Below are 100000 nucleotides of genomic sequence, written 5' to 3' on the forward strand. Positions count from 1 at the left end.
GCCAGTAACTATAACTCGCCGGACCGTTCTACAAAAAGTACGCGGTTCAGCTTGCGCTGTTCCACAGTTTGTAAACACAGGGTTTCAGGTTCTCTTTCACTCCCCTCCCGGGGTCCTTTTCACCTTTCCTTCACAGTACTAATCGCTATCGGTCACTGAGTAGTATTTAGCCTTGGGGGGTGGTCCCCCCGTCTTCCTGCCAGGTTCCACGTGTCTGACAGTACTCTGGATACTGCTTGATCCTTTACGCTTCGTGTAAGGGGCTTTCACCCTCTATGGCGCCTATTTCCATCGGCTTCCACTCACTTACAGATCTTTATGCAGTCCAAACCCCGAAGTGCACGCACCTCGGTTTGGGCTCTTCCGATTTCGCTCGCCACTACTTTCGGAATCACGGTTGTTTTCTCTTCCTCCGCCTACTTAGATGTTTCAGTTCAGCGGGTTCCCTCCGCACAGTTATGTATTGGCTGTACGGTACTAGAGGTCTCCTCTAGTGGGTTTCCCCATTCAGATATCTGCGGATCAACTCGTATTTGCCAATCCCCGCAGCTTTTCGCAGCTTATCACGTCTTTCTTCGGCTCTCAGTGCCTAGGCATTCACCCTATGCTCTTATTGCTTAACCAATTCTCCACTTGATCGCTCAAGTGTCGAGATACTAGCGTGTATCTCTTTTCTGATTGTGAAGAAGATTTCTCTTCTTACTCTCGATTGTTTGTACAAGTTTTACCTTGTACCCTCGGATGTCTTACTCTATTTACTAGAATAATTATTTCTTTCGGATATTCACTTATCAATGTACATCGCAGCTTTCACTGCGAATGGAGATAAAGGGATTCGAACCCTTGACCCCCTGCTTGCAAGGCAGGTGCTCTCCCAACTGAGCTATACCCCCAAAGCTTTCGCTTTTGATTTTCAAAAAAATGTTTGGCACCCACCTATCTTCCCGTGCCGTTACCAGCAAAGTATTTTCGGCCGCTTAAGTCTTAACCGTCGTGTTCGGGATGGGAACGGGTGTTTCCCCTAAACGCATCAGCACCAAACAAAATTTAACATATTTAATTTTTACCTTTCAACCAACGATCGAATAACACACAAACCCCTACTTTATCCTTAGAAAGGAGGTGATCCAGCCGCACCTTCCGATACGGCTACCTTGTTACGACTTCACCCCAGTCATCAGTCCTGCCTTCGGCAGCTCCCTCTCTTGGGACACTGACTTCGGGCATTACCAACTCCCATGGTGTGACGGGCGGTGTGTACAAGACCCGGGAACGTATTCACCGCAGCATGCTGATCTGCGATTACTAGCGATTCCAGCTTCGTGTAGTCGGGTTGCAGACTACAGTCCGAACTGAGACGTTATTTTTGAGATTTGCTTAAGGTCACCCTCTTGCTTCCCTTTGTTTACGCCATTGTAGCACGTGTGTAGCCCAAGTCATAAGGGGCATGATGATTTGACGTCATCCCCGCCTTCCTCCAGGTTATCCCTGGCAGTCTAGTTAGAGTGCCCATCTTACTGCTGGCTACTAACTATAGGGGTTGCGCTCGTTGCGGGACTTAACCCAACATCTCACGACACGAGCTGACGACAACCATGCACCACCTGTCACCATTGCCCCGAAGGGAAAATGCATTACACACTCTGTCAATGGGATCTCAAGACTTGGTAAGGTTCTTCGCGTTGCTTCGAATTAAACCACATGCTCCACCGCTTGTGCGGGTCCCCGTCAATTCCTTTGAGTTTCATTCTTGCGAACGTACTCCCCAGGTGGAATACTTATTGCGTTAGCGACGGCACCGAGAAGCTTTGCTCCCCGACACCTAGTATTCATCGTTTACAGCGTGGACTACCAGGGTATCTAATCCTGTTTGATCCCCACGCTTTCGAGCCTCAACGTCAGTTATTGTCCAGTAAGCCGCCTTCGCCTCCGGTGTTCTTCCTGATATCTACGCATTTCACCGCTACACCAAGAATTCCACTTACCTCTCCAACACTCTAGAACAACAGTTTCCAAAGCAGTCCCCAGGTTGAGCCCGGGGTTTTCACTTCAGACTTGCCATTCCGTCTACGCTCCCTTTACACCCAGTAAATCCGGATAACGCTTGCCCCCTACGTATTACCGCGGCTGCTGGCACGTAGTTAGCCGGGGCTTCTTAGTCAGGTACTGTCATTATCTTCCCTGCTGATAGAGCTTTACATACCGAAATACTTCTTCACTCACGCGGCGTCGCTGCATCAGGGTTTCCCCCATTGTGCAATATTCCCCACTGCTGCCTCCCGTAGGAGTTTGGGCCGTGTCTCAGTCCCAATGTGGCCGGTCATCCTCTCAGATCGGCTACTGATCGTTGCTTTGGTAGGCTTTTACCCTGCCAACTGGCTAATCAGACGCGGGTCCATCTTATGGCGATAAATCTTTTCACACTCTGCCATGCGGCAATGTGTGCTTATGCGGTATTAGCAGTGATTTCTCTCTGTTATCCCCCTCCATAAGGCAGGTTACCCACGTGTTACTCACCCGTCCGCCACTAGATAACGCATCTTCCGGCCGAAGCTTTCCAATACGCATCTCGTTCGACTTGCATGTGTTAGGCACGCCGCCAGCGTTCATCCTGAGCCAGGATCGAACTCTCATAATAAGTTAAGAGATTACTCTCTTTAAGTTCTTTCTCCAGTCAAAACTTAGCTTAGCTTTTGTTTTTCCTTGCTTTACTTTTTTGGTTTATTAAACCGTTCGTGTAAGTTTCGTTTGAAACATTACTGAAAATTCTTTAGAATCTTCAGGGTCTGTGTATTATTCGATCTTTGATTTTCAAGGTACTTGCCATCTCTCGTTTGGAGCGACAGCTTGTGTATCTTAGCACCCGTATTCTTCCTTGTCAACAAGAAAAAGGGATTATTTTTGAAAAAAATCTTGCTTATTTTGATAGCTACAAGATGTTGATTCTGCCTTATCTATATTTAGAGTTTTAATCCGGAATGAAGCAAAATACGGTTTTTCCTTCAGCTCATTCAGGGGTTGCAAATTGCACAGGGCTGATAGCCTTTTCGTACAGCATCTTCCCTGCTGACAATAGCCACCTTATTGGATTCCTTCATTTGTTTTACGCTCCTGCAAGAGGGCTTATGAAACTTGTGTGTATTTTTATTTCCAATATAACTGTACTCTGTAGGATTCGTTACTTTGGTTTCTTCGTTCGTATTGCTTTCGGTATTTTTTTGCGCTTGCGTATTATTCCGGGATGTTGTCTTGTTTTCAAGCTCCACCGACTTTGTCTGCACAACATCATTTACAATCCAAGCCCCGGAAGAGTTAACAAGAGATCCGTCCGGTGTTTTTCCGCCAACTACCAGATAGCCGCTGTCTGTAAAATAATAGCATTCTGCGATGCCGTCGTTATTCCCGTCTATCCAGTACCATCCGCCTTGATACCATGTACTGTTCTCTTCGTTGGTTCCGTACCACCAACCTTGTTCCGCATTGCCTTGCCAACCGGAAGCCTGACTGCAGATAGGAAATAAAAGCACAAAACAGGATAATAAGACAGAAAGCATTTTTTTCATTTTTCTTCCTCCATTTCAACTGATTCACGTTCAAGATTAACTACTGTGATTTTATCGCAATAGTCCTGTACATTGCAACAAGTATTAATTTTTAATATATACTTTGTATACTTTGAATTGCTATTTTTATTAAAAATACTTTTTACTCACAAAATATGTCTTCTACGGTTTATACTGAAATTATGAAGGAATTCTTTTTACCGAAATATATATTTATATATAATAGGAAACATGCAATGCATTTCGTGCAACGTACATAACTTAGGGAAGAAAAAAGGAGTATTTGACATGGAATTTCCAAAAGAGTTTTTTTTGGATGAAGTCAGAGAGGGTTTCTATATTCCTGCCATGATGAAGAGGGCATGGGCGGCGGAGCTGGAAATTTTAGTGGAAATAGATAAGATTTGCGAAAAGCACAAGCTTCGCTATTTTATTGACTACGGAAATCTCTTAGGGGCTATCCGCCACAAGGGCTTCATCCCCTGGGATGATGACATCGACATCATGATGATGCGAAAAGATTATGAAATTTTTGCAGAAGTGGCAGAAGCAGAGCTTCCGGAAGAACTGAGCTTCCGTTCTATACAAAAAGGGAACAACAATTGTGAATTAATCAGTTCCGTACAGCACAATAGGATGCTGATTTCCTCCGATGCGCTTGGAAAATACCATAATTATCTTTATGGCGCAGGCGTGGATATTTTCCCTTATGATTATCTTTCCGACGATGAAGAAAAAGAAAGAAAGAGAATGGAACTTCTGAAATCCTTATGTATCTTGGCATCCTTCCCTTCTCTTGAAGGAGAAAACCGAGCTGTTTTGGAGCGAGAAGCAAGAAAGGTGGAAAAAACATGCCATGTAAAGCTTTTGCAATCTCCCCATTATAGAGAAACACTTCTTTCGCTCTTAGAGGAGTGTTTCCAAAGGTTTAACCAGGATAAGGGGAAAAGAATCGCCTCCTTACTGGATTTCATTCTCTTTCAAAGCCAGGGGAAGGGAATCTTTGAAGAACAGTGGTTTCAAGACGAGTGCTATTTGGATTTTGAATTTCTCTCCCTTCCCGCACCTAAAGAATATAAAAAAATCATTTCGGAAAAATATGATGATTATCAAACCGTAAAAAAAGGCGGTGGAGATCATGATTATCCCGTCTATCGAAAGATGGAAGCAGAGTACACGAAGGGGATTGGCGGAAAGCTTTTTTACCAGTATGCTATAAAGGAAGAGGATTTAAAAAAGAGAATCAATACATCGTCCGCTCCGGAACGGCAGGACAGGTCGGGCATCCGAAAACCGCGTATTTTTTTCCTACCGAGCCTGCATTCCCGTTGGGATGCTATGAGGGGAATATTTGTAGAAGCAAGTAAAGATAAGACGGTGGACTGCTTTGTCTTACCTGTCCCTTACTTCTATAAAGATGGACTCGGCAATTGCTCTCCCGCACAATGGGATTATTCTCTTTTTGAAAATGAGCTGGGTGCGGACAGTCCCTTCCTGCTGGATTTTAGAGGTTTAGATTTAAAGGAGCTTTCCCCGGATGTCATTTTCATGGATGAACCTTACGATGAATATAACTTAAGCTTTATGGTAGAGCCGACATTTTTCAGTAAAAATCTGAAGCAGTGCACAAAGCAACTTATTTATCTGCCCTGGTTTGTCAGTTCTGAGATTGATTTGGAAGATCAGGATGACGGAAAAGCCATTGTGAATGCGGAAAATTACGTGGTGATGCCTGCTTTGGTTCATTGTGATTATACAGTTCTACAATCTCAGGCTATTGCAAAGCTCTATCAAAGCCTCTTAGAGAAAGAATGCGGAAAAGAATACGCGGGGTACTGGGAAGAAAAGCTTCTTCCTTTGGGAAGTGCTTTGTTTGACAAGACGGAGAAGGAAGAACATTATGGTTCTCATGCAATATGGGAACATTTAAAAAGGAGAAAAATATGTACCACTTAGATCCGAATATTCAAAATTTACATCGTATTTTTGATCAAAACGAAAGAAAGGACTACCTCAGACTGGATTTAAACGAAAATCCGGGCGGTCTTCCGGAAGAATTTATTCGGAAAGTTCTGAGTGATATTACGCCGCAGTTTGTTGCCCAATATCCGGAAACCCTGCATTTTACGGAAGTCCTGGCCAAGTATCTGAAAACGGATATTCGTCATCTTTGTCTGGTAAACGGTTCTTCCGAAGGAATCCGTTACATTATCCAGGCCTTCACTTCGAATGGCGGAAGGATTGTCGGCGTTGTGCCTTCTTATTTCATGTTCCAGGTTTATGCGGAAATGTATGGCAGGAATTTCGTTCCCGTCCCTTATACTGAAGACCTGGAAATGCCCGTTTCTCGCATTTTGGAATATCTCACAGAGGAAACCGAGCTTTTAATTCTTTTAAACCCGAATAACCCCATGGGAAATGTTTACACGGAAGAGGAGTTTCAAGAGATTCTCAAAGCCTGCAAGGAGAAAGAGATTACGGTATTGATTGACGAGGCCTATCACTACTTCTATCCGAACACTTTTATACACTATGCCTTAACAGAACGAAGGGTCTTTGTCACCCGTACCTTTTCCAAGTTGTTTTCTCTCGCGGGTTGCAGACTCGGTTATGTAGCCGGACACCCCGAAGATATTCAGTATGTGCAAAAATTCTGTACCCCCCATAACACCAATGCCTTTGCCATGAAATTTGCGGAAGAAATTCTGGAAAATCCCAAGATTCTTTCCGACTTGATTTCTCATTTTGAGGAAGGGCGAGCTTATCTTTTGCAAGCTTTGGAGGAACACCATTATCCTTATAAAGGAGAAGCCGGAAACTTCCTATTTATCAAACCGAGAAGAGACGCAGAAGAAATAGTCAAGAAAATGAAAGAAGACTACGGCATCCTGATCAAAAGCTATCCCGCTATCGGAAAACTCGGGACTTGTCTTCGTGTAACAATCGGCGAAAAGAAATATATGGAGCGCTTTATGAAGGCTCTGTTGGAATTGGATAGTAAGACGCTTTAAACCGGCCAAAGTCTTAAAAAGGAGAAGAAACTTTCATGATCAAAGTGATTACCTATGGCACCTATGATTTATTGCACGAAGGCCATATACGTTTACTGGAAAGGGCAAAGGCTTTGGGAGATTACCTCATTGTAGGGGTGACCTCCGATGACTTTGATCGCAGCAGAGGAAAAATCAACGTAAAGCAATCCCTTACTGAACGAATTGAGGGAATTAAAAAAACGGGCTTAGCGGATGAAATCATCGTAGAAGAATACGAGGGGCAAAAGATTGACGATATTCAGAAATACGGTGTATCTATTTTTACCGTCGGTTCCGATTGGGAAGGCTATTTTGACTACCTGAAAGAATATTGTACCGTGATTTATTTGCCGCGAACCACCGGCATCTCCAGCAGTGAGCTTCGTGCAGAAGACAGAAAGCTGAATTTAGGACTTCTGGGAGGTTTCGAGGAAAATGTTCTGAATAAATATTTTCAGGAAAGCAGTTTTGTAAACGGCATTACCGTCACCACTCTTTTTAATTCCAGTAAGAGTACGGATGTCACCCTGCAGGATTATGACGATTTCTTGGAGGATTGTGACTGTGTCTATATTCTCTCCCATCCCACAAAGCATTATCGGGAGATTAAGCATGCCTTGGAAAGAGGAAAGCATGTGCTCTGTGAATCTCCGATTGCCTTAACGCTCGAAGAAACCAAAGAACTTTTTGCTCTGGCAGAGAAGAAAAACCTGATTCTGATGGAAGCCATCAAAACCGCTTATTCCAATGCCTATAATCGCCTGATTCTTCTGGTAAAAACAGGGAAAATCGGCAAAGTGGTATCCGTTGACGCTACCTGTACCAGCTTGCAGAATTTTAATAATAAGAATTTGGAAACCGCCTGGAACAGTATCTGTGCCTGGGGTCCGACAGCCATGCTTCCCATTTTTCAGTTGTTACAAGGCCCTTATGAAACGCAGATGTACTCTTTATTTGAAAATGAGACGCTGAAATACGACAGCTTCACAAAAATTGACTTTTTCTTTCAAAATGCAACCGCCTCTATCAAGGTGGGGCGCGGCGTAAAGTCCGAAGGGGAACTCATCATCTCCGGTACGGAAGGCTATATCTACGTGCCCGCTCCGTGGTGGAAGACCGATTATTTTGAGCTTCGTTTTGAAGACCCCAATGAAAACCGGAGATACTTCTATCCCTTGGAAGGAGAGGGAATTCGCCTTCAATTACTGGCCTTCTCCAAGGCGATTATGGAAGGTATAAAATCTCCCTATATCCGTACGGAAGTATCCGAAAAAATAAGTTCCGTAATAGAGAGCTTCTACAGCGGACAAAATTTAAGAAAGCTTTCCTTTTAAAGAAAGAGCTATCTTCATTTTGCAACGCTCCTTTGCTTTTAATGTCTTGCTTTTAACGAAACACCTCTACAGAAATCTTCTAAAGCCTCCTGAAAAGTTGTATAGTACAAGCTATACTAACTGAAAAAAGGAGGCTTTTTATGGCGAAGGTTTTTGCATTTTTTGCGGAAGGTACGGAAGAAATTGAGTGTCTCACCGTCGTAGATATTTTACGAAGAGGATCTGTCGATGTGGAGCTTATCTCCATCACGGAAAATAAAACTGTCGTCGGTTCCCATAAAATCACGGTTGTCTGCGATAAAACGATAGAGGAAGCGGATTTTGAAACAGCCGATCTCCTCTTTCTTCCCGGAGGAATGCCGGGTGTTACACATTTGGAGCAAAATCAAAAATTGCTTTCCGCAATAAAAGCGCATAAAGAAAAAGGAAAACTTCTTGCCGCAATCTGCGCGGCGCCGAGTATCTTCGGTCATTTGGGCTTCTTGAACGATCTTCCCTTCACCTGCTTTCCCGGATTCCAGGAGGGCATAGACGGCGTAGACGGTGCAAAATGGACCGGTGCTGCGGTAGAAAGTACGGAACAGTTCATTACCGGACGCGGAATGGGTGTTGCCGTCGATTTTTCTCTTGCACTGCTTGCCCGTCTTAAGGGAAAGGAAGTTGCTGCAAAAATCAAGTCCGGCATTCAGCATCCGGAGACTTTGTAGCAGCTTTCCTTTCCATATATTTATCGAGTTCCAGCTTAATAAGACTGGCCACAGGGGCAGCCAGGAAGATTCCCAGGAATCCTCCCAGGCTGCCTCCTATGATTAAGGAAATCATCACGACAAGCGGATGAACATCAATGTTATGGGAAAGAAGCCTCGGATTGATGACATTTCCGTCCAGTGTCTGAATGATAAAGAGAGCAATTATCGCAGGCGGAAGTTTCGCAAATTCTCCATAGAGGACACAGACTAAAATTGTCAGACTATAGGCAATAAACGGACCGATATACGGAATCAGATTGCCAAACCCCGTGAGCACCCCGATGACCAGAGCATAGCGCACGCCCAAAAGGCTTAAAGTGATGCTGACCAATATCGCCATGATAAATCCGTCAATAATTTGCCCGCGGAGATAGCCGGCAAAAACCCGGTCGGCATCCTTGAAAAAGAGACTCAACTTCTCCACTCTCTCCTTCCCGAAAAGCAAAGAAAATACTCTTCCCCAATAACTTAAAATCTTCCTTCCGTCCGCAAGAAAATAGAGCGAGAAAATAATTCCAAACAGCAAAGTACTCAAGACTCCCCCAAAATTTCCCAAAGAAGAAAGTGCACCGTTTCCCATATTTTGGAAAAAGGATACGACCTTCTGCAGAAAAAGTTGTATGGCTTCCTTGGCATCTTCTTCCCCTATCGGAAGATTATCCAGTCTGCTGTATAGATCGGAATAAAACTTTTCCACCGTTGTCGCAAAGTCAATAATGCCCTGAAATAAGTCATCAAAGCGTACAAGTTGAATGCTTTTGCTTACAGTAGAAAGAAGAAGGGACGCCAAAATGACAATGCCGATAAGCAGCAAAGAGAAACTCAAAAAAATAGAGAGATTGCGGGCCATTGCCTGCTTTTTCGCTAAAAACTTATTTTTCTCCAGTATTCTCTCGAAAAAGCGACAAAGCGGACTCAGTAAATATGCCAGGGCAAATCCGAAAAATAAAGGCGACATGACCTGAGGCAACCAGGAAAACATATTTTGCAGATTTTCTCCCACGCCCGAAAAATGATCTAAAATCTGAATGCCGATATGATACAAAAATGCTGCAAGTAAAATATAAAGAACAAGTAATGCATACTTCCTATTCCATAGATTTTTCCAGTTCATTTCATTTTCCCCTGCTACGATTTCACCGTCTTCGACCCCAAAAAGACAAACTTCCAATTATCTGTTACCATTCTAGCATCAAAAATGAATTTGAAGAAGATAAAACAGATTGGAAATCAAGCTTGCAAGATGGTATATCGGAGCCGATTCCCCTGCAAATAGGTATATGTCTGAAAAACAATGTTGAATTCTTAATTTTTAACTTTCTGAATAGGGTCTATTTTTCTTTTTTATAAGAAAAATGTGGATAAGTCGGTAAAATTTTTCCGGAATCAGAAAAAAATCTTTGACTTATCCACAAGAATTACACTTTTACACATTGCCAAGCTCTTTTTTATCTTCTGTTTTCCTCGATTTTTCGAGAAAGATAAATAAAAAGTTACGCTTTTCTTACTTTGTATTTTTTTGGAACTTATTCTTTGTTTTTTACGCTATTTTTTAATACTTTCTCCCACCGGAAGAGCCATTCCTTGGCATAAAGAGTTATTATTGTCCCACATTGCGCTTAATCAGCTCATTTGAATTTTCCCCAAAAAGCTCTGCAGACGCTCATTTTCCGCCGTGAATACCGCTTCCGAGCTGCCTCGGCAAAGGACTTCTCCCTCTGCCATGAATAGCACTTCATCCGAAATCTCCCTGGCAAAGTTCATTTCATGGGTCACGATCACCATAGCCATGCGTTCGTCCTTTAAAGACCGAATCAGGCGGAGAACCTCTCCGGTAAGCTCCGGGTCAAGTGCCGAGGTCGGCTCATCGAAAAAGAGAATCTTCGGTTCCAGGGCGAGTGCTCTGGCAATCGCTACCCTCTGCTTCTGTCCTCCTGAAAGTGAACAGGGATATTGTCCTTCCTTATCGGAAAGTCCCATCCTCTCCAGTAAAGCTCTCCCCTTCTCTACTGCAAAGGACTTCTCCTTCTTTTGCACATGAATGAGGGGATCGATGATATTTTCCAAAACCGTCCAATGCGGAAAAAGATTAAAGTTTTGGAACACCAAACCGAAAAGCGCTTTAGCCTGCTGCCTGTTTGCTGTATCCCAGCCTATAGAATCTCCCACTTTCCGAAGCGACTCAGGCTGTGCTTCTCTTTGGAAAACCGTCTTTCCGTCATAGATAATTGTTCCGGAATCCGCATTTTCCAAAAAAGTCGCAATGCGAAGCAGGGTGGATTTTCCGGAACCGGACGGTCCGATAATACTGAGCACCTCTCCCTCCTTGCAACTGAGGTCGATGCCTTTTAAGATTTCCTCCCCGGAAAAGCGCTTTTTTATTCCCTTCATTTCCAAAATGGCCATAGTTCTCCTATCCTCTTTCCTGAGCGGTGTTTCCCAAAACACTTGCCAAATCCCGGCTCGCAATGACTTTTTTACTTTCGCAGTTTTTCCTATGACTACCTGTAATAGTCCATTTTTTTCTCGAAGCGTTCCATAAGGAAGGCCACGATAAAGTTAAAGATATAGTACAAGATTCCCGCCATAATGAGAGGCAGCATGGAGCTTTGTGAAGAAGAAATCGCCTTCGCCGTCGTAAACATTTCCATCACCGAAATAGAAAAGGCCAGCGAAGTATCCTTTACGAGCGTAATTACCTCATTCGTGATGGAGGGTAAGATATTTTTCCATACCTGCGGAAAAATAATGCGGAGGAAAGCCTGCGTCTTGCTATAGCCGAGGATTTCGGCCGCCTCCAGCTGCCCCTTGTCCATTGCCTGGATTCCGGAGCGGTAAATCTCCGCAAAATAACCTGCATAGTTTAGAACAAAACCGATATAGACCGCCATCATACGGTAGCCCGGGTGGAGCTGGATTTTGAAAATGTAATAGGGGCCGTAGTACACCACAAAAAGCTGAAGCATAAGCGGTGTTCCGCGCATGATGGAAATATAAACCTTGGTAGCATTTTGTAAAATCGGATTCCGGCTCATTCTGCCGAAAGAAAGGAGAAGCCCGAGCGGAAGAGAAAAGAGAAGCGTAATCAGGAAGATGCTCAGGCTCACGCCGAGTCCTCCTAAAAGTTTAGATAAAATCACATACCACTCCATTTCGCATCCCCCTGTTACCTTATTGTCTCTCTATCGTCTTCCTATATTACCGCGCAAAGTCTGAAACCTCATCTTTTTACTCCAAAACAAAGCTGTCCTTTGAGCCGAACCATTTCTCCGTGATTTTATCTACGGTTCCGTCCGCCTTCATTTCCAAAAGCGTCTTCTTTACTTTTTCTGCAAGCTCCGTATTGCCTTTCTTAAAGCCGATTCCGTACTCCTCAGCGGAAAGGGTGTCCTTTAACAAGACAAAAGGCTTATTCGCCGTTTTAATCTGATACTCCGCCACTACGGAATCCATGCAAATGGCATCGCAGGCGCCGGTTTCCAAATCCATCATGGCGCTTTGGTAGTCTCCCACCTCTACTAAAGAGGAAAAGCTGTCCTTCAAGCTCTTATTTTCCTCACGGCTTAAAGCCTCTAAACCCGAAGAATCCTTCTGCACCTCAACCGTTTTTCCGGCCAAGTCGGAAAGGGTGCTGATATTGCTGTCCGCTTTTACCACAAAGACCTGCTTGTTTGCCATGTAAGGACCGACAAAAGTATAGTTCTCTTCTCTGCCGTTCATGCTGAAGCCGTTCCAGATGCAGTCAATATTTCCGGAGTTCAGCTCCAGATCCTTTCCGTCCCAGTTAATCGGTTTCGCCACAAACTTTAGGTTCAGGCGCTTCGCCACCTCCTCCGCAAGCTCCAAGTCATAGCCGGTGTAACTTCCGTCCTCCGCCACAAATCCCATGGGCGGAAACTCCTGGTCGAAACCTACCGTAAAACTGCTCGCCTGTTCCGCCTTTTTTCCGCCGCAGGCGGTCAGGGCCAAAGTCGTTAAAGCCAAGACTCCCAGTGTCAAAACGCGCGTCCATTTTCCTTTTCCACTCACTTTTCCCCACATAGCCATTCTACTCCTCCCTTAAATACTGTTTTGCCGCTTTGTTTCCTTCCAACATGAATTTGATTTTCTATTTTTTCTGTTTAGTGTGATAACACATTAGCACGCTAAAGTATTATTGTCAAGAAAAAACTTTCGGGATTTCGCTTGCAATTCATTCACAAGCGAAATCCCAAAAGTTCTCTTTTCTACTCTTCTACTCGTATTTTTATCCTCAAATTTTATTACAGTGAAACATGATAACGAAGCTCTATCTCTATCGCCTGAAGAATTGTTTGATACAAAATATTCTTCTTCAAGGCTTCCCGACACCGTTCTATCGCCTCTTCCTCTTCCAAAAAGCTATAGAAATACAGGTCTATGGTAATTTTAGAGATTCTAGGGGTTTCTTCATATCCCTTTACCCCTAAGTAGGATAGAGGGTGGTCTAAAACCACCCTCGCCTTTGCTTCCACATCCTCCAGAGGATTTCCTTCCTTCTTCATAAAACTGCAAATGCCATGAAGAATTCCGGAGAGCAAGCCTGCGCAGAAAAGATTCACGGAGGTATCGGTATCTTTTTTGCTGTCAAATTCCATTTCTTTAGAAGAATCTATACAATGGTTTTGCATATAGACCTGAACACGACCATCCTGCCTTACAATCCCTCTATAGCGTAAGTCTTGATGGTGCATTTCATATTCATGGCTCTCCACAAGCTTCCTCCTAATATTTTTTCCGTAAAAATTCCTGAGCCCTTTGTAACTCTTTGAGTTTCGCCTCAATACAGGGAAATTCATTGACAGGACGATTGGCAAATGTAGCAAAGCCGCAGTCCGGATTCAACCATACTCTTTCCTTGGGCAAATATTGCAAAGCCTCTTCTGCCCGTTGTACTATGCTTTCCCCGGATTCTACCAAATCAATTCTCGGATTTATTACACCTAATCCCAAAATACAATTCTCCCGAATCGATTCATTTTCCAAAAGAGAGGATAAGTCTCCCGCTCTCTTGGTGGAGTATTCCAGAGCCAAAACCGAAGGAAGTACCTTGGCAAACAGAGGTACGAGCGGCGTGTAGGATCCGCTTAAAAGGATTCCCTCGTTCTTACTCCAGTTGCCCCTGCAAACATGAAGAACGCTACAAAGCTCCTTTTCCTTCATAAAATCCACCACTTCCTTCAATAAAGAAGTGGCAAACTCCAACTCCTCTGTAGGGTCTTTCTTCTCCGACAAGGCGGCACACATAAAGGATCTGGTTTTTCCCTTGCTAAAGACTACCTCCGTAAGCACCGGCTCATCCAACTGAATGACCGATACGCCCATTTGCCTAAGCTCTTCAATCTCTTCTTTTAAAAGAGCCACTACATCTTTTCCCAGCTCTTCTTTGCTGTCATAAGCCTTGGAAGAAAGAGCCGGAAGCCACATGGAACGGGTCATCAGGTAAGGGCCGGGAAGAGTCGCCTTAATCTCCTTATCGGAAAACTGTCGGATTCTAAGGATTTCTTCCTTTAAAAGGCTTTCCTTCCTTTTGATTTTCCCGGTGCAAATGGCATTTTTGATACTGACTGCAGGTACATCCAGGGTATCCAGAATTTCTTCAAAGCCCTGCTTATCTTCCATGTAGGGTAGCATATCCGCCATGCTCATCATGGTGGCACCTTCCAACTTTTCCGCAACAAAGGAAACGTAATTGTCCCGGCTTAACTCTCCTCCGGTAAGAATATCTATTCCATTTCTTTCCTGTAAACGAATTACTTCTTCCGTTTCTCTAAGAAGCATGGGCTCATAGTCCTCCCGGGAAAGCTGTCCGTTTTGCAGGCGACGCTTTCCCGAAAGCAATTCCTTCGTTCTTGGCATACTCCCTATAAGGGAGCTGGTAAAGGGGAGAAAATGCTTACTCATGCATTCTCCTTCTCAAAAAATGCAGGTACTCATTGGCCTTCTTAATCTGCTCAAAATTCTTGGTTCTTCCCGGTACCCAAGCCTTCAGCCCTTCCATGTCCATCATTTCCTTATGGGCGGGATTCTTATAATCCATCTTATGCAGTACCTCTGTAAAATGAGCAAAGGCTTCCTTGGAAAAATCCGCTCTTCCGGTAAAAATGCAATGGTCAAAGAAATCTGTCTCGGACAAAATCTGCACCTGCGCTTCATCCAAGGTTCCGTCTAAAATCCAAGCCTTGTAGTTTAAATCCAGCATCCAGCTTCCGTCTACTTCACCGGAAAGCATGGCCTTTGCAGCATCCAACTCTCCTCCTACATGATCTCCGTGGAGGCCAAGTCCGATATCAAAGCGTTTTTCCGTATAGTCCTTTTCAAACTCTAACCCATTCTTATGTAAATGATATATGGGAATTAAACGCGCCTGAGGAGAATCATAGGCTCCGAAGCCAATGGTCTTTCCCTTGATATCCGAAATAGTCTGATATCCCTTGTCCTTTCTTACCACAAGATAACTCTTGCGATCCTGATCCGTATCACGCATGGAGCCGTTTAAGCATTCTCCCTTAGTCCGTAAATAACTGTCCAGCCAGGCCAGAGGAGAGTTCCAGGCAATATCGATTTCCCCGCTCATCAGTCCGTCCACCTGACTCTTATAATCCTTATAAAAAACCGGCTCAATCGGGCAATTTTCCTTCTCGAAAAACTCCTGAATGATTCCCCAAATAACGGTTACCTTGGGCGCATAAATGACTGCCCCTAACTTTATCTTTTCCATTTTATCCTCTTTTCTTTATATCATCCCGCAAACAAGATGTCTCAGGCTTCGCCTGCGCCACTTGTTATGAATAATCAAAGAAAGGAAGAGACAATTCCTCTCCCCCTTTCTTCATCCTTAAAGCTTATACCAAGGGCAAGCCTGTAATGGCTTTTCCGAGCCAAACGGTAAGTACGTCTGCACTGGGCGCCATAATCTGTCCTGCATAAGCATCTCTTAGGAGTCTTTCCATGCAGCCGGCCTTGTTGTAAGCCTTTCCGCCTCCGACTCTCATGCCCAGTCTTCCGGCTTCAATAACCATTTCGCAGGCAATGATACGAGCGGACAAAATCTTTGCCAAAGCATCCTCTTCTCCTGCTGCAGCACTTCTGGTCGCTTCCTTTGCCGCGCAAACGGAGGAATTTACCAGATTGTACATCTTTGCCAGATGAATCTGAACAGTTTCGATTTCTGCCAGGGAAGTTCCAGAAGTGTATTTTCTTTCTTTTGCATGCGCAACGGTTTCCTCTAACATGTGCTCACCAAGTCCGGAATATACTCCTGCAAGTCCTGCAATAAAGTAAGGTGCTACAACATTAAACACATGCTCCTGTCCGGCACCCTCCTCGCCGATTCTATTGCTTACGGAAATAGCCGCCTTGTTTAAGTGCATCTGGCAAGAAGAATTTCCTCTCATGCCAAGACCATGCCAGGTATTCTGTTCAAACTTTAAGCCCGAAGTCTCCAGCGGAACTAACCAGTTATCAATAGCTCCTTCCACATCAGATGGCGCTAAAACCAGATAATAGGAAGCCTGTTCTGCGGAGGTAACCATGCTTTTTACACCGCTCAGGAGTTTCTTGTCTCCATCATTTTCCGCCTTCAGATCGGAAATATAGAAATGGGTTCCTGTTCCCAGCTCACTGTATGCCAGAGCCAGAAGCTTTCTCTCTTCCACCACTTCTTTGACAATTCTCTTCTTCATCTCTTCACTTCCTCGAGACAAAACCACTGTCAAAGCCACATTATGCATCATATAGCATAGTCCTGTTGTCGCATCACTTTTGGCAAAAGCTCGACAAACCTCTACATGCTCTTGAATTCCTAAACCTAAGCCTCCCTGCTCCTTAGGAATGAGCAGAGTTAAAAAATCCGATTTTTTAATCTCCGCAAACGCTTCTACAGGAAATACTCCTTCTTCATCTACCTTTTTGCTACAGGGATCAATGAATTTCTCTGCAAAATTTCTAGCCTCACAATAAATTGACATCATCCTACCTCCATTTTGATATTAGTTATCTTTATTGATTATAACTCCGGCCTTTTTCCCTGTATATTTGCTTATTCTTATAGATCGTAATATCTATTTGGATTTTCTATCTGTAAAATAATTTATTCCTTTCAATAATTTTCCCTAATGGATCAAGTGACTGACCATACATATTTTCCCTTTAACGAACCTCTACCTGACAAGAGCGCAGGGTTTCCAGCGCCGCCAAATGCTTCTCTTTTGTCACACCCGCGCAGCAGCTACTGTCCACGGAAATAGGAAGCTCCGGAAGAAATGCCTTCAGCAAAAGGGCATTCGATACCACGCAAATATCCGTGCATAAGCCGACAAGTTCTATAGAAGCCCCCTCTATATTATCCTGCTGCCTGAAAAGTTCGCGCATAGATTCTGCTAAGCGAAGGCTTCCGAAGCTCCCTTTTTCAAAGAAATGATCCAGAAGAATAAGATCTTTAAGCATAGGATGCAGTCCCCAGCCTTCTGTCCCTTTGATACAGTGAGGCACAGGCAGCCTTTTTCCCTCCTGCGTGGATAAGTAGTCCTCTCCGTGCGTGTCCAGCGTGGCATAGACCCTGTCCTTCGGATAGGAAAGAATCTTCTCTTTAACTTTTTCTACAATCCCCTGTGCCTCTTCCGTACCGAGAGAACCGTCAATAAAGTCCTTTTGCATATCTACCACAATCAGATAGCGCCGACTTTCCTCCTGCTTCTCATTATTATTTTGATAGTTTTCCATTTGAATGCCCCTCCTCCGCTGTGCTTTTCCATTATGCTATTTCAGTGCGCTTTACTTTTTCTATATTACTCCACTTTTATTTTTTCAAAAAGTCCCTCACAGCCCTCTAGAATATCTTCATAGCAGGCTTGGAATTCACCGCTGTACCAGGGGTCGGCAATAGGATGCGGTCTATCCGTGTAATCCCCAAGAAGAGAAACTTTTCCTTCCGAATCCCCTCCGAAAATGCGTTTCATGTTCTCCCGATTCCGCTCATCCATTCCGATAAAATAATCGTATTTTTCGTAGTCTTCTTTTTGTAATTGGCAGGCTCTTTTTCTACTACAGTCTATTCCAAGTCTTTCCAGAATCTCCCGAACCGGAGGATAGACGGGATTACCCTGCCCGCGATAGATTTCTTCCGTGGAAGTCGCTTTGGAGACTACGAGAAAATCTTCGGTTCTTCCGTTTTCCTCCAAGATTTTTTTAAAGATAAATTCTGCCATGGGACTGCGGCAGATATTACCGTGGCAGACGAAACAGATTTTTAACATAGTGTTTTTCCTCCTAAAATGCCGTGGATTGCCGTGTTTTGCAAGGTTTTCTGCGGTTTCTCATAACCCACATTATTTTGAAATATTAGAGAAATAGGGCAAAATAAGGCAAATTAGTGCAAAGTGTAACTTTTAAAAGTAGTCAGTCGGTAGTTAATTTAGGGGGTGCAGACTACTCCTATTTTGACTCGTATAAATTCTTTAATAAAATAGTGTACATCAAATCCACTTCGAAATAGCTAAGACCCGATAAGATGGTTCTTTCCGTTATTTCATTATTGTTGACGATATAGATTTGCGGCTCATTGTACTTTTACATCTATACTTCATCTCCAATTATTTGTAAATATTATTCACGCTCTTTTATATCTTTATGTTTTAATCTAAGTAAATACAACATTGCATATGCACGATTATATAAATACTCTATAAACTGCGAATCATTCAATGCCTCCCTTTTTTCCTTAGCACCATTCAGATAATCATTATGCCTGACATCAAAATATTCATTGGAAAATTTCATTAGCTCATCTAATTCCTTTTTTACAACAGCATAAACTTTTCCATCCATATTATCGTTTACACTCAACGACAGCGTTCTATACTGTTCATTTCTGCTATCACCTTGAGTAGATATAAGATATTGAAGTGCATCTATAATAAAATCTAGCGCACTTTTCTTTTCCATCAAATCTTTACTACTAATCATATCCTCCGAAAACTGTATCTTCCGTTCGAACATCCTTTAATTGATAATTTTATCAATAGGGAAGGTTGTTTTATACCCTTGCTTTATTACAATTCCACTTTGTAATCGGTATGGCAATTTGAATATTTTAAATCTATCATTAACCTCTATGGTGAATTTGTAATGACACTCTCCGGAGTTAATAACCCAATACTTATATGCCATTTCTATAAATGCCTTTATCTCCGAAAAATCACCTGTATTATTTCTCAATGAATCCGGATAAGCTGTACCTCTATACAAGGTAAACTCATGATCATAATCCAATCCTAAAATCCACGTTCCCCCATCCCAATTATCCCAGTGTAAATATCTCGTGTTCAACAACTCCATACTTGGTAACTCTGTTTCAAACCAATGAATAAATGAATTCCAAAATCTTTTTTCATTTACATTTTCTTCGACACGTTTTCCTTTATATTCTATACCACTATTAGCCAAATGCATGATCAACATAGCTCTTGTGGTACTGGCATCTCTTAATTCAGATCCTGTCCTTAATAGTAAGCTTCCTGATAAGTTTGGAACATCGTTTTCAAAAACATTTGCTATTTCAAAAACAAGATCAAATATTTCCCCATCTGTTTCTATTGCCGAATTGTAATTTTCAACTGCTGTATCAATTTTATTTATATAATCATTAATCAATTTTTCTTTAACTGAATTGATTTTATCCGACATTATTTCACCTCATTTTTTATATAACCTCAAACACGCTAAAGCAATTTCTGACTTAGGCTACATTTGAAATTTTCCGAATTGCTTTGAACATCTTCTGGCTTACTGGTTTCTCCTACCACTATTCCTATTTCCTACAGGCATTTTCCACTTCTTCCAGTTTTCTTTCTTCCGCTGCATCACCCAATCCGATGTACGTATAAACATTGAATGTTACCGCTATATCAGAATACCTAATGAAATATTGTAAAGTCTTAGGATTTGTACCTGATAAGTCAAGGTAAATAAATCAAACCCTAGAACACACTTCCCTCTTTTCTGATTCGTAGTAAAACAGTAGTTCTTTTCTTTCACACCCACAAAATTTTGACCTTATCCGGCCAAGTTCAGCAATAGTATAAATCTTCTTAGGATGTCCTGCCATGGCAGAGGAAACAGATTTTTAACATAGTGTTTTCCCTCCTAAAATGCCGTAGATTGCCGTGTTTTGCAAGGTTTTCTGCGGTTTCTCATAAACCACATTATTTTGAAATATTATAGAAATAAGGCAACTTAGTGCAAAGTGTAACTAATTTATGCTATTACTTCCACATCTTTTTCTCGTGACTCCAAGTTCGCTCAAATAACTCATTCTTTTTTATAGCATCCACAATAGGAAACAGTAATATTTTTAATAATTGTACTGTTTCTTCAAAACCAAGTTTTATCAAGGCTTTTTTCTTTTTCACAAATGAATTCCATCTCATCAGCCTTGTTTCATCATCTGCGAATCCATCCTCAAAAGCAACAATATCATCAAACGAAGTACCACGGTGGTTAAAAGTCTCTTTTATCGCATTCGTAAGTTCTTTTCCGTCAAAATTATATCTGTCAGACAAAACATATATATCATAAAAGTCCTTATATCTACTATTGGCAAGCCCGAGAGAAACAAATGCCTCAAATTTTTCTGCTACTACAGAATTAATGGAATAAGCATACACTTTAGGAATATCCATATCCAACAGTACAGGAAAATCCATTTTCATTCTTTCGGGATAGACTATATCTCCGAAACCGATATCTATGGATATGGGCACTTTAGTTTTATCAAGATGTCCTAGAATAGAAACCTTGACTCCATGATACTCCTTAAACTCAGTGATGTAGATTACATCTAATGTATTCAAATCAAAACGTAGTGCGTCATCACACTTTATAGAAAAGATTTCTTTAAATACCTTTTTCATCTCTTCTATATCATTTGAAATGCATTGTGCCAAAAGGTCAATATCAGTAGTAGCACGAGTATAGTCTCCATTGAATAATGCATATAAGAAAATTCCGCCCTTTAAAGTAAATCGCTCCGCATACTCTGAAATACTCAATCTATAAATGGTTCTTTCCAGGCCATACATTACAATTTTGTCCTGCATAGTCTTCTTTTCTTCAATAGCCTGCTTCTTTAACCTGTCTTTTACAGATATTGCACTTATCATATCAGCACCTCCAGATACTTGTTTATAGTATCCTCACACTTAAGCATTTCTGCATATCTAATCAGCTTATTCAAATTACGATCTTTTCTATGAAGATAATTGCTAAGAACTTCCTTTGTTTCCTCAATACCCATTTTTTCTCTATAAAACACAATATCCACAACCGTTTTCTCTACATCATAAATACGAAACTTATTTTTACCAACTTCTATGATTTCTGCACCTACAGAAAAACGTTCATCTGTAAAATAGTATATTTTTAATTCCGGCCATTCCGGAAGAGTCGATACCCTTGCTTTTCTTGGAATTGCTATATCTATGGCTTCCAGACGATGAGTAGACAGGTTATAATGAACAGCGGCGCTCAGAAGACAAATGACGCCATTTGGTACATACGCATAAGCATAATAGAAGTCAGACTCTTCTCCATCAAAATTCGTATTTTCATAATATTTCTTATTTAGTTTTATGAGAATCCCCTGTTTAACCAACTGATTGATTTTGTAATATGACAAGCCTTTGTCTTTTAGTTCTTGATTAGAAAAAATCAATTGCTCATTGGAAACTTTTGAGTATTCTTTCATCCTCTCCCACCTCTACATCTATTATCCATACAAATCTCTTTTTTTAACAAAATGCGGCATAATCTATATTATGCCGCATTTTGTTAAAATTGATATTAGTCTTTTTATATTTTTGTGTCAATAAGCTTTGAAATGTATTCACATATACAGCGTATGCCATGATTTTTTAGATCACGTTCATTCATGTTCATCTTTGTATCCGGCTACACACTGCCGCGTTGGATTCCGTCAATCACTGCTTACCTCCAAATGCAATACACTCAATTGTTCTAATCACATTGCCGCTACCTTGGCGGACTAGAGACTTTCAGACAATTGACCAGCCCTCGGCCAGTTCTCGTATCTTGACAAACCTCTGATAAATCCCCTCCTGCCTGATTAATTGCCTATGTGTGCCTTTCTGAACGATGTGCCCATCGTCAAACACAAGAATTTGATCGGCGTTTTCAATTGTTGCCAGCCGGTGGGCGATCACAATCACCGTCTTTCCAACTGTCAGTTCAGTCAATGCCTCCTGTATCAGATGCTCATTTTCAGGATCAAGGCTCGCAGTTGCTTCATCAAGTATAATAACGGGAGCATTCTTCAAAATGGCGCGGGCAATAGAGATGCGTTGTTTTTCTCCACCGGAAAGTGTGGAGCCTCCCTCTCCTATTACGGTATCATACCCCTCCGGAAGAGCCATGATAAAGTCGTGACAACGTGCCTGCTTCGCAGCACGAATCATCTCTTCCTCGGATGCCTGCTCTTTCCCGAAACAGATATTTGCCCTGACCGTGTCATGAAATAGGTAAACATTCTGGAACACCATGGAAATATTCGACAACAGGCTGTCACAGGTAAATTCCTTTAGATTATGCCCACCGAGAGTAATCCGTCCTCCACTCACGTCGTAGAAGCGCGCCAAAAGCCTGCAAAGCGTTGTCTTTCCGCTCCCGGACGGTCCGACAATTGCCGTTGTCGTGCCTTCTTGGGCTGTAAAGCTCACACCTTCAATTACTTTCCTTTTTTCATCCCCCTTGCCGTAAGAAAATTGTACCTGATCAAAATGAATGTCATATCCCGAAGGTGAAATATCTTTACCGTCCTCATCAATATAGTTATCGGGTGACAGGGCTTCTATCTGATCCATGGCATTGTTTATAACAGAAAGGATATGTGCACTGTCTGCAATCGGCTCAAGCGAATGAAATACTGTCAGGGAAAGCAGAGAGAATACCAAAACCATGGGCAGGGAAAGATTACCGGAGAGACCGGCTGCCATAACGGAAATAATCATAACGATACCGGACAGCTTTAACGCAAAGAGATGTAAGCAGTTAAATGGAATAAAGCCCCATTCTATTTTCAGGGCAATCTTTCTTGCTTCTACACAGGCCTTTCGAAATGCGGAAAAAGACGCCCCCTCCATACCGAACGATTTCACCACAGGCAATCCTCTGGTATATTCGACTGCCGCTCTCGTCAGTTTTTCGTTCACTTCGTTCTGGACGAGTGTATTTCTTTTGCTGTACATTGAAATGAGAGATAGGCAGAGAAAGGACAGAAGAACCCCTATCAGGCAAATCGATGCACCAAAGGGGTGTATAACAAAAAGCAGGATGAAAATACAAAAAAAGCTCAAATATCCTCCGACAAAGGTATCTATCATCCGCATTCCCATATTTTCCAGAGTATAAAGTCCCGTAGTAATGGAAGTGAGTATAGTGCCTGTGTCTTTCTCCTGAAAATACCCTAGAGAGACTCTCTTCAACGCTGTCCCTATCGCCAGGCGATCTCTTGCAACGAGCTCATAGCTGATGGTTTCCTGAAATCTTGCTTTTAAATAGTCGAGAAGAAACCGAAGCAGAATTGTAGCAAAAATCACGCTAAGACTTTGAAACCAAAGTCCGGATGGTATACCGAGGCCTTCAACTTGCCACTGCACAACATTTCCAATGATATAACCGGCATATATGGCAGGAGCTGCGGCAGATAATCCGGAGAGAAATGAGAAGAAGAAGCTTATATAGAGCCTCTTTCTGAAATCTCCACACCAGTGGATGATTCGCCTTATCGTTCTAAACATTAGACCTTATCCTCCTTTCCTTTCAGTGTCCATCTCTTTGCCCCGATGTGTGCACTCCACATTTTCTTATAGAGTGTCGAAGCTTCCAGAAGTTCCTCATGGGTACCCACAGCTTCTACTCTGCCCCCATTTAATACAACAATCTTATCTGCGTCTTTCACCGTAGACAGCCGATGCGCAATGACAAGAAGGGTCTTTCCTTTTGTGAGCTCTGAAATGGACTGTTGAATGAACTGCTCATTTTCCGGATCGGTAAAAGCGGTGGCTTCATCCAAGATAACAATCGGTGCATTTTTCAGCATAATACGTGCGATGGCTATGCGCTGCTTTTCACCGCCGGAAAGTCTTTTTCCCGCTTCTCCCGCAGACGTATCATATCCGTCCGGCAGCTTTGAAATAAACTCATCGCAGCAGGCTTTCTTTGCTGCGGCTATCACCTCTTCATCCGTTGCTAAAGGGTTGCCAATACGGATGTTCTCTTTAATGGAAGCCTGAAACAGAAAATTATCCTGCGTAACAAAGCTCACAAGTTCTGATAGCTGTGCAATGGGCATGTTTCGTATGTCCACTCCTCCTATTTCAATGCTTCCGTCGCAAACATCCCAAAACCTCGCAATCAACCTAGCCAAGGTAGATTTTCCTCCTCCGCTTGGGCCAACCAGAGCGGTATAGCTCCCCTCGGGAAGTGTGAGATCAATTCCGTGTAGGATTTCTCCGCTCTTTGCCGAGTAGGAAAATCGAACATTTTTCAGGTGCACATCCCTGCCCTCCAGTATCGTTTCAGATTCCGGTTCAGACAATCTTGTCATGTTAAGAAAAGCTTCTGTCTGATCAACAGTATATTTCATCTGCCGTATACTATTTGCGAAAATTTCCAGTTTTGCAAAGCTTACGACCATAGACATGGCTAACATAACGGCAAGTGTCATCTCCGATACGGAAAGGCTGCCACGGGAAACCAGATAGAGACTAACCGGAACAACGCCAAGAAGTGTTGCCGGCATGAAGGCAAAGGCAAGTTTCATTGTCACCCATGTGTTTCTCATCCAATCGATTACAAAGTCTTTGTATTCAAGGACAGTGTCGGCATATTTTTTGTAACTGCTGCCTGCCTTCCCAAAAGCCCTGATTACCTCAATTCCCTCAATGTATTCGACAATCACACTGTTCATACGCACATTGGATTCCATATACTTTTTCATGCTCTTTCCACTGATGGCAAAGGTAAGTAACATGAACATAAAGCCAATTGGAAGCGATAGCAGGGAACCAAGTGCCACCCTGAAATCAAGAAAGAATAGCGCAATCAGACTAATCGCCGGAAGTACAATATGCCCGCTTCCCTCCGGAATCATGTGCGCTAAAGGAGGTTCTATCTCCTCTATTCTGTCTACAATCACATTTTTGATCTCTCCGATTGAGTGCGCCTGCACCTCTCCAAGAGGCGCTTTCAAAAAAGACTCGGCGATTTTAAGCCGTAAGCCCTCCAAAACATAGTACGCAACATAGTGTGAAAGCCCTGTTGAAAAGCCAAAACAAACTACTTTGACTGTATAGGCGAGAGCAGCAATTGCTCCCCAAAAGAGAATGACTGCGTTTTCAAGCGTCCCTGCAATGTAGGCCTCAACCATCCGATAAACACAGTAAAAAGGAATAAGTCCGCTCACAATGCTGACAATCGAGAGGATAACTGAAAGCCACATCCTATACTCTCTTCCATCTGCGTAAGACAGTAGTGTCCTAAACCAATTTTTTCTCTTTTTCTTCTCTTGCTTCTTCACTCTGCATCCCCCCTTTCCCATTCTCTTACCCATTTAATTGAATCACGCTGTGACAGACTAGGTTCAGGAATTCATAATCATGCGTAATTACCAGAACTATATATCCCTCGCGGGACAGCTTCTGAATAATCTCCCCGGTCTGCATCATGTGCGTATAGTCCAAGCCACTTGTCGGCTCATCGAATATCACTAGCTTTTTCCCCGACAGCACTGCCTGACATACTGCCAGCCGTTGACGCTGACCTCCTGACAGGACGGCAGGATGCACCTCTTTATAGGGAAGTAAATCAAACCCTTGCAGAAGTTTATCAATCTTTTCTTTCGATGCTTCCGGAGCCGCAAGCTCACATTCCTCTACAATACTGTCTGTAAATAACTGATGGTTTACATCCTGCATAACCATGGCACAGAGCCTCTGTCTTTGTCTCCTTGTAAGCTTTTTCCCTTGGTAGATGACCCTGCCGGATTGCTCCTTTAGTAATCCGCAGATTATCTTGCACAGAGTTGTTTTTCCTGCTCCATTCTTTCCCACAATCCCAATCACATCTCCTGAAGAAGCTCCGAAGCTGATTTCCTGTTCCTTGTAAGGGCTGATAATCCTTTCGATACAAAGTTCCCCCTTTACGGCTTTACATGCAGGGATTGTGATTCGCGTTTCTTTTAAGCTACGAAGTCCCATTGCAATCCGTTCTCTTTCAGAGAGTGCAAGAAACTGTTCTGTAGTAAATTCCTGCATAATCCGTCCGCCTTTTAGATATACAACTCGATCTATGACGGATCTAAGATAATTCAGCCGATGCTCCGCAATAATCAAAGTTTTCCCCTGTGCCTTGATATAGTGAAGCAGTTTCGTTAGTCGTGCAGCAGACAGGTTGTCCAGATTGGAGGATGGTTCGTCAAGCACATAAATTTCCGGCTCTCCCGCATAGGCCGAAGCAAATGCAATACTCTGCTTTTCTCCACCTGAGAGTTGGAAAATATTGCGTCCAAGCAAATTTTCAATTCCTAACTCATTCGCTGTTGTCGCAATTCTCTGTCGAATCTTTTCCGGCGGAACACCGCGGTTTTCCAGTCCGAATGCAATCTCAGAAGAGGTATCCGTATAAAAAAATTGCGATTTAGGGTTTTGGAAGACACTTCCTATCTTTTCCGCCAGTCTATATATCTCCGTTTCCGCCACTTTCTCTCCCTGAATACTTACCCCTCCGCTAAGCTCCCCATTGGAATAGAAATGAGGAATCAACCCATTGATAAGTTTCGTTAAAGTCGTTTTTCCACTACCGCTTTCTCCTGCAAGGAGGAGACATTCACCCTTGTGTATCTTCAAGTTTATTCCCGTCAAAATCACATAGTCGGCTACTCTATAATTCACATCAATAAACTCAATCATTTTATCCTTTCACAAAGTTCAAGATAAGAACAAGCCCTATGGCAGTAAACAGCATGCAGAAAATATCTGTCAGGCTGAAACGAATTTCTACTGCACAGGTCTTTTTTTCGGACTATCAATCCCCCTGACTGTTGCCGCTGCGGAAAGTTCTTCTGCAGTTTTTGTGGCAGAAAGCATGATTGGCACCAGATAACACTCTATTTTTCTCTCTACCGGAATGCTCTGAAGCTTCATTGCGTCCTTAATGTGACGAACCTCTTCTTGAATAGCCGGAAAGTAACGAACAGTGACAGCCATGGCCGTAATAAAATTTTGAGGGAGATGCATCTTTCGCAAGGCGGCAACAAACTCATGAACGCTGCACTTCTTAACTAACAATGCTCCTGTCAAAAGACAGGGCAACATCCGTCTTGTCATATTCACAAATACGGAAAACAAAGCAGTAAAAGCTATAGGCGATGCAGGAAGCACAAAGGTCTGCAAACAATATAACAGCAGCAGAAATCCCGCTCCGCCTGCCGCAATTTTAGGGCAGCCATACAAAATGAGAACTACGATAATTACCCCCGTTAAAACATTTCCTTGTCTACCGGTTCTTTCTAAGAACATCCCGATGTTGGCAAGTAGAAGAATGAAAAGACCCGCACGAGGGTCAGGCTTCCTATAGCGCATTTAGACGATACCTGCTTTCTTAAAATGTTTATTGAATATCCCTCCGGCAATCAGTGCGCCAAAGACGCCGCCGACAATCGGGGAAATCAACAGAAGAATCAACATAGGGGCGGTGATATAGGAAGAAATTGCTGCAACATATTCCTGACTCATAGTCTCGCCGATCTGCGCCAAAAAACTCTCACGATACACAAATAAAGCAAGTGGCGATCCTGCCATACCGTAGCTAAACAAGATGAAAGTGACTGCAAGATTACTGAATTTAAGATTATATTTCGTTATATACCTATAGGCTTCTGAAACAACACAGGCGATGAACATCGTAATCAGAATGAGGACGGTAAACTGCCCTGTAACAAAATACAAAAAAGCAGTGATAGCGCCCATGATTAGAACCGCTCCTGACTTAGGAACTTTTACCACCATCAATAAAAAGGGAATACCGGTGAGTACTGCCACGGTTCCGGGAAGCACAATCCAGAGTAAGGGAATGAATCCTGTCATCATTGCTGCAAAATTCAGTACAAAGTAGATTGCGGAATAGATACCGATTGCGATGACATCTTTTCCTGTCAGTTTTTGCTTTTGGTTCATCATTTCTTCATCCTCCTATATGTTAATCAAATTGTCTGCGGGCTTTGTACGGTACTTGCGATAGTCTAAAGGCGTAGTACCGATAATTTGCCGAAATGCTGCTGCAAATTTTCCTGTAGTCTCGTATCCGACAAGATGTGCAATCTCAGATACGCTCAGGTCCGGATTTTTTATTAGTAGAGAAGCCGCCGTATTCATACGACACCTTTTTAAGTAAGAATAGACGGAATCCCCATACATCTCCTTAAAGCTGATTTTGAGTTCCGTCTGCGGAATGTCATATTCTTCAGATAATTCCCTGATTGTAAAATGTACGGATAGATTTTCTGTAATCTGTTTGTGAATCTCCCGAAGCTTATCGGCATGGCTTAGGAAAAAGCAGGTCTCTTTTTGCTTTCCTTCCTGTATCTCCACGGCATCCAGATACAGAAGCAGTTCAAGTATTTTAAGTCTGTAGTAATCAGGGCCAATATTGGCAGGAGAGTTATATAAGCACTCCATAATGCCATTCACTGCCATATCGTCTTCTAGAATACCGGGAACACTTTCTTTACAGAACTTCCTTTTAAGCTTCTGAATATCGACAGAAAATTGCGGCATAAACGAAGTAATACCCTGTGGTGCAAGGTCAACATTCAAGTAAATACTTATCCCATGGAAATGGTTAAGTGGCATAAATACATGCCCGCTATGATGTCTCCGGTCATCAATCCTAAGCTGTTTTTCCTGGAGTACGCTGTACCTTCCCTCCAAAGTCTCCATTTCAATCCGCCCCTCCTTGCAGTAGTCAAAACAGATGACATTTGCATTTTCCTCCAAAAAAATCCGGATCTGCAACGTCGCATATGCATATCACAAATATTGATATATACTCCCACAAATGGTGTATATATCGTCATGATACCCTCCCCGCTCTCATCTTTAACTTCAAGAATGGCATGGCTCTCGTCCCGTGCCAGAACCTTTACATTATCGCCCAAAGTTCTGATTGAATTCATTCCGGAACCTCCGCTTATCAATTTAGGTTAGCACTAACTAATCTATATTTAGATTACTTCCCTTTGAATAAAAAGTCAAAGTCCATTTAGACATTTTCATTCCATTTAGCTCTATATGAAAAAATGCATAGCTTATGGCAGCCGTGCAGAACTTTGCCAAGAGACACGAAAAAAGCACTCTGCAACATGCAAAGTGCTCTTCTCATAAATAAATGGTGATACAGAATAGTTACTGCAAAGTATTCTTCATTTCCGATTATGCTTTCTTCGCAAAGCTGTAGGTGTACACGAATTGATCCGGTGTGTAGTTATCAAGCTTTACTCCGTCAACCTCAGCGTAAGGATAGCCGAAATCATTTAAAGCCTCTCCATCCTGTGCAGGATTCAAGGTAAGATCTCTTCCATCGGCCAAAATCATACGCTCTGCATCGCAGTTACCGAAGTAGTATTCCTGCTTCTCCTTGGTTTCTGCCTGATCTTTTGTCCAATTATTCTTTAAAACAGCCTTTAACACATCGGCAGGATCTGCGGAAACCCAACCTGTTCCCTTTAAATAAAATTCTGCCCAGCAGTGCTGATTCTTCGTGATATCCTCCGCATTGATACGGATTCCGAAATGCTCTCTGGCAGGAATTCCGGATGCACGGCAAAGGGCTACAAACATGGAGTTGATATCGGTACATTTTCCGGTCATAGTTGTGTCTAAAAGGGCACAAACATCTCCCTCTCCGCAACCTTTTACACTCTCATCACGATTCATATTGGCAATAACCCAGTCATAGATGGCTCTGGCCTTCTCTAAATCCGTAGCTTTTCCTTCGGTTACTTCCGCAGCCTTGTTCTTCACCTGGTCATTTAAGGGAAGATTCTTGGAAGGCTCCAGATACTTCTTCACATCCTCCGGAAGCTCCGCCTTCTCATCCTCCTTTAATTCAGGGCTTACAATTTCTTCTCTCTTTACCTGTAAATCCAGCTTTACCACTCTATCGGCGGGCTCGGCATTTGCATCCCATTCCACATAAAGCATCTGATTGCCCCAGTCATCTGTGTTCATTTCCGCCTTAGCATTTCCGGCATCATACTTTACGTCCTCAACAGTCTGATACTCACTGCTATGTGGCACGGGAATCCAAAGGCGAACCTTCTTTCCTTTTTCATACTTGGATAAGTCTACGGTATTATTCACCGCTCCCTCTACCACCTTCTTTTCGGAAGCCTCCGCCTTTTCCGTCTCCTTCTCAGAGCTCTTCTCTGCCGCAGCAACAGATTCCGTGCTCTGTTCTGTTCCTTTTGCAGTGGTTTCTGTATTGCTTACTGATTTATTTCCGCAGGCAGCCATCAGCATTCCTACTGTCCCCAAGAGTAACACTAATTTTAAGCTTTTTTTCATTTTTCCTCCTATACCCACTCTTTACAAACTGCAACGGGGAGAGTATACGCTAATGGCGAATAGGATGGAAATGAAATTTTCTTATAAAAACACTGCTCTATTTTAAATCTCTATAAAGGAAGCCGGAACAAACGCATGTCCATCACGGAATAGCTTTGATAGACAAAAAACACAAAGCCGCCTGCGATTCCGCCTGCTATACCTAGCGTTGTTGCAAGAATCAATAAGCTAAAATTTCGATTCCACAGTTTTGTTGTTGTCATTAGTCTTCTTCTAAAACTATACCACTATTTTATAATGTTCCTTTAATTCATTTAATGCACTATGCTTAATACATCCTTCGTTTTGTAATCTTACAACCACAATCCCTGGTGCAATACCTTGCTTCTCAGCGAATGCACGTATACTTGATACGGAAAAGCACTTACGGTCAATAAATTCAGAAAAATCATTGCCCGGGATTAATGTGTCTCCGGACCAAAAATTTGCGGCTTGCTCATCATCCTCTGATGTTCCATTCGTCTGACCTATGTGTCCTAATATAATATGTGCTAATTCATGAAATAGACTAAACCAAAACTTATCTGCATCTTTTCCTCGTGCAGTCAATCCTACAACAATCTTATTCCCATCTATAAAGGAAGTTCCTTGTAAAAATGAGCCTTGTAAATGTGGCAAAAAAACAAGTGCAATTCCACACTCTGCAAGCATACTTTTAAGCTTCGGGCAGAACTCTTTCGCTTTCATAACTGTCATCAATCTGATTTTCGGAATGATGTTCATTAAGCCTTTAATATTAATGGGGGCCGTTTTGACATCTCTTGCCTTTATCTTTGCTTCTTGTGTCCAAGCCAGTAACGCTAAATCACTTTTTTCTGTTATGGCCAATCTTCTTCTACATGCAATTCTTGTTATCTGAATATTATTCAGTAGTGAAAGTTCCACAATCTCAAAATATTTTCTAAGATTTACTACTTTTTCCCTTAATACCCTTGTTTCAGGAACCCACCCAAATTTAGCCATTTCATTATAAGGCAGTTTCTTGGCTATCTCTTCATCCTTATCCATAGTATTCTCCGCTTCAGCCTTAATTATTTTTTCTCTATATATTGCTTCTAAGTTATTCCAAAACTTTGCTGGGACGCCAAGAACAAATTCCAATCTTATAGCAACCTCCGGAGTCAACTGTACCTCTCCATTTATAAGCTTACTGATATGTTTTTCAGACATATCCATTCTCGCAGCAAACTCTTTTTGACTCATTCCTCTGTCCTTAAGCTGCTCTTTTATCGTCGCTCCGGGCGGTGTTGCAATAATGCTACGACTTCTCACCATAGTGCTACCCCCTATTCCATTTCAATTTTCTAATGGTAATCCACTATCTCCATAATATGAGCTACCTGAATCTTATTACCATGTTTTTCAAATATCATTCTATATGGATGAACCAAATCAACTGCATACTGCCCTTTACGGTTATTCGTCAATGGGTGACACCTACCAATATGAAATTTAATCATCTCTTCCTTGTAATTTACCTTATAGGTAAATCCGTAATTGACATAAATACAGTTTTTATTCATAACGAGTACCGCCCTCTCCGCGAGCGATACTCATTAAGAATTATAATTCAATATTGTGATAATATTGAAGAATTTCTTTTTGCACATGCTCCGGAATTAGATTATCTCCGGTAACAATTGCTTTTCCGTTATAACTATTCCCCTTTTTATATGTTTTTTCCTCCAGAATCAGTTTTGTTTCTGCATAATATCTCCATGTAGCTGATTGTAATCCACTCAACTTTTCGGGTTCAAGCGCCAATAAAACAAAATAATAATCTTTTCCGAACCGATCTGTACCTTTTAAATATTTCTTCATCGAAGGATATTCTTCCTTTTTAAGTTTTGAAATATGTTTCGGAAAACGAGTCAGTAAATCTATCGTTTGCCCTATTCTAAGTAGCTCTCCCCTCTTATTACAAATCCCGTACACGCATCTTGCTTTTGCATATTCTTCAAATTTGTCTTCCGTATCTATAATAATATTCGTTCTATCTACAGGAATGGAAATACCCTGCAGTGCCAGTAAGTCTCCCAGCACTTCAGGAAAATGACTTTCATGGGTAGTATTTCCGGGGCGTGACCACGATGCTCCTGAAAAAAGTACCGCCTCCAATAAAATAGAATCCGAAATTCCAAAAAACCGGCCTAAATCTCTTCTGAAGATATCCAATTGCTTTTGGATGTAAGCAAACGTAAAAGAATCTATTCCCATAAGATCCGTAATAACCTTGGCTCTACTATGAAGGACTGCATTTATTTCAGAAAATACATCCGGACTGCTCTTTCTTTCAGACTCGCTTAGCTCATCTATGCCTACTCCCAATGCCTTTGCAATTTTATTCAGCGTTTTGGCAAATGGCTTGGCCGAGTCGGATGATTCAATTTTATTAAGAGTAACTACCGAAATTCCGGCAATTTTCGCCAATTCATATTGTGTTTGTCCCCTATCTTCCCGTAATTTTTTTAATTTCTCTCTACTATACATCACTCTCTCCTTTTTATTTCATTTCATTTTTATTTCATTTTAATCATAGAATTTCATTCTTATTTCATTTTTATAATACAGAGAAGATTGGTTTTTGCAAGAGTAAACTATAAAAAGGATAAAATAAAATCGTAAGAATATGAAAATAGCGCTTTCTATATCTTTTCTCGGCTTTATGATACTGTATAAAGAAAATAAGGAAAGGAATAAATCATGAAAATTCATAAGCCCACCGTCATCAGTCTCGCTTTTTTAGCAGCCGTTTATCTTGTTATGCAGTGGAGAGGAAATACTGCCTCTGTTAAGAAAAATAGCCAATCCTCCTCTGAAACACAGACTGAGGCGACAAAATCCGATAAAGAAAAAGGGGTAGACGAAGCGGAAACAAGTTCCGAGAATACAACTCCCGAAGTAGCTAATCCAAAAGCAGTCTACACCGCTTATTTAACCCTCTTAAAAGAAAAGCAAAAAGACATTGAAGCCTATACCTGGCAAGCTTACGAGGAAGATAAAGACGGAGCGCCTATCAGTGTAGAAACGAAGGGGATTGCCGTAGCCGATGTTTATGGGGACAGCACGCCCGAGTTGCTTTTTATTGATGCAGAGGAAAACAACGGAGAGGGGGCTGCCATTCGCGCGAATCTCCACATTTACAGCTTTCAAGACGGAAAACCTGTGGAAATTGCGAAGAAGGAAAATCTGGATTATCAAGTAGGTGGCGGCGCCGTGTACAACATTTTCCTGACGGAAAAGGACAAGCGCCTCTATCTTGAGCAAATTGACTTCGATGCGAAGGAAACGGATGTGCTTTATCTTCTCCCTATGTCCGGCAATTTCCCCTTGGAGTGGGATAAGCAGGCAAGCTATAGCTATGACCCGGAGAAAGGGTTGGAAAATGACGAAACTTCTCCTAAGCGTTCCGATGAAGAATTCATCCTCTATGATAAGCCCGTAGAAAAGGCAGACTACTACGCCTTTAAAAAAAGAATTGAGGAAAAAAATCCGAAAAGTTTGATTAGTAACTTTGGAGGAGAAGAGAAAAAAGAAACTTCCGCCCTGAGCTACAGTGAGGCTATTTCCTTTTTGGAAAAGCAAGCAGAATAATGCGATAGCAGAAGAACAGCAAGACAAAAATGAAAAGGCTTTCTTGCCCCCCACCCCAGAATCACTTTATCAGAAAATTGATAACAGAGAATTGGACTTTTTTCACTACAAGAGATAGAAAAACCTTCGATGAGCGCATCATTCATCACTATTCGCTTCCTCCGGGAGTGACTTTCCGCCGTTCTCTAGGATCGTCAGCATTTCCCTCGGCGTCACCACATAGGGCTTCAGCGGGAAATGTTTGATGTTTCCGGTTACCAGATAAGCATCGCTGTCTTTTCTGGCTTCCATTGTGACCGCATATAAGATTACATCCTTCGGGTCGGGCAGGTTTTCCTCCAGCTTCTCCGGGTCAAGGAACACACCACGCATACGAATTCCATCCGTCACGGTTTGAATATCCTCTTCCTTAAAGGGGAATTTCTTCCGCCGCAGCACCTCTTCGTATTCAGTCATGATTTCATCGCTGAGGAGAGGAACAATGCTTCCCACAAGAGCCTGCTCCAGAACCGCTCCGGGTACGGAATCCCATCGAAGAAGGGCGGAAACTAGCACATTGGTATCTATCACTGCATATAGCTTCATACGTTACTTCCCATTCCTTACGGCTTCGATCTCTGCATTGATTTCATCCAGCGTCATGTCGGCTACACCGGCATTCTCCGCATCACTGCTCATGCGCTTCATGGCAACGACAGCTGCCGTCGCCTTATAGTTCTCTTCCGGCAAGATCATGCTGAATGGAATGCCCCGCACCTGCACCGAGCGAGTCAGGAACATCCGGATTGCTGTGGGCAGGTCAAGGCCGAGCTGAGAATATACATCGGAAGCTTCCTTCCGAAGGTTATCGTCTATGCGAAGCTGAAGTAATCCATTTTCCATGATTACACCTCCATTCAAATTTGCATATGTTTGTAATGCAATCGTACCACTTTTTTTTGGAAATCAAGTGAATTACAAACTCATGCAAGCAGGAGTTCAATAGGCACACCCGATCCTTCTTTCTTCTTCCACTAAAATCAGGTTCGGGATATAATAATCCCCGTCAAGCGCATACTGAATCTCGTTTTCGCTCTAAAATCAAGGCTTTGCAACTCTCAGTTGTCAAATTGACAAGCCCGATTTCTTCCCTGCAACCGGATTTTCCGATAGTATGAGAGGCGTAAAGACGGAGTGAGCGAAAGCATTTTCCAAGGCAAACATTCTTTCCTATCTTATAGAATGCGCTCGACACAAAAGGCAGGCTCCATAAAGCTATGAAGAAGAAAGTGCATCGGCTCGAATACAGCATCATAAAAGGAGTAGAGTATGATACTTGCAGACAAGATTATTGAATTAAGAAAGAAAAACGGCTGGTCCCAAGAAGATCTCGCAGAGAAACTGGATGTCAGCAGGCAGTCTATTTCCAAATGGGAAGGAGCCCAGTCCATTCCGGATATGAATAAGATTTTGAAGTTATCCGAGGTCTTTTCCGTAAGTACTGATTACCTCTTAAAGGATGAGATAGAGCTGGACAGTCCGGGAGAAACCCTAAAGATTGATACGGAATCCTCCTTAAAGGAGGTTTCTGTTTCCATGGAGGAGGCCAATGCTTTTCTGGAACACAAGAATCAAGCAGCTTCCCAGATTGCTCTGGGCGTACTGCTTTGTATCCTTTCCCCCAGCCTATTGATTGTTTTAAGCACGCTTCAGGAAAGTTCTCTTCTTTCTCTCTCAGAGGGAAAAGCCGTAGGTATCGGTGTGCTCTTCCTCTTCCTTTTGGCAGGAGCAGGAGTAGCCTTATTTATCAAAAACTCCATTGAAGGAGATCGATTCCATTATATAGAAAAAGAGCTTCTGAATACTGCTTACGGGGTAAATGGTATGGTGCAGGAGAAAAAATCCCGTTACCAGGGAACTTATACTTCTCAGATGATTTTAGGTATTTTTCTTTGCATCATTGCGGCAAGTCCCATCTTTATCAGTATGATTATCTTCGGAGAAGATGATCTCCATACCGCTCTTGCCGTGCCTTTCCTTCTGCTTTTTGTGGCCGTTGGCGTGTTTCGGATTGTCAAAACGAATATTATTTGGGATGCCTTGAACATGCTTTTAGAGCAAGGGGATTATAGAAGGGAGGAAAAGATGGATGAGTACAAAAATGAAAACGTCGGGCAAATTTACTGGTGCTTGGTAATCGCTATCTATCTTGGCTACAGTTTTATTACCCGGCGCTGGGACATCAGCTGGATTGTTTGGCCGGTAGCCGGAGTGGGCTATGGGGCAGTACGCGGCATTGTCAAGTCCTTTAGGACGAAGGTTTAAAATCATAACCACCCGTCAAACGGGTGGTTTGCTCGGGGGCTATAAGCCCCTGTTACTGGGCCAGCGTCTAAAGGCGCTGGCTTTCATTTTTGGCTATGGTAAGTTTGCTTTCGCCTACTTCCCACAGCCCCATTCAAGCCTTATTGCTTTTGACTCGTCGCTACCCCATAAAGGGGTATGGTTACTACTTCACTTTAACCCTTAAAAGGGTCTTCATATTCTTTAACACTAAGTTTATCCATGGCTATATCATGTTTTTCTTGATCTTGTATATACTTTTTTATTGTGGCTTCATTTAGTCCAACTGTACTGACATAATAGCCTTCGGCCCAGAAATGCCTGTTCCCAAACTTATATTTAAGGTTTGCGTGTTTATCAAATATCATTAACGCACTCTTTCCCTTTAAATAGCCCATAAATGATGAGATACTAATCTTAGGTGGAATACTAACCAAAATATGTATATGATCAGGCATTAAATGTCCCTCTATTATCTCTACACCTTTATATCTACACAACTGCGCTATTATATCCCGTATATCCGCCTTGTATTGATAATATATTATTTTTCGCCTATACTTCGGTGTGAAGACAATATGATATTTACACATCCATTTGGTATGTGCCAATGCATATTCTTTCTTCGCCATAAATCACCTTCCTTTTCTGCAATATAGCTTGAACAACTTTATTGTATTAGGAAAGGTGATTTTTGTATAACAAGTGTTTCCCACCCGCATAGCGGGTGGTTTTTTGTATCAGAGCTAACATTTTTCAAATGTCAGCTCTGATACTGGCTAAAGTCCATTAAATCTTAAAAGTGGCTGTAAAAAAATAAAAAGGACGTTTTTATTTTTTACAGCCACTTTTTTGTGTCCGAATTAGTTTTTCACTTTAAATAAAATCTTATTCATATCTTTGCGTTTATCCGTTATGGGAATTCGGCATGCTTATATCTAAGCTATACTCCGGCATCCCTCCGTGCTTTTCTGGTCAATCTACTTCTCTTAAAGCACTCCTCGGTTTCCTGAGGCTCAAAGAAATGCTTTTCCTTTTCCGCTAAGCACTGTTTGATTCTAAGATAATCCTCGAAAGAAGACAGTTCTCCTATAAACAGTAGATAATCCCCTCTATAGATCGAGTCCAGAATCTTGGAGGTGCTGTTTTTCTTATAGAAAGTAAAATGAGGATAAAAATGGATTCTGCTCCCGGTTCCGTCGTGTAGCTGAAAATCTATGAAGCCGATTCCCGCATAGGGAATACTCCGGCTTTCTCCTTTTCGATAGTGCAGCACTATTTCCTCTTCATAAAATACGGCTTCCACAATATAGGATTGGAAGAAAAACTGATAAAGCTCCCGAAGAGCAACAAAACTGCAAAGGATAAGGAGTGCAAAGATAAACCAAATGCTGCTGTCCCATCCCACGTGTGCGTAGAAGAAGAGAAAAAGCCCGGCGAAAAGCAGCAGAACAAACAAAGCCGAAATAGGATTGGGCGAATAGTGTGTGATTTCCCAATGGCAATTTCCATTTTCATCCCGGTAGGTATTCCTTTTCATCTTACTCTATTCTTTCGAAGACTCTTTTAGTCTTCTCTATAGACAAGGACATATGCCTTGATATAATCGCTGCCTTCCACGATAGTGAGCGGAATTTCCAAAATAGCTTTCCCTGCCTGTCCATTAGAATACTGCGCTTTCTCCTCAGCAGAGTAGAAATACATTCCGGCGGAATAGCTGTGTCCGGCCTCTACGGAAAGATCAAAGCTCAGCTTCTCTGTTTTGACATTCCTTGTCTTCGTGCCTACCGTTTCCGTTGACTCAAAGATACCTTCGATAGTATGCTGACCGGGAGCCAAGGCTACGACAGTTTCCAAGTCCTTTCCTGTAGTGAAGGGCACGTTGGCAAGGTCGCTTCCGTCAACCTTAATCTGCTTCCCGTAAATGTGAAGAATTCCCTTATCCCTGTTGTCCTCATTGAACTTCTTCTCACTGTTCTCTCTCTTCTTTCCCATGGAAAGCATTACGACAAAGGCTATTGCCCATACTACTGCTACTACCGCAATGATCATGATGGTTTGTGTTGACATATCTACTCCTCCCAAAATTTTTCCCTCTTTTTTGAAAAGCAAAGCTTCACACAAAAGAAGGGCATTAAAATTTAAAATATTCAAAAATTATTATAAATTTACTATAGCGAATGTCAATTCCATTCTCTTAGGAAAATGGAATTGAATTTCATACGCTAAAGTGATAAACTAAGAACGAATTTTAAAAAGAAAAGAAAGGTGCGGATCGAATGAATAAAAAACTTGATACACCTGAAGTAAGGCATTTATTTGAAGGAATGCAACAGTTAAGGGGAACGGAAGAATATTTCCGTTTCTTTGAAGATGTCTGCACCATTAACGAGTTACTCGCTATTGCGCAGCGTTATGAGGTTGCAAAGCTCTTACGGGAAGGAAAAACCTACATTGATATTGCGAAATGTACGGGGGCCTCTACCGCAACGATTTCCAGAGTGAATCGTTCGTTGAACTATGGAGAAGACGGCTACCGTTTAGCCTTTGAACGACTGGAAAAGAAGGGGTAGTAGCCCCTTCTTTTTTAGTCGACTGTATTTTGTGTAGCAGCTTGTTCGCCGATTACAGCAAACAAACTTCTCGGGCAAACTCTACGCGTCCGAACGGCTGAAGCCGTTTTTCATCTTGCAACTAACTTCATACAGTACCTTATCCAGTACAGCGTCGGTTTCTTCCTGCACCATCTTTGCAATTTCTTCATTGCATTCTTCAAGAAGCTTAATCACCGCCGCATTCTTCGGTAACTTCTTCGCAAGCTTCTCTTCCAGATTCTTCATCAGGGTATAGCCCTTTGTCGGCACCTTTCCCTGATACCGTTCAATATGCATTTTGCACTCACTGAACTGTGCATCCGCCAGAGCACCGATAATTCTGTTTGCCCAGTAGAAGCTCTCCGTCGTAACCCGGTGCGTCGTATTGGCAAAGTACTCCGGTGTCTTGTTGACATTTGCATAGAAAGGAACAAAGGCGTTAAAGGTATTGGCGCCGAAGCAAACCCACTCGATTGCGGCATATTCCTTCGGCACATCCGGACGAATCTGCACAAGACTTAGGAAATTGTTCCGGTTGATTCCGATAGGACGATATTTTCCTCTATCCTTCTCGTCTCCGTATTTTCCGTAACAGTCGTAGGGCGTTCCCTGGAAATGAGAGGAGAGGATATACTTCACGTCTTCCGGCGTAATTTTAATCTCCGGGCAGAGACACCACGGTAAATCGTCATCCTCCGGCTTTAACTCGGCAGCCTCTCCGTCAAAACTGAAGGTATTTTTATTAAAATATCTTGCCATATACCAAGCTCTCGGCGTGTTGTAAACATGGTCCGCATCGGAATGGGTACCGAAACATTCTCTCGGATTAATCCAGTCTCCTTCCGTTTGTTCAATCTCATCCGCAAAGCGCAAGTCCAAGTGATTCTTGGCAATAAATTCCTTCAAGTCTTTGGAGCAAATAAACTCAGCCTGTTCTCCGAAGGCATCTTCGAAATCGAAGTAGTCAATTCCGAGCTGATTCGGCATCATCACATAGGCATTGTCCGGCACTCTTCTGGCAATAAAATGATGACCGCCTATAGTCTCCAGCCACCAGATTTCATTTTCATCCGAAAAGGCAATCCCGTTCATTTCATAAGTACCGTACTTTTCCAAAAGCTCTCCAAGACGAAGCACACCTTCTCTTGCGGAATGAATGTAGGGAAGTACCAAGGTCACCATGTCCTCTTCTCCGATTCCGCCGATCTGCTCCGGCTTTCCGTTTTCCGCCTTCTTATAGACTACAAGCGGGTCTCCGGAAAGTACGCGCTCATTGCAGGCAATGGTCTCGGTAGCGGTCATGGAAACATTTTCACTGTTTACCCCTGCTGCACCCCAGATTCCCTCATCCTCATAAACCGCATTGGGCATACAGGTATAACGAAGCGGATTCTTGGGAAGCGGAATCCTTACATGAGAAAGCATGGAAACATATTCTTTTCCCTGATCCTTCGGTTCAACCACAATGAATTTTTTAGCACAGAAAACGCCGGATCCGGAATCCTCATTTCTTGCAATCATCGTTGAACCGTCGTAGCTCGCCTCTCTACCTACTAAAATTGTTGTACAAGCCATTTTATCTTCCCCCCTTAATCTGTATTAGAAACTACTATTCTAAAACTATAGCAAATAGAAAACTATTATTACAATATAAATAAGTATACTCTAGCATTTTGCCTTTTTCCACAAGGATTCTTGTATAAACGTGTAATTTATAAGTGATTTTTGCCGATAAAGATATATATGAAACTATTTTTATGCTGAAAAAATAGTTTATTAAGGCACACTTGCAGAAAAATCACCCAAGGAGGGGTAAAATGTTTAAAAAATGGAACCAATCAAGCAGACTGCACTTTTTCTCCATCGGCGTCATTATCATGCTGCTTCTAACCACAATGGCAACGGTGACCAGCATCTTGTCTTCCAAGGAAGCCGATAAGACAGCGGAGAAGCGTTTCGCTCTTGTCACTGCAGCAAAGCAGTTTTCTTCCGCGAGCGTGGACTTAACAAGACATGCAAGGTCTTATGCTTCCACTTTAAACACAAACTTCCTGGATAAATACAACCGGGAAATCACAGAGTACAAGAATCGTGAAAAAGCAAGAGAAACCATGAATCAGTATGGAATCAACGAAACGGAAGATACGGCCATGCGTACGATGGAAGCGACTTCCGCCCACCTGGCAGACCTGGAAACGCAGGCCTTTACCTATGCCGCGTCAGGAGACAGCAAGAACGCCACCGCCCTGATGTACAGTGAGGATTATCTCTCCGGAGAAGCGGAGGTACAGAAGCAGTACAAGATTTTCTATGACAGCATCGTGAATAGAACCGATAAAGAGATGGCGGGGGCCATCGAGGTTGCATCCGCAACACAGATCCTCAGTATTGTTCTCTTAATTCCTTCCATTCTCTTCGTTCTTCTGATGATGCTCTTTGTAAAGAAAGAGCTCATGAAGCCGATTATCGCTATAAAGGAAACCATGACGAGCCTTGCGGAAGGACAGCTCAGTGAAACGAAGATTGACCTTCCGGTAAATGAGACCGAGGTGGGTCGTACAGTGGCTGCTATAAAGGGAATGAACTATCGCTTAAAAACCATTATTCAGGATTTACAAAACTTACTCTTTGCCATGGCGGACGGAAACTTCCGGGTAGAAAGCGGATGCAAGGAAATGTATGTCGGAGAATACGGTAATATTTACAACGCGTTAGACCGCATTCATTCCAAATTAAAGGAGACGCTGCAGGGAATCGGTGTAGCCTCCACAGAAGTCAACTCTTCCGCACAGGAGATGTCCCATGGAAGTGAAATTTTAGCACAGGGCTCCGCACAGCAGGCAAGTTCCTTGGAAGAACTCTCCGCTACCGTGAGCACGGTATCCGATCAGATTAAGAGTAATGCCGCCAATGCGGAAAGCGCCAGCGATCTTTCCCGCATTACGGAGGAAGAGCTGAAAGAGAGCAGCTCCGAAATGAATGCCTTAAGTCTTTCCATGAATGAAATCAACGGAACGGCTCAGCAAATCAGTAATATTATCCAAACCATCGATGATATTGCCTTCCAGACCAATATCCTGGCCTTAAATGCGGCGGTCGAAGCTGCACGTGCGGGAGAATCCGGAAAGGGCTTTGCCGTTGTAGCCGATGAGGTTCGTAATCTTGCGGGAAAATCTGCAGAAGCGGCCAAAGATACCACTGTCCTGATTGAAAATACGGTTCGCTCCATCCGGGAAGGAACAGAGATGGCCGATCGGGCTGCCGCTTCTCTTGAGAAGTTGGTAAAGAGCTCTCGTCAGATGAATGCCAAGATTCTTGAAATTGCGGAGTATTCCGGACAGCAGTCCAATTCCGTATCCGAAATTGCACAGGGTCTGGAGCAGATCTCCTCCGTCGTGCAGAACAATTCCGCAACTGCCGAAGAGTCAGCCGCTACCAGCGCAAAACTTTCCGACCAATCGAAAGCAATGGATACGCTTTTAAAGCAGTTTACACTGTAATATTGTTGAAATTAGTACTGTTGAAATGTCCCTCCCGTGCAAAGCACGAAAAAAAGGGGCTGTAAAAAAATCAAAATAATTTTCTAAGCAATATAGGTCTGAACTTGGGCACGCTCTCGCTAGCTTCGCCTGACTGAGCAGTGGTTTTGTTAACCACTGCTCACTTTGCTTCGCAAAGCAACTTCCTTCAGAAGTTGGTCTTGTACAGGACAACTTTTCTGATGAAAAGTTTGTCCTTACGTAACGGATACTAAGCGAAAAACTGCGTTTCTCTTGTTTTTCGCAAGTACCGACGGGCTCAGACTACCCCGCATTCAGACCTATATTGCAAAAATCACTTTATTATTCTGATTTTTTTACAGCCCCTTTTAATTCATAACGAGTTTCGCTAGCGTAGCTTGCGGTATCTCGCGTTTAAGCGGATAACGGGAGTCGGACCCGCCTCACTAGCTTGGGAAGCTAGGGTACTACCGATGTACTATATCCGCAAGACTCTTCTATTATAAATTTCTCCTCTTCAAAATGCAATAGCGGAGAAAGAACGAGGATGCATTCGATGCAAACCATCCGGCATCCCTCTTTCTCCGCTATATTTTCCGCCTTTAGCTTAAACGGACTTGCCCAAGGCAAGAAGCCATTCCTTTTCTTTAAATCCTACAAGAACTTTCTCTCCATAAAGGAAGATGGGTCTTTTTACCAACATTCCATCCGTGGAAAGAAGCTGTTCCTGTTCTTCCTCCGACATATCGGGCAGCTTATCCTTTAAGTTCATAGACTTATAGAGGAGTCCGCTGGTATTGAAAAAACGCTTCAGGGGAAGGCCTGAACGCTCCCGCATTTCATGAATTTCTTTTGCTGTCGGATTCTCTTCTTTAATGGGGCGCTTTTGGAAGCTGACCCCCTGCGCCTTTAAGAAATCCTCCGCTCTTTTACAGGTAGAACAACGATCATACGCGATTAAAACATTCATTCCGAGTTCCTCTTTTCTATAGATTGTTCTTTCCTGTTATAACTATTTTCTTCTATTCCTGCAAGCGGAATTTGGATACCAGCTTGTCCAGTAAGGAGGCCTGAGCGGAAAGCTCTTCAGAGGATGCGGCACTTTCCTCCGCTGTAGCGGAATTCGTCTGTACTACGGAGGAAATCTGTTCCATCCCTTTCGTCAGCTGTCCCACATTCTGTGATTCGCGCTCCGTTTCTTTGGTGATTTCAAAAATCATATCATTAATCTTTCCTGCACGCTCTACCACGGTGGAAAGCGATTCTCCGGTTTCTCTTGTAATTCTTGCCCCGCGCTCTACGGCATCCTTGGTTTCCTCTATGAGCTCTCCGGTATTTTGTGCAGCTTTAGCCGATTTCTGTGCCAGATTGCCTACCTCATCCGCTACAACGGCAAAGCCTTTTCCTGCTGCTCCGGCTCTTGCCGCTTCAATAGCTGCGTTGAGAGAAAGAATATTGGTCTGGAAAGCAATGTCGTCAATCGTTTTGATGATTTTGCCGATTTCATTGGATTTCTCCGTAATCTCCGCCATCGCCTTGGACATTTCCTCCATCTTTTGCGTACTGAGCATAACGGCCTGTCCCGCCATCTGACTTAAATTCTTGGCATCCTCCGCCTTCTTCGTTGTACTCTTAATGGATTCGGCTATTTCGTTCATCCCTGCAGAGATTTCTTCAACGGAAGAAGCCTGCTCGGTAACTCCCTGAGACAGCGACTGTGCTGCAGCAGAAACCTGCTCCGAGCTTTCGCTTACTTCGCCTGCAGACTTTTGAATTTCCAGCATAGTCGAATTCAAAGCTGTACGAATATCCTGCATCGATAACATTAAGGGACGATAGTCTCCCTGATATTTTTCTTCATTGTTCAGGTCAATCCGGAAGTTTCCTTGAGACAGCTCTGCCAGCTTCTCCTGTAAATCGGAAGTGATGTCCTTGATATGGTCCATTACTTCCTGGAAGCCCTTTCCGATCTGTCCGATTTCATCTTCTTTTACATAAGATACTCTCTCGCTGAAATCCCCTCTGGAAACCTTCTGTCCGATTCTGGCAATGCCTTCCAGCGGCTTCAAGGTCTTCTTAATCATAAGATAAATGCCCGTTACAATCAGTGCGATACCGACTCCTGCAAGGGCAAAACATAGCATCATAATTCGCGTTATCGGCGCTCTGAATTCCCCATTATGGACGGAAAGAACAATCCACCATACATTTCCCATAATGTCCGTCGGAACGTAATAAGTTCTTCGGGTTTTGTCCTGTTCGGTCTGCTCTAAAAGCACAAAGGGCTTTCCCTTGGCCATTTCCGTCTCAAGCTTCTGAAACTGCTTTTCTCCCTTTTCTTCGGAAAATGATTTTCCGATTAAGTCCTTATTTTTACTGAAAATAATATTTTGTTTTTCATCGACAACCTCGGTTTCCATGCTGGGATAGCGACTGTCTGTCTGTTCCGCCAAAGCAAACAGATTTACATCTACCTCCAGTAAAACGGCACCGATAAATTTTCCCTTCGAAATAACCGGGCGGGAAATCGTAACCACCTTCATTTTATCGGGCGTAGACTCGTACACATCCGTAATCACGGTTTTCTCCCGCTCCTTGGTTTCCGCATAATAGGGCTTATCTTTAAATTCTTCATAGGGATAATTGACAATGCTTCTATTCTGCACATTTGCTTTCCCGATATAAGGGGCATAATTCTCCACTCCGTCAAGAAAGGCATTCGGCTCAAAAAACACGCCCGCTCCCGTCACATACTCGTTTGCGTTCACAACACCGCTAAGAGAGGCAATCAGAACCGATTCCGCATTATATTGGAGGGAGCTTATGGATTTATTCACTACACGGGATCGAAAGCTGGACTCCTTCATCGGAATAACTGCCTGTTGTTCCTGATTTAAGTCCAAAACCGTCCAGGCAGGAGCTGCATTGTTCCCCATTTCCCGAATTCCGCTGTCAATAATGGAAGAGACACCTTCCATTTTGGAAATGATTGCTGCCAGCTCTTCACCGGAAGCTTTCGCCTTATCTTCCATATTTTGATCCATGGCATCCGTGAAAGAGAGCCTCGTTAAACGAAGGGTCCCGAAATTCACAATACTGATGCCGACGAAGGTCAAAATCCCCAGCAAAATGGACATTCTTACCGAAAGCTTCATGGTTTTTCTACTTCCTTGTATCTTCCCCATATTTCTTCTCCTTAATGCACGAACCAAATAGACTATAATTCTATCGCCTTATTTTGCTAAAAAATAAGAAAAAATATTATTATTGTTTCAATAAATCCCCTTGCCCTCTCTTTATTCTTTCAATTCTTACAGAAGCGGATCCTGCGGACAGGAGATACCGCATAGCTCTTGCACGATACTCGTTATGAATTAAAAAAGACCGATAAAATCCGGTCAACACCGGTTTATCGGTCTTTTTAGCAAAAATGACTCTACAGCCCCTTTTTAGCAGCGCTTATTTTACTGCTCTTTTTTAATGGAAAGTCTTCAAATAATCTACATTCTGTTTCTCTATCGCGGACATTTGCGGATAAATACTGTCCATCTGCGGATTTCGTACGGGATTGTTTCTGTACCAAGCATATTGGTTAAAGTAATCATTTAACGCCTGGTCCTTAAAGACGTATCCGTGGCGGGCATACATTTCATTGACCACCATCTGGGTAACACTTCTCTCACCGGGGAAGTACGTGTTCGGATAGACCGTCATCAGGGCATCCACATCCTGCTTTGTGATAAGACGACTTGCACTGAAAGAACAAATATAATCTCCGGAACTTGCAATCGCAGCTCCGCTCATGGTTCCGCCCCCGTACGCTTCCGCTCCGGGAACTGCAGCTTGTGCTACCGTCTCTTCCGGTGCAGCGGTTTCCGGTGCCGCCGTAGTTTCTTCGATTAGACCCGAAACGGTATAACTCATCTCTGTCTTAGAAGGAAGAATTCCGCATTTCTCCAGGTAGTAAGACGGATCCTGCTTCAAGCTGATTGTTACCGTGTCACCATTACTTAAATTGCTGTTCGGCTCAATCGTAAAGTCTTCCGCTTCGATTCCTTCCGGAAGATCCTCGAGGTTGATATAACCCTGTCCGTTCGCATAGCCTACAGTCTGTATATCGATTTTCTTGAAAATATCCTCTTCTGTCGCTTTTTCATCAATATGCGCTTTTACTTTCTTGTCCGCATACTTAAACTTACAGTTCAGGTAGGAGGACAGCTCCTCTTCATTAATATCCCACTTATATTCGATTTGCTCTCCGTCCGAGATTCCTTCTGTCTTTTCCAATGTGGGCGGAGAAATAGCCTCTTCCAGATAATCTACCGGAGAGTCATATTTTCTGGAAATTCCGTCTTCTTTTGCGGCATTTGTAAAGTGCAGTTTATCTCCATAATCGCCTTCCAACGCTTTCCAGTCAATCTCCGTTACGCCCTTGGCATAACCGCTCGGTCCCTCAAAGCGAACATTCAGGTAGCCGTCAAGGGGAATGCTCACTTTTTTAAAGAAGTTTAGATATCCCCATACTGCTCCGCCTCCAAGAAGAAGCAGGAAAATAAAGAAAAGAATCAGAGGAAGAAGACAGCCTTTTTTCTTCTTCGGCTTCTCCACGGGTATCGGTTCCGGAATCTTCGGAAGAGGAGGCTCCGCAATTCTCTCCTGCGGTACTGCCGCCATTTTAGGAGGAAGCGAGTCCGCTTGCTTCATTTGCACATTTTCCGGCTTTTGCTCCGGGGAAGCGGGACTCGGTACGGAATGCGCTGCATTCTCCTCTCCCTCCAGTCTTTTTCCGCAGCGACCGCAAAAGACGGCGCCATCTTCATTTTTAAATCCACAATATCCACAAAACATCCCATACTCCTTTTCATTCACCCCGTAAGCCATATGTTCCGGACGATTTTAGCGCTTTTCCTTTTTCAAACTCTTCCCGCTCTTTAGCCTGTAACACAGAGTGAGGAGGAGGCATACGACAAAGGCTGTCGTAAAGATGATGCACAGTTTTGAAAAGGCAAAGAACAAGCTGAGCTTGCCATTTGGCAGTACCTGCCCTACCGCAATTTCCATGTCCTTTCCGTAAAAAAGCCGCTCTAAAGTATTTCGCCATTTTCTACGAATAATATATAACTTACCGGGCTTTTTTGCATCAGGAATTATTTCCGTAAAATAAACTCGTTTTTCATGAATCGGAAAATCTTCAAATTGCCGGATTTCCTCTTCCTCCCCCTCACTAAGCACGGCCTCTTCCAGGGAAAGTTCTTCTTCCTTTACCCCCTTTATACACAAAGAGAAAGGAAGATCTTTCGGAGCAAGCAGGTAACGCTTTGAGCCTTCTTTATAAAATCGAACGGGACTGTTTTTTCCATATTGTACCCCCAAGTTCCCGCTGATTGCCATCGGTCTGCCCTTTTCATCCAAAGCTTGTATTTCCGCATCTCCCGAAAGAGAAACCCGGCGATATTCCTTATCCCGCTTGGTTTTCTTCTTCGGCTCTTCCTTATCCAGCTTTTTCATCATCTCGCTAAGATTATGATTTTCAGAAGAACCGCCCCCTTTAAAGAAGTAATTGCTCCCGTATCGGCAAAAGTCCGCGGGATATTGTACCGATAAATCCTCCGTATTTAAAATATTAAAGATGGGCAAAGAATCATCCGCCTGTTTTTTGGACACAAAGTTCGGTGCATTAAAACTATAAACGCGCACGGAAGAACTGTCCCAGCCGTTATCCAGGAATTTTTTTCCAAGCGCATCCGCCACGGCACCGCACCTTCCCTCTCCGCTGATAAAAACAAGATAAGAAGTCTTCTTCGCGATAGTGTAAGGATTGTCCACGGAAAAAGCATCATATAAGCTTGAAAATTCTTCGTAAATTGCCTCACTGTCTCTTTCCATTTCCGCCTGCATGCGTCTAAAGTCAAGCGGCAAGTGGTATTCCGTCTCATCGGCCCCGAGAGAAATCAGAAACAGCATTCTCTCCTCAAAAGGACTGTAGTCATCTTCCATGTAGCTGTATCGAGTTGCCGCAAAGCTCGCCCTGGTGTTCGGATGCATGGAATCATTTCCGTCATGTGTCTCTATTTTCCCGAAGGATAATGTTTTGTAGCAATCTTCTATTTCCTTCTTTCCGTTCTTTACCGCCTCACTAAGAACGGATGCCAGCTTCGCTTCATCCGCATTATACTCTCCGCCGTTTCCGGAAAACATGCGCTTTGTATTCCAATAAAAGCTTATGGAAACCGGAGCCTTCATGATGTAGGAGCCCAGATGCTTTTCTTTGTCTTCCTCCGTCATATAGCTTCTTACATCAAAATGCGCATCGTCCTCCGCCTTGGTGACAATCTTTGCCTTATGTACAACCTCGCTGTATTCCACGTTGTATAGATTGGTATCGATCGTATTCAGTTGCACAAATGCAGTCCACCCCATATCCATGATATCGTTGAGAGTCACAAACTGCAGTCTTCTTGCAGGTGATACGGTTGTTGCCTGAAAAAGTCCGTCATCCTCACAGAGCTTATCATACTCTATGACCTGGTCGGAATTCCCGTAATAATCCTCTTCCTCCGTATACGTTGCGACATCCGTTTCCTTAATCTCATTCCCGTCGATGTAGCAGTATTGAATCCGATATAAATCCTTGTCCTCGAAGCCGTCTCCATCCGTATCGACTCCCTCTCCTCTTCTCCAGTAATGGAAATAAAGACCGGGATAGTCGGGGTCTGCAGTATGGCTGGCTCCGAATGTCATGCCGTAGCTGTCCATTCCTCCTTCAAGCTCTTGAAAGCCGTCTCCGGTATATTTGATCACTTTCGCATAAGAATAGGTACCGTACGTCTCGTTGTTGCCGATAATGAGCTCCGGGACATTATCTCCGTCCATATCCCAAAGTGCCATAACCGGATCCGCCGTATCGTACAAAACAGAGAGCTGCTGCCTCTCCTGAACCACATATTGAAAAAAGGCCTGAGACCATTCGGGAACTTCTTTTTCCGCCTCCTCTTTCATTTCCACGGAGGCATTTTCCTTTAGAAAAGACAGCGTCTTTGCATAAGGCATCGCGGTCTCTTGGTGCTTTCTCTCATAGCTAAACAGAGGCAGACTTTCATCCTGCAGATTCGAAAATAGGATTTCCGCATAGTCCTCCTTTTTCCGAATCCGCTCTTCCGTCGCACTTTCTTTGTTGTCCTGTGCAAATTCTTCCGTGAGCTGCACATAACTCTCCGAATCGCCCTCTTGAAAATAATAAAACAGAGCATTACTGTCCTCTACCTTGTACAGGCAGTAATGATTCCCCTGTCCTTTCTTGTCCCATCCGGCATTCTGATAAACCTTATGCAGGCTTCCGTCATAATAGGAATAGATGGTCAAAACGGCATCTTCCGTACCATCCTCCGCCGTCCCCGCCTTAAAGTAGAGCAGATCCTTCACGCCGTCTCCGTTAATATCGCTGAATGCAATAGACGGGGAGCCCTCCTCTACCGCGTCGGACTCTCCGTTTTCATCGGAAGATTCATTTCCCCAATTATACTGTAAGATGGCTTTTTTCTCAGAAAGCAGAATCGGCAAATAAGCTTGATAAGCCTCTTCGTTTACGACCTGCTCCCGCTCCTCTTCCGTGTGCTCCTCCAGCGGAAGAGACTTCGTGGTTCCGGTTCGAACGGCACAATAAAACAGTCCTAGAAGACAAAGTACGGAAAGAACGGGAAAGACTCTGTTTTTCTTCATACTTAAACCCCTTTTCAAGTCATTTTCTATCCCTAATAGTTGAAAAATGATTGATAGATAAAGTACTGCATCGCGATATTTCCAATATAGAGCAGAATCAGAAGCACAAATCCAAGGAATGCCCCTTTTCCGGAAGATTTGGCACGCTTCGGGTATTCCCTTCTCCAGATAAAGAATAAAATCAAGCCGACCGGGAAAAGAAGAAAGCCGAGTACAGCCCAGCCGAAAGTTCCTCCTTCTACCGGAGCATTTTTTACGGGACTTTTCTGCACTTTCTCCGTCGGAATTGTGCCTTCTTGCCCGTTTACCGCCTGCGGAGTCGCAACGGCTTCTTCCGGTGTCCGTACTGCTTCTGTCGGAATACGCACCGCTTCTACCGGTGTCCGCACCGCTTCAATTTTCGTGCCGCATTGCTGACAGAAAAGCATCCCCTCTTTTACCTCATGATTACAATTGGGACATCTCATAAATTCTCCTTTTCAGATGATTTCCATACGCTTTTTCAAGATTATGAAGAAAAACCGCTAAGCTATTCCAGGATAAAATGATTTCTAACTTAAGCCCATATCGTATTCCCAATGCGAATCTTCCGGTTTTTCTATGAAACCTACGAATTTCGGTTTTAAAATCCAGTTTCCCTTTTTATCTATCATGCCGTAAAGTCCGTTTTTCTCTACTACCGCATAACTTCCGTCCTCAGCAAAAGAATACGTGGCATCATATTTGAAAGGAATCAATATAGAGTGATCCCAATCAATATAACCATGTTTCCGGGCATCATTTTTTACCGTATAGGCAGGTAGCGGATTTCCTTTCGATAAAAAAGAGGCAGGGTAAAGTATAATTTCGTCCTCTTTCCAATCCGTGAAAACTACATTCCCCTTTAGATCCATCACGACATAGTCCACACGTCCGCCCTCTTCCCATTCCTTTTTTTCCGCTATCGCGTATCCATATTGAAAGTTGTAAAGAGCGTAGTATTCCGGTTCTATTACCCAGTTATACTGTTTATCTACAACGCCGTAGAACTTATCTTCTCCCTCCTGAATGGCGGCCATTGCATATCCGTTCTTTTCAAAAAAATGTAAGTATGTATATTCCGGACTAATTGCCTCCCCCTTCTCGTTGACAGCTACATAATTGTCGTTGATTAGTTCCGGATAACCCTCCGAAAAATCAACATAGGCATTTTCCGTCCAGAAATCGTCCTCTCCATACCTCTTGACCATCACGATTTGTACTTCTTCATTAAATGGGTATTTCTTTCCCTTTTTATCAATATAGAACCAGTCCCTATTCTTTTCCGTTTCCGTTACCAAGGCCTTTCCGTTATGAAATAAACAAGCATCCTTGTACGGCCCGAAGACTTTTTCCCCCTCCTCATTCAGAAGCCAGCACTCCCCTGTCTCCATATCTTCGGCGCGGGCAAAGCCTTCTTTAAAATAAGAAATAGCCCTATAAATCGGCTCTACAATAAACTTCCCTCTCTTGTCGATGATTCCGAAGCCCCCCTCCGGCTCCATCACTGCAGTGCTTCCGTTAATAAAGCTACCTGCCTCCATAAATTGCGGTTTGATTACCGTCTTTCCGTGCACGTCAATGTAGCCCCACAATTCCGTGTCGGCATCCTGCACGGCTGCATAGCCTTCTCTAAAAGGCTTTACTGCTAAATATTGCGCTTCGATGACCCATTCTCCCTCTTTATTAATATAACCTCCCCTTCCCTCCTTGTCATAGGCAAGGTGAGGCGCTCCCACGAAGAGCTTTTCATATGCAGTCAGGGAGTCTTCTACAGCTTTTTTACTGAATTTGGGAGTAAGGAATCTTTTATCGCATCCGGATAAGAAGAAAACCGCAGTGCATAGAAAAAGGCCAAGTGTTAAACGTTCTTTACGCATGAAAATATCCTCATTTATCTATCCTTCAATAAATTAATATACTTTATAGGAATCTCTTGCAGTGTGGTCTTGTGCTATCTCCGACTCCGTACATAAAAAGTAATTGTAGCGAATAACATCTTTTCCGACTTGGTGGCTTAAATCATCCCATGTGCAATCTACGTACAGCCAGGTATCATCCAAGAGCACCCTGTTCCAAGCATGTCTTCCATTTGGAGTACTACCATCTGCCCATCCGTCCACCATCTCATGCTCGATTCCCAAAACGTACATAAAGCAGTCAAAGGTTTCCGCATAGCCATTGCAAACCGCTATCCCCTTCAACATCACTCCCTCGATATGACCAGACTCATCCGGAATTGTACCCCTGTCATAATTTTCCTTGTCATAATTTGTGTGATGCACAATCCAGTCATGCACCGCCTTGATTTTTTCTCTGTCCGTCATGGAATCGTTCGTGATTTGGGCTGCAACATCAAAAATCATGCCCTTGGCCCTTGTGTTGTCATCCTCATAAGGAAGGCCATAGCCCTTTCTGTTTTCCAGCAGTCCGTGCTCCAGAAAATGCGTCCTCAGCGCTTCCGGATTCGTACCTATCGCAGCTACAACATCCGGATTCTCTCTCGCATAACGTTCGGTATCCAGATTTTCCGCGTTCCACCCCCACATATAAATGGATTGTTTGTCCGGTCTGTAATAGAGGCAGTGCGCCAAACGTCCCTCCTCTTTTCCGCTATTTTTGTAATGTTCATAGAGCTTGTCCCCATCATAGCCATAGGCGGCATAGAGGTCCGGATTCTCATCGGCATAGCGAATATAGTCCATGGTATCTCTCTCAATGCGGTCACGGAAATACGCATAGCTTTTTATATTACACAAAAACGGAAGCAGTACCAGTAAGGCTCCACAGATTCTTCTTTTTACAAATTTTTTCATCTTGTTTCCCCTCTCTTTTACTCCCAATCTACATCGAACTCCGTGTCATCGGAATCATAATCGTCTACAGCGAATCCAAAGTCCCGCGCTACTTCCCTATCGGATTGGATGATTCTTCCGCTTTTCTTTACATCTCTCTCCGTTTCGTTCTTCCGCCAAACGCCGTCGGAGCTGATGTAATATCCGTCCACACATTGGTTGTGCGCCATAGCGCCGGATTTCCCGAAATAATACCATTTTCCGTTGTCCTGTACCCAGCGGTTTACTACCTTTACTCCATTTTCATGGTATTCCCAAACCGTACCGTTCTTTACCCAGTTTCCGGCAAAGGATGTCATACAGAGCTGACAGGCTGAAAATAAGCTGAGGGCACCGAACACAAGGAGTCTTTTTCTTTCTTTTTTCATCAATTTCCCTTTCCTGTACATAATCTGTCTTCTTTCACAGAAACTGCAGAGTCCTAAGACCCTGCAGTTCTTTTCAAGCCATTTATTCAAAACGGGCATTAGCTATAGCAATATAAGCATAAGTTCCGGAAACCGACGTCGATTTCAGTCTTACTTTGTCGTAGCCGGAGATGTCTACATCAATATCAAAGGCTCTGGTATCATAATAGATATCATCCGTTACATAAAACTCATCTTCATCCCCGGAAAGCACCTGCAAAAGCATTCGATCATCTCTCCCCCAATCGCCTTTTTTCGGAAACACCGTTGCCTTAAAATGGGTGTAGCCGGCAGAATTATCGAATTCAATATAATCATTATAAGAAAATACGATAACCTTTGTATAAGACTTATTTTCCCGGTTACTCACTGCGCTCTCATACTTCCAGGCACCTCCTTGTAAAATTGGCTCGGTGTTAAACAGGGTTAATCCGCTTTTCTTGCTGCTCACGCTCTGTGTTGCGTTCTGTCCCGCATTGTTCACTTGTGTTCCGGCAACGTTTCTCGTTTGAACCGCACCGTTCTCCACCCAGGCACCACTCCCGTTTACCTGGTATCCGTCTGGGCTTGTCGTATTCATTAAGCAATAGCCGAAGCGGTCAAAATAGTAACACTCCGCAACACCGTCATTGTTTCCGTCTATCCACTGCCAGCTGTTGGAAGGCCAGGTACCGTTTCCATAGTCATACCACCATCCGGTAGCGTCCTTTACCCAGTTTCCGGCAAAGGCGGATAAAGTGAAGGCTCCTGTGCAAACTGCGGTTGCCGCACAAACTTTCATGATTTTTGCCCAATTCATTTTTTTCATTATTACTGTCCCCTTCCTTTTGCACTTCAGAATTATTTTATTTTCTTTGTACCAACTGCCCAATTTTCAGCAGAAATCTTCTTTTATTTTAATAAAAAAATAAGTTATCTTCACTACCTTTTTCTTACACCGGAACAGGTGTAAGTCCGGTGTAAGTCAGGAAAGGCAAGAAAATACCTTATTTTTTAGAGATGTATGGAAAGGAGATAAAAAAGGAAGAACAAAAGTATGTAAAGTACGAAATAAGCTCTGTGCATTCGGATAAAGGGCAGGATGCTCTTCTCCGCTCCGTTTTTAAGAAAGCATTGCAACCAGGTCACTACGGCAAGAAAGTTCGCGAGATTCACCATGGTACTTCCGATTCCCGTCTGAAAGCACAAAAAAGTGGAGAGTGAACTGATAATCACCACTATAGGAGAAAGGAAGAGGAAGGAACCGGCACACTCCGCATTAAACTCCACCGCATAGGGGGAGCAGGAGGAAAACCAGAGATAGGCATGGACCGCAAATATGGCAAAGGCAAAGGACGGAGAAAGGGAAAGCTTTTCGCTCTGCGCAAAGTCATAGCTGTAGAGAAATGCCAGAATCATCCCTATAGCGGAAAAACTCATACTGTAAATCATGTAAAGGTTATTGCTGATAACATGAAGCCGGTCCGCTCTTTTTGTATCCGGATTTTCCTCTTTCTCTCGAAATTTCGTCATCGGTTCTCGTGTGAAGAGAAAGAAGGTATGGGCAAAGGTGGTCAGCATATTAAAGGCCAGCGCGATATTTGCCATGGAAGTAAATTTTCCTCTCAGCACATAGTCCGAAAAATCCGGCATCGTGCGTAAAAAAAGAAAAATTGCGATTGCGGAAAGGGAACCGATAAGGTTACAGCCGATAGAATACACAATCAAACTCGGGCAGAGGTCATAACGCCCTTTTCCGGGAAGAACCCGTGTCTTATCACCGTATTTTCCTATATAGTAAATTTCCCTTAAAGAAATATCCGCCTCGGGATTCCTCTTCTTATAAGAATATAAGGTAATTCCCACATCCAGAATGCCGAAGGGCAGTGGTGAAAGGGCAAGGAAAAGCGTAAGCGGAATAAATATTCCGGGGCTTAAGTGCAGTAAATCCAAGAATAAGTTTATCCCGTTTGTCGAAAAGAAGGAGAAAGACAGAAAAACCGTCGTAAAGCAGAAAGCGACAAACAGCAGATATTTCCAATTCCTCCGAAGTTTTTCCAAAAGGGATTCTACCGAACTGAAATCGGCACTGTGTACTTCTCTATAAAGAAGAGTGCCTTCCGCTCCGTCGACAGCCGGACACTCTCCCGATTCACCTGCCTTTTCGTCCGATTCACTCCCGGATTGCAGCAAGGCTTCCTTTCCGGGGACCTCGCAGTTCGCCAATCCGCATTCCAAAAAACGAAGAGCATAGCTTTGGAAACTATCGTCTTCTTTTCTCTCCGCATCCGGAAAATAAAGTTCTTCTCTGTGAACAAAATTCAACAGCTTCCGGAAGGCCTCTTCCTCCGCACTTTCCTGAAAGCACTCTAAAAAGCAGGGTAAAGCCGCCTCCTTCAGACCACGATATCCTCGACGCTTTCCCTGCTTTATTTCACTAATCCTTGTTTCTACCATGTTTCCCTGACGAACTTTATTGAATATGGAGCACATCACTTTCTGCGGTATTCTCAGTTCCTCATTCATATAGAAAAAAATATCTCGCTGACAGATATTTCTCATCCTGAAACTCCTTTATGCCTAGCCTGTCTGATTTTATTTTAAGAAAAACTTAACAAATGTCAACATGAAGCTCTTTCACATCAAAAAATCGCCCTTGCTTTTACGCAAAGGCGATTTTTTTCTTTCCGAACTGAAAATCGGCCCGAATTTTACTTCTTTGTTTCTGTTTTTGTACTGCTCTTACTTGTTTCTTCCGTATTCGTCTGCGTCTCCGCTGTAGGATCCTCTTCCTTGACTTGAACCTGCGTCTCTACATATTCCATAACGGCATAACGCAGGGAAGCTTCTTCCACAAGTTCTTTGCCGTACTGTTCAATCAACTTAATACGGTTGGTTTCTTCTCCCGTCAAGGAAGACTCCGCCTCGGCAAGCTTATCAATGAGTGCATCCGTTACGCGAATATTTTGTGCATCGGCAAGCTTTCTCATAATAAAGAGCTGTTTTGCATAGGAATCCGCATTGGCATAGGCATTTTCTTTAAACTCTTCCACCGTCATGCCGGACATATTAATCACTTGTGCAGGCCCCATACCATATTGCTTGTATTCATTCAGTCTTGCATTTAAATAATAAGCCTTGGCATATTCCGTTAATTTCTCGGAGGGCTCCACCTTTGCCTGGTCAAAAATCTGCTGCATAGCCTGGTCCTGAATATCGGAATGATAACGGTATTCTTTCTGTGCCTGCAGTCTCTTTCTGATTTCTTCGCGATAAGCCGCAACGGTTTCCGCCTTCGTCCCCTCGTAGTTCTTTACCCATTCGTCGGTAAGCTCCGGCTCACGCTTTACTTCATTTACCGTAACGGCAAACTCTGCCGCCTTACCCGCAAGCTCCGCATTCTGATACTGCTCCGGAAAAGTTACCTTTACCGTTACCTTGTCTCCGGCTTTCTTTCCGATAAGCTGGTCTTCAAAGCCCGGAATAAAGCGTCCGGATCCCAACTTCAAATCCTGCTTTTCCGCTGTACCGCCGTCAAACTTTTTGCCGTCAATGGAGCCGCTGTAGTCGATATTTACGGTATCTCCTTCCTTGGCCGCTTCCTGTACCGTCACGAGGTCTTCCGACAAAGCCTGCTGGATGGCCGCGTCCACCTCTTCCTGTGTAACATTGCCGGCAGGTGCAACGGTAACGGTTATCGTTTTGAGGTCGGGAAGTGTAATCTTTCCCATTTCGGAGAGCTTCGGCTCTTCCGGAACCTTCATGTTTTCCAGCTCCTTAATCTCGGGACTGTCTTCCGTCAGAGTGGAAGGGCTGGCCACATCGGATTCGGAAACCTCGGACTCCGATGCCTTGTCTTTCTTGTCTTTCTTCACCGCTTCCTTTTTGGTACTTTCCTTTTTCGTGCCTTCCTTCTTTCCGCAAGACGCTGCAAACACGCACATAGCAAGAATCAACGCTACGGTAAAAATTTTCTTTTTTCTCATAATACTCCTTACTTTATTTTTGAAAAAGGAGAGAGGAAAACCCTTTATTTTCCTCTCCTCTCTTCCGGGTAAAAATTTACTCGGGATAACCCCCATTTATTTATTAAAGGCCAGAAAGGCTTTATAGGTATAGTAAACATCCAGCTTCGCGGTAAGCTCAAACGGTGCATGCATGGAAAGAACCGCTACCCCTAAATCTACCGTATCCACATCCATATTGCCCATGAACATGGCAATCGTTCCTCCGCCGCCTTCATCTACTTTTCCAAGCTCTCCAATCTGCCAAGGGACACCTGCCTCTTCCATATAACCGATGACCTTTTGCATGGTTTCTGCGGAAGCATCATTGGATCCTCCCTTACCTCTTACACCGGTATACTTCGTAAGCACCGGTCCGTGATTAAAGAAGGAAGAGTTCTGCTTCTCATATACATCGGAGAAGGTCGGGTCATAAGCTGCATTGACGTCGGAGGAAAGGCAGAGAGAATTCCGAAGGATGTCTCTTACTCTTTCTCCCTCGCACTCCGCAAGGTCCTCTATAAAATGAAGTAAGGCATCGGATTCCATTCCCGTATTTCCCGTGGAACCGATTTCTTCCTTGTCTACCAGAGCCGTTAAGGATGTATATTCCGGATTCTTGCTTTCCAGTTCGGCCATCAGTGCCGTATAAGCACAAACCTTATCATCCTGTCCGTACGCGCCCACCATGGAACTGTCCAATCCTACGTCGACAGCCTTTTGTGCCGGAACAAGAGTCAGTTCGGAACGCATGAAGTCTTTCTCGGTAATCCCGTATTGATCATGTAAAATGGATAAAATCTTCAGCTTAAAGGCTTCCTTCACCTCCGTATCCTCTACCGGAAGAGAGCCTAAAAGGACATTCAATTCTTCTCCCTTAATGCCTTCACTGAGCTTTCTCTCTCCCTGGCTTCTTCCCAAATGCGGAAGCAGGTCGGTGATCACGAGTACGGGATCGCCTTCCTTCTCCCCGAAGTCAAGGTCTATCGCCTTTCCCTCGGCAGTCATAATTCTTCCGTGCAGGGCAAGCGGAATGGTTGCCCACTGATACTTCTTGATTCCGCCGTAATAATGGGTCTTAAAATACGCAAGTTCCTCCGTCTCATAGAGCGGATTCGGCTTTAAGTCAATTCTCGGAGAATCAATATGTGCAATGTTAAAGTGAATTCCCTCATTCAGAGGCTTCTTTCCGAGTGTGACCAGGAAGAGATTCTTACCCCTGTTTACATAGTAGAACTTATCTCCGCTCTTTCCCTTTATCCCGCGTCCAAACGGCTTGTAACCCGCTTTTTCCGCCATGGCGACACTATACTGTACACATTCTCTTTCAATCTTGGAATGATCGAGAAAAGTCTTATACCCTTCCGCAAACTCTATTGCCTTCTCAATCTCCTTCGGATGATCCTTTGCAATATGCTTGGGTTTGAAACATAATTTCTCTTCCAGCTTCTGTCCTTCTGTCTTTCCCACGAATTCCTACCTCCTTTATCTATAGCCTGCTTTGTAAGCTTCTTGTCCTATTTTTCTGCTATGCTGCTGCAAACAGCAAAACCGCAGTCTATTGTACCACCGCTTCCTAAACAAAAAAACCTTTTTGTAGCCTAGCCTCTTCTTGTGTTGAAAATGTGAAAAATAGACTTCTTTTTTCTGCAAGCTTATTTTACCAATCCCATACGATTTAAAGGCCAGTAACAGATATAGACCTTCGCCAGCATTTTTTCCCTTTTTACAAATTGGTTTTCTCCCCAGAAACGTGCATCCGCGGAGTTGTTTCTGTTGTCTCCCATCATAAAATAGCAGTCTTCCGGAACGGTCACATCCACTTCCGGAAATTGATTTCCGTCAACAATCATAGGTTCCGGAAGGTAATTTTCCTGAATGGCTTCCCCGTTAACATAGACGGTTCCTACCGGAATTTTACCGCTTGCGGAACGCACATTCAATTTCGTGATATAGCTTGCTTCCACTTCTCCGGTTTTCTTGATTTCAATATGATCTCCCGGCATGCCGATGACTCTTTTAACATAGTAAATGGGCTGGTTTCGCTTGTCTTCTCTGCCGCAGGTCGGACAGACTCCCTGATCGCTTTCCCTGTAAGTTGTCCCGTCATTTCTGCATTTATATCCGTAGAGGAAAATGGCAATATCGTCTCGCTTTACCTCTCCGAAGCGATACACCAGACGGGAACCGAAAACCCGACTTCCCGCCATAATCGTATTCTCCATGGATCCTGTCGGGATGGTTGAGTTTGCGATTACAAAGTTATTCAGTAAAAATGCGGCAATTCCCGCAACCAGAAAGATTTTGATCCACTCAAAAAGCTCCCCCAAAAAGCTTTGGGGCTTTTTTCTGCTATTCCGGTTTTTCTGCTGTATTTCCGTCATTGTTCCACCTCTCTATTCCGTTTTCCCCTCTTCAGGCTTTCTCTGCTGCGTCATATAGGCATGTTCTTCCTCTAATTCCCTATAAAGCTCGAGAAGGCTCCAGTTCTTATTGTTTTCCGTTTCCATGCACTTTAAGTTCACTCGAATCCCGAGTTTCTTCATATCCTGCAGAAAGTTCCCTACTTCCTGACTGCTGAACCCGATAAATTTGAGCAGCTCCGCTTCCTCCGGAAGCGTGTCTCTTTCCTCTTCCGTAATCTTTAAAATCTTCACTTTACGAAGAAGTGCAATACCGTGCACGCCTCTTACTTTATCGGCATCTTTTTTATTTATATAGAGTATTTTTTTCTCCATCTCCTATCTCCCGTTCTTTTTCAAAAACTGCAAAATGCGCTCTATCAATTCCTCTCGAACCGCCTCATTCAAAACTTCATGACGAAGCCCCGGATAAATCCTCAGTTCCGCCTTTTGATTTCCTGCCGCTCTTAAAATACCGTAAATCGTGGCGGGACCCTTTCCATATTCCCCGACCGGGTCCGCTCCACCCGAGACCAGAAGTATGGGAAGCTCTTTTAATTTCAGAATTTCCGTATTTCGATTCACCTTAATCAGTTCTTCTACCAGATCCCTGTATGCTCCCAAAGTAAAACCGACAGTCAAAGGGTCTTCCACCTTTTTCCGGATTACTTCGCGATCCGTGCAAATCCAATCCAGCAAAGTCTCCGGCTTCCGAATTCCGCGACAGAAATACTTGGCGAGAAAACGCCCCTCCGGATTGCCGTCTGCCTTCCCTCCTCTGAGAAGCATTTGTACATTCAAATACCCCAGGGTGCCCTGTAAAGAAAAATTCGGCCCCGCCGTTCCCGAAAGGATGATGCCGGAAACCTCTCCGCTATACTGTACCGCATAATCTCTTGCGATAAAAGAGCCCATGGAATGCCCGAAAAGGAAAACCGGAAGCCCCGGAAACCATCTTTTGATTTGAATCAACATTCTGTGTAAATCATGTAAAATCGAGCTGAAGCCATCACTTTCTCCAAAGTATCCGGGAATTTCCGCACTTTTTCCGTGGCCCTGCAAATCCTGCGCGCAGGCAATGTAGCCGGCCTTAGCCAGGGCTTTGAAAAGATATGTGTAGCTCGTGGAATGCCCTTGCATCCCGTGTATAATGCAGACAATCCCCTTTTTCTCTTTTATCTTTTCCTCCTGCCAAACCTGTGCATAAATTCTTCCGAGTCCGTTGCTGGCCTTCCTATACCATTCTCTTTTTTCCACAGCTGTCCTTTCCGTTTTTCCCTTTTTTCAAGCTTTGCTTGTACGGATAAACTCCTCTACCCTACCCCATGTTTTTCTTTTATTCTCTGCTTTTTTTATCTTCTCATAGTAGCAGATTGCCATGCGTCTTTCAAGAAACGACAAGCCTTATGCCCTTAAGCTTTTCCTTCCGATTTTCATAAGATTTTAAAAAACGAGGTATTACTGTTTATTTTATTCTGCTTGAAATCATGTTATGATAAAAAATATTGAATTTTGAATTCATCTTTTATATTTATTTTTAAAGAGAGGAGGTTTTATGCTCATTTGTCCCATATGTGATTCTACATTGATCAATCGGTTCTGCCCTCTATGCCGGAAATTCGTAAAAGAACCCTGGGTACTGGATGATCATGTGTATATCAATCGCTCTCATTCGTTACCGGATGACTTTTGTGAGTTTCACGGAAACGGGCGAAAGGTAACCTACCTGAACAGGACTGCGGATAAAAAATCTCCGCTCATTTCCGGGAAGGTCAATGCCATGCCCAAACCCTCATCCTATTCCGCTAAGCCTACGACAAACAGCCTGTCCCAAAAAGCAAGGGTTTCCGGCTTTTCCGGAGGAACGGATGCTTTCCATGCCGCTTTCTCAAAGCCCGGGCAGAACAATGTACCACGAAAAAAGTAAAAAGATCTTCTTTCCCCTCTTAAGGGGCAAATGATTCCATTGATTTTTACCGAAGCACACAGAAAGGATTACGAACATGCCTATTGTTATTTTTTTGATTGTTTTATTTCTTATTTTTCTTTCTACCATTCGCATCGTGCCTGAAGCCTGTGCCATGGTCGTTGAGCGTCTCGGAAGCTTTCATTCCGTGTGGAGACCGGGCGTACATATTCTCATCCCCTTCATGGACAGAATTGCCAAGCGCATCAATTTAAAAGAGCAGGTAGCTGACTTCCCGCCCCAACCCGTTATCACAAAGGATAATGTAACCATGCGAATCGACTCCGTCGTTTTCTTTGTGATTACCGATCCGAAGCTCTATGCCTACGGTGTGGAGAACCCTATTGCGGCTATCGAGAACTTAACCGCTACTACCCTTCGTAACATCATCGGTTCCATGGACTTGGATACCACTTTGACTTCCCGTGACGAAATCAATACCCAGATGCGTTCGCTTTTGGATGTAGCTACCGATCCTTGGGGAATCAAGGTAAACCGTGTGGAGTTGAAGAACATTCTTCCTCCCGATGCGATTCGCGAAGCCATGGAGAAGCAGATGAAGGCGGAGCGCGAAAAGAGAGAATCCATTACGCTTGCAGAAGCAAAGAAGCAGTCCGCTGTCCTTACTGCTGAGGGTAACAAGCAAGCCGCTATCTTGAATGCGGAAGCCGATAAGCAGAAAACCATTCTTGCCGCGGAAGCGCAGAAGGAAAAAGAAATCCGTGAGGCTGAGGGTCGTGCACAAGCTATTTTGGATGTGCAAAGAGCGGAGGCGGAAGGTATTCGCCTGCTGAAGGAAGCCGGTGCAGATGATGCCGTACTTCGCATCCGCAGCTTAGAAACCTTTGCCAAAGTATCGGAAGGAAAGGCTACCAAGATTATTATTCCTTCCGACATCCAGAATATGGCAGGTTTGTTAAACAGTTTAAAAGAAAGTCTTGTTTCCCCCTCTACTGTGCATCCGACAGAAAACGGAAATGAGGAAGCATGATTAAAATTATCTTTTTCGACATTGACGGTACCCTCCGTCCCTTTGAAACCGGTGTTGTCCCTGAATCCACTAAGCTCGCTATAAAAAAAGCCCGGGATGCAGGAATCTACTGTGCCATTGCAACAGGCAGACATTGGGTGGAAATTCATAATGAAGGCCTGGTAGACGGAATGTATTTTGATGCCTTTGTCACTCTTGACGGCGGCTACAGTTATATTTTAAAGGAAGATAAAGCGAAGGCGCATTTTGCCGTAAATCCCGGAAAAAAGCCTAAGGAATATCAATTCCTGATGGATGTTCCGGATGAGGAGCTTCCTTATTTTGACCCCAAGTACGGGGAGGTCCTTCTAAAGGAGTCCATCCCTGCTTCCATGGTGAATCAGCTTCTGCAGTTTTTAGAAAAGGATCCTTTTCCGGTACTCTTTTTAGAGGAAAGACGTCTATATGCCAACTTTGTAAATGAAGATCTCCTCCGCACGCTGGCCTATGTTCACACCGGCCTTCCCCCTCTTCTTCCTCTTTCAGAGGCAACAAAAAACGAGCAGCTTATGCTGATTCCCATTTTGCACGCAAATCAGGTACCGGAAATAGAGAAAACTCTTCCGGACTGTCATCTGATACGCTGGTCTGACGGAATGTCCTTTGATATTGCCAAAAAAGGTGTTTCCAAGATTCACGGGATTCAGAAAATCATAGAACGCTTGGGAATTTCCATGGAAGAGGTTGCCGCAATCGGAGATGGCTGGAATGACGTCGAAATGCTGGATTCCGTAGGTCTGGGAATTGCCATGGGGAATGCCAAGCCGGAGACAAAGGCGGTTGCAAATCACATTACGGACCATATTCTGGAAGAGGGACTTCCGAAGGCTGTTGACTACATTTTGGATTTAAACGAGATGTCTCAGGCTTCGCCTTAGCCACTCGTTATGAACAAGAGGTCTTAAGCTCCGTCTGCCCCACTGGTTAAGGATTAGAGCTGGATGCTTTTAAGGAGAGGAGCGCTTTATGCAGAAAGAAATTGAACTGGTAAGGGAAAAGATTCGTCTTGCCTGTGACCGGGCTGGTAGAGATTCGGAGACGGTTTTACTTCTCGGCGTATCCAAGACCAAGCCTTATTCCGCACTGCAAGAAGCCTACTCTTACGGTATTCACGATTTCGGAGAAAATAAAGTGCAGGAAATCCGAGAGAAATATGAAATGATGAGAGAGGACAGCCTGATGAAAGACTGCCCTCCCCACTTTCATATGATTGGTACCCTTCAAAAAATAAAGTGAAATACCTTCCCGGAAAGGTCGTCCTGATTCATTCCGTAGATTCTCTTCCTCTTTCTCTCGAAATTGAAAAAGAATACGCGAAAAAGGAAACTACCGCGAAAATTCTTTTGGAAGTAAACGTTGCAAAAGAAGCAAGCAAATCCGGCTTTTCTTTGGAAGAACTCGAGGCTGTTGTTGCCGAGCTCGAAAAGCTTCCTCACGTTCTGGTCTGCGGTCTGATGACCGTCGCTCCTTTTACAGAGGACGCAGAAAAGAATCGTCCTGTTTTCCGCTCTCTTCGTGAGGCTCTGTTTTCTTTACAAAAAAAATTCCCCGCCCTTCCCTTAACGGAGTTATCCATGGGAATGAGCGGAGATTATGAAGTCGCCGTGGAAGAAGGTGCGACAATTGTTCGAGTAGGTTCTTTTATCTTTGGGGAAAGAGTCTATCTTTAAGAAAAACTGAGCTTAGTTCTCAAATACTGCGCAACTCTTTTCTGCACCACTATGGTACGATACCGCAAACGGGCAAAGGCAATCACGATATTTTGCAGGGATTCCTGCAGTGCCACCGTCTTATCCGAAAGTGTTAAAAGGTAAGCAAGTCTGCTGTTCGGCAATCTGGTAGACAGCGGAAACATGTGGGTGAGAATCGCTCTTTTCTCCACATGGTTCAGATAAAAATTCTGCTTTTCCGAATTCTCTATGGCATCCTCTCCGTGATAGAAGCAATACCATCTTCCGTCATGACTTGTGCCGTCATCCTTATGATAATCAATCATACAAAAATCATGCAACAATCCGATTTTCCCGGCACTATCCGCATCCATGTGCCACTTCTTTGCCAGTTTGTAAGCCATTAAAGCCACTCTTACACTGTGTGCATAGGTATTGGTACTGCCGTGTCTAGGTACGTTCTTCAGCTTTTTATATTCCTCATTTTCCACAATATATCTGAATTTTCTTAAGAACTCCAACTGTTCCCTTTTTACGCGCATCGGGTATTTCTCCTCATAAGTCTACATAAAATTATACGAATCTAACATCGACGTTAACTCGTATATAATAAGGTCATCTCAACGTAAAATGCAATATTTTTTATAGAATCTTAAACTTCTTTCCGACTTTACATGCTTCTGAAAAAGCTGTATCATTTTTCTGCCTTAATCTTTATTTGTTGAACACGCTTTACTATAGATTTGGAAAAAAACAATGGATGAAAAAGAACCGGAAAAAGAAATAGAAAAAAAAGAGGATGGCGGCAATCCTAAGCAAAAGAAGTTCGGAATTTGGAAAATCTTCCTGACCGGCCTTGTTTTTTTATTTGCACTGCTTTCTTTTACGCTGTACTTTTCTTTGCAGTTTTTACTGAGAAACTGGAATGAGCTTACGGTAGACGAAATTTTATACCATATCAAATCCCCGATGAGAGGAGCCGGACCGCATTTGGTTCAGCTCTTCCTTTTGTCTGTCCTGCTCCCCTCCGTAGCCCTCTTTTTGCTTTTGCTTTTAATCTATCTCTTTTCAAAGCGCAGGTTTCTCCCCCTATACTTTTCTATCGGTTTTTTTGTTTTTGTCCTCACAATTGGCAATGCCTGGGACAGTATATCCCTCGGAAGCTATATCCTTTCCCAGATCCAATCTTCTTCTTTTATCGAAGACCATTATGTGGATCCTAAGGGGCTTTCTCTCCATTTTCCGGAGAAAAAGAGAAACCTGATTTATATCTATATGGAATCCACGGAGCTCACCTTTATGGACGAAGCCCATGGCGGAGCCTTTCCCGAAAATCTTCTACCGGAGCTTTGTGCGCTCGGAAAGGAAGGGGAAGATTTTTCCGCAGAAGGAGAGATTCGAAATGGTGGAATTGCCATGCCGGGTGCCACCTGGACGATGGGTGCCATGTTTGCACAAAGCACGGGGCTACCCTTAAAGATTTCCATTGAGCAGAACTCTATGGACAGTCAGGAGCATTTCTTTCCTTCCGTCACGGCACTGGGCGACATTCTGGAGGAAGAAGGCTATACCCAAAAATTTCTTTTGGGTTCAGTAGGTTATTTTGGCGGTCGAGAGCTTTTTATGAAAGATCACGGAAATGTAGCCGTGGAAGATTTCAGTTATTGGAAGAGGAAAAATAAATTTCCCAGAGACTATTGGGTGAACTGGGGCTTCGAAGATGAAAAGCTTTTTACCTATGCAAGGGAAGAATTGCTGAATCTGGCAAAGAACGACAGCCCCTTCAACCTTACTCTGCTCACCGTAGACACCCATTTTCCGGACGGCTATGTTTGCAGGCTCTGTAAAAATACCTATCCCGACAACCAGTATGCAAATGTTTTCAACTGTACATCCCGTCAGGTCAATGACTTTATCAGCTGGATTAAGGAACAGGATTTTTATGAAAATACAAGCATTGTGATTTCAGGTGATCATCCGACCATGGACCGGGATTTTTGCAATGCCGTAGACCCGTCTTATCAGAGAAAAGTCTACACCTGCTATTTAAATGCCGCCGCCTCCGTGAAAGAAGAAAAACACAGAGAATACAGTACCTTTGACGACTTCCCCACAACGCTGGCTGCTCTCGGCGTCGAAATTCCCGGAGAGCGCCTTGGCCTCGGGACAAATCTTTTTTCCGGCCTCCCCACCCTTACGGAAGAATTCGGAAAAAAGGCCGAAAAAAAGAGCTTGAAAAACGCTCCGACTTTATGATTCGCCTCGGCGGGATAGATAAAAACTCCGCCTTTAAGCAAAAGGAAGAAAAAGAGCAGAAGAAGAAAGAGCAAAAAAAGGAAGAACGAAAAAAGAGTTAAACGAGATATCGCACACTTTGTGCACGATACTCGTTATGAAAAAAGCAGTTGAAAAATTGGGATTATCCATCTTTCAACTGCTTGAAAAATTTCTCCAATACTTTATTTTAGGCTTTAATCGCCGCTTTGTCTCTCTGTTCTCTATATTTGCACTTATCCTTGTACATTCTTTTATCCGCTTTTCGAATCACATAATCCGCGCTGATAAATTCCTTTTCCGCCAGGTGTTCCTCTGCCGCAAGCTCGCTGTAACCTGCCACGCCGATGGAAAGACTCACCGGGAACGGTACTTTCTCCCTCTCCTTTATCGATTCCAGATCTTCCCGAATCTGTTTTGCCACATTGACAACAAGATGTTCCGGGAAAATGACAGCCAAAAATTCATCTCCTCCGCTTCTGCCGCAGAAACCGTTCGCGTTATCCACCGCACCTTTTATGGCGGTAGAAACCATTTTAATCAGTTTGTCTCCACAGTCATGTCCGAAATGATCATTGGTATATTTTAAATCGTTGATATCCATAAAAATCACGGCATAGCCCGTAGCACGTTGACTGTCCAGAAGATCTATTTTTCTCTGCAGGAACTGACGATTTCCCATTCCGCTCAAATTGTCCGTGAAAGCCAGTACTCTTAAGTGCTCATCCTCCATAGCTTTCTGCATTACCATAATGAGCTTGAATGAAAAGGCCGTGATAAACACGAAAATCATTACCAAAATCAGGACCTTCGAATAATGTATTTTTACAAAGAGCTGCATGAAACGCGGCCACTTTTCGCTCACCCTTGCAGACAAAATCAGGCGAACCTGTTCCATGATTCCCAGTAAGGCCACAAAAATAAGTCCAAATCCCAAGATACGGTCGGAATTACTTTTCACCATTCTGCCGGGGAACATGAGGCTCAGAACCGTGGAGAGCAACATCACGATTTGGACTCCCTGCGCTATCCGTAAATGCCAAACATAGGTATAGCCCGTAGGCAGGAAATAGAGAAATAACGTCAGTACAAAGAAAGAAAAGAGGATTCCTCCCGAAATCTTCAAGAATCGTCTTACCCGAGGACGTTCCGTTTCGTGACTGGCATATAGCGGAGCCGCCGAAAGTAATAAGTACATCCCGATATATTCGGATACGGCATTCAAATCCTCACAGTCTGTAAGCATATACATCATCCCCGAATTTCCGAGATGCCAGAAAGTAATGGCAAAAATCATGGTCGTCAGCCAAAATCCTTCTCTTGCATAGTGATGTCTAAGGGAAAAGACCGCAAAAGCAACCATGGCGATAAAGGTGGCAATCAGTGTCATCACAAAGATTGCATAAGAAGTTTCCAGTCCGATAATGGAGAAAAACAGAGCATCTCGCTCACTCATCAAAACGGGTTCATCAAAGTTGTTTTCCATAAAATGAATCTTGGGCGTAATCTCCACCCGGATTTCCTCTCCGAAGGCTTCCTCCGGCACCGGAATGGCGACTCGGATATGCCCAATCATGTGACGCTTCAAGTTCGTCCCGTAAGATGCAAGTAATTCATCCTTATAATAGGCCTTTATCTCACTATTATAGAAAAAGAAGTTAATGGACTGATGTTCTTTTTTCCAGCTTTTTTCCAAAGGAATCCGTATCGTTATCCGGTCCTTTTCGGAAGAAAAGTTGAAGAGATGGCTGTCAAAACAGTCCACTGTGCCGTCCTCATGCCGAACCTCTACACAAATCTTATTGAGAATCCTGTACTCGTCCGCGGGAATTTTTCCCCATACACTTAAAAAGAGGCGCAAGATAAGTATCCCTGCCAAAACAGAGAAAAATAAGAGGACAAATGTTTTATTTTCATTATATAGCGAACGTATCCCCCTCATTGCTACTCCTTGCTTTTTCAGATTTTTTTAAAACCTCCCCTTTCGCTTTTACCACTCTTAATATCGCCTAATATTTTTGTAATATAATCTCTATTCTTAAGAAACAAGCGGATGTTTCTTTTTATGAACACACTTATCTTCATACATACGAGCATCCGCCTTCCGAATGACATCACTGCTACTAATCATCTCCAAACCGGAAAAGCGACGTTCTTCCTCTACTTCTCTATAATTTGCTATACCAAGAGAAAGGCTGACCGGGAATACCGGCTTTTCCTCCTCTTTTATTTTCTGCAGATTCGCGTTTATCTGCTTTACTACCTCTGTCGCCTTATTCGCCGGAATCAGCACAGAAAGAAACTCATCTCCACCGTTTCTTCCATAAAAGCCACTCATATTATCCATTGCTTTCTTAATAGAAGAAGAAACCATTCTAATCAGATGATCGCCTTCCTCATGTCCAAAATGATCATTGGTATACTTTAAGTCATTAATATCCATAAAAATCACGGCATAATCTCTATTCCGACTCTTATCCAAAATATCCAGTTTTCTTTGCAGATATTGTCGATTTCCCATGGCGCTGAGATTATCCGTGTAAGCGAGTATTTTGAGATTCTTTTCTTCCAAAGTTTTCTGCACAACATTGCTTACCTTGAAGGCGTAGGAAGAGAGGAAGGTCAATACCAGCATATATAAGAGCCACCTGGAAAAAGGAGCTGCCGCAAACCACCGCAAAATAGGCGGAAAGTCCTCTGTAATCTTTGTTGCACAAATAATTCTGATTTGTTCCAAGATTCCAAAAAGCGACACAAAAATCAATCCGTATTGCATAATGTATTCTGCCATGCTCGCTGCTTTTTTTCCGGGAAAGAGAAGGCTCAATAAAGCGGAAAATACCATAACAATCTGGATTCCCTGCGCGACCCGCAGATATTTAACAAAGGTATAGCCTGTCGGAAGTAAATATAAAATAAGGCAGAGTGCAAATACTCCGAAAAGGAGCTTTCCCATAAAGCGCAGATATTTTTTTACCGCCGGCCTCACGGTTTCATAGCTGGCAAAAAGAGGCGCACTGAAAAAGAGCATATACATCCCGATGTATTCCACAATCGCATTAAAGTCCTCATTGGCATTCACGGCATAAATCATTCCCGTATTTCCCATATACCAGGCAATAATGGAATTAATTAAAATCATCATCCAAAATCCTTCTTTGGCGTAGTCCTGTAAGAAATATTGGCAGGCCAAAAAAGCAATCGCAAAAAACGTTCCGATTAGAACCATATAGAAAAAGGAGAAAGAAGTTTCCTTTCCTAAAATCGGAAAAAACAAAGCATCCTGGATTGGCATTAAGACCGGAAAATGAAAGGTGTCCTCCATAAAATCCATTGTGGGCTGAATTTCCACTCGAATTTCATCTCCATAGGCTTCCATCGGTACCGGAATAAGAATTTTCAGATGTCCTATCATATGCCTTTTCACATCTTCTCCATAGGATACCAGAAGCTTGTCCTTGTAATAGGCCTTCACCACACTGGCATAGAAGAAAAAGTTAATAGACTGATTCTCCTTTCTTAATTTTTCGTCCAAAGGAAGATGAATCGTGATTTTATCGTTCTTGGATTGAAAATTAAACATGTTGCTGTTAAAGCTATCCACCGTTCCGTCTTCATGTTTCACATCCACCTTCATTTCGGATAAACGGGTATAGCTGTTATTTTCTACCCCATTCATACTGAAGGTCGTATACAATAAGAAAAAGGCCACGAAAAATACAGCGAAGACCGGAATGACTCCCTTATTTATTTTTAATAAAATCCTGTTTTTCACTTAAACCACCATAAATTCATGAATTATCCGGATAGAAGGAGCTCTTTTCTCCTCCTATATTGAATCCGCATTCCATCTATATCGGCTAAGAAGAGCAGGGAAATAAACGCGATTATCTCTTATCCGTGCGTCTGCCATAGGTTTCCAACATATCCCTCATAATTTTTTTCCGTTCCGGAGAAAAGGCATGTTTCTTCATTCTCCACTGCCAATTTCCCGCATCCGTACCCGGCGCATTGATTCTTCCTTCGGAAAGAAGCTCCAGATAATCTCCTGCCGGAATAATGCAGAGATAGGAGGTTGCGGACAAGGCTTCCTTAATCAGAAGCTCCGTCATGGCATTCCAGTCATTTTGTGAACGTGATAAGTATCGATAAATTTTGTTCCGCTCTTCCTCCCCCAGGGTCTCAAACCAATTTCTCAAAGTGTCATTGTCATGCGTACCGGTATACATTACGGAATTATTATCCTGAAACATATGCGGCAGGTAATCATTTTCATAGTCTCCGCCAAAGGCAAACTGCAGTACCTTCATTCCGGGATAAGCGGTTTTCCGCATCAATTCCCGTACTTCTTCCGTGATTACCCCCAGGTCTTCCGCAATAACCGGAAGCGATTCCTTTTGAAAATAACGGTGTAAAGCATCAAATAAAGCGATTCCCGGTCCCTTCCTCCAGGATCCGTTTACGGCTGTCTCTTCTCCAAAGGGTACTGCATAATATGCTTCAAAGCCTCGGAAATGATCGATTCTGATTAAGTCATAAAGCGAAAAACAGTATTCCATTCGCTTACACCAAAAACTGTAGTTGTCCTTTGCCTGCTCTTCCCAGTCGTAAAGCGGATTTCCCCAAAGCTGCCCCGTCGCGGAAAAAGCATCAGGCGGAACTCCGGCAACAAATCCGGGGTAAGATTCTTCTTCTGCGGAATGTATATCCTGCTTCTCCTTCTCCTGCTCTTGTTCCGAGCTCTCTTCCGGCTCTTCTTTCTTAAGCTTTCTGCCCTCCCAGCTGAAATCAAATATCTTTCTGTTGCCCCAAACGTCTGCGCTGTCCATGGCGCAGTAGATGGGCAAGTCCCCAAAAATCAGAACTCCCCTTTCATGAGCGTAATCCTGTACAGCCTTCCATTGTGCCTCTGCTTTCCACTGCATGAAGGCATAGTAGGTAACCTCATCCTTATGCTCTTCCAAGAAGGACTTTAATGCAGACTCCTCTTTATCTCGAAACTCTTTCGGAAAATCCGGCCAGGCACAGCCCTCAGAGAAATCTTTCAGTGCCATAAACAGACAATAATCCAGATTTTCTCTCCGACGTCCCGCAATAAGGGTGTCCGGATTTCCTCCTGCTGCCTTCCATCTTTCATAAGCCTTCCTAAGAAGAGGATACCTTCTCTGATAAAGGAGACCATAATCTATCTTTTCACCGGAAGACAGAAACGCCTCCTTCTCCTCTTTTAATTCTTCTTCTGTAAGAAGCCCTTCTTCCTTTAAGCCTTCCAAATCAATGTAATAGGGATTTATCGCAAAGCTCGAAAAGGACTGGTAAGGAGAGTCTCCATAACTTGTCGGCCCCATTGGTAAGACCTGCCAGACTCTGTTTCCGGTTTCCGCTACGATATCAATAAATTCCTCTGCATCTTTTCCAAAACTTCCAATTCCATATTCTCCCGGCAGAGAAAATACGGGCATCAAAATGCCTGCGCTTCTTGTCTTATCCAAAACTACTCCTCCAAATCCCTTTATCTTACCTGTTTCTTGCCGGCTGTATTTTCTTTCCTACCGGTCTGCCCTGGCCGCAATGGCCAGAATATACACTTCTTTTATGTCCCGCTCAAGCAACTTTCTTGTGCAGGCTTCCATTGTAGCACCTGTTGTAAATATATCGTCAACTAACACGATTTTTTTAAGTTCTTCAGGAATCGCCTCACAATCCATTGCGGAAAGAAGATTCTGTAAGCGTTCCACCGGATTTAAATCTTTCAAGGCTTTTGTTTTCTTCTCTCTTTTCAGAAGGTCCGCATACAGCGGAAGGTCACAAGCCTTTGCAAGAGCTTTTCCAATAATTTCGGCTTGATTATATCCTCTTTTTCTTCTTCTGTCTTTATGAATCGGTACGGGAAGAATGGCCTGTATACCCAGAGCTTCCATTTTTTCCCGAAAATGTTCGCCTGCGCGTCTTCCGAAAAATTCTCCCTTGTCCTGCCTGCCCTTATACTTCAATTCCGAAATCGCATCCTCTATCTCTTCCGTTAAGTGGTAGAGAATCATGCCTCCACTAAAAGAAAAATGATGTCGTTTACAATTCTTGCACAGGCTTTCTTCCTCACGCAGAATTCCTCTGCCGCAAGATTTGCAACAGGGTTCCTCCATAAATTGTTCTTTCTCTCGGCAAGAAGAGCAAATGCCGTCTTCCCCATCCTCTAAAATTTCATCGCAAAAAATACAGCGCGGAGGGAAGAGTGCGCCGAGGATACCCTCCTTCCATTTCTCTTTATAATCCATAGGATGCCTCTTCCTCGTTGGAAAAAGGATTTTCTATTCGGTCCGGTGTGGAATTCTTCATCTCCATGAGCTGTTCCCGAAGGCCCGAATAACGTTTCTGCTCCGTCTCATTATGAATCATATCTCGGAACACTCTGGGATCTCCCAGAAGACAAACACAGGACTTTGCTCTTGTAACTGCCGTATACAGAAGATTTCTGGTCATCAGGATTTGCGGTCCTCTGTACATGGGAAGAATCACCGCATCATATTCCGAACCCTGAGACTTATGAATGGTTATGGCATAAGCCAGTTCCAAATCCTCACAATCGGAAAAGTTGTAGACTACTCTTTTATCATCAAAAAACACGGTCACCGTCTCCGTAAAGTGATTGATTTCCGTAATTCTTCCGATATCTCCGTTAAAAATTCCCTCCCCCTCTTCTATGGGGATATTGAATTTTCCGGGAATTTCCCAAGCAAGCTGATAGTTGTTCTTTACCTGCATCACCTTATCCCCTAAGCGAAATACCCTTCCGTAGAGTTCCTTTTCCGCCTTATTTTTATCCTTTGGATTCAAACTTTCCTGTAAATACCGATTCAGACTTTCCACTCCGAGTGCCCCTTTTTTCTGCGGAGACATGACCTGGACGGAGAGCGTATCAATGTTCAGATATTTAGGCAGTTTTTCCTTCATAAGTACGGCAATATCGGAAAAAATTTTCTCTGCCTGCTCCCCTCTGATAAAAAGGAAGTCTTTGGAACGTTTGGAGAGATCCGGCTCCTTTCCTTCATTGATCTTATGGGCATTGACAACAATATCCGACTCTAAAGCCTGCCGGAAGATTTTTTTCAATTGTATGGCCTTTATGCAGCCGGAAGAAAGAATATCTCTCAAAACATTTCCCGCACCGACGGAAGGAAGTTGATTACTGTCCCCCACGAAAATCAGCCTGGTTCCGGGTTGTATTGCCTTAAGAAGAGCATCCATCAGATAGAGATCCACCATACTCATCTCGTCCACAATGACAACATCCGTATCCAGCGGATTTTCTTCATTTCGCTGAAAGAGGCGATGAAAGCCTTCCTCTTCCTCCTCCCCTTCCTGTCCCATGTATTCGAGAAGACGGTGCAGCGTTTTTGCCGGATAATTTGTCGCCTCTCCCATTCGCTTAGCCGCCCTTCCCGTAGGCGCAGCCAAAGATATATTTTTCCCTCTTTCCGTAAAGAGCCGCAAAATTGTTTTGATGGTTGTCGTTTTACCGGTTCCGGGTCCTCCCGTAATGACCAAAATGCCGGAATGTGCCGCAAGGTATACCGCTTCTTTCTGTAACGAATCCAATTCCGGATTTTCCTTCCGGAACAGGCCTTCTATTGCCTGATTCCAGCTTTCCGAATAGGCTTCCTCTTCCGGGACGTCTAAGGCGTGAAGTTTTGCCGCTACACGGCGCTCTCTAAAATAGGTGCCTGCACGATAAACCCGCTCTCCCTGTATTCTAACCCTGCCCTCTATTTGTAAGTCCATCAGTTCCTCTTCGAAGAGGGCAATCTCCATGTCGAGAATTCGTTCCGCCTCTCTCTTCAAAATAGAAACAGGCAGATAGCAGTGTCCCTGAAGTTCTCCCTGAAGGAGGGTATAACTTATTCCCGCATGGATACGGAAGGGAGATTTCTCTCCGATTCCCACTCTTTTGGCGATTTGATCACAGCGTTTAAAGCCGACTCCCTCCAGCTCTTCTGCAATACGATAGGGATTTTCTCTGAGTATCGTATAGATTTCTCCCTGAAAATGCCGGTAAATCTTATAGCAAAGCTGTGTTCCGATTCCCAGCCCCTGTAAGAAAAGAATGGCATCCTGCCGATCTTTTTTCCCTACAAGCTCTGCGGCAATATCCCTTGCCTTTCTTTCCGAAATACCGTTTATTTCAGCAAGTCTCTCCGGCTCTTCTTCCATGATACGAAGGCTGTCTTCTTTGAATTTTTTTACAATTCGTTTTGCAATGGCCTTTCCTACTCCCTTTATCGCACCGGAGGCCAGATATTGTTCTATTCCGGAGAGGCTGTCTGGTGGGAGCAGTTCATACTCTTCTACGGAAAATTGTTTTCCGTAAACGGAATGCTCCTTCCATCTGCCTCGCATTTTGATTTTTTCCGAGACCGCAATATGGGAGAAGCTTCCTACACATGTAGTTTCTTCTCCCTTATCTTCTATCGTAAAAACCGTATAACCACTCTCTTCGCTTCGAAAAACGATGTGGCTGATGTTTCCCTCTAACTCTTCCATATTCCGTGAATTCCGTCTATCTTACGGTAGTGGACAGGTACGAAAGGCTTCGCTCTTTACCGGCTCCGGAATTTTAAAAGTCATCATCTTCTCCGGCCATATCAATGGACTTACCTGTTCCGATAGCCACTGCAGTTAACGGGTCTTCCGCAAGCATTGTGGTAATCCCCGTCTTTTCCTGCATAAGTTTATCCAAACCGTAGAGAAGTGCGCCTCCCCCGGTCATGACAATGCCTCTTTCATAAATATCCGCAGCTAGTTCTGGCGGCGTCCTCTCCAAAACATTATGTACCGCATTCACAATCATGCTTGCCGGTTCTACTAAGGCATCCATAATTTCATCGGAGCTTACCACCACCGTCTTCGGAAGTGCCGTTACAAGGTTCCTTCCCCGAACCTCCATAGTCACATTCTCCGGGCGCTTACTGGCACAGCCGATATTTACCTTGATATCCTCTGCCGTTCTCTCTCCGATAAGTAAATTGTGCTTCTTTCTCATATAGCGAAGAATAGCCTCGTCAAAATCATCACCGGCTATCTTTATGGATTCGGAAACCACAGGTCCGCCTAAGGCAATGACCGCAATGTCCGCGGTTCCGCCTCCAATATCGATAATCATGTTTCCTTGCGGTTTGGAAATGTCTATTCCCGCGCCGATTGCCGCAGCTACCGGCTCTTCAATGATACTCACTTCTCTGGCACCGGCGTGGCTCGCCGCATCCATCACGGCCTTCTTCTCCACCTCCGTTGCCCCGCTGGGAATGCAAACACAAATTCTGGGTTTTCTGAGCGTTCTTCTTCCTACCGCCTTATTGATAAAATACTTCAGCATTTCTTCCGTTAAAGTATAGTCGGAAATGACTCCCTGGCGAAGGGGACGAACAGCAGAAATATTTTCCGGAGTACGCCCGAGCATCAGTCTTGCATCCTCTCCGTAGGCTACTACGGCATTATTGTCCTTATTTACGGCAATTACGGCAGGCTCCTTTAAAACAACTCCTCTGCCCTTTATATAAACCAAGATACTGGAAGTACCTAAATCAATTCCTATATCATTTGAAATCAGCGAAAACATGGATTCCTCCGTATATTATAGAAAACGAGCCGCATGGAAATACACACAGTTCGGAATATAAAATGTCACTTCTTCTAGTATAGCGGAAAGGGAAAAAAGGGAAAGTATTCTAAGAGAGATATTTTTTCTAGTTTCTATCTCACTATTTTTCTTTTTATTGGGCAAACAAAGCTATACTTTTTCCCATTTCTTCTCTATACACTAAAATTCTTTTACAAATTCTGCCGCCGTTATAATCTTAGGATTTAAAATCCCGGACTCCAAAAAGTCTTTATCACCTGTCAATAGTATATCTACTCCGGCATGAATAGCCGCTCTAAGTATTGGTCGGTCATTTACATCCCGGATTTTGGCTTCCATCTCACTTTCCTCAATAGGAATGGATACCACCTCCAATGTTAATAATGCTAGAGATAGAAAACCCTCTAACGCCTGAATTTTATGAGGAAATTTCCTATTAAAAATACGACGCATTTCGTCAATGTTTTGTTCACAGAGTAATCCATGATTTGGATAACTAACCGCTTTGACAAATGCTTGATAGGGAACGCCCTTGCTACTTAATGCAGCAGATATTAATATATTTGTATCAATAAGAATTTTCATTATTCTACACTTTCTGCACGAACTTCTTTTACAAGATCCATAATAGCTTCATCTGTAGATAAATCATTCTGTTCAGCTTCTCCTTCCATTTGAGCCTGGAGTATCTGCATAGCATAAACTGCAGAATTAATAAGTCTTACACTTCCATTTTCCACAACAAATGTAATTCTATCACCGCAAGAAACCCCTAAAATTTCTCTAATATCCTTTGGAATTGTTACTTGTCCTTTTGCCATAACCTTTGCATTATCAATAAATGTTTGATTCATCATCCAAAGCACCCCCATTAATTCATAAATATAGTTCTAAATCTAAATATGCTTTTTTATACTTCTTCTTTCAATATAATAGAAAGTAGGGAAATCCCTACTTTCTATTATATTACTTATTTTCTATTTGGCAAATGTTTTACAATTTTAAAAAGTCTAATTGATTAAAAGCATCTTCTTTACCTCTTCCAAAACCGGAACTTCCCTTTGGGCAATCAGCCTCCCTAGTTTTGTATTACTGCATTTTTCATATTCCTTTATGGCTTCTTCATAGCTTAGCTTCAAGGTTTCCATATGAAAATCTCGGATTTCATAGGGCATCAAATTCTTTTCCCCAAAGGAGCGGACTTTACACAAAAAATAATGGTTAATGTTGTGCCGATGAACATGGTTGTAATAATCACTGACTATCCCAATTTCTTGGAGGATTTCCACCTCGGCACCCAGCTCTTCCTTTAGCTCTCTTTTGATAGCCGTCTCCAAGCTTTCTCCCTTTTCCACTCCACCGCCGGCAGTTTCAATCAAGGTGGCTTTTCCGAAAGAATCATCTCTATGAATTCTCACAAAATAGAAATTCTTCTCCTCATCAAAGACGATACCCCGGGCAATCTCTCTGTCATGGTCGATATATGCAAAGGGAAATTCCCTATCCTGTAGCCTTAGGCTCAATTTACTTTCCTTAGATATCATTTTGATAAATATCCCTCCTATGTCCTATTCCCAATACTAAAACAATTACTTTATCCTCCTGAATTTCCGCAATGATTCTGTAATCCCCTACTCTATATCTCCATTGTCCGCTTCTATTAGCTGTTAAGCCCTTTCCATGTTTCCTGGGATCTTCACAGCCTTCTAAGTTCTTTCTAAGCCAAGCAAGGATAAGAGAAGCTGTGTACTTGTCCAGCTTTTTCATCTGTTTTAATGCCTTATCGGAAAAAACAACTCTAAAACTCATCCTAAGCCCAGCTCTTTCTCTACCTCATCAAGAGTATAGGTAATAGGATTTTCCCTATATTCTTCTATAGCCTCTTGATAGGCTTGTAAATCATATTCCTCTTCAATATGTTCAAGAACTGAGCGTCTAAGCAATTCAGAAACACTGATTCCATTCATTTCCGCATATTTTTTGAAAAGCATGGAGTCTGCTTCATTTAACCTTAAAGAAATCGTCATCCCATCTCTCCTTTCATGTGTAATACATTGTATTATATATTGGATAATACGTCAATTTCCACTTCTTGTTTTCCAAGAGAAAATATGGCAAGATTTTACATAGAAAAATTAGGGGGTATAAAGATGGCAAAGCTTGTAGATTCCAAAGAGACCATTGCGGTATTGCAAAGGACGAACTTCCAGTTCAAGAAGCAATTTGGTCAAAATTTTTTAATTGATTCATCCGTATTGGATCATATTATTTCTTATGCCAAGATTCAGAAAGAGGATTTGGTGATTGAGATCGGTCCCGGAATCGGCACCTTAACAGAAGCCCTTTGCGAGCATGCCGGACAGGTGATTGCCATTGAAATTGATGATAAGTTGATTCCTATTTTAGAGGAGAATCTTGCCGGCAAGGAGAATTTCCGCCTCCTGCATCAGGATGTTTTGAAGGTGGACTTTACAGAGCTCCTAAAGGAGTATCCAAGCTTTTCTTCCGTCAAGGTGGTGGCTAATCTCCCTTACTACATTACAACGCCTATCCTTATGGACCTTTTGGAGAAAAAGCTTCCGCTTAAGTCTATTACAGTGATGGTGCAGAAGGAAGTGGCGCTTCGGATGAAGGCGGCTCCGGGAACAAAGGACTATGGTGCACTTTCTCTCGCCGTACAATACTATAGCGAGCCCGCCATTGTGCAGGAAGTGCCTCCGCACTGCTTTATTCCTCGGCCAAATGTAAGCTCCTCGGTAATTCATCTTCGTTTACATAAAAAAGCACCGGTATCCGTTCAGGATCCGGCGCTCTTATTCAAAACCATTAAATTCTCTTTTATGCAAAGAAGAAAAACCTTGGTGAATGCGCTTGCCTCCGGCTTCCATCTGGATAAAAGACAACTGCAGGATTTACTCTCATCTCTTTCTTATCCGGAAAATGTGCGGGGTGAGACCCTTAGCCTAGCCGATTTTTCCTTAATCAGCGATGGAATCCGAGAAATTCTATCCCGGTAAAAAAGCATAAAATGCATTGTGTACCGTATCGTAGCGAGCGGCCGCATCCTCTTTGCGAAGTAGTCTCGGGGAAGTACTTCCGCCAAGGACATAGGTCGTAATCTGACTGCCGTTATAGCCGGTAATCAACTCCCAATTTCCGTCTATCCGAATCATGAGCGGGTATCCCTTTGCCGTATAATAAAGTGCAGCGTTCAGACTTACACCGTAGAGATTCAGAATCCTCCCCTTATCACTGCTCAGAATGGTTCGTACATCCGGAATCTCCGCGATAAAGTCCGTTACCTCATCCTCTCTGGTCTTTCCGATAATGACTCCCGGTCTGTCCGTACGATTCCAAAGTATCTCCTGCTTTCCGTCCAGAATATATCCGAAATTATCATAGACGGCGGAAATTGCCGACTCCATATTTTCATGTCGTCCTCTATAGTGTCCGAGAGAGTAAGAAAAAATACCGTCCTCTTCTACACTCCTTTCACGAGCGAGTTCAATCGATCCAGCTTTTTCTATAGAAAATTTTTCCGGGCTGTGCACGGTAAAGCTCTCCGAACTTTTTCCAAGTAGGGGAAGAAAATAATTCTTTCCCATATTTCCGAGCTGACGGCTTTCAAGCTTGACATTCTGCCCCTGTTCGGCCTCTTTATTGGATAATACGCTATCCTTTCCGGCATAGTGGTATCCGTTTTCATCATGACTGTACTCATCAAAACGCAATTGATTTCCTGCAATCGTAAAATTCGAAAAGTATAAATTCTCTTTTTTATAGGACAGCTTAACCTCCGAATCTGCCGCAACAATGCGAATTTCCGATACGGGGATTTCTCCCTGCCCGTTCCATTCCGAGCTTTCCTCCGGTAAGGTCACGCCCAGAACCAGGTCATCCTCTATAAATCCCAGGACCTTGAAAAGTCTGTTTTCTTCAAAAATATTCTGACTTTTATCCGTTTTCAAGTTTCGTAATACTACCGTTTTACTGAGCTCCGATTCTCCGTCTTTCTCTCCGTAAGCTAAGAATTGTCCACTTTCACTGGATGCCAGCTCGTCCTTTTTCAGGGAAGAAACCAAGCTCAAAACCTCAAAGCTGTTGGTATCAATTCCGTAAACCGTACCGCTGTAGTAAAGATAAAACATCTTGTTTCCGGCATGGTAGGAGAGTCCGGAGAGACTTTCCTCCAATTCCTCCTTATTTTCCATTAAGGGTAAAAAGAAATTTTCCACCACGGTATTTTCCGAATTATCATAGGTGTAGAAGACAAGTCCCAGATAGCCTTCGTGCCGCCCTCTACTGATATAGCCATAGACCAGAAAATCCACGTCACCATTATTTTTAACATCCATAATTCGGATGCCGTGATCCAGGAAATCTCCGCGAAAGCTATTGTTTTCCTCTGTAAGATAAGTGAAGATACGAGTCAAATCCCTTCCCGTACCGAGACGATACAGAGCATTCCCCTTTGAAAAAGCATAGAAATTTTTCGTTTCGGAATACTTCGCTTGAATATCCTCCGTACTGTCCACTCCCAGTAAAATATTTTTATCTCCCAGGCGGAATTTCTGTGTATCAAATATCTCGGTACTTCTTCTATCAAAGTCCATCAGATAAATTCTCTGGCTGTCATAACGCATCACAAAATTGTCTTCATTGAAGAAACGACGGGTATTTCCGTTCTCATCTATAGCGGAAGAGGCGTAGCGAAGCTGAACCATCCCCATAATTCCATCGATTTCTTTTAAACTGATTTCCGGTTCTCCATCCAGAATCATCCCGCTGTCTCCCCAGGTAATTTGCTGAAAGGAAGAATGCAAGTTGACATGGGAAAGGTCCGAATCATCCATGGTGTCATCCGATTCCAGATATGTACTTAAGGATCGTGCCTCCGACTTGGAGAAGCTTTTTCTTGTAAAGTCTTCTCCAAGAGCAAGCATTTCCTCCGCCATCTTCTCTTTTCCAAGCAAAATCCGGCTGTAATAATAAATGGTATTTTCTCCCATTTCCAAGCTCAGGCGAAGCTGGTATTCTTTTCCTTCCGCAATTAGGTTTTGAATCGGAAGAATCAGTTTCAGCGTTTCTCCTTCTTTGCTAAGTTCCGCTTCCCCATCCTTTTCCAGCAAATCCGTTCCGTCCATACTGCGAATACTATAGTGTGCAGAGCTGATTGTATTTTTCTTCGGCTCTACCAAAAGCTCCAACCTTCTATCCGCAGGAAGAATGGCAATACTGTTTCTCACAGCCGATCCCTCGATCTCCTGGTAATAGCCGTGCATCGGATTAATCTTCTTCTCTCCCATTAGAACATAAACATAGGGCAGCTTTGATTCTCCCATATTGGCATACACTCTACTGTTTTTATCCATTGAGCGATAGGCATGAATGAAATAAAAAAGGAGAGCGACAAGAAAAATGCCGCTCAATGCCAGAATTCTTACCTTCTTTTTTGTCAAAAACTTTTTCTTCTTGTAAAATCCGGTATTCACGAAAGACTATTCCTCACTCTTTCTTCTTTCTATAACCAAGTGCCTCTTCCAAAGCAAGCTTTTCTTCTGCACCGAGTTCGACAGTGGTACTTCCTTTTTCCACTTCTTTGATATAAAGAAATCCTCCTTCATTGGAATGCACGGAATTGAGCACAAACCCCGTGTTATCATAGTTTAAAATGGCAAGGGCAAAAGATAAGTTTCCTCCTAAGCCGCTATAAGCATTGTAGCGAATGATTCCGATTTTTTGAAAAGCTGCTCTGTTGTTATTATGAAGCACTTTCAGCATCTCTCTCTGGTCTTCCAGAAGATCCTCCGACTTCTCCACATGTCTTTGCAGCTCTACAAAATAATCCTCCAGTGTTTCTGCATCCTTTCCCCTCATAAAATAATCGTATTGGCGATACAGCTTTTTATACTTTGCCTCCGCTTTTATTGCAAAAAAAAGGGAAAGCAAAGAAAGAAGCAAACTAATCAGGAGAATAATCGAAAAAGAATGGCTCCCTATTTCTTTTATAATACTCATTTATTCTCTACCCTTTCCCTCCAGTAAATCATAGAGGCGTTCCAAGTCTTCTCTGGAATAATACTCTATTTCCACTTTACCCTTACTCTCATTTTTAGGAACAATCTTTACCTTGGTGCCAAGATTCTCCCCCATCCTGCTTTCCAAATCCTTATAAATACTTGTAAATTGTTTACTTAACGCTTTTCTTCCGTCTTTCTTTTTCTGCGTTTCCTGATTTTGACCGCGCTTTTCCACTTCCCGAACGGAGAGATTCTTCTCCACACATTCTTTTGCAAGCTCCAAACGCTTCTTTCCTTCCGGTATGGCAAGAAGGGCTCTTCCGTGTCCTTCCTTGAGTTTCCCCTCACGGATATAGTTTAGGATTTCTTCTTCCAGCTTCAAAAGACGAAGGCTGTTTGTAATGGTTGTTCTCTTCTTGGACAGTCTCTCCGCAAGCTCTTCCTGGCTTAAATCGTATTCTGTAATCAGGCTCTGATACGCCAGCGCCTCTTCTACAGCATTTAAGTCCTCTCTTTGAATATTTTCAATGATGGCAACTTCCTTACTGCGCTTTTCATCATAATCCCGAATAAGAACGGGAACTTCCGTAAGTCCCGCAAGCTTTGCAGCGCGAAATCGTCTTTCTCCGGCAATAATCTCATAAAGCGGTCCCTGCCTTTTTACAAGAAGAGGCTGAATTACTCCAAACTGCTTAATGCTTTCAGAAAGCTCCTTCAGCTCCTCATCGGAGAAGCGCTTTCTGGGCTGAGAAGGGTTCGCCTGGATGAGAGAAAGCTTTAGAAGCTTCGCCTCTTCTCCGGCCTCTTTTTTTTCTATTTTATTGGGATTTGCAGCGAAAAGGCTGTCTACGCCCCTTCCCAGTCCGTGCTTTGCCATAGAATCTCCTTTATTTTTCTTTATACTGTTTTGTACTTTCCTTATACTTCCTTTTCCAGAATTTCCCCTGCAAGCTTACGATATGCATCCGCTCCTGTGGAACTGCCATCATAGAGATTGATTGGCAAGCCATGGCTTGGTGCTTCGGCGAGTCGCACATTTCTAGGAATAATGGTGTCAAAGATTTTTACGTTGAAATGCTCCTTTACCGCACGAACCACATCCTGAGAAAGCAGATTTCGGCTATCGTACATGGTAAAAAGAATTCCTTCTATGCTTAAAGATTCATTGAGAGCTTCCTGCACCGTTTGAATCGTCTCCAGCATCTGACTTAATCCTTCCAAGGCATAATATTCACACTGAATCGGGATCAGAACCGAATCCGATGCAGTAAGTGCATTAATCGTCAAAGTTCCCAGGCTAGGAGGGCAGTCAATAAAAATATAGTCATAGTTCTTTGCCATTTTATCCAAAATATCTTTTAAAAGATAATTTTTGTTTTCCTCATTGGCAAGTTCCGCATCCATGGCGGCCAGATTTCGATTTCCCGGCAAAAAATCCACATTTTCCACAATTTCCGTATGTAAAATATCCTCTACGGGAAGTTCTCCGCTTAGCACTTCATAAATGCTTTTCTCCGCGTCTCTCACGCCCAATCCGCTTCCCGCATTGCCCTGCGGATCAAAATCGAGAAGCAGGACCTTCTGCTTGGCTTCTCCCAGGGAAGCCGCTAAATTTAATGCGGTAGTTGTTTTTCCAACTCCGCCTTTTTGATTTGCAATGGTAATAATTCTTGCCACTTTCGAACCTTCCCCTTCCAAAATGTTTCACGTGAAACATTTATACTATATCCGTAACAGGCATGCAAGTCTCGAAAAATATCCTTTCAACTTTCTTGAAAATTTAACCCAAAGGTTCCTTGCTTGGCACGCCGGCCTTCCTCGGATATTTTTTTGCCGTATTTTCTATTTTTTGAACAAGGAGCAGAGAACGACCGATATCCGTTTCCGGAAGAGTATATTCCAGAACTTCTTCCAGCTTTCCTCCCAGACGATGAATAGCCTTCTTTCCCTTCTCCAGCTCCTCCGAAATGTCCTTGGACTTCATGGCCAAAAAGTAGCCGCCTTTCTTTACAAAGGGAAGGTCGTACTCACTTAAGGTGGAGAGGTTTGCTACCGCACGGGAAAAGACCAGATCATACTGTTCCCGAAGTTCGGGTTTCTTCCCCAGATCCTCCGCTCTCCCGTGGTAGAAATCCACTCCTTTTAGTCCCAGTTCCCGCACAACTTCCTCCAAAAAGTAAATTCTCTTTTGCAGTGAATCACTTAAGGAAAGGGAAATGCTCGGAAAGGCTATTTTTATGGCAAGACCGGGAAATCCTGCGCCCGTCCCCACGTCCATGCAACGCCTTCCCTCGATCCATTTTGAAAATGTTTCACGTGAAACATTCAGCTTTACCATTGCGAGGGAATCGATAAAATGCTTCACAATCACATCTTCTTCCTCCGTAATGGCCGTAAGATTCATTACCTTATTTTTTCTACCAGCAAAGTATAGTAGCTGTAAAATTGCTGTAGCTGTTCTTCCTGTAAATCCACACCAAGCTGTTTCGATAAAGCAGAAAGGCGACGAGAAAACTCTTCCTTTGCCATAGAATACTCCCCAACTTCTTATCTTCTGTAATTCTTTCCCAATGTATCGTGATTATTTCATATCCATAGTTCTTATGTATTTTTATAGCTTCTTTTGAGTTCTTATGAATTCTTATGAGTTTATATAACTTCTTAAAACTCTTTTTTATACCTTTCCAGATAAACCAAAAGTACGGAAATATCCGCGGGACTCACGCCGCTGATACGAGATGCCATACCGATGTTTTCGGGGCGAATCTTATCCAGCTTCTGTCTTGCCTCAAGACGCAGGTTTTGCATATTCTGATAATCCATTTCCTTCGGAAGCTTCTTTTTCTCCAGCTTCTTAAAGGCCTCTACCTGCTGAATCTGTCTCTTGATGTAACCTTCATACTTAATTTCAATCTCCACTTCCTCGCAAATAAAGGGAGAGAGTGTCGGACGCTCCGGGTCGAGCTCCGCCAAATTCTCATAACTGCACTCCGGCCTTTTGCAAAGTTCCAGAAGAGAAACACCGGATTGAATGGGTGAAGAGTTGAGAGCCGTTAATACAGCATTGTTTTTTTCATTAGCCCCGACATAGGTATTTCCCATCCTTTCCACTTCTTTCTGAATGCTCTCTCTTTTTTCCCGGGTTTTTCGAATCTCTTCTTCGGAAATAAGTCCCAGACTGTAACCCTTTTCCCGAAGGCGAAGATCCGCATTGTCCTGCCTGAGCAGAAGACGATACTCCGCGCGACTCGTCATCATACGATACGGTTCTTTATTTTCCTTGGTGACCAGATCATCGATTAAAACGCCGATATAGGCTTCTGAGCGGTCCAGCACAAAGGCTTCTTCTCCTCTTAGTCGTTTCACGGCATTCACTCCGGCCATAAAGCCCTGTACGGCAGCTTCCTCATAGCCGGAGGATCCGTTCATTTGTCCTGCAAAGAAAAGGCCGGCGATTCGCTTTGTCTCCAGATTGTTCTTTAATTCCAGAGAATTTAAACAATCGTACTCTATGGCATAGGCATGGCGAACCATTTCCGCCTTTTGGAAACCGGGCATGGTATGAAGAAGGGCAATCTGCACATCCTCCGGAAGAGAAGAGGAAAGTCCGGAAAGGTACATTTCATTCGTATATCTTCCCTCCGGCTCCACAAAAATCTGGTGACGATCCTTTTCCGGAAACTTCATCACCTTGTCTTCTATGGACGGACAGTACCTCGGCCCTGTTCCCTCAATGCTTCCGTTATACATCGGTGCACGATGAATATTTTCCCGAATAAGACTATGTCCTTCCTCGTTCGTATACGTTAAGAAGCAGTCGTCCTGCTCAATCTGTACCGACGCGGGATCCGTTGAGAAAGAAAAGGGCACTACAGGAACATCCCCCTTTTGCACTTCCATCTGAGAAAAGTCGAGACTTCTTTTATCCACTCGGGCCGGCGTTCCGGTTTTAAAGCGAAGGAGAGGAAAGCCCAGCTCCCGAAGACTGTCGCTCAGCTTTTCCGCCCGTCTTAAACCGTTCGGGCCGGTTTTCTCCGAAACTTCACCGTAGATACATCTTGCATTTAAATAGACACCCGTGCAGATAATAACCGCTTTAGCCAAATACTTGGCTCCGGTACTGCTTTCTACCCCTCTTACTTCTTTCTTCTCCTTATCCGTCAAAATGGATACGATTTCTCCCTGCCGGATATGGACACGGTCCTGATTTTCCAAAACCTCTCGCATATTTTGTGAATAAAGCTGTTTATCCGCCTGTGCTCTTAGGGAATGCACTGCAGGGCCCTTCGATTTATTCAACATTCTGGACTGAATAAAGGAACGGTCGCAGACCTTTCCCATCTCCCCGCCGAGAGCATCCAATTCTCGCACAAGATGCCCCTTCGAGCTTCCACCGATATTCGGATTGCAGGCCATCATGGAAATGGCATCGGGGCTCAAAGTGAAAATCAGCGTTTCCATCCCCATTCTGGCGGAAGCGAGCGCCGCTTCCACTCCGGCATGTCCTGCACCCACCACAATCACATCATAGTATTCTTCAATTAAAGACATTCTTTTCCTTTCAAATATCTAAGCACAGATTTTTAGAGGAAGTTTACTGATTCTAAAAATCTTAATTCTTAACATGTATCGTGCGCAAAGCGTATGGTATCTCATTTTGCAAAAAACGCATTCGCAAGTTATTTTCCCATACAAAACTTTGCAAAAATCTCGTTCACGAGGTCCTCGGAAACTTCTTCTCCCAAAATTCTGCCCAGTGCGATATAGGCACCCATCAAATCAATACTTAAGAAGTCCTCGGAAAGGGATAAGCTAAGACCGTTTTTCACTTCAAGGAGTGCCCTCTTCGCTTCTTCCAGATCCACTCTCTGTCTTTCACTATGAACAAACAGCTCTGAAGAAAAGGAGAGCGAACCGGAGAAGAAGAGTTCCCGGATTTTTTCTCCAAGCTCCTTTATTCCCGTCCACTGTTTAGCGGAAATCTCGATGACGGGAAGGTCTGTTTTTTCTTCCAGCTCTTTTTTCGTTAAGACCGTTTCCCGGTCCGTCTTATTCAGTAAAACGATGGTCTTTTTCCCTTGTACAAGAGAAAGGATTTCCTCGTCCTCTTTTTCAAATTCCTTTAAAGCATCCACCACAAAAAGAATCAAGTCTGCGTGTTCTATGGATTTCTTCGCCTTTTCAACTCCGATTCCCTCCACGATATCTTCCGTATTTCGAATGCCTGCAGTATCCATAAGGTGCAGGGAAAGACCGTCCAGACGGATATTTTCTTCTACCATGTCTCTCGTTGTGCCCGGTATATCTGTTACAATCGCCTTTTCCGCACCGACAAGAGCGTTTAAGAGAGAGGATTTTCCGGCATTGGGCTTTCCGACAATTGCGGTATGAATGCCTTCCGTAAGCATTCTTCCTTCCTCACGAAAGCGGAGGAGTTTCTCTATTTCTTGCAATATATACTCCGTGTGCTGAGCACATTTTTCTGAAAAGCCGTCCAGGGAAATGTGTTCCGGGTCATCGAGTGCCGCTTCAATAAAGGCCGTATCCTCTAAGATAAGACTCCTGCATTCCTTGATTTTTTCTCCCAGAGCACCCTGTACCAGAGCTAAGGAACTTTGAATGCCCGCCTCGGTTTTCGACGCAATCAGGTCTGCCACTGCCTCCGCCTGCGATAAATCAATTCTTCCGTTTAAAAAGGCTCTCTTTGTAAATTCTCCCGGCTCTGCGGCTCTTGCCCCATGTTTCAGTGTTAAGGTAAAAATCTTTTGCATGAGAAGCACGCCCCCATGGCAATTGATTTCCACCACATCTTCCCCCGTATAGGACTTGGGTGCTAAAAATGTAGATACCAAAACCTCATCCACTGCTTCCTCTTCATCATAAACAAAGCCATAGCGAATGCGATGACTTTCTCGAATATCCAAAGGCTTTCCACTCTTGGTTCTCAATATTTTTTCTGCAATGGATAGGGCATCCTCTCCGCTTAAACGGATGATGCCGATTCCGCTTTCCACTAGCGCGGTAGCTAAGGCACTGATTGTATCCACAGATTCACCTCCTAAGCTTTTTATTTTACTCATATTCTTTCCGCTTTGCAATCTGCATAAAAAGAGAATCTAAAAACCCCTTTTTAAAAGAATAATTCTGCGATACACAGCTTATCCTTTCAAAAAGGGGTTTTTATTCTTAACAAGTGGCTAAGGCGAAGCCTGAGACCTCTTGTTCTGTTGAAAAATCCGGATTTCTTTATTTTTCGATTCTTTTAAACTACTAAAGCAAACGAGATAACACAAATTTTACTTTTCAGCTCGATTCTCTTTCGGATATTTATTTTTAAATCTTCTATCCTGACGGAATTTTCCGCCATTCTTAAAGAAAATCACAACATGACGGAAAGGATCATCTCCCTCGGATCTTGTAGATACCTGAGAATCATTTTGTAAAGAAGCATGAATGATTCTTCTCTCATATGGATTCATCGGTTCAAGGTTCACGGACTTTTTCGTCTTCTTTACCTTGTAAGCAATGTTCTTAGCAAGACTTCTAAGCGTCTGCTCTCTTCTCTTTCTGTAATCTTCGGTATCCAGTTTTACACGAAGATAGTCTTCTTTGTGTTCCTTATTTAAAACCAAAGAACAAAGATACTGCAAAGAATCCAGAGTCTGTCCTCTTTTACCGATAAGGATTCCCATATCCGGACCTACGATATTGATATACAGCTCATTATTTTCTTCGTGGAAATCCATTTCCAATTCCACCTGCATGTCCATCCCTGTTAAAATGGAATTCAAGAACTGCTTTGCCTTTTCCTTGTTTTCTGCAATTTCCTCCACCGTCAAAGCATGAAATTCCTTCTTTTCTACTGCTTCTTCCGTAGACTTTGTATCGGAGAAAGCTTTATTTTCTCTTCTTTCCCTCTTTTCCTCTCTCGGAGCAGGAATCGGATCATAACCGCCACGACTGAATCCCTTATAAGCTTCCGTCGTCTTCTTGGTAGCTTTCTTATCTTTGGGAAGAACTTCCTTCTTCTCTTCTTTTTTACCTTGGACGTTTTCTCGGTTTTCGGTTTTTTCTTCCGCCTTTTCTTCTTTTTTCGGCTCTACTTGCTTTTTTTCTGCAGAAGAAGCTGTCTCTTTCTTTTCTTCTAAAGCGATTTCCGCTTCTTCCTTTGCAAAGGCTTCAATAATCCACGGCTTTGCACCGATTCCCAGAATTCCCTTGCTTCCCTGCACAAGCACAGTATAGGAAATACGATCGGATGTGGTCTGTAACTGGATGGTCGCCTTGGTAATGGCTTCTTCCATAGTCTTTGCGGATACTCTGATTTTATCCATAGCTTGTCCCCCTAAGCTTTATGACTTTTTCTCATGTTTTTCATTGTACAGCTGTACCATATTCGCCTTGCTGGCCAAAGATCCTTCTTTCGCATTTTTATTGTAATATTCTGTAGAATCCTTCGTTTTCTGACTTTGTTTCGCAATACGATCCAAACGATTTTTTTCTTCGGAATCTTCTTTAGCCTGCATGGATTTTAAACGATTTTCTATTGCTTTTTCATCAATAGGAGGTAATCCTCTTTTAGCTCTCTTTTCATTAGCCTTTGCCATAGCTTCCTGTAAAAGCTGCTCATTTGTCTTCTTTCCGAAGTACCAGTTCAAAATGAGCTGCTGAAGTAACATAAACAAGGAAGAAGCAATCCAGTACAAGCCGATACCGGAAGCAAAAGAAAAGCAAAACCATACGGACATCAGAGGCATCATGACATTCATGCTCTTCATCATCTGTGCAGATTGGTCACCTTCTGCCGTCTGCGGCATGCTCTGCTTCTGCATAAGCACGGTGGAAGCCCACTGTGTAAGACCCGCTAAAATAGGAATTAACCAATAAATATTTGGCTTAAATCCATAAGCAGAGGGTGCTGTTGCCAAGTTTAATCCCAAAAAGCTGTTGATTTCCGCAGATTTTGCGGCAGCTGTTTCGATTACCGAACTTGCCTTGGGAAACACTTCCGGAAGCTTTGCCCACTGCGCAGGATTTAATTTATATAAAAAGTCAATTACAAAGTTATGTACTGCCGTGCTGTCATATTTTTGCGGGTCGTCCAAACCTAAGTTGTGTAAAGTCTTTAAAATCGACTTCAGCCCGTTATTTTCTCCGAATGTCACCAAGGCCTGTGCGGCATCCGCTCCACCGATAGCGGAGGACACGGACTCGTATACCACCTTCACAGCCGGTACATAAGCCGGGATATTCATAATGATACGATAAAGAGCAAAGATGATGGGCATTTGCAGAACCAAAGGAAGACAACCTGCTGTCATAGAGGTGCCGTATTTTTCATAAATAGCCCGCATTTCCGCCTGCTGTGCCATCATAGATGCCTGGTCAGACATATTCTTATATTTTTCCTGAACCGCCTTGATCTCCGGTTGCATAATTTGCATCATCCTAGAGGATTTTTGCTGCTTTAAGGAAGTTGGAAATAATAGAATTCTTGTTACTAAGGTAAATAAAATAATTGCTAAACCGATGTTTGGAATGCCCACTTGCTCTAAAAAGCTGTAAATGACATTCATCACCATACCGAGAAAACTAACGATAAAATTCCAGACCGGCCCAAAAACCGGAAAATTCCACGTATTTTTCGTTAACAAAATTAGATAATTCAAATTTTTCTCCCTCCATCTTTAGGGAACAGGATCATATCCGCCTTTAGCAAACGGATTACATCGAAGAACCCGCCATACCGCTAACCATAAACCTTTCACACAACCATGTTTTTGTATTGCCTCATAGGCGTATTGAGAGCAAGTAGGTGTGTATTTACAAGAACCGTGTCCCTTTAAAGGAGATAAAAATTTTTGATAGAAACGAATCATTCCCAAAAAAATTTTCTTCATAATTCTCTCCATTTCTAGGATAATCATAGTTTAAAACTGACTTTCTTCCTATTTATATAGTGTTTAAAAAATAAATAAACAAAAAGTCAAAATTTTAAAAACGGCTTTCCATACTAAAAGAGTAAAAGTTTTCTGCTTTTATTCTTCCCTGCCTATAATATGATGCCTGCTACATAATTCCAGATATGCTTTTTCAAAATCAAAGTAAGACTTGTCTTTCGCACTTTGTCTTACCACGAGGATGATGTCTTTACCCAACTCAATTTCTTTGTGTAATCGAAATATTTCACGAAGCTTTCTCGCAATACCATGTCTTACGACGGAATTTCCCACTTTTTTTGAACATGAGACTCCCAAACGACTGTAATCTAAAGAATTCTCGGCTACATACATGACAAAGCATGCATTTGCAAAGGATCTTCCTCTTTTATATCCCCGTTGAAAATCTGCATTGGATTTTATAGATGGAAATCGCTTCATAAAATAACTCCATGGTTGAAGAAAGACCGCTTATAAAGCGGCCTTAAAATCTTTATTCTACAATACTTTATGCAGATAATTTTGCTCTACCCTTAGCTCTTCTGGCAGACAAAACCTTTCTACCATTTGCCGTGGACATTCTTTTTCTAAATCCATGCACCTTGGCTCTTTGTCTGGTCTTCGGCTGGAAAGTCATTTTTCCCTTATGCATACGGACACCCCCTTTTTTTAGTGTATGGCTCAGGCCACCGATCGTTTCTCCGGGAATTATTCGTCCTTACGAAGGTCCCGAATAAACTCCTAATTTTGGGTAAACATCGCAAGTTATTATAATGAAAGCCACTGAACCCGTCAATAGAAAGTTTCATCAAAAAAGAGAGATAAAATGAATTTCAGTTTTATCCACATTTTTATCCACTTATCCACAATTATGTTAATTATCCACATTCTAATAAAATATCGTGGATAAACTATTCTTTAAGACTATTTATTTTAAAAAATTCCAGAAAAAATGCATGTTTATTTGTGGATAAAAATTTTTCAACAATTAAACATTTTGATTTCATCCACAAAGACTGTGTAATTCTTACAACTTGATAAAGAACACCCCATGCTGTAAAATATATAGGCTTTATCTTCTATCTGTTTACGAATTGCTTAAAGGGTGGAGTATGACAAAAGAATTAGAAATCATAAAAAATAAATGGAATGAAATATTGAATATGGTCAGGGAAATTGAGACGATTGCCGACGTTGCCTACGACCTTTGGATTGCCCCCTTAAAGCCTTACGATATCCTCGAGGACAGGCTTATTGTTTTAGTAGATAAAAAGCAATTTTTAGACATTATCAATAAAAGATTCAAGCAGACTCTTCGTATAGCTATCCTCGATGTTACGGAAATCAATAAAGAAATTCTTTTTATTGACGAAAGCGGCTTGGATTCCTTGTATAAAGAAGACAAAAAAGAAGAACTGAGTTTTTCGGATGCCTTAAAAAACGCAAACTTAAATTCCCGCTATACCTTTGATTCATTTGTGGTAGGTTCTTCCAATGATCTGGCCCATGCTGCCTGCGTGGCAGTTGCGGAGCTTCCGGGTGAACAATACAATCCTCTCTATATTTATGGAGGTGCAGGACTTGGAAAAACACACCTTATGCAGTCCGTTGCCCATTTCATTTTGCAACAAAATCGAAATGCCAAGATTCGCTATGTTACCTCGGAGACCTTTATCAATGAATTTGTAGACAGTATTCGAAATAAAAATAATATATCTCCCGCCGAATTTCGGAAGAAATACAGGGAACTGGACGTTCTTCTCATCGATGATATCCAGTTTTTAATTGGTAAAGAAGGAACACAGGAAGAATTTTTCCATACTTTCAATGCACTTTATGATAATCGAAAGCAGATCATCATTGCTTCCGACAAACCTCCTAAAGACATTGATAATTTAGAGGAGAGACTTCGTTCCCGATTTGAAGTCGGACTTATCGTAGACATCCAAATGCCGGATGTGGAGACTCGAATGGCCATTCTCCGAAAGAAGGAAGAATTGGAAGGCTATAACATTGACAATGAAGTCATCAAGTATATTGCGGATAATATCAAGTCCAATGTAAGAGAACTGGAAGGAGCACTTACTAAGGTAGTCGCCAAGTCACGTTTGGTAAAACAGCCTATTACACTAACTCTGGCGGAAGATCTCTTAAAGGATCATATTACACCAAGTGAAAGACGGGAAATTACAGCCGATGTCATTATAGAAATCGTAGCGGAACACTATAACCTGAATCGCTTAGAATTAGCTTCTCCCACAAAGAAGAAAAATATTGCTTATCCCAGACAAATAGCCATGTATCTCTGCAGAGAAATGACGGATGTTCCATTGGTTACCGTTGGTGAATTACTGGGAGGAAGAGATCATTCTACCGTTATTCACGGCTGTGACAGAATATCCACAGATTTACGCACAAACGAACAATTGCAATCCACAATAGAGAATTTACGAAAAAAAATTGCTCGATAAATCCCCATAGTATCCCGGGACTATCAACAAAGATTTTTATGCCAAATGCCTTTTAAAATCAAAGGAAAACGGCAATTTCACATTTACACAAAGCCTACTAATAATACTAGGTAAAAAGAAAAAGAAAGAAAGGAAACGCATGAAATTATTTTTTCAAAAAAATGATCTTGTTTCAGCTATACAAATCGTTGGACGTGCGGTAGCGTCTAAAACAACCATGAGTATTATGGAATGCATTTTAATTGATGCGACAGAAGGACAAATCAGTCTTACAGGAAATAAATCCGAATTCGGTATAGAGACCATCTGTCCCGGTGTTATCGAAGAAGCAGGAAAGATTGCCTTGGAAGCAAAGCTTTTTACGGAGATTGTAAAACGCCTTCCGCAGACAGAAGGAAATAATCTTTGTATTGAAACGGAAGAAAACGGAAATTGTATCATCCGTTGTGAAAAGTCGGTTTTTAAAATTATGGGAAGAAATGCGGAGGAATTTCCTTCCTTACCTTCTGTTGAAAAACAGGAAGCGATTACGGTCTCCCAATTCAGTTTAAGAAATATGATTAACCAGACGATTTTCTCTACCGCTAATGGAGAGAATAATAAGAAGATGGCCGGAGAATATTTTGAAATAAAAGACAATCTTTTCTCCATTACTTCTTTGGACGGACATCGTATATCCATTCGAAAAACCTTTTTGAAGGATTCCTATAGCGAACAAAGTGCCATTGTTCCGAAAGAAGTTTTATCCGACTTATCCAAGATTATGACCGGCGGTCTGGAAGATATGGTGGAAATGTATTTTTCCGGACAGTATCTGCTTTTCCATTATGAAAATACAACAGTAGTGACACAGCTTGTGGACGGTGAATATTTCCATGTAAAACAAATGCTTTCCACAGATTATGAAACGAAAATTATGGTTAACAGGAAACAGCTTTTGGAAGATATAGATAGAGCAAGAATCATGGCAAGAGATAATGATAAGCAGCCTCTTATCTTAAAGATTGCCGATGACAGCTTATCTTTAAAGATTATTTCCGACTTGGGAAGAATGGATGCCGAGATTCCGGTTAAGCAAGAAGGAAAGGATCTTCTTATCGGTTTTAATCCGAACTTCCTGATGGATGCTTTACAGAATATAGAAGAGGAAGAGGTTTCCCTCTATTTTACCATTCCCCGTTCTCCGGTATTTATCAGGGATAAGGAAGAAAATTATATCTATATGATTTTACCGGTTAACTTTAATGCGGATCAAGTAGAATGATAATTGAGTCCATAGAGTTACAAAATTACAGAAATTATGAAAGTCTGAAATTGTCTTTGGGAAATAAAAATAATATTTTTTATGGAGACAATGCGCAGGGAAAAACCAATTTACTGGAGGCAATTTTTTTGCGGCCAGTTCCAAGTCTTTTCGTTTTTGTAAGGATAGAGATGTGATTCGTTTTTCGGAGGAAGAAGCCCATATTAAGATGATTCTTCAAAAAAAGGAATAAAGAATCGTATTGATATTCATGTAAAAAAGAATAAGACAAAGGGAATTGCCATTAACGGTTTTCCGGTAAGAAAAGCTTCCGACCTTTTTGGTTTAGCCAATGTGGTTATTTTTTCTCCGGAGGATTTAAGTCTGATTAAGGATGGTCCGAGGGAAAGAAGAAGATTTATTGATTTGGAACTTTGTCAATTAAATAAAATTTATTTATACAACTTAACGAGGTATAATAGAGTTTTATTACAGAGAAATAAGCTGTTAAAAGATATTTCTTTTAAACCGCAGCTCGAAGACAGTCTTTCCGTTTGGGATGAAGAGCTTGTAAAATATGGTCAGGCCCTTATCCGTTTACGAAGAGAATTTATAGAAAGTTTGCAGGAAAAGCTGATACGAATTCATAAAAATATCAGCGGAGGAAGGGAAGAACTGATTCTTAGTTATGAAGAAAATGTAAAAGAAGAAGCGTTTTTGGAATCTGTTTTAAGAGCAAGGGAAACGGAAAAAAACAAAAAATCAGTTTGGTAGGACCGCATAGAGATGATCTTCTTTTTCAAATCAACGGAGAGGACATTCGAAAATTCGGCTCACAAGGGCAGAAAAGAACAGCTGCTCTTTCCCTGAAGCTTGCAGAGATTGAACTCGTAAAGGAAAAGATAGAGGATTATCCCATTTTACTTCTGGATGATGTCTTTTCGGAACTCGATAAAAAAAGGCAGAATTTTTTACTGGATGAAATTTCCGACGTACAAAGCATCATCACTTGTACCGGATTAGAAGATTTAATAGAAAATCGTTTTCCCATAGATAAGCTTTACTATGTGGAAGGTGGAAAGATTGAATGTCCATAGAGGAGGGTTCATGGCAATAGAGAGAGAAGATCAGGATCTGAATGAACAGTTTCACGCATCGAAGGAATACGGTGCGGATCAGATTCAGATACTGGAGGGTTTGGAAGCGGTAAGAAAACGTCCCGGAATGTATATCGGTAGTACTTCTGTTCGCGGCCTGCATCACCTTGTTTATGAGATAGTGGATAATTCCGTAGATGAGGCTCTGGCCGGTTTTTGCGACAATATTACCGTAACCATTCATAAGGACAATTCCATTACCGTAGAGGATGACGGTAGAGGAATTCCGGTAGATATCCAGAAGAAAGCCGGAAAGTCGGCACTTGAAGTTGTATTTACTGTACTCCATGCCGGCGGAAAGTTCGGCGGATCCGGCTATAAGGTTTCCGGCGGACTGCACGGTGTGGGAGCCAGTGTTGTGAATGCATTGTCCAGTTTTCTGGATGTTACGGTTTGTAAAGACGGAAAAATCTATACGATGTCCTTCTCCAAAGGAAAGGTAATAAAAGAAATTGAGTGTATCGGAACTTGTACGGAAGAAGAGCATGGAACCAAGGTCCATTTTCTACCGGATGCCGAAATCTTTGAAGAGAGCATTTATGATTTTGATACCTTAAAGGTGCGTTTAAGAGAAACAGCCTTCCTCACCAAAAATCTCCGTATCAAGCTTATAGATGAAAGAGAAGAAGAGATAAGAGAAATGACCTTCCACTATGAGGGAGGAATCAAGGAGTTTGTTACTTACTTAAACAAGGGAAAAGAAGCGCTTTACCCGGATGTTATTTATTGTGAAGGGGAAAAGGAGCAGATTCTTGTCGAAGTAGCGATGCAGCATAATGATTCCTATACGGAAAATATTTATACCTTCGTAAACAACATCAATACTCCGGAAGGTGGAACCCATCTCACCGGTTTTAAAAATGCCTTAACCAAGACCTTTAATGATTATGCAAGACAGAATAAGCTTTTAAAGGACAGTGAGCCGAATCTTTCCGGAGAGGATATTCGTGAGGGCTTAACCTGTATCATTTCCGTAAAAATTGAAGATCCGCAGTTCGAAGGACAAACGAAGCAGAAACTGGGCACTTCCGAAGCGCAGGTTGCCGTACAGGGTATTGTTTCGGAGCAGTTGACTTACTTCCTGGAGCAAAACCCGGCTGTGGCCAGAGTCATGTGTGAAAAATCCATTATGGCGCAAAGAGCGAGAGCCGCGGCAAGAAAGGCAAGAGATTTAACAAGACGAAAGTCGGCACTGGACGGTGTGGGACTTCCCGGAAAGCTTGCCGATTGCAGCAGTAAGGATGCTGAGCGCTGTGAAATCTTTATCGTTGAGGGAGACTCCGCACTGGGACCTGCAAAGGAAGGAAGAAATCCGGAAACACAGGCGGTACTTCCCCTTCGTGGAAAAGTCCTGAATGTGCAGAAAGCAAGACTCGATCGGATTTATGCCAATGAAGAGATCAAGGGTATGATTACCGCCTTCGGAACGGGAATCAATGAAGACTTTGATTTATCGAAGCTTCGTTATCATAAGATTATCATTATGACCGATGCCGATGTGGACGGAGCACATATTTCCACCTTAATGCTAACCTTTATTTATAATTTTATGCCGGATCTTATTAAAGAGGGCCATGTCTACTTGGCACAGCCGCCTCTCTTTAATATCACCAAGAATAAAAAGCATTACTATGCTTATTCTGATGAGGAGTATCAGAATATATTGAAGGAAATCGGTGCGGAAGGTGCCGATGTATCCCGATTCAAAGGTTTGGGAGAAATGGATACGGAAGAGCTTGCGGAGACCACCATGGATCCGGAAACCAGAACCCTTCTTCGTGTTAACATGGAAGAAGACGACAAGGCGGAGCTCGATATTACCTTTACTACTTTGATGGGAGATCAGGTAGAACCCAGAAGAGAGTTCATTGAGAAAAACGCCCGCTATGTAAAGAATCTGGATGTATAGGAGGTAGATTTTGGAGCCGAATATTTTCGATAAGGTGCAGGAAGTTGATCTGAAAAAGACGATGGAAAATTCCTACATCGATTATGCCATGAGCGTTATCGTATCCAGAGCGATTCCGGATGTGAGAGACGGTCTGAAACCGGTACAAAGAAGAGTGCTCTATGCTCTGCAAAGCCTTGGAGTAACGCCGGATAAGAAAACCAAGAAATGTGCAACCATCGTAGGAGAGACCATGGGTAAATATCACCCGCACGGAGACTCTTCTATTTATGGATCCTTAGTATATATGGGACAGCCCTGGTCCATGCGCTATGTTTTAATCGATAAGCAGGGAAATTTCGGTTCGGAAGATGGAGACAGTCCCGCCGCAATGCGTTATACCGAGGCAAAGATGTCCAAGATGGCAGCGGAAATGTTGTCGGGCATTAATAAGAATACGGTTGACTTTATGCCGAACTTCTCCAACGAATATGATGAGCCGACCGTGCTTCCTGCGCGTTTTCCGAATCTTCTCGTAAACGGAGCAACCGGAATTGCAGTAGGCATGTCCACCAATATTCCACCTCATAATCTAAGAGAAGTGATTGCCGGTGTAGATAAAATCATTGAGAATCGCATTGCGGGAAGAAAGACGGAAATTGATGAGCTTCTCCCCATTGTTAAGGGACCGGATTTTCCGACAGGAGCCACGATTCTCGGAAAAAGAGATGTGGAAGAGGCATACCGTACCGGAAGAGGAAAGGTGAAGATGCGCGCCGTTTGCGAAATTGAGACCATGCCAAACGGAAAGCACAGAATCATTGTAAAAGAGCTTCCTTACCTTGTTTACCGCTCCCGTGTCATTGAAAAAATCGCAGACCTTGTTAAAGATAAGAAAATCGACGGCATTACCTATATCCATGATGCCGCGGGAAAGAATTCCAATGCCAAGATCAACATTGAGCTTCGAAAGGATGCAAATCCGCAGGTCATCTTAAACCAGCTCTATAAGCATACGCAGCTGCAGGATACTTTCGGTGTCATCATGCTCTGTATTGTGAACGGAGAACCGAAGATTCTCAATTTACTGCAGATATTGGAGGAGTTCCTAGGACACCAGGTCAATGTTGTACGAAGAAGAACAGAGTACGACCTCCAAAAGTGCGAAGATAGAGCGCATATTTTAGAGGGACTGTTAAAGGCGCTTGATCATATCGATGAAATTGTTGCCATGATTCGTGCCGCAAAAAATGTGGATGAAGCGAAGCAGAATTTAATCAGTCGTTTCAGCTTCTCCGATGTACAGGCGCAGGCGATTGTGGATATGCGTCTCCGTGCTCTTACCGGTTTGGAAAGAGAAAGACTGGAGAATGAGTACAACGATCTTCTGGCAAAGATTGCTTACTATAAAGAGATTTTAGGAAATGAAAACAAGCTGCTTTCCGTAATTCAGGAAGAGCTGGATGCCATTGCAGAGAAGTATGGTGATGATCGAAAGACACAGTTTAGTTTTGATAAAGATTTCCAGGCGGAAGACTTTATCTCGGACGATGATGTGGTGATTACATCTACCAGTCTCGGATATATTAAGAGGATGTCACCGGAGCATTTCCACCAGCAAAACAGAGGTGGAAAAGGTATAAAGGGGATGCAGACAATAGAGAATGACTATATCGAAGACCTCTTTATGACGACGAACCACCACTATGTCATGTTCTTTACAAACCAAGGAAGAATCTTCCGTATTAAGGGATATGAGATTCCGGAGGCAAGCAGAACGGCAAGAGGAACGGCACTGGTAAACCTCCTCTCCTTACAGGAAAATGAAAAAGTTACGGCGACGCTTTGCTTAAGAGATACCAACGAGGAAAAATACCTCATTCTCACAACGAAGAAGGGAATTATTAAGAAAACGGAACT

At 42.9% G+C, this 100000-nt stretch carries 87 protein-coding genes, 2 tRNA genes, 3 rRNA genes and 3 pseudogenes (1 of these 95 cut by a window edge); 19 read left to right on the plus strand and 76 right to left on the minus strand.

From position 1 onward, the window contains the following. The 5 genes from HMPREF9124_RS00005 to HMPREF9124_RS00025 form a co-directional block, all read right to left on the minus strand. A 23S ribosomal RNA gene (locus tag HMPREF9124_RS00005) occupies positions 1–624 on the minus strand; the annotation flags it as partial. Between the two features lie 196 nt (positions 625–820). Further along, a tRNA-Ala gene (locus HMPREF9124_RS00010) sits at positions 821–893 on the minus strand. Positions 894–923: 30 nt separating this feature from the next. Further along, a 5S ribosomal RNA gene (gene rrf, locus HMPREF9124_RS00015) occupies positions 924–1041 on the minus strand. A gap of 74 nt (positions 1042–1115) precedes the next feature. Beyond that, a 16S ribosomal RNA gene (locus HMPREF9124_RS00020) occupies positions 1116–2638 on the minus strand. A gap of 373 nt (positions 2639–3011) precedes the next feature. Further along, positions 3012–3563, minus strand: a complete 552-nt coding sequence (locus HMPREF9124_RS00025; RefSeq protein WP_009428642.1) for an Ada metal-binding domain-containing protein — start codon at positions 3561–3563, stop codon at positions 3012–3014. A gap of 288 nt (positions 3564–3851) precedes the next feature. On the opposite strand from HMPREF9124_RS00025, the gene HMPREF9124_RS00030 reads away from it, so the two are divergent. The 4 genes from HMPREF9124_RS00030 (at position 3852) to HMPREF9124_RS00045 (ending at position 8636) form a co-directional block, all read left to right on the plus strand. Beyond that, a complete protein-coding gene (locus HMPREF9124_RS00030) occupies positions 3852–5519 on the plus strand; it encodes a LicD family protein (protein WP_009427979.1) in 1668 nt (555 codons plus the stop codon). Further along, the gene (locus HMPREF9124_RS00035; protein WP_009429472.1) at positions 5507–6574 is read left to right on the plus strand and encodes a pyridoxal phosphate-dependent aminotransferase; all 1068 of its coding nucleotides are present in this window, start codon (positions 5507–5509) and stop codon (positions 6572–6574) included. The genes HMPREF9124_RS00030 and HMPREF9124_RS00035 overlap by 13 nt, the downstream gene beginning before the upstream one ends. 35 nt (positions 6575–6609) lie before the next feature. Then, the gene (locus HMPREF9124_RS00040) at positions 6610–7929 is read left to right on the plus strand and encodes a Gfo/Idh/MocA family oxidoreductase (protein ID WP_009429095.1); all 1320 of its coding nucleotides are present in this window, start codon (positions 6610–6612) and stop codon (positions 7927–7929) included. 140 nt (positions 7930–8069) lie between these two features. Next, positions 8070–8636 (plus strand): DJ-1 family glyoxalase III, encoded by a 567-nt coding sequence (locus HMPREF9124_RS00045; RefSeq protein WP_009427789.1) that lies wholly within the window; start codon positions 8070–8072, stop codon positions 8634–8636. On the opposite strand, the gene HMPREF9124_RS00050 is transcribed toward HMPREF9124_RS00045, so the two are convergent. The 25 genes from HMPREF9124_RS00050 to HMPREF9124_RS00160 all read right to left on the minus strand — a co-directional run bounded on the left by HMPREF9124_RS00050 (position 8602) and on the right by HMPREF9124_RS00160 (position 32884). Then, complete coding sequence (locus HMPREF9124_RS00050; RefSeq protein ID WP_036597462.1) at positions 8602–9792, minus strand: AI-2E family transporter; 1191 nt, start codon at positions 9790–9792, stop codon at positions 8602–8604. The two genes, HMPREF9124_RS00045 and HMPREF9124_RS00050, sit on opposite strands and share 35 nt — an antisense overlap. 509 nt (positions 9793–10301) lie before the next feature. Beyond that, a complete protein-coding gene (locus HMPREF9124_RS00055) occupies positions 10302–11084 on the minus strand; it encodes an amino acid ABC transporter ATP-binding protein (protein WP_009428575.1) in 783 nt (260 codons plus the stop codon). A 95-nt stretch (positions 11085–11179) separates the two neighbouring features. Then, positions 11180–11830, minus strand: a complete 651-nt coding sequence (locus HMPREF9124_RS00060) for an amino acid ABC transporter permease (RefSeq protein ID WP_009428033.1) — start codon at positions 11828–11830, stop codon at positions 11180–11182. Between the two features lie 76 nt (positions 11831–11906). Further along, positions 11907–12725 (minus strand): amino acid ABC transporter substrate-binding protein, encoded by an 819-nt coding sequence (locus HMPREF9124_RS00065; protein WP_036597466.1) that lies wholly within the window; start codon positions 12723–12725, stop codon positions 11907–11909. Positions 12726–12940: 215 nt separating this feature from the next. Then, positions 12941–13411, minus strand: a complete 471-nt coding sequence (locus tag HMPREF9124_RS00070; RefSeq protein ID WP_009428484.1) for a hypothetical protein — start codon at positions 13409–13411, stop codon at positions 12941–12943. A 10-nt stretch (positions 13412–13421) separates the two neighbouring features. Beyond that, positions 13422–14600 (minus strand): cobalamin-independent methionine synthase II family protein, encoded by a 1179-nt coding sequence (locus HMPREF9124_RS00075; RefSeq protein ID WP_009427812.1) that lies wholly within the window; start codon positions 14598–14600, stop codon positions 13422–13424. Continuing rightward, positions 14593–15417, minus strand: a complete 825-nt coding sequence (locus tag HMPREF9124_RS00080; RefSeq protein WP_009427664.1) for a phosphate/phosphite/phosphonate ABC transporter substrate-binding protein — start codon at positions 15415–15417, stop codon at positions 14593–14595. The genes HMPREF9124_RS00075 and HMPREF9124_RS00080 overlap by 8 nt, the downstream gene beginning before the upstream one ends. A 124-nt stretch (positions 15418–15541) precedes the next feature. Next, positions 15542–16669 carry an acyl-CoA dehydrogenase family protein gene (locus HMPREF9124_RS00085; protein WP_009429657.1) on the minus strand — a complete coding sequence of 376 codons (1128 nt, stop codon included), beginning with the start codon at positions 16667–16669 and terminating at the stop codon, positions 15542–15544. 178 nt (positions 16670–16847) lie between these two features. Beyond that, on the minus strand, positions 16848–17420 hold the full coding sequence (locus HMPREF9124_RS00090) for a cysteine hydrolase family protein (RefSeq protein ID WP_009429341.1): 573 nt from the start codon (positions 17418–17420) through the stop codon (positions 16848–16850). A gap of 65 nt (positions 17421–17485) precedes the next feature. Then, a complete protein-coding gene (locus HMPREF9124_RS00095; protein WP_009428323.1) occupies positions 17486–17953 on the minus strand; it encodes a low molecular weight protein-tyrosine-phosphatase in 468 nt (155 codons plus the stop codon). A 349-nt stretch (positions 17954–18302) separates the two neighbouring features. Further along, on the minus strand, positions 18303–18662 hold the full coding sequence (locus HMPREF9124_RS12060; protein WP_242821529.1) for a hypothetical protein: 360 nt from the start codon (positions 18660–18662) through the stop codon (positions 18303–18305). A gap of 36 nt (positions 18663–18698) precedes the next feature. Continuing rightward, the gene (locus HMPREF9124_RS12065) at positions 18699–19382 is read right to left on the minus strand and encodes a hypothetical protein (RefSeq protein ID WP_009428034.1); all 684 of its coding nucleotides are present in this window, start codon (positions 19380–19382) and stop codon (positions 18699–18701) included. Between the two features lie 578 nt (positions 19383–19960). Continuing rightward, positions 19961–20857: a nucleotidyl transferase AbiEii/AbiGii toxin family protein gene (locus HMPREF9124_RS00105; RefSeq protein WP_009429127.1), complete on the minus strand. Its 897-nt coding sequence runs from the start codon at positions 20855–20857 to the stop codon at positions 19961–19963. Further along, positions 20854–21441: a type IV toxin-antitoxin system AbiEi family antitoxin domain-containing protein gene (locus HMPREF9124_RS00110; RefSeq protein ID WP_009429647.1), complete on the minus strand. Its 588-nt coding sequence runs from the start codon at positions 21439–21441 to the stop codon at positions 20854–20856. Before HMPREF9124_RS00110 ends, HMPREF9124_RS00105 begins: the two co-directional genes overlap by 4 nt. A gap of 307 nt (positions 21442–21748) precedes the next feature. Further along, the gene (locus tag HMPREF9124_RS00115) at positions 21749–23509 is read right to left on the minus strand and encodes an ABC transporter ATP-binding protein (protein ID WP_009428025.1); all 1761 of its coding nucleotides are present in this window, start codon (positions 23507–23509) and stop codon (positions 21749–21751) included. Then, on the minus strand, positions 23509–25323 hold the full coding sequence (locus tag HMPREF9124_RS00120; protein WP_009428586.1) for an ABC transporter ATP-binding protein: 1815 nt from the start codon (positions 25321–25323) through the stop codon (positions 23509–23511). The genes HMPREF9124_RS00115 and HMPREF9124_RS00120 overlap by 1 nt, the downstream gene beginning before the upstream one ends. Next, entirely contained in the window at positions 25316–26680 is a 1365-nt protein-coding gene (locus tag HMPREF9124_RS00125) for an ABC transporter ATP-binding protein (protein WP_009429407.1), read from the minus strand. The genes HMPREF9124_RS00120 and HMPREF9124_RS00125 overlap by 8 nt, the downstream gene beginning before the upstream one ends. A gap of 87 nt (positions 26681–26767) precedes the next feature. Continuing rightward, the gene (locus HMPREF9124_RS00130; protein WP_009428921.1) at positions 26768–27352 is read right to left on the minus strand and encodes an energy-coupling factor transporter transmembrane component T; all 585 of its coding nucleotides are present in this window, start codon (positions 27350–27352) and stop codon (positions 26768–26770) included. After that, positions 27353–27949 (minus strand): MptD family putative ECF transporter S component, encoded by a 597-nt coding sequence (locus HMPREF9124_RS00135; protein ID WP_009429439.1) that lies wholly within the window; start codon positions 27947–27949, stop codon positions 27353–27355. It abuts the gene before it with no gap. A gap of 12 nt (positions 27950–27961) precedes the next feature. Next, entirely contained in the window at positions 27962–28465 is a 504-nt protein-coding gene (locus tag HMPREF9124_RS00140) for a helix-turn-helix domain-containing protein (RefSeq protein ID WP_175282425.1), read from the minus strand. Positions 28466–28593: 128 nt separating this feature from the next. Further along, positions 28594–28944 carry a hypothetical protein gene (locus HMPREF9124_RS11900; protein WP_175282426.1) on the minus strand — a complete coding sequence of 117 codons (351 nt, stop codon included), beginning with the start codon at positions 28942–28944 and terminating at the stop codon, positions 28594–28596. 256 nt (positions 28945–29200) lie between these two features. Beyond that, positions 29201–30334: a transglutaminase-like domain-containing protein gene (locus HMPREF9124_RS00145; RefSeq protein WP_009429264.1), complete on the minus strand. Its 1134-nt coding sequence runs from the start codon at positions 30332–30334 to the stop codon at positions 29201–29203. Positions 30335–30444: 110 nt separating this feature from the next. Then, the gene (locus HMPREF9124_RS11905) at positions 30445–30597 is read right to left on the minus strand and encodes a hypothetical protein (protein WP_009428562.1); all 153 of its coding nucleotides are present in this window, start codon (positions 30595–30597) and stop codon (positions 30445–30447) included. 16 nt (positions 30598–30613) lie between these two features. Further along, complete coding sequence (locus HMPREF9124_RS00150; RefSeq protein WP_009429381.1) at positions 30614–31669, minus strand: HigA family addiction module antitoxin; 1056 nt, start codon at positions 31667–31669, stop codon at positions 30614–30616. Between the two features lie 288 nt (positions 31670–31957). Continuing rightward, positions 31958–32884 (minus strand): helix-turn-helix domain-containing protein, encoded by a 927-nt coding sequence (locus HMPREF9124_RS00160; protein ID WP_009429875.1) that lies wholly within the window; start codon positions 32882–32884, stop codon positions 31958–31960. A 213-nt stretch (positions 32885–33097) separates the two neighbouring features. On the opposite strand from HMPREF9124_RS00160, the gene HMPREF9124_RS00170 reads away from it, so the two are divergent. Next, entirely contained in the window at positions 33098–33988 is an 891-nt protein-coding gene (locus tag HMPREF9124_RS00170) for a hypothetical protein (RefSeq protein ID WP_009429566.1), read from the plus strand. A gap of 138 nt (positions 33989–34126) precedes the next feature. Here HMPREF9124_RS00170 and HMPREF9124_RS00175 read toward each other — a convergent pair whose 3' ends face one another. Then, on the minus strand, positions 34127–34573 hold the full coding sequence (locus HMPREF9124_RS00175) for a putative toxin-antitoxin system toxin component, PIN family (protein WP_009428145.1): 447 nt from the start codon (positions 34571–34573) through the stop codon (positions 34127–34129). Between the two features lie 3 nt (positions 34574–34576). Further along, a complete protein-coding gene (locus HMPREF9124_RS00180) occupies positions 34577–34870 on the minus strand; it encodes a type II toxin-antitoxin system RelB/DinJ family antitoxin (RefSeq protein WP_009428802.1) in 294 nt (97 codons plus the stop codon). A 426-nt stretch (positions 34871–35296) separates the two neighbouring features. Here HMPREF9124_RS00180 and HMPREF9124_RS00185 point away from each other — a divergent pair, with 426 nt between their 5' ends. Continuing rightward, positions 35297–36292: a helix-turn-helix domain-containing protein gene (locus HMPREF9124_RS00185; protein ID WP_009427826.1), complete on the plus strand. Its 996-nt coding sequence runs from the start codon at positions 35297–35299 to the stop codon at positions 36290–36292. 194 nt (positions 36293–36486) lie between these two features. Here HMPREF9124_RS00185 and tnpA read toward each other — a convergent pair whose 3' ends face one another. From tnpA to HMPREF9124_RS00200, 3 genes are all read right to left on the minus strand, one after another. Beyond that, a complete protein-coding gene (gene tnpA / locus HMPREF9124_RS00190; RefSeq protein WP_009537449.1) occupies positions 36487–36942 on the minus strand; it encodes an IS200/IS605 family transposase in 456 nt (151 codons plus the stop codon). Positions 36943–37253: 311 nt separating this feature from the next. After that, positions 37254–37850 carry a hypothetical protein gene (locus HMPREF9124_RS00195; protein WP_009428097.1) on the minus strand — a complete coding sequence of 199 codons (597 nt, stop codon included), beginning with the start codon at positions 37848–37850 and terminating at the stop codon, positions 37254–37256. Positions 37851–37876: 26 nt separating this feature from the next. Next, positions 37877–38380, minus strand: a complete 504-nt coding sequence (locus tag HMPREF9124_RS00200) for a hypothetical protein (RefSeq protein WP_036597875.1) — start codon at positions 38378–38380, stop codon at positions 37877–37879. A gap of 209 nt (positions 38381–38589) precedes the next feature. Here HMPREF9124_RS00200 and HMPREF9124_RS00205 point away from each other — a divergent pair, with 209 nt between their 5' ends. Next, a complete protein-coding gene (locus tag HMPREF9124_RS00205; protein ID WP_009429147.1) occupies positions 38590–38883 on the plus strand; it encodes a YerC/YecD family TrpR-related protein in 294 nt (97 codons plus the stop codon). A gap of 81 nt (positions 38884–38964) precedes the next feature. Here the strand turns inward: HMPREF9124_RS00205 and HMPREF9124_RS00210 are convergent, their stop codons facing one another. Continuing rightward, positions 38965–40479 (minus strand): C69 family dipeptidase, encoded by a 1515-nt coding sequence (locus HMPREF9124_RS00210; protein ID WP_009428375.1) that lies wholly within the window; start codon positions 40477–40479, stop codon positions 38965–38967. 242 nt (positions 40480–40721) lie between these two features. On the opposite strand from HMPREF9124_RS00210, the gene HMPREF9124_RS00215 reads away from it, so the two are divergent. Next, entirely contained in the window at positions 40722–42404 is a 1683-nt protein-coding gene (locus tag HMPREF9124_RS00215; RefSeq protein ID WP_009429821.1) for a methyl-accepting chemotaxis protein, read from the plus strand. A 417-nt stretch (positions 42405–42821) separates the two neighbouring features. Here the strand turns inward: HMPREF9124_RS00215 and HMPREF9124_RS00220 are convergent. From HMPREF9124_RS00220 to HMPREF9124_RS00295, 16 genes are all read right to left on the minus strand, one after another. Continuing rightward, positions 42822–42892 (minus strand) — tRNA-Gly (locus HMPREF9124_RS00220). A gap of 119 nt (positions 42893–43011) precedes the next feature. Next, entirely contained in the window at positions 43012–43374 is a 363-nt protein-coding gene (locus tag HMPREF9124_RS00225) for an arsenate reductase family protein (protein ID WP_009429577.1), read from the minus strand. A 52-nt stretch (positions 43375–43426) separates the two neighbouring features. Then, on the minus strand, positions 43427–45589 hold the full coding sequence (locus tag HMPREF9124_RS00230; RefSeq protein ID WP_009429072.1) for a methyl-accepting chemotaxis protein: 2163 nt from the start codon (positions 45587–45589) through the stop codon (positions 43427–43429). Between the two features lie 292 nt (positions 45590–45881). Continuing rightward, a complete protein-coding gene (locus tag HMPREF9124_RS00235) occupies positions 45882–47252 on the minus strand; it encodes a YARHG domain-containing protein (protein WP_009429573.1) in 1371 nt (456 codons plus the stop codon). A gap of 48 nt (positions 47253–47300) precedes the next feature. Continuing rightward, positions 47301–50123: a hypothetical protein gene (locus tag HMPREF9124_RS00240; RefSeq protein WP_009429235.1), complete on the minus strand. Its 2823-nt coding sequence runs from the start codon at positions 50121–50123 to the stop codon at positions 47301–47303. Positions 50124–50155: 32 nt separating this feature from the next. Next, positions 50156–50590 carry a zinc ribbon domain-containing protein gene (locus tag HMPREF9124_RS00245; protein ID WP_009427908.1) on the minus strand — a complete coding sequence of 145 codons (435 nt, stop codon included), beginning with the start codon at positions 50588–50590 and terminating at the stop codon, positions 50156–50158. Between the two features lie 84 nt (positions 50591–50674). After that, entirely contained in the window at positions 50675–52021 is a 1347-nt protein-coding gene (locus HMPREF9124_RS00250) for a WG repeat-containing protein (protein ID WP_009429813.1), read from the minus strand. A 33-nt stretch (positions 52022–52054) separates the two neighbouring features. Further along, a complete protein-coding gene (locus HMPREF9124_RS00255; RefSeq protein WP_036597479.1) occupies positions 52055–52957 on the minus strand; it encodes a transglutaminase domain-containing protein in 903 nt (300 codons plus the stop codon). Between the two features lie 17 nt (positions 52958–52974). Continuing rightward, entirely contained in the window at positions 52975–53364 is a 390-nt protein-coding gene (locus HMPREF9124_RS12535; RefSeq protein ID WP_009428761.1) for a cell wall-binding protein, read from the minus strand. A gap of 82 nt (positions 53365–53446) precedes the next feature. Then, entirely contained in the window at positions 53447–54211 is a 765-nt protein-coding gene (locus HMPREF9124_RS00265; protein WP_009427935.1) for an NPCBM/NEW2 domain-containing protein, read from the minus strand. A 185-nt stretch (positions 54212–54396) separates the two neighbouring features. After that, positions 54397–55944: a hypothetical protein gene (locus tag HMPREF9124_RS00270; RefSeq protein ID WP_009429512.1), complete on the minus strand. Its 1548-nt coding sequence runs from the start codon at positions 55942–55944 to the stop codon at positions 54397–54399. A 149-nt stretch (positions 55945–56093) separates the two neighbouring features. Next, positions 56094–57368 carry a trigger factor gene (gene tig, locus HMPREF9124_RS00275; RefSeq protein ID WP_036597482.1) on the minus strand — a complete coding sequence of 425 codons (1275 nt, stop codon included), beginning with the start codon at positions 57366–57368 and terminating at the stop codon, positions 56094–56096. 96 nt (positions 57369–57464) lie between these two features. Next, entirely contained in the window at positions 57465–58856 is a 1392-nt protein-coding gene (locus tag HMPREF9124_RS00280; protein ID WP_009428452.1) for an aminopeptidase, read from the minus strand. 185 nt (positions 58857–59041) lie between these two features. Then, a complete protein-coding gene (lepB, locus tag HMPREF9124_RS00285; RefSeq protein ID WP_009428708.1) occupies positions 59042–59770 on the minus strand; it encodes a signal peptidase I in 729 nt (242 codons plus the stop codon). 12 nt (positions 59771–59782) lie between these two features. Further along, positions 59783–60124 (minus strand): DUF3783 domain-containing protein, encoded by a 342-nt coding sequence (locus HMPREF9124_RS00290; protein ID WP_009429241.1) that lies wholly within the window; start codon positions 60122–60124, stop codon positions 59783–59785. A gap of 3 nt (positions 60125–60127) precedes the next feature. Next, a complete protein-coding gene (locus tag HMPREF9124_RS00295) occupies positions 60128–61045 on the minus strand; it encodes an alpha/beta fold hydrolase (protein ID WP_009429993.1) in 918 nt (305 codons plus the stop codon). A 298-nt stretch (positions 61046–61343) separates the two neighbouring features. Here HMPREF9124_RS00295 and HMPREF9124_RS00300 point away from each other — a divergent pair, with 298 nt between their 5' ends. The 4 genes and pseudogenes from HMPREF9124_RS00300 (at position 61344) to HMPREF9124_RS12770 (ending at position 64454) form a co-directional block, all read left to right on the plus strand. Then, positions 61344–61715: a hypothetical protein gene (locus HMPREF9124_RS00300; RefSeq protein WP_009537833.1), complete on the plus strand. Its 372-nt coding sequence runs from the start codon at positions 61344–61346 to the stop codon at positions 61713–61715. Positions 61716–61791: 76 nt separating this feature from the next. Then, the gene (locus HMPREF9124_RS00305; RefSeq protein WP_009427659.1) at positions 61792–62745 is read left to right on the plus strand and encodes an SPFH domain-containing protein; all 954 of its coding nucleotides are present in this window, start codon (positions 61792–61794) and stop codon (positions 62743–62745) included. Further along, entirely contained in the window at positions 62742–63662 is a 921-nt protein-coding gene (locus HMPREF9124_RS00310; RefSeq protein ID WP_009428291.1) for an HAD hydrolase family protein, read from the plus strand. The genes HMPREF9124_RS00305 and HMPREF9124_RS00310 overlap by 4 nt, the downstream gene beginning before the upstream one ends. 88 nt (positions 63663–63750) lie before the next feature. Continuing rightward, a pseudogene (locus HMPREF9124_RS12770) lies at positions 63751–64454 on the plus strand (YggS family pyridoxal phosphate-dependent enzyme). Here HMPREF9124_RS12770 and HMPREF9124_RS00320 read toward each other — a convergent pair. Continuing rightward, complete coding sequence (locus HMPREF9124_RS00320) at positions 64451–64996, minus strand: HD domain-containing protein (protein WP_009429975.1); 546 nt, start codon at positions 64994–64996, stop codon at positions 64451–64453. The pseudogene HMPREF9124_RS12770 and the gene HMPREF9124_RS00320 overlap by 4 nt on opposite strands. Positions 64997–65210: 214 nt before the next feature. On the opposite strand from HMPREF9124_RS00320, the gene HMPREF9124_RS00325 reads away from it, so the two are divergent. Beyond that, the gene (locus HMPREF9124_RS00325; RefSeq protein WP_009427968.1) at positions 65211–66710 is read left to right on the plus strand and encodes a sulfatase-like hydrolase/transferase; all 1500 of its coding nucleotides are present in this window, start codon (positions 65211–65213) and stop codon (positions 66708–66710) included. Between the two features lie 208 nt (positions 66711–66918). Here the strand turns inward: HMPREF9124_RS00325 and HMPREF9124_RS00330 are convergent, their stop codons facing one another. The 11 genes from HMPREF9124_RS00330 to relB form a co-directional block, all read right to left on the minus strand. After that, positions 66919–68670 carry a GGDEF domain-containing protein gene (locus HMPREF9124_RS00330; protein ID WP_009428019.1) on the minus strand — a complete coding sequence of 584 codons (1752 nt, stop codon included), beginning with the start codon at positions 68668–68670 and terminating at the stop codon, positions 66919–66921. A 96-nt stretch (positions 68671–68766) separates the two neighbouring features. Further along, positions 68767–70503 carry a GGDEF domain-containing protein gene (locus HMPREF9124_RS00335; RefSeq protein ID WP_009429610.1) on the minus strand — a complete coding sequence of 579 codons (1737 nt, stop codon included), beginning with the start codon at positions 70501–70503 and terminating at the stop codon, positions 68767–68769. Positions 70504–70615: 112 nt separating this feature from the next. Continuing rightward, positions 70616–72220 (minus strand): 4-alpha-glucanotransferase, encoded by a 1605-nt coding sequence (malQ, locus tag HMPREF9124_RS00340; protein ID WP_009429412.1) that lies wholly within the window; start codon positions 72218–72220, stop codon positions 70616–70618. Positions 72221–72277: 57 nt separating this feature from the next. Next, positions 72278–73003, minus strand: a complete 726-nt coding sequence (locus HMPREF9124_RS00345; RefSeq protein ID WP_009428547.1) for a ComF family protein — start codon at positions 73001–73003, stop codon at positions 72278–72280. After that, positions 72993–75266 carry an SF1B family DNA helicase RecD2 gene (gene recD2, locus HMPREF9124_RS00350; RefSeq protein WP_009429175.1) on the minus strand — a complete coding sequence of 758 codons (2274 nt, stop codon included), beginning with the start codon at positions 75264–75266 and terminating at the stop codon, positions 72993–72995. The genes HMPREF9124_RS00345 and recD2 overlap by 11 nt, the downstream gene beginning before the upstream one ends. A gap of 73 nt (positions 75267–75339) precedes the next feature. Continuing rightward, positions 75340–76341 carry a rod shape-determining protein gene (locus tag HMPREF9124_RS00355; protein WP_009428771.1) on the minus strand — a complete coding sequence of 334 codons (1002 nt, stop codon included), beginning with the start codon at positions 76339–76341 and terminating at the stop codon, positions 75340–75342. Positions 76342–76542: 201 nt separating this feature from the next. Further along, on the minus strand, positions 76543–76947 hold the full coding sequence (locus HMPREF9124_RS00360) for a putative toxin-antitoxin system toxin component, PIN family (RefSeq protein ID WP_036597486.1): 405 nt from the start codon (positions 76945–76947) through the stop codon (positions 76543–76545). Then, the gene (locus HMPREF9124_RS00365) at positions 76947–77219 is read right to left on the minus strand and encodes an AbrB/MazE/SpoVT family DNA-binding domain-containing protein (protein ID WP_036597488.1); all 273 of its coding nucleotides are present in this window, start codon (positions 77217–77219) and stop codon (positions 76947–76949) included. The genes HMPREF9124_RS00360 and HMPREF9124_RS00365 overlap by 1 nt, the downstream gene beginning before the upstream one ends. 153 nt (positions 77220–77372) lie before the next feature. Beyond that, positions 77373–77906 carry an NUDIX domain-containing protein gene (locus HMPREF9124_RS00370; RefSeq protein ID WP_036597490.1) on the minus strand — a complete coding sequence of 178 codons (534 nt, stop codon included), beginning with the start codon at positions 77904–77906 and terminating at the stop codon, positions 77373–77375. Further along, the gene (locus HMPREF9124_RS00375; RefSeq protein WP_009428423.1) at positions 77896–78171 is read right to left on the minus strand and encodes a type II toxin-antitoxin system RelE family toxin; all 276 of its coding nucleotides are present in this window, start codon (positions 78169–78171) and stop codon (positions 77896–77898) included. Before HMPREF9124_RS00375 ends, HMPREF9124_RS00370 begins: the two co-directional genes overlap by 11 nt. After that, positions 78168–78389: a type II toxin-antitoxin system RelB family antitoxin gene (relB, locus tag HMPREF9124_RS00380; protein ID WP_009427917.1), complete on the minus strand. Its 222-nt coding sequence runs from the start codon at positions 78387–78389 to the stop codon at positions 78168–78170. Before relB ends, HMPREF9124_RS00375 begins: the two co-directional genes overlap by 4 nt. Before the next feature lie 123 nt (positions 78390–78512). On the opposite strand from relB, the gene rsmA reads away from it, so the two are divergent. Then, a complete protein-coding gene (gene rsmA, locus HMPREF9124_RS00385) occupies positions 78513–79379 on the plus strand; it encodes a 16S rRNA (adenine(1518)-N(6)/adenine(1519)-N(6))-dimethyltransferase RsmA (protein ID WP_009428355.1) in 867 nt (288 codons plus the stop codon). Here the strand turns inward: rsmA and HMPREF9124_RS00390 are convergent. From HMPREF9124_RS00390 to rpmH, 12 genes and pseudogenes are all read right to left on the minus strand, one after another. After that, positions 79368–81854, minus strand: a complete 2487-nt coding sequence (locus tag HMPREF9124_RS00390) for a hypothetical protein (protein WP_009429490.1) — start codon at positions 81852–81854, stop codon at positions 79368–79370. The two genes, rsmA and HMPREF9124_RS00390, sit on opposite strands and share 12 nt — an antisense overlap. Positions 81855–81867: 13 nt before the next feature. Next, positions 81868–82380 carry a DUF4446 family protein gene (locus tag HMPREF9124_RS00395; protein WP_009428343.1) on the minus strand — a complete coding sequence of 171 codons (513 nt, stop codon included), beginning with the start codon at positions 82378–82380 and terminating at the stop codon, positions 81868–81870. Then, positions 82381–83259, minus strand: a complete 879-nt coding sequence (locus tag HMPREF9124_RS00400) for a ParB/RepB/Spo0J family partition protein (protein ID WP_009427714.1) — start codon at positions 83257–83259, stop codon at positions 82381–82383. Between the two features lie 41 nt (positions 83260–83300). After that, a complete protein-coding gene (locus tag HMPREF9124_RS00405) occupies positions 83301–84059 on the minus strand; it encodes a ParA family protein (protein WP_009429723.1) in 759 nt (252 codons plus the stop codon). A 103-nt stretch (positions 84060–84162) separates the two neighbouring features. Continuing rightward, positions 84163–84911: pseudogene (gene rsmG, locus HMPREF9124_RS00410) on the minus strand (16S rRNA (guanine(527)-N(7))-methyltransferase RsmG). Positions 84912–85043: 132 nt separating this feature from the next. After that, a complete protein-coding gene (gene mnmG / locus HMPREF9124_RS00415) occupies positions 85044–86933 on the minus strand; it encodes a tRNA uridine-5-carboxymethylaminomethyl(34) synthesis enzyme MnmG (protein ID WP_009429350.1) in 1890 nt (629 codons plus the stop codon). A gap of 128 nt (positions 86934–87061) precedes the next feature. Then, complete coding sequence (gene mnmE, locus HMPREF9124_RS00420) at positions 87062–88429, minus strand: tRNA uridine-5-carboxymethylaminomethyl(34) synthesis GTPase MnmE (protein ID WP_009428593.1); 1368 nt, start codon at positions 88427–88429, stop codon at positions 87062–87064. A gap of 249 nt (positions 88430–88678) precedes the next feature. Next, on the minus strand, positions 88679–89716 hold the full coding sequence (gene jag, locus HMPREF9124_RS00425) for an RNA-binding cell elongation regulator Jag/EloR (RefSeq protein WP_009428992.1): 1038 nt from the start codon (positions 89714–89716) through the stop codon (positions 88679–88681). Positions 89717–89734: 18 nt separating this feature from the next. After that, a complete protein-coding gene (locus HMPREF9124_RS00430; protein WP_009429488.1) occupies positions 89735–91051 on the minus strand; it encodes a YidC/Oxa1 family membrane protein insertase in 1317 nt (438 codons plus the stop codon). A gap of 18 nt (positions 91052–91069) precedes the next feature. After that, positions 91070–91282 (minus strand): membrane protein insertion efficiency factor YidD, encoded by a 213-nt coding sequence (yidD, locus tag HMPREF9124_RS00435; protein ID WP_081465295.1) that lies wholly within the window; start codon positions 91280–91282, stop codon positions 91070–91072. Between the two features lie 138 nt (positions 91283–91420). Next, positions 91421–91762 (minus strand): ribonuclease P protein component, encoded by a 342-nt coding sequence (gene rnpA / locus HMPREF9124_RS00440; RefSeq protein WP_009427902.1) that lies wholly within the window; start codon positions 91760–91762, stop codon positions 91421–91423. Between the two features lie 67 nt (positions 91763–91829). After that, complete coding sequence (gene rpmH / locus HMPREF9124_RS00445; RefSeq protein WP_009427798.1) at positions 91830–91973, minus strand: 50S ribosomal protein L34; 144 nt, start codon at positions 91971–91973, stop codon at positions 91830–91832. Between the two features lie 460 nt (positions 91974–92433). Between rpmH and dnaA the strand changes: the two genes are divergently transcribed. The 5 genes and pseudogenes from dnaA to gyrA all read left to right on the plus strand — a co-directional run. Next, positions 92434–93792, plus strand: a complete 1359-nt coding sequence (gene dnaA / locus HMPREF9124_RS00450; protein ID WP_009428486.1) for a chromosomal replication initiator protein DnaA — start codon at positions 92434–92436, stop codon at positions 93790–93792. A gap of 139 nt (positions 93793–93931) precedes the next feature. Beyond that, complete coding sequence (gene dnaN, locus HMPREF9124_RS00455; RefSeq protein ID WP_009429988.1) at positions 93932–95056, plus strand: DNA polymerase III subunit beta; 1125 nt, start codon at positions 93932–93934, stop codon at positions 95054–95056. Continuing rightward, a pseudogene (gene recF, locus HMPREF9124_RS12775) lies at positions 95053–96132 on the plus strand (DNA replication/repair protein RecF). The gene dnaN and the pseudogene recF overlap by 4 nt, the downstream one beginning before the upstream one ends. 10 nt (positions 96133–96142) lie before the next feature. Continuing rightward, entirely contained in the window at positions 96143–98101 is a 1959-nt protein-coding gene (gene gyrB, locus HMPREF9124_RS00465; protein WP_009428133.1) for a DNA topoisomerase (ATP-hydrolyzing) subunit B, read from the plus strand. 10 nt (positions 98102–98111) lie between these two features. Further along, positions 98112–100000, plus strand: the 5' portion of a protein-coding gene (gene gyrA, locus HMPREF9124_RS00470; RefSeq protein WP_009429716.1) for a DNA gyrase subunit A. The gene runs 658 nt beyond the window's last position; 1889 of the gene's 2547 nt are visible here — the first part of the coding sequence; it begins with the start codon at positions 98112–98114; its stop codon lies off the right edge, out of view.

The organism is Oribacterium sp. oral taxon 108 str. F0425, assembly GCF_000214455.1.
Classification (GTDB): domain Bacteria; phylum Bacillota; class Clostridia; order Lachnospirales; family Lachnospiraceae; genus Oribacterium; species Oribacterium asaccharolyticum.

Coding starts and splice junctions, on each gene's coding strand:
- HMPREF9124_RS00400 (WP_009427714.1), bottom strand. CDS start 83,259: ATGGCAAAGCACGGACTGGGAAGGGGCGTAGACAGCCTTTTCGCTGCA.
- HMPREF9124_RS00050 (WP_036597462.1), bottom strand. CDS start 9,792: ATGAACTGGAAAAATCTATGGAATAGGAAGTATGCATTACTTGTTCTT.
- HMPREF9124_RS00225 (WP_009429577.1), bottom strand. CDS start 43,374: ATGAATGTTTTAATCGCGTATGATCGTTGTTCTACCTGTAAAAGAGCG.
- HMPREF9124_RS00305 (WP_009427659.1), top strand. CDS start 61,792: ATGCCTATTGTTATTTTTTTGATTGTTTTATTTCTTATTTTTCTTTCT.
- jag (WP_009428992.1), bottom strand. CDS start 89,716: ATGGATAAAATCAGAGTATCCGCAAAGACTATGGAAGAAGCCATTACC.
- HMPREF9124_RS00395 (WP_009428343.1), bottom strand. CDS start 82,380: ATGAGTATTATAAAAGAAATAGGGAGCCATTCTTTTTCGATTATTCTC.
- HMPREF9124_RS00200 (WP_036597875.1), bottom strand. CDS start 38,380: ATGTCAACACAAACCATCATGATCATTGCGGTAGTAGCAGTAGTATGG.
- HMPREF9124_RS00370 (WP_036597490.1), bottom strand. CDS start 77,906: ATGATATCTAAGGAAAGTAAATTGAGCCTAAGGCTACAGGATAGGGAA.
- HMPREF9124_RS00300 (WP_009537833.1), top strand. CDS start 61,344: ATGCTCATTTGTCCCATATGTGATTCTACATTGATCAATCGGTTCTGC.
- HMPREF9124_RS00290 (WP_009429241.1), bottom strand. CDS start 60,124: ATGGAGAAAAAAATACTCTATATAAATAAAAAAGATGCCGATAAAGTA.
- HMPREF9124_RS00130 (WP_009428921.1), bottom strand. CDS start 27,352: ATGCGCTATAGGAAGCCTGACCCTCGTGCGGGTCTTTTCATTCTTCTA.
- HMPREF9124_RS00175 (WP_009428145.1), bottom strand. CDS start 34,573: ATGAAGCTATATGCAGTGATAGATACCAATGTGCTAGTTTCCGCCCTT.
- HMPREF9124_RS00215 (WP_009429821.1), top strand. CDS start 40,722: ATGTTTAAAAAATGGAACCAATCAAGCAGACTGCACTTTTTCTCCATC.
- HMPREF9124_RS00105 (WP_009429127.1), bottom strand. CDS start 20,857: ATGATAAGTGCAATATCTGTAAAAGACAGGTTAAAGAAGCAGGCTATT.
- relB (WP_009427917.1), bottom strand. CDS start 78,389: ATGACGATTTCTTTAAGGTTAAATGAAGCAGACTCCATGCTTTTCAAA.
- HMPREF9124_RS00125 (WP_009429407.1), bottom strand. CDS start 26,680: ATGATTGAGTTTATTGATGTGAATTATAGAGTAGCCGACTATGTGATT.
- gyrB (WP_009428133.1), top strand. CDS start 96,143: ATGGCAATAGAGAGAGAAGATCAGGATCTGAATGAACAGTTTCACGCA.
- HMPREF9124_RS00320 (WP_009429975.1), bottom strand. CDS start 64,996: ATGCGCGTAAAAAGGGAACAGTTGGAGTTCTTAAGAAAATTCAGATAT.
- HMPREF9124_RS00245 (WP_009427908.1), bottom strand. CDS start 50,590: ATGAGATGTCCCAATTGTAATCATGAGGTAAAAGAGGGGATGCTTTTC.
- mnmG (WP_009429350.1), bottom strand. CDS start 86,933: ATGTCTTTAATTGAAGAATACTATGATGTGATTGTGGTGGGTGCAGGA.
- HMPREF9124_RS00310 (WP_009428291.1), top strand. CDS start 62,742: ATGATTAAAATTATCTTTTTCGACATTGACGGTACCCTCCGTCCCTTT.
- HMPREF9124_RS00210 (WP_009428375.1), bottom strand. CDS start 40,479: ATGGCTTGTACAACAATTTTAGTAGGTAGAGAGGCGAGCTACGACGGT.
- rsmA (WP_009428355.1), top strand. CDS start 78,513: ATGGCAAAGCTTGTAGATTCCAAAGAGACCATTGCGGTATTGCAAAGG.
- HMPREF9124_RS00075 (WP_009427812.1), bottom strand. CDS start 14,600: ATGAGTAAGCATTTTCTCCCCTTTACCAGCTCCCTTATAGGGAGTATG.
- HMPREF9124_RS00230 (WP_009429072.1), bottom strand. CDS start 45,589: ATGGGGAAGATACAAGGAAGTAGAAAAACCATGAAGCTTTCGGTAAGA.
- HMPREF9124_RS00080 (WP_009427664.1), bottom strand. CDS start 15,417: ATGGAAAAGATAAAGTTAGGGGCAGTCATTTATGCGCCCAAGGTAACC.
- rpmH (WP_009427798.1), bottom strand. CDS start 91,973: ATGCATAAGGGAAAAATGACTTTCCAGCCGAAGACCAGACAAAGAGCC.
- HMPREF9124_RS00085 (WP_009429657.1), bottom strand. CDS start 16,669: ATGATGTCAATTTATTGTGAGGCTAGAAATTTTGCAGAGAAATTCATT.
- HMPREF9124_RS00115 (WP_009428025.1), bottom strand. CDS start 23,509: ATGTTTAGAACGATAAGGCGAATCATCCACTGGTGTGGAGATTTCAGA.
- HMPREF9124_RS00195 (WP_009428097.1), bottom strand. CDS start 37,850: ATGAAAAGGAATACCTACCGGGATGAAAATGGAAATTGCCATTGGGAA.
- yidD (WP_081465295.1), bottom strand. CDS start 91,282: ATGAAGAAAATTTTTTTGGGAATGATTCGTTTCTATCAAAAATTTTTA.
- HMPREF9124_RS00250 (WP_009429813.1), bottom strand. CDS start 52,021: ATGCGTAAAGAACGTTTAACACTTGGCCTTTTTCTATGCACTGCGGTT.
- HMPREF9124_RS00355 (WP_009428771.1), bottom strand. CDS start 76,341: ATGTTTTCGCTGATTTCAAATGATATAGGAATTGATTTAGGTACTTCC.
- HMPREF9124_RS00270 (WP_009429512.1), bottom strand. CDS start 55,944: ATGAGAAATATCTGTCAGCGAGATATTTTTTTCTATATGAATGAGGAA.
- HMPREF9124_RS12060 (WP_242821529.1), bottom strand. CDS start 18,662: ATGATTAGTAGTAAAGATTTGATGGAAAAGAAAAGTGCGCTAGATTTT.
- HMPREF9124_RS00205 (WP_009429147.1), top strand. CDS start 38,590: ATGAATAAAAAACTTGATACACCTGAAGTAAGGCATTTATTTGAAGGA.
- HMPREF9124_RS00160 (WP_009429875.1), bottom strand. CDS start 32,884: ATGTATAGTAGAGAGAAATTAAAAAAATTACGGGAAGATAGGGGACAA.
- HMPREF9124_RS00065 (WP_036597466.1), bottom strand. CDS start 12,725: ATGGCTATGTGGGGAAAAGTGAGTGGAAAAGGAAAATGGACGCGCGTT.
- HMPREF9124_RS00235 (WP_009429573.1), bottom strand. CDS start 47,252: ATGTTTTGTGGATATTGTGGATTTAAAAATGAAGATGGCGCCGTCTTT.
- HMPREF9124_RS00360 (WP_036597486.1), bottom strand. CDS start 76,947: ATGAAAATTCTTATTGATACAAATATATTAATATCTGCTGCATTAAGT.
- HMPREF9124_RS00055 (WP_009428575.1), bottom strand. CDS start 11,084: ATGGCCATTTTGGAAATGAAGGGAATAAAAAAGCGCTTTTCCGGGGAG.
- HMPREF9124_RS00185 (WP_009427826.1), top strand. CDS start 35,297: ATGATACTTGCAGACAAGATTATTGAATTAAGAAAGAAAAACGGCTGG.
- HMPREF9124_RS11905 (WP_009428562.1), bottom strand. CDS start 30,597: ATGACAACAACAAAACTGTGGAATCGAAATTTTAGCTTATTGATTCTT.
- HMPREF9124_RS00140 (WP_175282425.1), bottom strand. CDS start 28,465: ATGGCAGTGAATGGCATTATGGAGTGCTTATATAACTCTCCTGCCAAT.
- recD2 (WP_009429175.1), bottom strand. CDS start 75,266: ATGGAAGAGTTAGAGGGAAACATCAGCCACATCGTTTTTCGAAGCGAA.
- HMPREF9124_RS00090 (WP_009429341.1), bottom strand. CDS start 17,420: ATGGAAAACTATCAAAATAATAATGAGAAGCAGGAGGAAAGTCGGCGC.
- HMPREF9124_RS00120 (WP_009428586.1), bottom strand. CDS start 25,323: ATGGGTAAGAGAATGGGAAAGGGGGGATGCAGAGTGAAGAAGCAAGAG.
- HMPREF9124_RS00170 (WP_009429566.1), top strand. CDS start 33,098: ATGAAAATTCATAAGCCCACCGTCATCAGTCTCGCTTTTTTAGCAGCC.
- HMPREF9124_RS00145 (WP_009429264.1), bottom strand. CDS start 30,334: ATGAAAAAAAGCTTAAAATTAGTGTTACTCTTGGGGACAGTAGGAATG.
- HMPREF9124_RS00240 (WP_009429235.1), bottom strand. CDS start 50,123: ATGAAGAAAAACAGAGTCTTTCCCGTTCTTTCCGTACTTTGTCTTCTA.
- HMPREF9124_RS00330 (WP_009428019.1), bottom strand. CDS start 68,670: ATGAGGGGGATACGTTCGCTATATAATGAAAATAAAACATTTGTCCTC.
- HMPREF9124_RS00045 (WP_009427789.1), top strand. CDS start 8,070: ATGGCGAAGGTTTTTGCATTTTTTGCGGAAGGTACGGAAGAAATTGAG.
- HMPREF9124_RS00255 (WP_036597479.1), bottom strand. CDS start 52,957: ATGAAAAAATTTGTAAAAAGAAGAATCTGTGGAGCCTTACTGGTACTG.
- HMPREF9124_RS00095 (WP_009428323.1), bottom strand. CDS start 17,953: ATGTTAAAAATCTGTTTCGTCTGCCACGGTAATATCTGCCGCAGTCCC.
- dnaA (WP_009428486.1), top strand. CDS start 92,434: ATGACAAAAGAATTAGAAATCATAAAAAATAAATGGAATGAAATATTG.
- HMPREF9124_RS00265 (WP_009427935.1), bottom strand. CDS start 54,211: ATGAAAAAAATGAATTGGGCAAAAATCATGAAAGTTTGTGCGGCAACC.
- HMPREF9124_RS00035 (WP_009429472.1), top strand. CDS start 5,507: ATGTACCACTTAGATCCGAATATTCAAAATTTACATCGTATTTTTGAT.
- dnaN (WP_009429988.1), top strand. CDS start 93,932: ATGAAATTATTTTTTCAAAAAAATGATCTTGTTTCAGCTATACAAATC.
- HMPREF9124_RS00325 (WP_009427968.1), top strand. CDS start 65,211: ATGGATGAAAAAGAACCGGAAAAAGAAATAGAAAAAAAAGAGGATGGC.
- HMPREF9124_RS00030 (WP_009427979.1), top strand. CDS start 3,852: ATGGAATTTCCAAAAGAGTTTTTTTTGGATGAAGTCAGAGAGGGTTTC.
- lepB (WP_009428708.1), bottom strand. CDS start 59,770: ATGACGGAAATACAGCAGAAAAACCGGAATAGCAGAAAAAAGCCCCAA.
- HMPREF9124_RS00150 (WP_009429381.1), bottom strand. CDS start 31,669: ATGGTGAGAAGTCGTAGCATTATTGCAACACCGCCCGGAGCGACGATA.
- HMPREF9124_RS00060 (WP_009428033.1), bottom strand. CDS start 11,830: ATGGAGTGGTATGTGATTTTATCTAAACTTTTAGGAGGACTCGGCGTG.
- HMPREF9124_RS00110 (WP_009429647.1), bottom strand. CDS start 21,441: ATGAAAGAATACTCAAAAGTTTCCAATGAGCAATTGATTTTTTCTAAT.
- HMPREF9124_RS00365 (WP_036597488.1), bottom strand. CDS start 77,219: ATGATGAATCAAACATTTATTGATAATGCAAAGGTTATGGCAAAAGGA.
- tnpA (WP_009537449.1), bottom strand. CDS start 36,942: ATGGCGAAGAAAGAATATGCATTGGCACATACCAAATGGATGTGTAAA.
- HMPREF9124_RS00135 (WP_009429439.1), bottom strand. CDS start 27,949: ATGATGAACCAAAAGCAAAAACTGACAGGAAAAGATGTCATCGCAATC.
- HMPREF9124_RS00345 (WP_009428547.1), bottom strand. CDS start 73,003: ATGGATTATAAAGAGAAATGGAAGGAGGGTATCCTCGGCGCACTCTTC.
- HMPREF9124_RS11900 (WP_175282426.1), bottom strand. CDS start 28,944: ATGAATTCAATCAGAACTTTGGGCGATAATGTAAAGGTTCTGGCACGG.
- HMPREF9124_RS12535 (WP_009428761.1), bottom strand. CDS start 53,364: ATGAAAAAAGAAAGAAAAAGACTCCTTGTGTTCGGTGCCCTCAGCTTA.
- HMPREF9124_RS00025 (WP_009428642.1), bottom strand. CDS start 3,563: ATGAAAAAAATGCTTTCTGTCTTATTATCCTGTTTTGTGCTTTTATTT.
- HMPREF9124_RS00040 (WP_009429095.1), top strand. CDS start 6,610: ATGATCAAAGTGATTACCTATGGCACCTATGATTTATTGCACGAAGGC.
- HMPREF9124_RS00375 (WP_009428423.1), bottom strand. CDS start 78,171: ATGAGTTTTAGAGTTGTTTTTTCCGATAAGGCATTAAAACAGATGAAA.
- HMPREF9124_RS00180 (WP_009428802.1), bottom strand. CDS start 34,870: ATGGAAAATGGATTACTTCAGCTTCGCATAGACGATAACCTTCGGAAG.
- tig (WP_036597482.1), bottom strand. CDS start 57,368: ATGAGAAAAAAGAAAATTTTTACCGTAGCGTTGATTCTTGCTATGTGC.
- HMPREF9124_RS12065 (WP_009428034.1), bottom strand. CDS start 19,382: ATGTCGGATAAAATCAATTCAGTTAAAGAAAAATTGATTAATGATTAT.
- rnpA (WP_009427902.1), bottom strand. CDS start 91,762: ATGAAGCGATTTCCATCTATAAAATCCAATGCAGATTTTCAACGGGGA.